This is a genomic window from Mesorhizobium sp. M0659 (assembly GCF_040320605.1).
Taxonomy (GTDB): domain Bacteria; phylum Pseudomonadota; class Alphaproteobacteria; order Rhizobiales; family Rhizobiaceae; genus Mesorhizobium.
The window spans coordinates 335,722-447,481 of the sequence record NZ_JAMYPY010000001.1 but is presented as its reverse complement, the minus strand read 5'-3'; the positions used below and the strand labels follow the sequence as shown (position 1 = coordinate 447,481).

Annotated in this window: 112 protein-coding genes, 1 tRNA gene and 1 pseudogene (2 of these 114 running past the window's edge); 65 read left to right on the top strand and 49 right to left on the bottom strand. The window is 63.0% G+C overall.

Annotation, left to right across the window (positions count from 1 at the left end):
• On the top strand, positions 1-96 hold the final stretch of the coding sequence (locus NKI31_RS02320) for an outer membrane protein (RefSeq protein ID WP_023706612.1). The gene continues 609 nt to the left of window position 1, outside the view; only the last 96 of its 705 coding nucleotides appear in the window; its start codon lies off the left edge, out of view; the stop codon is at positions 94-96.
• A 105-nt stretch (positions 97-201) separates the two neighbouring features.
• On the opposite strand, the gene NKI31_RS02315 is transcribed toward NKI31_RS02320, so the two are convergent.
• Positions 202-495 carry a DUF2218 domain-containing protein gene (locus NKI31_RS02315; protein ID WP_023681521.1) on the bottom strand — a complete coding sequence of 98 codons (294 nt, stop codon included), beginning with the start codon at positions 493-495 and terminating at the stop codon, positions 202-204.
• A gap of 133 nt (positions 496-628) precedes the next feature.
• Positions 629-1,069 (bottom strand): VOC family protein, encoded by a 441-nt coding sequence (locus tag NKI31_RS02310; protein WP_023667513.1) that lies wholly within the window; start codon positions 1,067-1,069, stop codon positions 629-631.
• Between the two features lie 358 nt (positions 1,070-1,427).
• Between NKI31_RS02310 and NKI31_RS02305 the strand changes: the two genes are divergently transcribed.
• The 6 genes from NKI31_RS02305 (at position 1,428) to NKI31_RS02280 (ending at position 4,830) form a co-directional block, all read left to right on the top strand.
• Complete coding sequence (locus tag NKI31_RS02305) at positions 1,428-2,024, top strand: cold-shock protein (RefSeq protein ID WP_352650237.1); 597 nt, start codon at positions 1,428-1,430, stop codon at positions 2,022-2,024.
• 113 nt (positions 2,025-2,137) lie between these two features.
• Positions 2,138-2,710: a DUF192 domain-containing protein gene (locus NKI31_RS02300; protein WP_023691205.1), complete on the top strand. Its 573-nt coding sequence runs from the start codon at positions 2,138-2,140 to the stop codon at positions 2,708-2,710.
• Positions 2,711-2,720: 10 nt separating this feature from the next.
• A complete protein-coding gene (locus tag NKI31_RS02295) occupies positions 2,721-3,488 on the top strand; it encodes an alpha/beta fold hydrolase (protein ID WP_023715801.1) in 768 nt (255 codons plus the stop codon).
• A gap of 57 nt (positions 3,489-3,545) precedes the next feature.
• Positions 3,546-3,917, top strand: coding sequence for a hypothetical protein (locus tag NKI31_RS02290; protein ID WP_023695388.1), 372 nt, complete (start codon positions 3,546-3,548; stop codon positions 3,915-3,917).
• A gap of 70 nt (positions 3,918-3,987) precedes the next feature.
• The gene (locus NKI31_RS02285) at positions 3,988-4,302 is read left to right on the top strand and encodes a hypothetical protein (protein WP_023710587.1); all 315 of its coding nucleotides are present in this window, start codon (positions 3,988-3,990) and stop codon (positions 4,300-4,302) included.
• A gap of 51 nt (positions 4,303-4,353) precedes the next feature.
• On the top strand, positions 4,354-4,830 hold the full coding sequence (locus tag NKI31_RS02280; protein WP_023710586.1) for a GNAT family N-acetyltransferase: 477 nt from the start codon (positions 4,354-4,356) through the stop codon (positions 4,828-4,830).
• On the opposite strand, the gene NKI31_RS02275 is transcribed toward NKI31_RS02280, so the two are convergent.
• On the bottom strand, positions 4,827-5,441 hold the full coding sequence (locus NKI31_RS02275) for an HD domain-containing protein (RefSeq protein WP_023695385.1): 615 nt from the start codon (positions 5,439-5,441) through the stop codon (positions 4,827-4,829). The genes NKI31_RS02280 and NKI31_RS02275 overlap by 4 nt on opposite strands.
• A 133-nt stretch (positions 5,442-5,574) precedes the next feature.
• On the opposite strand from NKI31_RS02275, the gene cysE reads away from it, so the two are divergent.
• Complete coding sequence (cysE, locus tag NKI31_RS02270) at positions 5,575-6,423, top strand: serine O-acetyltransferase (protein WP_023695384.1); 849 nt, start codon at positions 5,575-5,577, stop codon at positions 6,421-6,423.
• Positions 6,424-6,657: 234 nt separating this feature from the next.
• The gene (locus tag NKI31_RS02265) at positions 6,658-6,861 is read left to right on the top strand and encodes a DUF3126 family protein (RefSeq protein ID WP_006200852.1); all 204 of its coding nucleotides are present in this window, start codon (positions 6,658-6,660) and stop codon (positions 6,859-6,861) included.
• 255 nt (positions 6,862-7,116) lie between these two features.
• Here NKI31_RS02265 and NKI31_RS02260 read toward each other — a convergent pair whose 3' ends face one another.
• Positions 7,117-7,842: a hypothetical protein gene (locus tag NKI31_RS02260; RefSeq protein ID WP_023667505.1), complete on the bottom strand. Its 726-nt coding sequence runs from the start codon at positions 7,840-7,842 to the stop codon at positions 7,117-7,119.
• Between the two features lie 110 nt (positions 7,843-7,952).
• Between NKI31_RS02260 and NKI31_RS02255 the strand changes: the two genes are divergently transcribed.
• Both NKI31_RS02255 and NKI31_RS02250 read left to right on the top strand, forming a co-directional pair.
• Positions 7,953-8,321, top strand: a complete 369-nt coding sequence (locus tag NKI31_RS02255; RefSeq protein WP_023667504.1) for a DUF6949 family protein — start codon at positions 7,953-7,955, stop codon at positions 8,319-8,321.
• An 85-nt stretch (positions 8,322-8,406) separates the two neighbouring features.
• Positions 8,407-8,934, top strand: a complete 528-nt coding sequence (locus tag NKI31_RS02250; protein WP_023715799.1) for a gamma carbonic anhydrase family protein — start codon at positions 8,407-8,409, stop codon at positions 8,932-8,934.
• A 243-nt stretch (positions 8,935-9,177) separates the two neighbouring features.
• Here NKI31_RS02250 and NKI31_RS02245 read toward each other — a convergent pair whose 3' ends face one another.
• The 3 genes from NKI31_RS02245 to NKI31_RS02235 all read right to left on the bottom strand — a co-directional run bounded on the left by NKI31_RS02245 (position 9,178) and on the right by NKI31_RS02235 (position 11,453).
• Positions 9,178-9,786, bottom strand: coding sequence for a transglutaminase-like cysteine peptidase (locus tag NKI31_RS02245; RefSeq protein WP_023695381.1), 609 nt, complete (start codon positions 9,784-9,786; stop codon positions 9,178-9,180).
• Between the two features lie 289 nt (positions 9,787-10,075).
• Positions 10,076-10,693 (bottom strand): PilZ domain-containing protein, encoded by a 618-nt coding sequence (locus NKI31_RS02240; protein WP_023667501.1) that lies wholly within the window; start codon positions 10,691-10,693, stop codon positions 10,076-10,078.
• A gap of 124 nt (positions 10,694-10,817) precedes the next feature.
• Positions 10,818-11,453 carry a PAS domain-containing protein gene (locus tag NKI31_RS02235; protein WP_352650232.1) on the bottom strand — a complete coding sequence of 212 codons (636 nt, stop codon included), beginning with the start codon at positions 11,451-11,453 and terminating at the stop codon, positions 10,818-10,820.
• Positions 11,454-11,853: 400 nt separating this feature from the next.
• On the opposite strand from NKI31_RS02235, the gene NKI31_RS02230 reads away from it, so the two are divergent.
• The 4 genes from NKI31_RS02230 to NKI31_RS02215 all read left to right on the top strand — a co-directional run bounded on the left by NKI31_RS02230 (position 11,854) and on the right by NKI31_RS02215 (position 15,371).
• Positions 11,854-12,621 carry a rhomboid family intramembrane serine protease gene (locus tag NKI31_RS02230; RefSeq protein WP_023715797.1) on the top strand — a complete coding sequence of 256 codons (768 nt, stop codon included), beginning with the start codon at positions 11,854-11,856 and terminating at the stop codon, positions 12,619-12,621.
• Between the two features lie 124 nt (positions 12,622-12,745).
• Positions 12,746-13,177 carry a CBS domain-containing protein gene (locus NKI31_RS02225; protein WP_023667498.1) on the top strand — a complete coding sequence of 144 codons (432 nt, stop codon included), beginning with the start codon at positions 12,746-12,748 and terminating at the stop codon, positions 13,175-13,177.
• A gap of 201 nt (positions 13,178-13,378) precedes the next feature.
• On the top strand, positions 13,379-14,878 hold the full coding sequence (gene gatB, locus NKI31_RS02220) for an Asp-tRNA(Asn)/Glu-tRNA(Gln) amidotransferase subunit GatB (protein WP_352650230.1): 1,500 nt from the start codon (positions 13,379-13,381) through the stop codon (positions 14,876-14,878).
• A gap of 4 nt (positions 14,879-14,882) precedes the next feature.
• A complete protein-coding gene (locus NKI31_RS02215; RefSeq protein ID WP_023695377.1) occupies positions 14,883-15,371 on the top strand; it encodes a GNAT family N-acetyltransferase in 489 nt (162 codons plus the stop codon).
• A 16-nt stretch (positions 15,372-15,387) separates the two neighbouring features.
• Here the strand turns inward: NKI31_RS02215 and NKI31_RS02210 are convergent, their stop codons facing one another.
• The 4 genes from NKI31_RS02210 to panB all read right to left on the bottom strand — a co-directional run bounded on the left by NKI31_RS02210 (position 15,388) and on the right by panB (position 20,054).
• Positions 15,388-16,788 (bottom strand): ArnT family glycosyltransferase, encoded by a 1,401-nt coding sequence (locus tag NKI31_RS02210; RefSeq protein ID WP_352650228.1) that lies wholly within the window; start codon positions 16,786-16,788, stop codon positions 15,388-15,390.
• 181 nt (positions 16,789-16,969) lie between these two features.
• Complete coding sequence (locus NKI31_RS02205) at positions 16,970-18,130, bottom strand: helix-turn-helix transcriptional regulator (protein WP_352596625.1); 1,161 nt, start codon at positions 18,128-18,130, stop codon at positions 16,970-16,972.
• Positions 18,131-18,354: 224 nt separating this feature from the next.
• The gene (panC, locus tag NKI31_RS02200) at positions 18,355-19,212 is read right to left on the bottom strand and encodes a pantoate--beta-alanine ligase (RefSeq protein ID WP_352650368.1); all 858 of its coding nucleotides are present in this window, start codon (positions 19,210-19,212) and stop codon (positions 18,355-18,357) included.
• An 11-nt stretch (positions 19,213-19,223) separates the two neighbouring features.
• Positions 19,224-20,054, bottom strand: a complete 831-nt coding sequence (gene panB / locus NKI31_RS02195; protein ID WP_023667492.1) for a 3-methyl-2-oxobutanoate hydroxymethyltransferase — start codon at positions 20,052-20,054, stop codon at positions 19,224-19,226.
• Between the two features lie 324 nt (positions 20,055-20,378).
• On the opposite strand from panB, the gene NKI31_RS02190 reads away from it, so the two are divergent.
• The 3 genes from NKI31_RS02190 (at position 20,379) to NKI31_RS02180 (ending at position 21,903) form a co-directional block, all read left to right on the top strand.
• The gene (locus NKI31_RS02190) at positions 20,379-20,777 is read left to right on the top strand and encodes an NADH:ubiquinone oxidoreductase subunit NDUFA12 (protein WP_023667491.1); all 399 of its coding nucleotides are present in this window, start codon (positions 20,379-20,381) and stop codon (positions 20,775-20,777) included.
• Positions 20,778-20,892: 115 nt separating this feature from the next.
• Positions 20,893-21,444 (top strand): DUF2155 domain-containing protein, encoded by a 552-nt coding sequence (locus tag NKI31_RS02185; RefSeq protein WP_023667490.1) that lies wholly within the window; start codon positions 20,893-20,895, stop codon positions 21,442-21,444.
• A 75-nt stretch (positions 21,445-21,519) separates the two neighbouring features.
• Positions 21,520-21,903 carry a hypothetical protein gene (locus NKI31_RS02180; RefSeq protein WP_023691220.1) on the top strand — a complete coding sequence of 128 codons (384 nt, stop codon included), beginning with the start codon at positions 21,520-21,522 and terminating at the stop codon, positions 21,901-21,903.
• Positions 21,904-21,945: 42 nt separating this feature from the next.
• On the opposite strand, the gene aat is transcribed toward NKI31_RS02180, so the two are convergent.
• The 6 genes from aat to NKI31_RS02150 all read right to left on the bottom strand — a co-directional run bounded on the left by aat (position 21,946) and on the right by NKI31_RS02150 (position 27,294).
• Positions 21,946-22,563 (bottom strand): leucyl/phenylalanyl-tRNA--protein transferase, encoded by a 618-nt coding sequence (aat, locus tag NKI31_RS02175; RefSeq protein WP_023681498.1) that lies wholly within the window; start codon positions 22,561-22,563, stop codon positions 21,946-21,948.
• Between the two features lie 27 nt (positions 22,564-22,590).
• Positions 22,591-23,934: an acetyl-CoA carboxylase biotin carboxylase subunit gene (accC, locus tag NKI31_RS02170; RefSeq protein WP_023681497.1), complete on the bottom strand. Its 1,344-nt coding sequence runs from the start codon at positions 23,932-23,934 to the stop codon at positions 22,591-22,593.
• Positions 23,935-23,944: 10 nt separating this feature from the next.
• On the bottom strand, positions 23,945-24,409 hold the full coding sequence (accB, locus tag NKI31_RS02165; RefSeq protein ID WP_023695372.1) for an acetyl-CoA carboxylase biotin carboxyl carrier protein: 465 nt from the start codon (positions 24,407-24,409) through the stop codon (positions 23,945-23,947).
• 26 nt (positions 24,410-24,435) lie between these two features.
• Positions 24,436-24,870 (bottom strand): type II 3-dehydroquinate dehydratase, encoded by a 435-nt coding sequence (gene aroQ, locus NKI31_RS02160; RefSeq protein ID WP_023695371.1) that lies wholly within the window; start codon positions 24,868-24,870, stop codon positions 24,436-24,438.
• Positions 24,871-25,020: 150 nt separating this feature from the next.
• Positions 25,021-25,824 carry a DsbA family protein gene (locus NKI31_RS02155; RefSeq protein WP_023734406.1) on the bottom strand — a complete coding sequence of 268 codons (804 nt, stop codon included), beginning with the start codon at positions 25,822-25,824 and terminating at the stop codon, positions 25,021-25,023.
• Positions 25,825-25,881: 57 nt separating this feature from the next.
• Positions 25,882-27,294, bottom strand: a complete 1,413-nt coding sequence (locus tag NKI31_RS02150) for a M48 family metalloprotease (protein ID WP_023702473.1) — start codon at positions 27,292-27,294, stop codon at positions 25,882-25,884.
• A gap of 152 nt (positions 27,295-27,446) precedes the next feature.
• On the opposite strand from NKI31_RS02150, the gene NKI31_RS02145 reads away from it, so the two are divergent.
• Positions 27,447-28,595, top strand: coding sequence for a pyridoxal phosphate-dependent aminotransferase (locus NKI31_RS02145; RefSeq protein ID WP_352650224.1), 1,149 nt, complete (start codon positions 27,447-27,449; stop codon positions 28,593-28,595).
• An 11-nt stretch (positions 28,596-28,606) separates the two neighbouring features.
• Positions 28,607-29,536: a glutaminase gene (locus NKI31_RS02140; protein ID WP_352650223.1), complete on the top strand. Its 930-nt coding sequence runs from the start codon at positions 28,607-28,609 to the stop codon at positions 29,534-29,536.
• 93 nt (positions 29,537-29,629) lie between these two features.
• On the opposite strand, the gene NKI31_RS02135 is transcribed toward NKI31_RS02140, so the two are convergent.
• Positions 29,630-32,545, bottom strand: coding sequence for an Rne/Rng family ribonuclease (locus NKI31_RS02135; RefSeq protein ID WP_352650221.1), 2,916 nt, complete (start codon positions 32,543-32,545; stop codon positions 29,630-29,632).
• 647 nt (positions 32,546-33,192) lie between these two features.
• Here NKI31_RS02135 and NKI31_RS02130 point away from each other — a divergent pair.
• The 5 genes from NKI31_RS02130 to NKI31_RS02110 all read left to right on the top strand — a co-directional run bounded on the left by NKI31_RS02130 (position 33,193) and on the right by NKI31_RS02110 (position 39,604).
• Positions 33,193-34,452, top strand: coding sequence for an N-acetylmuramoyl-L-alanine amidase (locus tag NKI31_RS02130; RefSeq protein ID WP_023738932.1), 1,260 nt, complete (start codon positions 33,193-33,195; stop codon positions 34,450-34,452).
• Between the two features lie 213 nt (positions 34,453-34,665).
• Complete coding sequence (locus NKI31_RS02125; RefSeq protein ID WP_023738931.1) at positions 34,666-37,122, top strand: penicillin-binding protein 1A; 2,457 nt, start codon at positions 34,666-34,668, stop codon at positions 37,120-37,122.
• 130 nt (positions 37,123-37,252) lie between these two features.
• Positions 37,253-38,384, top strand: a protein-coding gene (gene prfB, locus NKI31_RS02120; protein WP_155922402.1) for a peptide chain release factor 2 whose coding sequence is annotated in 2 segments (ribosomal slippage) — positions 37,253-37,318 and positions 37,320-38,384 — 1,131 coding nt in all. Because the reading frame shifts where the segments join, the coding sequence is not laid out codon by codon here.
• A gap of 118 nt (positions 38,385-38,502) precedes the next feature.
• Positions 38,503-38,922, top strand: coding sequence for a GFA family protein (locus NKI31_RS02115; protein WP_023691227.1), 420 nt, complete (start codon positions 38,503-38,505; stop codon positions 38,920-38,922).
• A gap of 286 nt (positions 38,923-39,208) precedes the next feature.
• Positions 39,209-39,604, top strand: a complete 396-nt coding sequence (locus NKI31_RS02110) for a hypothetical protein (RefSeq protein ID WP_023667474.1) — start codon at positions 39,209-39,211, stop codon at positions 39,602-39,604.
• A 57-nt stretch (positions 39,605-39,661) separates the two neighbouring features.
• Here NKI31_RS02110 and NKI31_RS02105 read toward each other — a convergent pair whose 3' ends face one another.
• Positions 39,662-40,531, bottom strand: coding sequence for an NmrA/HSCARG family protein (locus NKI31_RS02105; protein WP_023818190.1), 870 nt, complete (start codon positions 40,529-40,531; stop codon positions 39,662-39,664).
• 103 nt (positions 40,532-40,634) lie between these two features.
• Here NKI31_RS02105 and NKI31_RS02100 point away from each other — a divergent pair, with 103 nt between their 5' ends.
• Positions 40,635-41,525, top strand: coding sequence for a LysR family transcriptional regulator (locus tag NKI31_RS02100; RefSeq protein WP_027050429.1), 891 nt, complete (start codon positions 40,635-40,637; stop codon positions 41,523-41,525).
• Here NKI31_RS02100 and NKI31_RS02095 read toward each other — a convergent pair.
• The 3 genes from NKI31_RS02095 to NKI31_RS02085 form a co-directional block, all read right to left on the bottom strand.
• Positions 41,434-42,006 carry an isochorismatase family protein gene (locus NKI31_RS02095; RefSeq protein ID WP_352650218.1) on the bottom strand — a complete coding sequence of 191 codons (573 nt, stop codon included), beginning with the start codon at positions 42,004-42,006 and terminating at the stop codon, positions 41,434-41,436. The two genes, NKI31_RS02100 and NKI31_RS02095, sit on opposite strands and share 92 nt — an antisense overlap.
• A gap of 382 nt (positions 42,007-42,388) precedes the next feature.
• Positions 42,389-43,693 carry a M24 family metallopeptidase gene (locus NKI31_RS02090; RefSeq protein ID WP_023705794.1) on the bottom strand — a complete coding sequence of 435 codons (1,305 nt, stop codon included), beginning with the start codon at positions 43,691-43,693 and terminating at the stop codon, positions 42,389-42,391.
• Between the two features lie 309 nt (positions 43,694-44,002).
• Positions 44,003-44,899, bottom strand: a complete 897-nt coding sequence (locus NKI31_RS02085; protein ID WP_286439855.1) for a GlxA family transcriptional regulator — start codon at positions 44,897-44,899, stop codon at positions 44,003-44,005.
• 183 nt (positions 44,900-45,082) lie between these two features.
• Between NKI31_RS02085 and msrC the strand changes: the two genes are divergently transcribed.
• Positions 45,083-45,580: a free L-methionine (R)-S-oxide reductase MsrC gene (gene msrC / locus NKI31_RS02080; RefSeq protein WP_023705795.1), complete on the top strand. Its 498-nt coding sequence runs from the start codon at positions 45,083-45,085 to the stop codon at positions 45,578-45,580.
• Here msrC and NKI31_RS02075 read toward each other — a convergent pair.
• On the bottom strand, positions 45,577-46,611 hold the full coding sequence (locus NKI31_RS02075) for a YeiH family protein (protein WP_352504547.1): 1,035 nt from the start codon (positions 46,609-46,611) through the stop codon (positions 45,577-45,579). The two genes, msrC and NKI31_RS02075, sit on opposite strands and share 4 nt — an antisense overlap.
• 394 nt (positions 46,612-47,005) lie before the next feature.
• On the opposite strand from NKI31_RS02075, the gene NKI31_RS02070 reads away from it, so the two are divergent.
• The 3 genes from NKI31_RS02070 (at position 47,006) to NKI31_RS02060 (ending at position 49,423) form a co-directional block, all read left to right on the top strand.
• Positions 47,006-47,476 carry a GNAT family N-acetyltransferase gene (locus NKI31_RS02070; RefSeq protein WP_023705797.1) on the top strand — a complete coding sequence of 157 codons (471 nt, stop codon included), beginning with the start codon at positions 47,006-47,008 and terminating at the stop codon, positions 47,474-47,476.
• Between the two features lie 13 nt (positions 47,477-47,489).
• On the top strand, positions 47,490-47,873 hold the full coding sequence (locus NKI31_RS02065) for an ACT domain-containing protein (protein WP_023705798.1): 384 nt from the start codon (positions 47,490-47,492) through the stop codon (positions 47,871-47,873).
• Between the two features lie 116 nt (positions 47,874-47,989).
• Complete coding sequence (locus NKI31_RS02060; protein ID WP_023705799.1) at positions 47,990-49,423, top strand: aldehyde dehydrogenase family protein; 1,434 nt, start codon at positions 47,990-47,992, stop codon at positions 49,421-49,423.
• Between the two features lie 63 nt (positions 49,424-49,486).
• On the opposite strand, the gene NKI31_RS02055 is transcribed toward NKI31_RS02060, so the two are convergent.
• From NKI31_RS02055 to NKI31_RS02020, 8 genes are all read right to left on the bottom strand, one after another.
• Positions 49,487-50,797, bottom strand: a complete 1,311-nt coding sequence (locus NKI31_RS02055) for an HlyD family type I secretion periplasmic adaptor subunit (protein ID WP_023705800.1) — start codon at positions 50,795-50,797, stop codon at positions 49,487-49,489.
• The gene (locus NKI31_RS02050; RefSeq protein WP_023705801.1) at positions 50,794-52,530 is read right to left on the bottom strand and encodes a type I secretion system permease/ATPase; all 1,737 of its coding nucleotides are present in this window, start codon (positions 52,528-52,530) and stop codon (positions 50,794-50,796) included. The genes NKI31_RS02055 and NKI31_RS02050 overlap by 4 nt, the downstream gene beginning before the upstream one ends.
• 34 nt (positions 52,531-52,564) lie before the next feature.
• Complete coding sequence (locus NKI31_RS02045) at positions 52,565-52,972, bottom strand: hypothetical protein (protein WP_023705802.1); 408 nt, start codon at positions 52,970-52,972, stop codon at positions 52,565-52,567.
• A gap of 72 nt (positions 52,973-53,044) precedes the next feature.
• Positions 53,045-56,386 (bottom strand): M10 family metallopeptidase C-terminal domain-containing protein, encoded by a 3,342-nt coding sequence (locus NKI31_RS02040; RefSeq protein ID WP_352650214.1) that lies wholly within the window; start codon positions 56,384-56,386, stop codon positions 53,045-53,047.
• A 291-nt stretch (positions 56,387-56,677) separates the two neighbouring features.
• Positions 56,678-57,181, bottom strand: coding sequence for a hypothetical protein (locus tag NKI31_RS02035; RefSeq protein ID WP_023682882.1), 504 nt, complete (start codon positions 57,179-57,181; stop codon positions 56,678-56,680).
• A gap of 399 nt (positions 57,182-57,580) precedes the next feature.
• Complete coding sequence (locus NKI31_RS02030) at positions 57,581-58,207, bottom strand: hypothetical protein (RefSeq protein ID WP_352650211.1); 627 nt, start codon at positions 58,205-58,207, stop codon at positions 57,581-57,583.
• A 9-nt stretch (positions 58,208-58,216) separates the two neighbouring features.
• Positions 58,217-58,290 (bottom strand) — tRNA-Gln (locus tag NKI31_RS02025).
• Positions 58,291-58,437: 147 nt separating this feature from the next.
• A complete protein-coding gene (locus tag NKI31_RS02020; protein WP_023705805.1) occupies positions 58,438-59,385 on the bottom strand; it encodes a lysylphosphatidylglycerol synthase domain-containing protein in 948 nt (315 codons plus the stop codon).
• Between the two features lie 349 nt (positions 59,386-59,734).
• Here NKI31_RS02020 and NKI31_RS02015 point away from each other — a divergent pair, with 349 nt between their 5' ends.
• The gene (locus tag NKI31_RS02015) at positions 59,735-61,078 is read left to right on the top strand and encodes a Ppx/GppA phosphatase family protein (protein ID WP_023819602.1); all 1,344 of its coding nucleotides are present in this window, start codon (positions 59,735-59,737) and stop codon (positions 61,076-61,078) included.
• Positions 61,075-61,797, top strand: a complete 723-nt coding sequence (locus NKI31_RS02010; protein ID WP_023711559.1) for an RlmE family RNA methyltransferase — start codon at positions 61,075-61,077, stop codon at positions 61,795-61,797. Before NKI31_RS02015 ends, NKI31_RS02010 begins: the two co-directional genes overlap by 4 nt.
• Before the next feature lie 181 nt (positions 61,798-61,978).
• On the opposite strand, the gene NKI31_RS02005 is transcribed toward NKI31_RS02010, so the two are convergent.
• Complete coding sequence (locus NKI31_RS02005; RefSeq protein WP_352537656.1) at positions 61,979-63,400, bottom strand: MFS transporter; 1,422 nt, start codon at positions 63,398-63,400, stop codon at positions 61,979-61,981.
• A 243-nt stretch (positions 63,401-63,643) separates the two neighbouring features.
• Here NKI31_RS02005 and NKI31_RS02000 point away from each other — a divergent pair, with 243 nt between their 5' ends.
• From NKI31_RS02000 to NKI31_RS01980, 5 genes are all read left to right on the top strand, one after another.
• Positions 63,644-63,889: a type II toxin-antitoxin system Phd/YefM family antitoxin gene (locus NKI31_RS02000; protein ID WP_023673036.1), complete on the top strand. Its 246-nt coding sequence runs from the start codon at positions 63,644-63,646 to the stop codon at positions 63,887-63,889.
• Positions 63,886-64,341: a PIN domain-containing protein gene (locus NKI31_RS01995; protein WP_023673035.1), complete on the top strand. Its 456-nt coding sequence runs from the start codon at positions 63,886-63,888 to the stop codon at positions 64,339-64,341. The genes NKI31_RS02000 and NKI31_RS01995 overlap by 4 nt, the downstream gene beginning before the upstream one ends.
• A 142-nt stretch (positions 64,342-64,483) precedes the next feature.
• On the top strand, positions 64,484-65,986 hold the full coding sequence (guaB, locus tag NKI31_RS01990) for an IMP dehydrogenase (protein ID WP_023734161.1): 1,503 nt from the start codon (positions 64,484-64,486) through the stop codon (positions 65,984-65,986).
• Between the two features lie 19 nt (positions 65,987-66,005).
• Entirely contained in the window at positions 66,006-66,575 is a 570-nt protein-coding gene (locus NKI31_RS01985; protein ID WP_023673033.1) for a hypothetical protein, read from the top strand.
• A gap of 22 nt (positions 66,576-66,597) precedes the next feature.
• Positions 66,598-67,017 carry an MAPEG family protein gene (locus tag NKI31_RS01980; RefSeq protein WP_023673032.1) on the top strand — a complete coding sequence of 140 codons (420 nt, stop codon included), beginning with the start codon at positions 66,598-66,600 and terminating at the stop codon, positions 67,015-67,017.
• A 63-nt stretch (positions 67,018-67,080) separates the two neighbouring features.
• Here NKI31_RS01980 and rnd read toward each other — a convergent pair whose 3' ends face one another.
• The 3 genes from rnd to NKI31_RS01965 form a co-directional block, all read right to left on the bottom strand.
• Positions 67,081-68,232: a ribonuclease D gene (gene rnd, locus NKI31_RS01975; RefSeq protein WP_352650208.1), complete on the bottom strand. Its 1,152-nt coding sequence runs from the start codon at positions 68,230-68,232 to the stop codon at positions 67,081-67,083.
• Positions 68,233-68,308: 76 nt separating this feature from the next.
• A complete protein-coding gene (locus tag NKI31_RS01970; RefSeq protein WP_352650206.1) occupies positions 68,309-69,553 on the bottom strand; it encodes an MFS transporter in 1,245 nt (414 codons plus the stop codon).
• A 105-nt stretch (positions 69,554-69,658) separates the two neighbouring features.
• The gene (locus NKI31_RS01965; RefSeq protein ID WP_352650204.1) at positions 69,659-70,861 is read right to left on the bottom strand and encodes an MFS transporter; all 1,203 of its coding nucleotides are present in this window, start codon (positions 70,859-70,861) and stop codon (positions 69,659-69,661) included.
• A gap of 90 nt (positions 70,862-70,951) precedes the next feature.
• Between NKI31_RS01965 and NKI31_RS01960 the strand changes: the two genes are divergently transcribed.
• The 4 genes from NKI31_RS01960 (at position 70,952) to aspS (ending at position 76,209) form a co-directional block, all read left to right on the top strand.
• On the top strand, positions 70,952-71,746 hold the full coding sequence (locus NKI31_RS01960; RefSeq protein WP_352650202.1) for a DeoR/GlpR family DNA-binding transcription regulator: 795 nt from the start codon (positions 70,952-70,954) through the stop codon (positions 71,744-71,746).
• A 251-nt stretch (positions 71,747-71,997) separates the two neighbouring features.
• Positions 71,998-73,095 (top strand): SEL1-like repeat protein, encoded by a 1,098-nt coding sequence (locus NKI31_RS01955; protein WP_352650200.1) that lies wholly within the window; start codon positions 71,998-72,000, stop codon positions 73,093-73,095.
• 23 nt (positions 73,096-73,118) lie between these two features.
• On the top strand, positions 73,119-74,207 hold the full coding sequence (locus NKI31_RS01950; protein WP_352650198.1) for a tetratricopeptide repeat protein: 1,089 nt from the start codon (positions 73,119-73,121) through the stop codon (positions 74,205-74,207).
• Between the two features lie 214 nt (positions 74,208-74,421).
• On the top strand, positions 74,422-76,209 hold the full coding sequence (gene aspS / locus NKI31_RS01945) for an aspartate--tRNA ligase (protein WP_352650366.1): 1,788 nt from the start codon (positions 74,422-74,424) through the stop codon (positions 76,207-76,209).
• A 230-nt stretch (positions 76,210-76,439) separates the two neighbouring features.
• Here aspS and NKI31_RS01940 read toward each other — a convergent pair whose 3' ends face one another.
• Positions 76,440-77,630: an aq_1923 C-terminal domain gene (locus NKI31_RS01940; RefSeq protein WP_352650196.1), complete on the bottom strand. Its 1,191-nt coding sequence runs from the start codon at positions 77,628-77,630 to the stop codon at positions 76,440-76,442.
• Between the two features lie 404 nt (positions 77,631-78,034).
• Between NKI31_RS01940 and parC the strand changes: the two genes are divergently transcribed.
• Both parC and NKI31_RS01930 read left to right on the top strand, forming a co-directional pair.
• Positions 78,035-80,287: a DNA topoisomerase IV subunit A gene (gene parC / locus NKI31_RS01935; RefSeq protein ID WP_023694915.1), complete on the top strand. Its 2,253-nt coding sequence runs from the start codon at positions 78,035-78,037 to the stop codon at positions 80,285-80,287.
• Positions 80,288-80,568: 281 nt separating this feature from the next.
• Complete coding sequence (locus tag NKI31_RS01930; protein ID WP_023682419.1) at positions 80,569-81,783, top strand: AI-2E family transporter; 1,215 nt, start codon at positions 80,569-80,571, stop codon at positions 81,781-81,783.
• Here NKI31_RS01930 and NKI31_RS01925 read toward each other — a convergent pair.
• The 3 genes from NKI31_RS01925 to NKI31_RS01915 form a co-directional block, all read right to left on the bottom strand.
• The gene (locus tag NKI31_RS01925; protein WP_352650193.1) at positions 81,771-82,667 is read right to left on the bottom strand and encodes a DMT family transporter; all 897 of its coding nucleotides are present in this window, start codon (positions 82,665-82,667) and stop codon (positions 81,771-81,773) included. The two genes, NKI31_RS01930 and NKI31_RS01925, sit on opposite strands and share 13 nt — an antisense overlap.
• 121 nt (positions 82,668-82,788) lie before the next feature.
• The gene (locus tag NKI31_RS01920) at positions 82,789-83,553 is read right to left on the bottom strand and encodes an arginyltransferase (RefSeq protein ID WP_023682417.1); all 765 of its coding nucleotides are present in this window, start codon (positions 83,551-83,553) and stop codon (positions 82,789-82,791) included.
• Between the two features lie 139 nt (positions 83,554-83,692).
• Positions 83,693-84,163 (bottom strand): RDD family protein, encoded by a 471-nt coding sequence (locus NKI31_RS01915; protein WP_023700564.1) that lies wholly within the window; start codon positions 84,161-84,163, stop codon positions 83,693-83,695.
• A gap of 190 nt (positions 84,164-84,353) precedes the next feature.
• On the opposite strand from NKI31_RS01915, the gene sthA reads away from it, so the two are divergent.
• Positions 84,354-85,742, top strand: a complete 1,389-nt coding sequence (gene sthA / locus NKI31_RS01910) for a Si-specific NAD(P)(+) transhydrogenase (protein ID WP_352650191.1) — start codon at positions 84,354-84,356, stop codon at positions 85,740-85,742.
• Positions 85,743-85,799: 57 nt separating this feature from the next.
• On the opposite strand, the gene NKI31_RS01905 is transcribed toward sthA, so the two are convergent.
• Positions 85,800-86,471 carry an alpha/beta hydrolase gene (locus NKI31_RS01905; protein WP_245265597.1) on the bottom strand — a complete coding sequence of 224 codons (672 nt, stop codon included), beginning with the start codon at positions 86,469-86,471 and terminating at the stop codon, positions 85,800-85,802.
• Between the two features lie 217 nt (positions 86,472-86,688).
• Between NKI31_RS01905 and NKI31_RS01900 the strand changes: the two genes are divergently transcribed.
• Entirely contained in the window at positions 86,689-87,873 is a 1,185-nt protein-coding gene (locus NKI31_RS01900) for an OpgC family protein (RefSeq protein ID WP_352650189.1), read from the top strand.
• A gap of 23 nt (positions 87,874-87,896) precedes the next feature.
• Here NKI31_RS01900 and NKI31_RS01895 read toward each other — a convergent pair whose 3' ends face one another.
• Complete coding sequence (locus tag NKI31_RS01895) at positions 87,897-88,979, bottom strand: LacI family DNA-binding transcriptional regulator (protein ID WP_352650187.1); 1,083 nt, start codon at positions 88,977-88,979, stop codon at positions 87,897-87,899.
• 146 nt (positions 88,980-89,125) lie between these two features.
• Between NKI31_RS01895 and NKI31_RS01890 the strand changes: the two genes are divergently transcribed.
• Positions 89,126-89,269 carry a hypothetical protein gene (locus NKI31_RS01890; protein ID WP_023705079.1) on the top strand — a complete coding sequence of 48 codons (144 nt, stop codon included), beginning with the start codon at positions 89,126-89,128 and terminating at the stop codon, positions 89,267-89,269.
• Between the two features lie 63 nt (positions 89,270-89,332).
• A complete protein-coding gene (locus NKI31_RS01885; protein WP_023673014.1) occupies positions 89,333-89,476 on the top strand; it encodes a hypothetical protein in 144 nt (47 codons plus the stop codon).
• 39 nt (positions 89,477-89,515) lie between these two features.
• Here the strand turns inward: NKI31_RS01885 and NKI31_RS01880 are convergent, their stop codons facing one another.
• On the bottom strand, positions 89,516-89,890 hold the full coding sequence (locus NKI31_RS01880; RefSeq protein WP_023673013.1) for a DUF423 domain-containing protein: 375 nt from the start codon (positions 89,888-89,890) through the stop codon (positions 89,516-89,518).
• 43 nt (positions 89,891-89,933) lie between these two features.
• Positions 89,934-91,199: a multidrug efflux MFS transporter gene (locus NKI31_RS01875; RefSeq protein WP_352650185.1), complete on the bottom strand. Its 1,266-nt coding sequence runs from the start codon at positions 91,197-91,199 to the stop codon at positions 89,934-89,936.
• 149 nt (positions 91,200-91,348) lie between these two features.
• On the opposite strand from NKI31_RS01875, the gene NKI31_RS01870 reads away from it, so the two are divergent.
• Together NKI31_RS01870 and NKI31_RS01865 are read left to right on the top strand one after the other, a co-directional pair.
• Positions 91,349-92,014, top strand: a complete 666-nt coding sequence (locus tag NKI31_RS01870; protein ID WP_023689520.1) for a GntR family transcriptional regulator — start codon at positions 91,349-91,351, stop codon at positions 92,012-92,014.
• A 109-nt stretch (positions 92,015-92,123) separates the two neighbouring features.
• Positions 92,124-92,357 carry a DUF982 domain-containing protein gene (locus tag NKI31_RS01865; protein ID WP_245259900.1) on the top strand — a complete coding sequence of 78 codons (234 nt, stop codon included), beginning with the start codon at positions 92,124-92,126 and terminating at the stop codon, positions 92,355-92,357.
• A 72-nt stretch (positions 92,358-92,429) separates the two neighbouring features.
• Here the strand turns inward: NKI31_RS01865 and NKI31_RS01860 are convergent, their stop codons facing one another.
• A complete protein-coding gene (locus NKI31_RS01860) occupies positions 92,430-92,588 on the bottom strand; it encodes a hypothetical protein (protein ID WP_023673009.1) in 159 nt (52 codons plus the stop codon).
• 178 nt (positions 92,589-92,766) lie between these two features.
• Here NKI31_RS01860 and NKI31_RS01855 point away from each other — a divergent pair, with 178 nt between their 5' ends.
• Positions 92,767-93,738 (top strand): glycosyl transferase family 90, encoded by a 972-nt coding sequence (locus NKI31_RS01855; protein WP_023682407.1) that lies wholly within the window; start codon positions 92,767-92,769, stop codon positions 93,736-93,738.
• A gap of 20 nt (positions 93,739-93,758) precedes the next feature.
• Here the strand turns inward: NKI31_RS01855 and NKI31_RS01850 are convergent, their stop codons facing one another.
• Entirely contained in the window at positions 93,759-94,802 is a 1,044-nt protein-coding gene (locus NKI31_RS01850; protein ID WP_352650181.1) for an aldo/keto reductase, read from the bottom strand.
• A gap of 244 nt (positions 94,803-95,046) precedes the next feature.
• Here NKI31_RS01850 and ppk2 point away from each other — a divergent pair, with 244 nt between their 5' ends.
• On the top strand, positions 95,047-95,967 hold the full coding sequence (gene ppk2, locus NKI31_RS01845) for a polyphosphate kinase 2 (protein WP_023689516.1): 921 nt from the start codon (positions 95,047-95,049) through the stop codon (positions 95,965-95,967).
• Positions 95,968-96,156: 189 nt separating this feature from the next.
• Here ppk2 and NKI31_RS01840 read toward each other — a convergent pair whose 3' ends face one another.
• Both NKI31_RS01840 and NKI31_RS01835 read right to left on the bottom strand, forming a co-directional pair.
• A complete protein-coding gene (locus NKI31_RS01840) occupies positions 96,157-96,801 on the bottom strand; it encodes a dihydrofolate reductase family protein (protein ID WP_023689515.1) in 645 nt (214 codons plus the stop codon).
• A gap of 110 nt (positions 96,802-96,911) precedes the next feature.
• Complete coding sequence (locus tag NKI31_RS01835; RefSeq protein WP_023682403.1) at positions 96,912-97,607, bottom strand: winged helix-turn-helix transcriptional regulator; 696 nt, start codon at positions 97,605-97,607, stop codon at positions 96,912-96,914.
• A gap of 175 nt (positions 97,608-97,782) precedes the next feature.
• Here NKI31_RS01835 and NKI31_RS01830 point away from each other — a divergent pair, with 175 nt between their 5' ends.
• Positions 97,783-98,109, top strand: a complete 327-nt coding sequence (locus NKI31_RS01830) for a DUF1330 domain-containing protein (protein WP_352650179.1) — start codon at positions 97,783-97,785, stop codon at positions 98,107-98,109.
• A gap of 34 nt (positions 98,110-98,143) precedes the next feature.
• On the opposite strand, the gene hemB is transcribed toward NKI31_RS01830, so the two are convergent.
• Both hemB and NKI31_RS01820 read right to left on the bottom strand, forming a co-directional pair.
• Positions 98,144-99,199 (bottom strand): porphobilinogen synthase, encoded by a 1,056-nt coding sequence (gene hemB, locus NKI31_RS01825; RefSeq protein ID WP_023743621.1) that lies wholly within the window; start codon positions 99,197-99,199, stop codon positions 98,144-98,146.
• An 88-nt stretch (positions 99,200-99,287) separates the two neighbouring features.
• Positions 99,288-99,791, bottom strand: coding sequence for a pyridoxamine 5'-phosphate oxidase family protein (locus NKI31_RS01820; RefSeq protein WP_352650177.1), 504 nt, complete (start codon positions 99,789-99,791; stop codon positions 99,288-99,290).
• A 180-nt stretch (positions 99,792-99,971) separates the two neighbouring features.
• Here NKI31_RS01820 and NKI31_RS01815 point away from each other — a divergent pair, with 180 nt between their 5' ends.
• From NKI31_RS01815 to NKI31_RS01755, 13 genes and pseudogenes are all read left to right on the top strand, one after another.
• Complete coding sequence (locus NKI31_RS01815) at positions 99,972-101,009, top strand: enoyl-CoA hydratase/isomerase family protein (protein ID WP_023823271.1); 1,038 nt, start codon at positions 99,972-99,974, stop codon at positions 101,007-101,009.
• Positions 101,006-101,428, top strand: a complete 423-nt coding sequence (locus NKI31_RS01810; protein ID WP_023672998.1) for a DUF6163 family protein — start codon at positions 101,006-101,008, stop codon at positions 101,426-101,428. Before NKI31_RS01815 ends, NKI31_RS01810 begins: the two co-directional genes overlap by 4 nt.
• A gap of 203 nt (positions 101,429-101,631) precedes the next feature.
• A complete protein-coding gene (gene ldtR, locus NKI31_RS01805) occupies positions 101,632-102,147 on the top strand; it encodes a transcriptional regulator LdtR (RefSeq protein WP_023672997.1) in 516 nt (171 codons plus the stop codon).
• 378 nt (positions 102,148-102,525) lie between these two features.
• Positions 102,526-103,779: a L,D-transpeptidase family protein gene (locus NKI31_RS01800; RefSeq protein ID WP_023682396.1), complete on the top strand. Its 1,254-nt coding sequence runs from the start codon at positions 102,526-102,528 to the stop codon at positions 103,777-103,779.
• A gap of 183 nt (positions 103,780-103,962) precedes the next feature.
• Positions 103,963-105,605 (top strand): annotated as a pseudogene (locus tag NKI31_RS01795) (Na+/H+ antiporter).
• Between the two features lie 171 nt (positions 105,606-105,776).
• The gene (gene glyA / locus NKI31_RS01790; RefSeq protein ID WP_023669349.1) at positions 105,777-107,090 is read left to right on the top strand and encodes a serine hydroxymethyltransferase; all 1,314 of its coding nucleotides are present in this window, start codon (positions 105,777-105,779) and stop codon (positions 107,088-107,090) included.
• Between the two features lie 80 nt (positions 107,091-107,170).
• The gene (locus NKI31_RS01785; protein WP_352650175.1) at positions 107,171-107,755 is read left to right on the top strand and encodes an invasion associated locus B family protein; all 585 of its coding nucleotides are present in this window, start codon (positions 107,171-107,173) and stop codon (positions 107,753-107,755) included.
• A 138-nt stretch (positions 107,756-107,893) separates the two neighbouring features.
• Complete coding sequence (gene nrdR, locus NKI31_RS01780; protein ID WP_023669351.1) at positions 107,894-108,388, top strand: transcriptional regulator NrdR; 495 nt, start codon at positions 107,894-107,896, stop codon at positions 108,386-108,388.
• Between the two features lie 2 nt (positions 108,389-108,390).
• Positions 108,391-109,521 carry a bifunctional diaminohydroxyphosphoribosylaminopyrimidine deaminase/5-amino-6-(5-phosphoribosylamino)uracil reductase RibD gene (ribD, locus tag NKI31_RS01775; protein ID WP_023819341.1) on the top strand — a complete coding sequence of 377 codons (1,131 nt, stop codon included), beginning with the start codon at positions 108,391-108,393 and terminating at the stop codon, positions 109,519-109,521.
• Between the two features lies 1 nt (position 109,522).
• Positions 109,523-110,140, top strand: coding sequence for a riboflavin synthase (locus tag NKI31_RS01770; protein WP_023727518.1), 618 nt, complete (start codon positions 109,523-109,525; stop codon positions 110,138-110,140).
• Positions 110,141-110,234: 94 nt separating this feature from the next.
• On the top strand, positions 110,235-110,729 hold the full coding sequence (gene ribH, locus NKI31_RS01765) for a 6,7-dimethyl-8-ribityllumazine synthase (RefSeq protein WP_023669354.1): 495 nt from the start codon (positions 110,235-110,237) through the stop codon (positions 110,727-110,729).
• Positions 110,726-111,226, top strand: a complete 501-nt coding sequence (nusB, locus tag NKI31_RS01760) for a transcription antitermination factor NusB (protein ID WP_023669355.1) — start codon at positions 110,726-110,728, stop codon at positions 111,224-111,226. The genes ribH and nusB overlap by 4 nt, the downstream gene beginning before the upstream one ends.
• Positions 111,223-111,760: the beginning of an MFS transporter gene (locus tag NKI31_RS01755; RefSeq protein WP_023669356.1), read on the top strand. The gene runs 680 nt beyond the window's last position; only the first 538 of its 1,218 coding nucleotides appear in the window; it begins with the start codon at positions 111,223-111,225; its stop codon lies off the right edge, out of view. The genes nusB and NKI31_RS01755 overlap by 4 nt, the downstream gene beginning before the upstream one ends.

Here is a 111,760-nt window from a genome sequence, read left to right as displayed (position 1 = left end):
TTCGGCAAGGTCCGTTTGACAGATATCGAGGGCAACGACGCAAGGGTGAAGATCGACGCCCATACGATCAAGATCGGCCTGAACTACAAGTTCTGATCGATCCGTCGTTCCGACAATTCAGATGGCGTCGCAACCAAGTGACGCCATAACGTTGTCCGGGGCTGGCAGCTTCCGGCGTTCGGCGTTGCGGCTGACAGCAGATCAGGTCGCCGGAGCCTGCTTCCACTCGAAAGTCAGCTCCTCGCGGAAGGCGAAGCGCTTGATGTGATCGGCAACGACGCTCTCCATGCGCTCCAGCGATCCACTTTCATCCGTCGACACCGTGATATGCAGCGCTGCCGCATCGGCATCGAGAACCGTGCGGCCGAGCGACAGATCGATGGTGCCGTGGTTTGGATCGAACTCGACGGGAAATTTGTGCGCCCAGTGCTTGCACAGCTGCTGCAAATAGCGGCTGGCATATGCGGTGGTGACATCGGCACGGCTGGTCGGCATAAATGAATTCTCCTGGATGAGGCACTGGCTTTGTTTGGCTGGCGCGACAGGCAGGTAAATAGGTGCCGTTGCTCGAAATGGCAAAGGCGGCCGGCTTGTCGGCGCGGCCGCCTCGCTCAAGATGGCGTGATCGCTACCAGGTGCCGGTGTTCGGCATCGATGCCCACGGCTCGGCCTTGGGCTTGGCCGGGCCCTTCTGCAGCAGTTCGAAGGAGATGCCGTCCGGCGACTTGACGAAGGCCATGTTGCCGTCGCGCGGCGGCCGGTTGATGATGACGCCATTGTCCATCAGATGCTGGCAGGTGGCGTAGATGTCGTCGACCTCATAGGCGAGATGGCCGAAATTGCGGCCGCCCTTGTACTCCTCCGGATCCCAATTGTAGGTCAGTTCGATCAGCGGCGCCTTCTCAGTGATGCCGCTTTCTACATCCTCGGAGGCGGCGAGGAAGATCAGCGTGAAGCGGCCCTGCTCGTTTTCGTAGCGGCGCACTTCCTTAAGGCCGAGCTTGTTGCAGTAGAAATCAAGCGAGACATCGACGTCGGCGACACGGACCATTGTGTGGAGGTAGCGCATGGGATTTCCTCGGGGATGTTTGGGTTGCGAGGCAACATAAGGTCCACCCCGCCGAAGGGCAACGAGCATCGGACTGGAAAAGTGGTCACCGGTTTTGGAAAAATCAGATTGCTCTGACAAAACCGTCGAACACAAGTGGTTGCCGATTTCGGCAAAATCCCTTGCAAATTGCCGACCGGTTGACCGCCTTGATGGATCGTCATTGCTGCCGGCAGCGACGCCGGCAAACAACAAGTCAGCTATTCCTGTATTCAACCGTGAAAAAAGGCACGGCAGGTCTTGCACACCCCGGAAGCGGCGGTGTTAATCTAATGTCAAGAATCACTTGCGGTTTTCTTGAAAAAAAGGGGGCGTTCTTATGGGGGATAAGGCCTCTTTCACGAGGCGGGATGAGAACCTTGACGGCGCCCTGAAGCGCGACAGTGGCGGCGATAGCGCCGACCTTGTCGAAATCGCCGGCGCCATCAAATGGTTCGACGTGGCCAAGGGCTACGGTTTCATACTACCCGATGACGGTTCTTCGGGCGACATCCTCCTCCATGTCACCTGCCTTCGAAAGGACGGTTTTCAGACGGCATTGGAGGGCGCGCGTGTCGTGTGCCTTGTCAAGCACGGCGACCGTGGTTTGCAGGCGTTCCGGGTGCTGTCCATGGACACCACTACGGCGATCCATCCGGCCGAGATGCAGGAACAGCGCACCCATGTGGCGGTGACGCCGGAAAGCGGGCTCGAGCGGGCGCTGGTCAAGTGGTTCAACCGCACCAAGGGCTTCGGCTTTCTGACGCGCGGCGAGGGCACCGAGGATATCTTCGTCCATATGGAGACGCTGCGCCGCTATGGCATCACCGAGCTCAGGCCCGGACAGGTCGTGCTGGTGCGATTCGGACGCGGTGACAAGGGCCTCATGGCTGCCGAGATTCACCCCGATATGGGCACCTTGCCGGTCGCGCATTAGGACGCGAGCCTTCCTGAGGAAGTCAGGACGGCGTTTTTCTTGGTTTCACCACGATCTTATCCGAATACCTGAGACCACTTTTAGGGATCATGGTCTTTGGTCGAGGATTTCCAATGGCGTACAGGAACTGGCTGACAGCGGGCGCGCTCTGCGTCATCGTTGCGGTAGCCGCAGGCGCTTACTTCTATTCCGGGCAGCCGACCGCATCCCAGCAGACGATCGCCGGCGGTCAGGCGATGATCCTTCCCGTCGATCCGACACCCTTGGTCGTGGCGACGAAAGGGGGCGATAAATCCTTTTCGATCGAAGTCGCCGACACCGACTCGGAACGCGAGGCCGGCCTGATGTATCGCCAGGATATGGCCGACAATCATGGCATGCTGTTCGTCTTCGAGATGCAGAAGCAGGTCGGCTTCTGGATGCACAACACGCCGATGCCGCTCGACCTGATCTTTGTTGGACAGGACGGCAAGGTGCGGGCCGTCAAGCACGGCACTCCATTGTCCGATGCAGTCATCTCGCCGGGTGTGCCAGTGCGCTTCGTGCTGGAGCTCAAGGCCGGCACCGCCGCCAAAAACGGCATCGACCATGGCGATCTGCTGCGCCATCCGGCCGTCGGCACGGTGTCCGGCCCCGGCATGCCGCCATCGGACAAGGGCAACGCGCCCACGCCCGGCGCCGGCTGAGCCGCTCCCGATGCAATTCTTCTCCCATGACGGGTTCGACTTCGCCTTCCTCGACCGCCGGCCGGCGTTGGGGGCGGGCGATCCGGTGCTGATGATCCACGGCTTTGCCTCCAGCCACTATGTCAACTGGGTATCGCCCGGCTGGTTCAAGACGCTGAACGATGCCGGCTATCGCGCCATCGCCTTCGACAATCGCGGCCACGGCTCGTCGTCGAAAAGCTATGACGAGGCCGACTACACCCCGGCCAAAATGGCTTCGGACGCGGCGGCCCTGCTCGACCATCTCGGCATCGGCCGCGCGCATGTCATGGGCTATTCGATGGGCGCGCGCATCGCGGCGTTCCTGGCGCTGTCCGATCCCGACAAGGTGGCGACGCTGGTCTTCGGCGGCCTCGGCATCGGCATGGTCGACGGCGTCGGCGACTGGGATCCGATCGCCGAGGCGCTGCTGGCCGACGATCCGGCCGCCACCAGCCATCCGCGCGGTCGCTCCTTTCGCGCCTTTGCCGATCAGACGCGCAGCGACCGCCGGGCATTGGCTGCCTGCATCGCCACGTCGCGCGAACTGCTCAGCGAACACGACATGACGCGCATCGCCCAACCGACGCTGATTGCGGTCGGGACGACAGACGATATCGGCGGCTCGCCCGACGAGCTCGCCGCGCTGATGCCGAACGCCAAGGTGTTTCACATAGACGGCCGCGACCATATGCTGGCTGTGGGCGACAAGACCTTCAAGCAGCGGGTTTTGGAGTTTTATGCCGAAAATCCGCTTTAACCGGTAAGCGATTTTTCGGGCGATATGGATTGGGCGGCCGGCGAGGAGTGGCAAACAATGGCTCAATGGGGAAGAAGCGCCGACGCTCTGCCGGGCGCCGTCGTGACAAGCATGTTCGGCAAGCGTTCCGTCATCCTGGCGCTGCTCGCCTTCGGTGCCGGTGTGATAGCGCTGACCACAATGGTGGCGCTGCCGGCCCACGCATCCGAGCGTGCCCAGAACATCGCCACGGCTTTCTTCATGGCGGTTTTCCTGCTGGCAGGGCCGTTGGCGCATATTGCCGGATTGATTTTCGGGCTGATGGCGCTGGTGCGTTCGAACGATAGCCGCGTGCTTGGGGTCGTCGGCATCCTGCTCAACGGCGGCTCCCTGGCGGTTGGCTTCCTGCTGCTTGTGGCAATGGCATCGACGATCGGCGCTTTCACCTGATCGGGGACGAGTAATGGCCGGATGGGGAAGAAGCACGATAGCAATGCCCGGCGTGGCGGGGCGGAGCAGCTTGGGCAAACGCTCGGTGATCCTGGCCCTGCTGGCGTTCGCAATGGATTTTGCGGCGGTGGTCACGCTGGCGTTGATGCCAGGCGAGGCGTCGCTGGCCGCTCAAAACGTCCTCGGCGGGGTTTTTCTGGTGGTGTTTCTCGTTGCGGCGCCGCTGGCGCACATCACCGGCGTGGTTTTTGGCTTGATGGCACTGGGACGTTCAAACGACAATCGTGTCCTCGGCATCGTTGGTATCATCCTCAACGGGCTGTCGTTGGTGATCGGCCTGTTCTTTGTTTGGGCGGCCACCAAGTCCGTTGGCGCCTTCAGGTGATCGATCTTCGTCTGGCTTGCAGCCGGAGGCGGTGCCGCTTTTGTCACCTATATGGACATGCGCGAACCGAATTCGGCGCCGGCTTTCGACTGCCCGCTATCGGGCGCCACGGTGGCGCGTGAAACACTTGATGTGGCCGACTACATCAGCCTCTACCACGCGGTCGGCGAGCCCGTGCAATGGGACCAGCGGCTGCGCATGCCGGCGGAAGACCTCGAGCGCCTGCTGGCGCTGCCCTCGACACATATCCACGTGCTGCGCGTCGAGGGCGTCGCCGCTGGCCTGTGCGAATTCAACGGCGTCGGCCAGCCTGAGGTCGAGCTGGTTCATTTCGGGCTGATCCCCGTCTTCCACCGCCGCAGGTTTGGGCCATTCCTGCTCGACCAGCCGCTTCGCGCCGTCTGGTTGCATGCGCCGCAAAGGGTCTGGCTTCACACCGACACCTTCGATCACCCTGGCGCGCAAGCGGTTTACCGGCGCGCCGGTTTCAAAGCCTATGCGCAGCGCATGGAGACCTTTCCGGATTAGGGTTTGAGCGTTTCGAGCGACCGCGCCATGTTTTGCCTGGCTTGGGGCTCGAACCTCTGGCGGAATTCCTGCGAGTGAAAAATATGCTGGCGCGCGAGGAAAGTCTTGAGAATCACGCCGCGGCCGGCGCGCCACATCGGCTCCTCGACCCAGCCATATTCGCGGCGGACCGCTTGTTCGTAGGCGTCGAAAGCGTCGGGTGACGCACCCAGGATCGCCAGGTCCATGTCGAGGAAAAGCGCTGCGTCGCGGAGGGCGTTCTCATCGGCAAGGCCCCGTGGTTGAAGGCTGGGCAGCTCATGCGTGGCGGTGGCGACGATCATCGCCGCTATGCGGCCGAGGCGCTCCGGATCGGTGCGGGCGCCAAGTTTGTCCTGAGCAAGTGCCGCACTCCTGGCCTCGTTGTCCTTGGCGCGGCTGTCATAGATGGCGTCATGGAACCAGATTGCGGCTTCGACGGCGCCGGAATCATGCAGCGATGCTCGATATTCGTCCGCCAGCGCCAGCAACGCCTCTATATGGGCGAGGTTGTGATAGTGGCGATCCGGAGCTTGATAGAGCCGGCAAAGCGCGCGTTTCAGCGGGGCGTCGATCAAGGGTTCGTTTTCCATGGCGGCTTGAATTTCCGTGAACCAAATCCATTTCACCGAGCACTAAGGAAAATTGAGTTCAATCGTGCTATGATCTGGCTTATATGTGCCGCCGGAGAATAGGCAAGCGGCCAGGACGCAGGACAAGACGTCGATGAACAGCATCAGCATTTCCCGCCCCACAAAGGTGCAGCCGGTCGATCCGATCTGGCGTTCGGTCCGCGACGAGGCGATGGAAGCGGTCAACCGCGACCCGCTTCTGGCGGCGTTCCTCTATTCGACCATCCTCAACCAGGAGAGCCTGGAGGAAGCTGTCATCCATCGGCTCGCCGAGCGGCTCGCGCATCAGGACATCGGCTCCGACCTCATCCGCCAGACGTTCAAGTCGATGCTGGCCGACGACAAGGAATGGTCGTCGATCGTTCGTGTCGACATCCAGGCCTATTACGACCGCGATCCGGCCTGCGACCGCTTCATCATGCCAGTGCTCTATTTCAAGGGTTTCCATGCCATCCAGACGCACAGGCTGGCACATTGGCTGTGGAATCAGGGCCGCAAGGATTTCGCGCTCTATCTGCAGAGCCGCTCGTCCTCGGTGTTCCAGACCGACATCAACCCGGCCGCCCGCATCGGCAAGGGCATCTTCATCGACCACGCCACCGGCCTCGTCGTGGGCGAGACGGCGGTGATCGAGGACGATGTGTCGATCCTGCACGGCGTGACGCTGGGCGGCACGGGCAAGGCCGGCGGCGACCGCCACCCCAAGATCCGTTACGGCGTACTGATCGGCGCCGGCGCCAAGATTCTCGGCAATATCGAGATCGGCCATTGCTCGAAGATCGCGGCAGGCTCGGTCGTGCTGTCGCCGGTGCCGCACAACAAGACGGTTGCCGGCGTACCGGCCCGCGTCGTCGGCGAGACCGGCTGCGACCAGCCTTCGCGGCAGATGGACCAGCTTTTGCCGTCGCAGTCGATGGACCAGGTCGTCAGCTTCGACATCTGATTTGCAACACCCGGCGCGCCGGACTGAAGTCCGGTTGCCGGCGCCGTTGCCTCTGAAGCATGATGCCGAAAAGTGTGAGGCGGTTTTCGGACGACATCATGCTCTACCTCCTTGATTTAGAGGCGGATTTGGATTCGACCTGAAATCATCCGGCCCCAGGGTGCCTTTACATCGCCATTGTCGACGTGCCAGAAGCGCGTTCCAACGAGCAAGCCCGACGATCGGAGAAGACTTTTGAAGCCGGACGAAATCAGAAAGCTGGACGCCTATTTCAAGCGCGTCTTCCAGAATCCCAAACTCGAGGTGAAGGCGCGGCCGCGCAAGGAAGATTCGGCCGAGGTCTATGTCGGCGACGAGTTCCTCGGCATCGTCTTCAAGGACGAGGACGACGGCGACTATAATTTCTCGATGGCGATCCTCGACATCGATCTGGCCTGAGCCCAGAGGGCTACGGACTTCGGCGATTGGCGGCAGCCACCTGCGCCATCGTCATCCCGGGGAGAAGCAGCCGCACAGCGGCGTCGCTGAGACCCTGGGATACATTCCGGGCCTCGGCTCAGGAATGTGGCGGTCCAGAACTGCCTCTGCTGCTTCCCAACAGTAATTCTGCACCGCTTCGCTGCCTTAAGGGCATGGAACGGATCCTCGGGTCCGCGCGGCTTCGCGCCCGTGTATGACAAAAGCAGAGGGCCGCTACCGTGCGGTCTTTAAGACGCGCGTGGCCTCGGCGACGATAGCGGCGTCAAGCGCCGGCCAGTTGCCCAGCAACTCCCGGGGAAAGCGGTAGGTCAGGCTGAGGCTGTCGCCGACCTGGATGTCGCGCTCGCAGGGCGCCAGCGATTCCTCAGCGCTCGGTCCGCTCAGGCAGCGGGCGACGAACGGGTCCTTGCCGGCCCGGCCGGCGACCGCGAGCACCTCGTTGAGATAGCCTGATTTTTCCGTAAAACCGTAAATCGTCGTGCCGCCGGGGCCGGGCGCGCCGGGCTGGCTGATGAGCGCGCTATAGATCGGCGCGAAACGGCCGCTCATGTCGCGCGACATCATCTGCGGTTCAAACGACAGGAAGATGATGTTTTTGGCGGCCCCCGTGTGGTTGAAATCGTCGCGGGCGGCTTCGCTGTAGCCGTCCATCTGGGGATAGCGCAGATAGAGGTCGAGGCGCGAAGCGATGCCGTCGCGCCGCGCCTGCAGGAAGCGGATGGCGTTGGCCGGCACGGCAATGACATTGTTGCCGATCACTACCCTGTGGACCGTGGTGTCGTCGGTGTAGCCGGCCATGGCGATCGAGCGGCCGAACCATTTTCCGCCAAGGCTGATCGCCAGCGACAGCAGCGCCAATGCGGCAAAAGCATAGAACACCCGCTTCATCAGCACGGAATCGACGACGTTGAACTCTTCTGCGGTCGCTGCCTGCTTCATCGCAATCCCCATAGTCGCCGCCCTCTGTCCCTGGGCGGCACACATGCCGCGGCATGGCTCTTGCTGCGCTGGACGCGACTGTGCGATTTCATGGTAAACGGAAGGTAAAGATGAGCCTGCTACTGCCCGTTCTCTTCGCTTTCGCCGTCGGCCTCACCGCCTGCGGGCTTACTGGGTCCGTGATGGAACTGGCGGCGGGCCGCCGGCTTGCCTTTGCCGAGCCTTATGTGTCGCCGGCGTACATCCTGCGCTCGCTGGCCGCGACCGCTTGCGCCGGGCCGTTCATGCTCGCCAACGATGCGCTCGATGCGCGGCGCGAGGGCCGCATTTCGACGCTGATGCTGATGTCCTGCGGCTGCACGGTGATCGCCTGGGCGCTGACGCTGGGCATCGTGCTGATCGCCATTGCCTCCTGGGGCATTGGCTCTCCTGGTGCGCTTCAGCTTTTGGTGGAATCGCTGGCGCGGTATTTGCCTTGAGGCAATTGCTGGGGGAAACCGCTACGCGGTTTTCCCAGGATTGTTCTAGGGTTTGTCCTGGCCTGCGACGAATCGGAGACTGCAAATGCCGACCTATGCAATCGACGGAAAAGCGCCCCGTTTCGAGGATCCCGACAGCAACTGGATCGCGCCGGACGCGACGTTGATCGGCGACATCAGCGTCGGTCGCAATGCCGGCTTCTGGTTTGGCGTGGTCATCCGCGGCGACAACGAGGCGATCGTCATCGGCGCCGACAGCAATGTCCAGGAACATACGGTGATGCACACCGATCCCGGTTTTCCCCTGACGATCGGGCCGGGCTGCACGATCGGCCACCGCGCCTTGCTGCATGGCTGCACGATCGGCGACAACAGCCTGATCGGCATGGGCGCCATAGTGCTCAACGGCGCCAGGATCGGCAAGAACTCGCTGGTCGGCGCCGGCGCACTGGTCACCGAGGGCAAGGAGTTCCCCAACAATTGCCTGATCGTCGGCTCGCCCGCGCGGGTGATCAGGACGCTGGACGATGCCGCGGTTGCCAGGCTGCGCGTCTCGGCCGCGCACTATGTCGCCAATGGCAAGCGCTTCAAGGCCGGGCTGAAGAAGGCCTGAACTCTATTAATGTTTGACGTTGATCTTTTCCGAACGGCAGGTCAGCGCAGCAAAAATCGTTTCTCGCTTTCGCTGACGCGGTCCTTCGGCTCGGGATCATGGTCTGAAATGGTGGAGCCGGCCCGGGGACGGGGCCGGCTCCTTAAAACCCGGTCGTTGGGGACGGGGAGGGTGGGGACTCGACCGGGCTTTCTCGTTAGGCACGTCGCATTATTCGATGTGCTTGACCTCTGTGATGGCGTCCTAGCGGACGCTGGCAACCGCGTCGGCGCGACCGTCGTTGATCGTCACCCACACGCCGGAATTCTGGTCGGACTGGCGCTTCAGGTAGGTATAGTCGGTGTCGGTCCAGGACAGCACCTTGGACTCCAGATTGTCGAGGATGAACTCGCCGAGGCTGGTGCGCACGGTCAGCACCGCGTGGCCGTCGCCATTTTGTTGGCGCGCCACGGTCATCAAGAGATTGCCGGCGGGAACGCCGAGCGCCATCAATTCGCGGCGCTTCTCCAGCGCATAGTCCTCGCAATCGCCGAAGCCGCTGTCGGGATAGGACCAGACCTCTTCCTTACCCCACATTTCCATATCGGTGCGCGGCACGATCCGGGTGTTGACCGAATTGTTGACGTCGACGATCGCCGCCCACAGCTTGCGGGTCAGTTCGACGGGCGCCTGCTTCGGCGTGCGCTGAGCGCACTCCTGCGGCAGCTTCTGGCAGAATTCGTAGTGACCGACCGGCTGTGTCGTGCGGCCGCCAGTGTGCATGTAGGCCGGTCCTGCTGCTTGCGCCGTTCCCCAAGCGGAAAGCTGCATCGCCATTGCCAAGAGCAACAGCTTGCCCCACGTCTTTGCCATTCGTCAGTCTCCCCGTTTGAGGAGACAATGACAGCGTTGGATTTATTTGACGCAAAAACCCGAAGTAGACATTGAGTAAAACCTCAATAGAATACGCGTAAAATTTGATCTATTTGAGTATAAAATCGTTCAGGGTCTCGGCGTAAAACCGCGGTGTCGGGGCGCGGATTTCCGGGTGGAGCCGTGGATTTGCTGCGTGCCGCTACAAGCTGGAGAGGCAGGCGGAACGCCGGCAACAAAAAACCGGCCGCGCAGGGCCGGTTCGTTTTTGCTGCCTGTTGCCGATCGTTCAGGCGCGCGGGGCGTTGAACTCGGAATCGAGCGTTTCCGGGCGTTGGATGACGGCGAATTCGATGGCAACGCCATCCTCGAAATGACGCACCACCTGGCCACGCATGGTGCCCAGCATGACCTGGATGCCGAGCGCCGGCTTGACGTCGATCTCGACCGCCGCGCCCGACAGCGACAGGTCGATGATGCGGCACTGATACTGGCGCCCGTCGGTGAGCTGCAGGACGCTTGTCGGGTTGCGCGGCGCCACGCGTTCGTGGCGACGGTCTTCCGGCAGGTCGAGTTCATGCTTGTTGGCGAGCCAGGTCAACTGCGCGGCCAGTTTGTCCTTCTTGCGATCCGAGGCAATGACGGTCATGGCAAAGCCGTCCTGCGAAGTGCGCGTCACCACGCCCTCGATGCGGCCGATATGATCGATATAGGCAATGATTTTTTCGCCCGGCATGCCGACGCGCTCGGTGCGCAACGCGACATTGCCCGGCGACATATCGACGACCTGGCAGGGGTGCTCGGTGCGGTCCTCCAGCATGAAGCGCCCGTAGATCTTGACCCGGACGCGCTGAAAATTACGCCTTTCGGCGCGGGACGGCGCGTATTCGACCGCCGCTGACCTCATGACTGCCTACACCCCGTTGGCATTCCCGCGTCGTGCGTGGAATCTCGGCCAAAACTACAGCCAAGCAGGTTAACAAAGGAGAAAAGCGGGTCGCCGATAGTTAAGATTAGCGCCGGCTTGGAGACTATTGCTCGCGCCCGCCGTCGAACACGACGAGGTGGCGGATACGGCGCGACCGACCGAGCGCCGAGATGGTCTCCGGCGCTTCGAGTTCGGGAGCCAACGACGGAACGGATATTTCCGGCCGGTTTTTCAGGAACATCGGTTCCTTGTCGGGATCGATGACCCGGATGGCGTCGATCAGCGCGTCGGTGATCGGGTCGGCGCCCAGCCAGAACGGCTTTTCTACGGCGCTGATGACGCCGAGGCAGCGCGGGTTCTCGACGCCGCCGTCGAGCGGCAGCGCAAGCAACTCGAAGTGGTTGGACCGGCCGCTGCGGCTGAACCCCTCATAAGTGATCAGCACCACGGATTTCTGCTCGAAAACGCCGTGAATGAGGCGCGACACCAGCCGCTGGTCCTTCTCGCGCCATAGCGAGGGGAACGAAAAACCCTTGAGCTCGCGGCCGTAGCCGGCGCAAAGCCTGGTGCCGGCAAGCCGGAACACCGCTTCGCCGCGCGTATCCCTTTCCAGGATGAAGGTGTCGGCCAAAAGCGCCTTGATATCGGCTGGTTCGACTTCCGAACGCTTTGGGGCAGGACGTCCATGACGCAGGCGATTCCAATAATGGAACAGCGCGATTGATCCGTTCTGGTTCATGCTATGAAACTCCGCGCATTCTGCCGTCTGATGGTTCCATCGGTGAACAGAAAGGGCGCCCTCCGATGACCTACATGCGTTCCGGAGCAGGATGCGTGCCAGCGTCGTTAAGACTTGTTCACGGGTCGGGGACGTTAAGGTTAACAAATGGTTTACGTTGCGCGCACAGGCTCGCCATGGCACACCAAAACCACTCCAGAAGCGGTCGTTTCGCGACGACCGACAGCACTTCGGTCAATAGTTTTAGGGGAGCAGGGGGCTCGACCAGCCGTTCAAGGGAAACCTTGGACGGCTTCTTTTTGATTCGCGGTTTGTGATTCGCGCTTTGTGATTCGTAGTTTGTGATTTGTCCGGGCATGGCCTAGATGCTCGCGACACGCAAATCCCTGGATCAGAGCATATGAGCGAACCGGCCGGCCCCCTGGAGACCGAACAGACCGCGGAGGCGCCGCCGCCGCGGCGCGAGCCGGTGTTCAACCTGCCACCGGCGGTGCTGGCGGTGATCGGCATCTGCGTTGCCGTCTTCCTGCTGCAGCAATATGTGCTGACCGAAGAGCAGCAGATAACATTGCTCACCGACGGCGCCTTCATTCCGGTCCTCTACACCGGCCAATACGGTTTCGACTGGTTCCTCTTCACCCGTCCTTTCACCTATGCCTTCATGCATGGTGGCGTTGCCCACATTGCCATCAACATGGTTGCGCTGGCCGCCTTCGGGTCGCCGCTGGCCAACCGTCTCGGCTGGTTCTGGTTCGCCTTGTTTTTCGCCGCCACCGGGCTGGCTGCGGTGGTGCTGTTCTGGGCGGTCCATCCATACGGCGAAGCACCGCTGGTCGGCGCTTCCGGGGCGATATCGGGCATGATGGGTGCGGCGGCTCGCTTCGGGTTCCGTACCGACCGCTCCTCCGGCAGGGCGGCATTTGCCGGTCCCGTGCTGCCGATCGCAATCGTTTTGCGCATGCGCGGCGTCGTCAATTTTCTCGGCGCCTGGATGGTCATCAATCTCGCCACCGGCCTTTACGGTCTCGGGCTCGGAGAACCCGGCCAGATCGCCTGGGAAGCGCACATTGGCGGCCTCGTCGCAGGCTTCTTCGGGTTGCGCTGGTTCGACCGGCGCTGGCGGGCGCCTGAATGGGAGATCCCCGACTACCAGCGCACCCCCGACTAGCGCACTCTATTGGCGCAACCCACTGCACACTTGAAAAGCAACCGATCACGGCGCACGATGTTCACTCTTATGTGAACCCGGTCAGGGCGGGAGCTGGCTAGCCAAGCAGGAGGAGGAGGACGCCATGACGGTTAAGGCAATTCTCGAGAGAAAAGGCCATGACGTGTTCACGCTCGGGCCGAATGTAAAGCTCAGCGAAGCCATTCGAATCCTGGCCGACCACAAGATCGGTGCACTGGTCATCACCAATGGCGATCGCAAGATCGTCGGCATCCTTTCCGAGCGTGACATCGTGCGGGTCGTTGCCAGGGAAGGCGCTGCCGCACTTGATATAACGGTACGCTCGGCGATGACGCCGAAAGTGAAGATCTGCAACGAGAACCACACGGTCAACGAGGTGATGGAGATCATGACCAAAGGCCGTTTCCGCCATCTGCCGGTGGAAAAGGACGGGCTGCTCGACGGTATCGTGTCGATCGGCGACGTGGTCAAGCGCCGCATCGAGGATGTCGAGCGCGAGGCCGACGAGATCAGGGCCTATATCGCAACGGCCTGACCTGACGAAGAGACCGCCGACCGAATACCGGCCGGCGGCGTTCATTCATCGGTTGCCGAGCGGCCGAAAAGGGCTGAAAAGGCCAGCCCGCTGCTCTGCGCTGCTTTGGGCGCTTGTCTCGCGAAGCGGTTTGCACTAGCGAAGACCGATACCCAAATTCGCGAAAATCGCAGTTTTCGCGAGCCAAAAGCGCAGGCCACCATGACCCTTATCGATACCCGCACGCCCGATGCCAAACGTTTTATTCCCGGCGCTACCGGCGATTGGGAGATCATCATCGGCCTCGAGGTTCATGCGCAGGTGACCTCGGAAGCAAAGCTGTTTTCCGGGGCGTCGACGACTTTCGGCGCGGCGTCCAACGCCAATGTCAGCCTCGTCGACGCGGCCATGCCCGGCATGCTGCCGGTCATCAATGAGGAATGCGTCAAGCAGGCGATCCGCACCGGCCTCGGATTGAAGGCGCAGATCAACCACAAGTCGGTGTTCGACCGGAAAAACTATTTCTATCCCGACCTGCCGCAGGGCTACCAGATATCGCAGTTCAAGCAGCCGATCGTTGGCGAAGGCACGATCGTCATTTCGGTCGGTCCCGACCGGCAGGGCGAGTTCGAGGACATCGAGATCGGCATCGAGCGCCTGCACCTGGAGCAGGACGCCGGCAAATCGATGCACGACCAGCATCCGACCATGTCCTATGTCGATCTCAACCGCTCCGGCGTGGCGCTGATGGAGATTGTCTCCAAGCCGGACATGCGCTCCGCCGACGAGGCCAAGGCGTATGTCACCAAGCTGCGCACCATCGTGCGCTATCTCGGCACTTGCGACGGCAACATGGACGAAGGCTCGATGCGCGCCGACGTCAACGTCTCCGTTCGCAAGCCCGGCGGCGAATTCGGTACGCGCTGTGAGATCAAGAACGTCAATTCGATCCGCTTCATCGGCCAGGCCATCGAGTTCGAGGCGCGCCGCCAGATCGCCATCCTCGAGGATGGCGGCAAGATCGATCAGGAAACCAGGCTGTTCGACGCCGTCAAAGGCGAGACGCGCTCGATGCGCAGCAAGGAAGAGGCGCATGACTACCGCTACTTCCCCGATCCCGACCTTTTGCCGCTGGAATTCGATCAGGCCTATGTCGACGCGCTGGCCAAGGAGTTGCCGGAACTGCCCGACGACAAGAAGGCGCGCCTGATCTCTTCACTTGGCCTGTCGACCTACGACGCCTCGATCCTGGTGTCGGAAAAGCCGATCGCCGACTATTTCGAGCAGGTGGCCTCGGGCCGCGACGGCAAGCTTGCCGCCAACTGGGTCATCAATGACCTGCTCGGCCAGCTTAACAAGGCCGGCAAGGACATTGAAAATGCTCCTGTAACACCGGAGCAGCTCGGTGCCGTGATCGACCTGATCAAGGAAGGCACCATCTCCGGCAAGATCGCCAAGGATCTGTTCGAGATCGTCTGGAACGAGGGCGGCGATCCGCGCCAGCTGGTCGAAAGCCGCGGCATGAAGCAGGTTACCGACACCGGCGCCATCGAGAAAGCGGTGGACGAGGTGATCGCCGCCAACCCCGACAAGGTCGAGCAGGCTCGCGCCAAGCCGACCATGGCCGGCTGGTTCGTCGGCCAGGTGATGAAAGCCACCGGCGGCAAGGCCAACCCGCAGGCGGTCAACGATCTGGTCAAGGCCAAGCTCGGTATCGAATAGAACAATGTTCGTCCGCACCGCCAGCGAACGTGACCTTGCCGCCGTCCGCGCGCTGCTGGTCGAAACCTGGCACGCAACCTACGACGCGATCTATGGCGCCCAGCGGGTGATCGAAATTACCGACGACTGGCATTCGATCGCCTCGCTCAAGGCGCGGCTGACAAGGCCGAACTCGGAATTCCTGGTCGCCGATGACGGCAAGCGTATCGGCGGCATGGCTTTTGCCGCCGCAACGGCGGATGCGAAGATCGTGCTGCTGAACCAGCTCTATGTACTGCCGGCCTGCCAGCGGCAAGGCATCGGCCAGGCCTTGCTGGACGAGGTCGAAGCCAGCTTTCCCGAGGCAAACACTTTGCGCGTCGAGGTGGAAGAGGCCAACGTGCCGGCCATCGCCTTCTACCGTTCGAAGGGATTTTTGCCGGCCGGCAGCACCGCCGATTGCGGCGGCGGTTCGGGGTTGCCGGCGCTGATCTTCGAGAAACCGCTGGGATAGGCGTCCGACGAAACGTTCAGTGCTGTCCTTTCAGGACGACCAGATAGCCGCGTTCCACCGGCTGCCGGAAGGCGATCTGTTCGGATGTGCCCGGATCTTTCGATTGCTTTTCGATGACGTAGCCGCCGGGATGAGACTTGAGCCATTCCTCAGGCTTGTCGGCGTTCTCGAATGGCTTCTCTATTCGCCCAAGGAAACCGACCTCGCCCTGATAGTCGTAAGCGACGGCCCAGTCCGCGTCCTTTCGTTCGTCGATGAAGCTCGCCAGCGGCGCGAGATCGTAGCGTTTGAACACGGTCGCCGAGGCGGCGGCGTGGCCGATGCCGAAAAGGGCAAGCATGACAAAGGCCGTCGCCCTCAGTCTGGCGACTGAAATCTCGGCCATGAAGTAGCCCAGCAGAATGGTCGCGAACGGTAGTGCCGGCACGACATAGTGCGGCTGCTTGCCGGATATGGCGCTGAAGACCAGCAGCACCGCAATGAACGAGAACGACAGCAGGCGCAGGGCACGCAGATCCGGGGATTTGGTATCGATCAGGCTGCGTATCCGGGCAACCGGCCTCAGCCGCCACACCGGGGGGATAAAGGCCCAGGGCACGAACATGAGCGGCAACAGCATCAGGTAAAAGTAAAACGGCCGGCCATGCGAATTGTGCAGGCTTCCGGTAACCCGACCTGCCGACTGGTTCCACACGAGATCGTAGACGAAACTGCCCTTGGTCAGGATGGTCGCGGGCGCCAGCCATATGGCGACCGGGACAAGGGCGGCGAGAATTGCCAGGCCGGCTCCGGCAAAGAACTGCAAAGGGGCAAGGCCGGCTCGCCGGTCACGCCAGAGGGGATAGAGCAGGACGGGCGCGCCGATGTGAATGAGCACCACCGGGCCTTTGGCCAGCACGCCGAGCCCGATGAAGAGACCCGCCAGCACCGCCTGCCAGCGGTTGCCGGTCCTGGCGAAGCCCAGCAGCGCCAGCAGTGCGGCGACCACACAGGCCGTCAAAAGCATGTCGAACAGGATCAGGGTCGAATAGATGACAAAGACGGTGCTGCCGGCCACCAGCCAGGGGATGCGACTGGCGATGTCCGGGCGCTCGGGAAACAGGGTTTTGGCCAGAAGCGTCGTCAGCCAGATGACCAGCGACGAGGCGGCGAAGATGACGAGCATCGCCGCCGCGCGGCTCACACCGAAGATGTTCCAAGAGAGATCGATGAGCCAGAACAACAGCGGCGGCTTCTGCAGATAGGGCGCAAAGTTCATCGTCGGTACGAAGACATGTCCACCGAGATACATCTCCCAGGCGACGCTGAGATAGCGCGTCTCATCGACCGGCAGTAGCGGACGGAAAGCGAGCGCGATCCAAAGCAGGGCCAGCAGGAAGAGGTAAGGCAGCAGCCGTTCAATTCGTGTCGGTATCAAGTTCGGGGACCGCCCAGGAAATGGTTTCCACGTCCGGTCATGCACGATGCACCGTCTCCGGACCGGAGCAGAACCGCACCATGATTTTGGCCGAATTGCAACGATGCCGGCTTGGTATTGTGGATTACGCCTGCGTACCGGCAAATAGTTGAAAAATTTGACGATTGGCTCCGATTATTGCTCAGGCCGAGCGCAGCGGCGGCGTCAATTCGCGCATCAGGAGTTCCAGCTCTCGCTGGTCGCCGGTGGCGGTCTTGTCGAAGATGGTTGCCAGCTGTGATTTGACGGTGCCGTCCGAGACGCCGCTGGCAGCCGCGATTTCACGCCGTGTCAGCCCGGCGGCGACATGGCCGGCGACACGCTTTTCCGCTGCGGTCAGTCCGAACAGCGCAGCGATCGCTTCCAGCGCCGGCACTGATGCGGCGCCGGCGGCGGCAATGAAAATGGCCGCGGCGGCGCGCGGCGATATGCGGGCCGAAATGTCGCGTCGCGCCAGAGGCATGACATGCGCCACCGCCGGAGACATGGCCTTCACCAGCGGAATGTTGATGCCGGACGGTCCGAGCGCGAATTCGTCGCGCGTGCCGAGCTGGACGGCGCGACCGATGGCGGTGTTGGCGTTGGCATAAGCGAAGGACAGCTGGCCGCGCACCGAGGACACTGAGGCGGTTTCGGTGAGCAGGGCTTCGGCTGCCGGATTGGCGAAAATGATCTGCATATCGTCGGCGACGATCAGCACTGGATGGTCGAGGCTCTCAAGGATCGAGCGAAAGATGTCGGCCTTGCGCCGCTCGGCCTCGAACAGGTCGCCGATGGTCACCGCACGCCGGACATGGGGGGCGAGCCTGGACATCAGGTCGATATCCCTGGCTGAAATCTGGGGCCTGTCCTTGTCGGTAACCACCATCAGCGTGCCGGTGCGCGCCGGCTGCTTCATCAGCGCTACCCAGAAGAAATCGTCGAGACGGTTGGGTTCCACCCACTCGCGCACGATGCGGCTTTCGAGCCAGTTCTGGCGGGCGTCGGGGCCTTGCAGGGCGTAGACGCTATCGACGGTGAACGGCATGTCGATTTCCATCTTCGGCACCGCCTTGAAGAAGGGCACCTCGCAGGCGTAGTCGCGCTGCAGCGGCTCAAGCAGGACCGGATCGCCGCAGGAAGTCGAAAACCGGGCCGAGTTTCTCGCCGTATCGACGACCGCCAGCATGGCAAGCCGGCCGAGCGCCAATTTGCAGATTGATTCGAGCGTCGATGGCCAACGGCCGACATCGGCAATCGAATCGTAAATCGCTTCGACGATCTGCGGCAGGGCGCGACCGAATACGTTGGCTTGGACAGACACGTAGAGCCTCGTAAGTATTGCAGCGTAGTGGCAGGTAACACACTGTCTCTGCGTGGGGTCGCACACAACATAGCCGGCTTGGTTAAGTCTGTGAAACGTCTCACAGCGGCGTTCGGTGTATTGTGAGCGCTTACGGGATGGCCAGAACGTGCCTGATGAGCCGTTGTCTAAGAGCGCTCGGGCCGGTCTGCGATACAAATCAAAGTGAACGGAATTGGAATTTTTCAGGGAATAAATGAGGAAACTTCCACATTGTCGATCAACCTGGTTCTGCCAAGCCACGCTGCGGCAAGCAGGCGGCCATCGCCGTCACGCCGCCACGAGGTGAGCGTCAGGCTCTCGCGTGCGGCGACGTAGTCGACGCTGTCGAAGCCTGCCTCGAGAAGCGCGGCAGTGGCTTTACCGGTAACGCCGTTTTCATCGGCACCGGCCGCGAGCGCTGCCGCCGTCTGGCGCAAGATGACATTGAGCTGTCGCGCGACGTCGAGCTCGGCGGCGTCGAGATAGGAGTTGCGCGACGACATTGCCAGGCCATGCGCATCGCGCACGGTTGGCGCGCCGACGATGTCCACCGGCAAGTCGAGATCGCGGCAGAGCTTTCGGACGACGCAAAGCTGCTGGTAGTCTTTTTCGCCGAAGATGGCGTAGTCGGGCAGGGCTTGCAGAAAGAGCTTGGCCACGACCGTGGCGACGCCCTCGAAGAAGGTCGGCCTGAAATCCGATTCCAGGCCAGAAGACGGGCCGCCGACCGAAATCTTCGTCGCAAAGCCTGCCGGATACATCTCGGAAACCGTAGGCGTGAAGGCAAGCTGTGCGCCGGCCTCGGTCAGCCGGTCGAGATCGCGGGCCAGCTGACGCGGATACTTGTCGAGATCTTCAGTGGGGGCGAACTGGGCCGGGTTGACGAAGATCGAGACGACGCAGCGATCGGCGGTTGCGAGCGCGGCCCCGACCAGCGAGATATGGCCGTCATGCAAAGCGCCCATGGTCGGCACCATGGCGACGCTCAGGCCTTCGCGCCGCCATTCGCGGATCTGCGCGCGAAGGCCGGGCACGGTGTCGACGACGAGCGGCTGGCTGATGGGGGGCCGGTTCATGCCTTGTCCTTGTCGCTCGCGGCTGAAAAGACGTGGCCCGGCCCGGGGAAGGTGCGGCTGCGCACCTCCGCTGCGTAGCGCGCCGCGGCATCGGCGACCGCGCTGCGCAAATCGGCGTATTCCTTGACGAATTTCGGCACCCGGTCGACCGTCAGGCCGACCATGTCGTCGATGACCAGGATCTGGCCGTCGCAATCGCGGCTGGCGCCGATGCCAATGGTGGGAATGGCAATGCGCCGGGTGAGGTCGGCGGCAACGGTCTCGACCGTGCCCTCGATGACCAGCGAAAACGTGCCGGCTTTCTCGACCGCGTCGGCGTCGCGCATGAGCGCGGCCACATTCTCCGGCGTGCGGCCCTTGATCTTGTAGCCACCGTCCTTTTCCACCGATTGCGGCTGCAAGCCGATATGGCCCATCACTGGAATGCCGGCCGCGACGATTGCCGCAATCTGGAGGGCGACTTCGACGCCGCCTTCCAGCTTCACCGCCTGGCAGCCGGTTTCCTCAGAGATGCGGCGCGCCGAGGCAAGGGCTTGCGCGGCCGAAGTCTCGTAGCTGCCGGCCGGCATATCGACCACCACGCAGGCCTTTGATGAACCGCGCATCACGGCCTGGCCATGGGCGATCATCATCTCCAGCGAGGCGCCGAGCGTGGTCTTGTGGCCATGCAGCACCATGGCAACGCTGTCGCCGACCAGGAGAAGGTCAACATGATCGTCGAGCAGGCGGGCGACGGGATAGGTGTAAGCGGTAAGGCATACGATCGGCACGCCGCCCTTGCGGGCGCGTATTGTCTCCGCACTGATCCTGGCGACAGCTAAGGCCATTCCTCACCTCCCGCAGCCGGCGTTGACTACAGCGCCGCGCGTCCCGTGGACGCGCAAAGGACGCTGTAGCACTTGGGTTTGCGCATGATCCTTTCCGAAAATCGATTTCGATTTTCGGGGTCATGCGGCAGCGCCGGGCGATGAGAGCTTTAGGAAGACGCAGCCGGCTTGGCAAGCGTCGGTTCGCAGGTGCGAAATGGATCGGCCAATGACCGAGCGTTTCGGCATGCCGTCAGTGCCGCAGGCGCCGCAAAACCCTTGCCTTCGCCAAGGCCTGACGCCATAAGCAGGGACAGCCACCGCCGCGCGCCCGCGAGGATCTGAATGAAAACTTTCCTTCTGCAGTTTTTCACCTGGTGGAACCGCCAGACGCTGGGAACCCGTTTTCACACCTGGCGCCACGGCAACAAGGTCGGCCAGGATGGGGCCGGCAACGTCTACTACGAAGGCGGCGTTGATTCGGAAGGCCGCACCCGCCGCTGGGTCATCTACGCCAATTATTCGGAGGCGTCGGCGATCCCCCCGGGCTGGCACGGCTGGATGCATCACCGCGTCGATGTGGCGCCGCCAAGCGACGACTATCGGCCGCGCGAATGGGAAAAGGCGCATGAGCCGAACCTCACGGGAACACCGGCGGCTTATCGCCCAAAGGGTTCCGTGCTCACCAATCAGCACCGTCCGCAGGTGACGGGCGACTACGATGCGTGGACGCCTGGTTCTTGACCGCCGGCCGGTCCTATGTCGCCACAATTGGCGTTTAGCTGCTTGCTGATATGACAACGGCGAATAGCCTTGGGCGTGACAGAATCACCCGGGCCCAAACCACCGGTATCTCCGCATGAACATTTTCAGCCTGACATCGATGGCCGGACTGGCGGCAATTGGCGCTATCGCCATGTTCCCGACAGCGTTTGCCGCGGCGCAGGCGCCTGCGGCAGCACCCGCAATCTCCGATCGCATCACCAATCCGGTCGCCGAATTTGCCGGCATCGACAAGATCACCGGCCGTATCATCACCTTCGATGTCTACATCGACGAAACCGTGCAGTTCGGCGCTTTGCAGGTGACGCCGCGCATCTGCTATTCGCGGCCGGAGAATGAAGAGCCGAAGACCGATTCCTTCGTCGAAGTCGACGAAATCACGCTCGACCGCAAGATCCGCCGCATCTTCACCGGCTGGATGTTCGCCGAGAGCCCCGGCCTAAACGCCGTCGAGCACGCCGTCTATGACGTCTGGCTAAAGGGATGCAAGCAGAAGTCGGATGTGCCGCCGCCCGACGCGGCCAATGCCGAGACGCCCAAGGTCGACACGTCCAAGCCAAAGCCCGCCGCTGCTCCGGCCGCCGAACAGCCGGACCCCACGGAGCCTGACGCGACCAACACCAACTGATCCTCCGGAACCGTCATGGCCACCATGCGTTGGGCCATGGACGACCGCGCATTTGCGCGCTTGGAGGATATTCTGATGTCGGACAGCAAACGGATCACGGCCAGCAAAGACGACCTGCTCGAACTCGAAAAGGGGTTCTGGACGGGCGACGAAGCTTACTACGCCGCCAATGTCGACACAGAATGCCTGGTGGCATTTCCTGAGATGGCACAGGCAATGAACAATGCCGATCTGGCCAAGACCGCGACCAAGCCCAACCGCTGGCGCGACCTTCAGATCGACCTCAAGGGTATCATCGAGCCCGGCAGCGACATTATCATGCTGACCTATGAGGCTCATGCGACACGGGAAAACGGCGAGCCCTACGCGGCGCTGGTCAGCACTGGCTATGTTCATCGTGTCAACGGCTGGAAGATGATGTTCCATTCGCAGACGCCGATGGAAACCGCGAAGGGCTGACCCCTTTCACCTGTCGAGCCGGCTCGGCCGCTCGGTCTCCGGTCAGGGATAAAAAACGGCTTCGCCCTTCAGCGCGTCGGCCAACATCTTCTCGTATTTGACGCGCGGCACGTCGACCGCGCCGAAGCGTTTGAGATGCTCGGTGGTGAATTGCGTGTCGAGCAGGGCAAAGCCGCGCGCCTTCAGCCGCTCGACCAGATGATACAGGCAGGTCTTGGACGCGTCGGTTTCCCGGGCGAACATGCTTTCGCCGAAGAACACGCGACCGAGCGAGACGCCATAGAGGCCGCCGACCAGCCGTTCCTCGCGCCATGCCTCGACCGAATGGCAGTGCCCAAGACGGTGCAGCTCGATATAGGCTTCGCGGATCGGCGCGTTGATCCAGGTCGAGCGGCGCTCCTCGCGCTTTTCGGCGCAGCCGTCGATCGTCGCCTCGAAATCGAAATCGAAGCGGATGTCGAACGGGTGCTTGCGGATCGTCTTCCGCAGGCTCTTCGGCGTGTGGAAGCCGTCGAGCGGGATGATGCCGCGCGTCTCCGGCCGCACCCAGAACACTTCCGGGTCGGAAGCGCTCTCCGCCATCGGGAAGACGCCCGAGGCATAGGCCTTGAGCAAGAGGTCGGTCGGAATGCGATAGCCGGGTGCGTAAGGGCGGGTCATCGCGGCATCATAGCGGCAATTCGGGCGCTATTCCTCTTTGGCCAGATACTTTTCCAGCCAGTGGATGTCGTAGTCGCCATTGGCGATATCGGCATTGCCGACCAGGTCGCGAAACAGCGGCAGCGTCGTTTTGATCCCGTCAACGACGAATTCGTCGAGCGCCCGGCGCAGCCGCATCATGCATTCGACGCGGTTGCGGCCGTGCACGATCAGCTTGCCGATCAGGCTGTCATAATAGGGCGGGATCTTGTAGCCGGAATAGACACCGGAATCGACGCGAATGCCGAGACCGCCAGGCGTGTGGAAATGCGTGATCGTGCCGGGCGAAGGCGTGAAGGTACGCGGATCCTCGGCATTGATGCGGCATTCGATGGCGTGGCCGTTGAACTTTATGTCCTCCTGGCGCACTGAAAGCCCGCCGCCGGAGGCGACGCGGATCTGTTCGTGCACGAGATCGATGCCGGTGATCGCCTCCGTCACCGGATGCTCGACCTGCAGCCGCGTGTTCATCTCGATGAAGTAGAACTCGCCATTCTCGTATAGGAATTCGATGGTGCCTGCGCCGGAGTAGCCGAGGTCGGCGATGGCTTTGGCACAGATATTGCCGATACGGGCGCGCTCCTCGGCGTTGAGCGCCGGCGAGGGCGCCTCTTCCCAGACTTTCTGGTGACGGCGTTGCAGCGAACAGTCGCGCTCGCCGAAATGCACGCCGCGGCCGGCGCCGTCGCCGAACACCTGGACCTCGATGTGGCGCGGCTTTTCCAGGTATTTCTCGATGTAGACGGCATCGTCGCCGAAGGCCGCGCCGGCCTCCGTGCTGGCTGTCTGCAAGGCGATCTCGAGATCGGCTTCGGTAAGGGCGACCTTCATACCGCGCCCGCCACCGCCCGCCGAAGCCTTGATGATCACGGGATAGCCGATCTCGGCGGCAATGCGCCTGGCTTCCTTCTGGTCGGTGACGGCGCCGTCGGAGCCCGGCACAACCGGAATGCCGAGCCGCTTTGCGGTGCGCTTGGCCTCGATCTTGTCGCCCATGATGCGGATGTGGTCGCCCGACGGGCCGATGAAGGTGATGTTGTGGGCGGCGAGAATGTCGGCGAACTTGGCGTTTTCCGACAGGAAGCCATAGCCCGGATGCACGGCATCGGCGCCTGTGATCTCGCAGGCTGCGACGATCTGGTGGATGTTGAGATAGCTGTCGCGCGACGGCGGCGGACCGATGCACACGCTTTCGTCGGCGAGCCTGACATGCATGGCGTCAGCGTCGGCGGTCGAATGCACGACCACGGTCTGGATGCCGAGTTCCTTGCAGGCGCGCAGCACCCGAAGCGCGATTTCGCCGCGGTTGGCGATGAGGATCTTCTGGAACATCCGGCCCGCTCTACTCGATCACGACGAGCGGCATGCCGTACTCGACCGGCTGGCCGTCCTCGAACAGGATCGCCGTCACCGTGCCGGCGCGCGGCGAAGGGATCTGGTTCATCGTCTTCATCGCTTCGATGATCAGCAGCGTCTGGCCTTCCTTGACCTTCTGGCCGACTTCGATGAAGGCCTTGGCGTCGGGCGAGGGCGCGAGATAGGCGGTGCCGACCATCGGCGAGGGGACCGCGTTCTTGGACGGGTCGGCCACTGCTGGTGCGGCAGCTGCGCCCGCCGCGGGCTGCTGCGCTGCCGGAGCATAACTGGCCTGCGGGGCGGCGATGGCGTGGACGGCCGGCGCTTGGCGCGACACGCGCACCTTCAGGTCGCCGAGCTCGACTTCGATCTCGGTGAGATTGGTGTCGTTCAGTATGCCCGCGAGATCGCGGATCAGTTGCTGGTCAACACCGGTCTTCTTTATCGACATTTTCGAGCCTTCTGTTTGTGGGCCGGTCATAGGCGTGCCGCCAGCGCCTGCAGCGCCAGCGAGTAGCCAAGCGGCCCGAACCCGCAGATCATGCCGACAGCGACCGGCGCGACCATGGAGACGTGGCGGAATGGTTCCCGCGCGTGGATGTTGGAGAGGTGAACTTCGGCGACGGGCAGCGGCGCGACAGCGCGGATGGCGTCGTGAATGGCAATCGAGGTGTGGCTGTAGGCACCCGGATTGATGACGATGCCGGCTGCCTTGTCGCCGGCTTCCTGGATCCAGTCGACGAGGTCGCCCTCATGGTTCGACTGGCGAAAATCAATCTCGAGGCCAAGCGCGGCGCCCGCCTGCTTGCAGTCGTCGGCGATCGCGGCAAGCGTCTGGCCGCCATAGATGCCCGGCTCGCGCTTGCCGAGCGCGTTCAGGTTGGGGCCGTTCAGGACGAAAATCGTTTTCAAAAATGCCGACCTTTTCCGACGCCGGCCTCAAGCCGGCGCGCAGGGCCTTCTATAATGGGCATAGCCGCCCGCGGAAAGAGCACAAGTGCGATCTTTCACTGTCCACAACAGGCGGAAATGTGCCCGTGAGAAATAGGCTCGCGTGCAAGATCAGAGCGCGGCTTTCGCCGCCTCGATCTTTTCAGCCAGCACTTCCTGGCCGAGCGCCCCGAACACCACCTCATTGCCGACCACGTAGGAAGGCGTTCCGGTGATGGCCAGCTTGTTGGCGAGGTCGAAGGTCTTGGAGAAAGCCTCGGTGATGGTCGGATCCTTCATCTTCTCGCGCAATTTCGCCTCATCGGCGCCTAGCGACAGCGCAACCTTGATGGCCGCCGCCTCGGTGGCGCGGCCCTGGCCGCCGAGCAGGGCGTTGTGGAACTCGCCGTATTTCTCCGGATGCATCAGGTGGAAAGCCATCGAGACGACGCTGGCCTTTTGCGAATCCGGCCCGAGGATCGGGAATTCCTTGAGCACGAAGCGCAGCTCCGGATCGGCCTTTGTCAGAGCCTGCATGTCCTCGATGGCGCGTTTGCAGAAGCCGCAATTGTAGTCGTAGAATTCGACGATGGTGACCTTGCCCTTCGGGTTGCCGACGACACCGTCGAAGGTCGAGTTGAAAATCTCGGACTTGGCCTTCTCGATGACGCCGAGGCTGGCGATGCGCTGCTCTTCCTTCTGCTTGGCCTCGAGCGCCTCCTGCACTTCGAGCAGCACTTCGGGGTTCTTCAGGAGATAGTCGCGGATAATGCCCTCGACCTCGGTGCGATCGATCTTGGTGTCGGCCGAGGCGGTCTGCACGGCCTGCGCCGTGCCGGCCTTGGCCACCTGCGGATTGCCGGCGACGAACCCGAACGCCAGCATGGCAAGAGCAGCCGCCACTCCCGTCGTGCCGAGCAATATTGCCTTGTTCATCGTCTGATCCTCTTGCCGGTTCCGGTCTATCCTAGTCGCCGCGGGCGACCGGAAGGTTCATTTCTTGAGTTTGCCTGAAGGGTTGTAGTTTATGATGTCCTGCGCCCGAATCCAGCCGGGCTCGCCGCGCTTCAAGTCTTTTTGCGCGCGCATGGCGAAAATTTTCGCATTCGTGTAATCGCCGGAATAAAAGTGGCCCTCGGCGGTGGCGAGTTCCGCCGCCGGAATGTTGCCAAGCTCGCCATAGGCCTGGGCGAGATAGCGGTATCCGACCGTGTTTTCCTTGTCGCGCCCGAGACCGTTGTTGATCTGCACCACCGCCTTCTTCAGCGAGTCGGGCGTGCCGATGGCCATCAGCGCCTGGCCGAGGGAAACGGGCAACAGGCCCGACCTCACCGGATCGAGGCTGACCGCCTTGGCATAGGCGTCCGCGGCGTCCTTGGGCTTGTTGGCCTTCATCAGTATGTCGCCGCGCATTTCCTGGAAGTAGGGGTTCTTCGGCTGTTCCTTGATCAATCCATTGGCCTTGGTCAGTGCTGCACCCAGATTGCCGTAGAGATAGGCCATCTGCGCTTCGCCATAGCGCGAGGCGAGGCTGCCCGGGGCCTTGCGGATCAGCCGCGTGGCGGCGGCCTGGCCGCCCATATAGGCGGCGATCTTGATGCGCATCATGTCGTGCCGCTGCTGCAGTGCCGGCGGATCGACCTTGTCGACGTTAGGGCTCTGCTTGACCAGCACTTCGAGATTGGCGATGCGCTCCTGCGGCATCGGGTGGCTGATGCGGTAGGGATCGACCTGCGTGCCGGAAAGCGACAGCGCGCTCTGGAAGCGGGCGAAGGTCTTCAGCATGCCCATGCCGGACTGGCCGGTGGCATTGAGATAGGTGATGGCAGAGCGGTCGGCGGTCGACTCTTCGGTGCGCTGGTAGGCAAGAATGCTGCGCTGCGCCATCTCGCCGCCGCCCGCAGCCACGCCCATGCCGGCGCCGGCAAGGCCGCGGCTGTTGGTGGTGGCGCCGGCAACGATGGCGCCGGCGCCAAGCAGCGTGGCGATGATGGCCATGGTCTTGGCGCGCTCGAGCTGGTCGCGCAATTTCTGCTGATGGCCGCCTGCGATGTGGCCGGCCTCATGGGCGATGACGCCGATGATCTCGTTGGGCGTTTCTGCCTGCATCAGCGCGCCGGTGTTGATGAACAGCCGGCGCCCGGTGACGAACGCGTTGAAGCTCTGATCGTTGACCAGAACGATATCGACACCGTCATTGGCAAGACCGGCCGCCTTGAAGATCGGCCGCGCATAGTCGCGCACCAGCGCCTCGATCTCGGCATCGCGCACGACCGGCACCGCCTGCGCGAAGGCCGTCACCGAGCCGGTGACAGCGACGGCGGCGGCAAGCAAAAGCGTCGCGAAGCCGCGCGCTGTCTTCCCGATGGAAGATTTGGACATCGTCGATTTGGGTCGGCTCAGCATGAGGTCCACTGGTAAACGAGCGGGCGAACGATGAAAAGTCACGGCACCGAAACTAGGCGAACTTGTGATCCTCACATCAATCGGGCATTTGTGCGGCGCTGCCGCCGGTTGATGGCTTTGAGCGGCGGGCCGGACGGAAAGATTTAGGTCAAATGGTAGTTTCGCTGTCGCGCCGCGGTGAAGTCGAGCCGTTTCACGCCATGGACATTCTGGCCGAAGCCAACCGGCTGAAGGCGACGGGCGTGCCTGTCGTCTCCATGGCCGTCGGCCAGCCATCCGATCCGGCGCCCGTGGGCGTGAGGGAAGCAGCCGCAAATGCGCTGAGGATCGGACGCATCGGCTATACCGACACGCTCGGTCTGGCGGATCTGCGCAAGGCGATCGCCACGCATTATGGCGACCATTACGGGATCGATGTCGCGCCGAACCGGATCGCCGTGACCACGGGATCTTCGGCCGCCTTCAATCTGGCATTCCTGGCGATGTTCGATCCCGGCGACCGCGTCGCCATCGCAGCACCCGGCTATCCCGCCTACCGCAACATCATGGCCGCGCTCGGCATCGAGATCGTCGAGATCGAGCTCGGCAGCGACGCCTATCTTCATGCCGAACATTTGACATCGGCGCACCGGGAAAAACCGCTGAAGGGCGTGTTGTTCGCCAGCCCGGCTAATCCGACAGGTGCGGTCATTCCCGTCGACCAGTTGTCGGGACTGGTGGGGACAGCCGAAGAACTCGGCATCGGGGTGATATCGGACGAAATCTATCACCGGCTGGCCTATGCCGCGCCCGACACCACGGCGCTGGCCTATGGCTCAGGCGTGACGGTGATCAATTCCTTCTCGAAATATTATTGCATGACCGGATGGCGCATCGGCTGGATGGTGCTGCCGGAAGCTCTGGTGAGGCCGATCGAGCGCATCGCCCAGAGCCTCTACATCTCGCCGCCGGAACTGTCGCAGATCGCGGCGATCGAAGCCTTCAAGGCGGCGGAAGAGCTGGAAGAGGTGAAGGCGCGCTATGCCTGGAACCGCGAGCTGTTGATGCGGCGCCTTCCGGAACTCGGATTTCCCTTGGCGGCGCCGATGGACGGTGCCTTCTACGCTTTCTGCGATGTCACCCGGCATACCAATGACAGCATGGCCTTTGCGCGCAAAATGCTGGCCGAAGCGCATGTGGCGGCGACGCCCGGTCGCGATTTCGATCCGCTGGCAGGACACCGCACGATGCGCTTTTCCTATGGCGGCAGCCATGACGACATGGTCGAGGCGATGGCGCGCATCGAGCGCTGGCTGAAATAGCGGGGACGGGCATGCCGGATCTTGAACAAGCGCTGGCCGATGTCGCCGCCGAGATGGCCGAGCGCACCGATCGGGGTGACGTCGCCACCTACATTCCGCAGCTCGGCAAGGTCGATCCGAAGAAATTCGGCATTGCCGCCGTGACCAATGACGGCCGCGTGCTGGTCGCCGGCGACGCCCATCAGGCGTTTTCGATCCAGAGCATCTCCAAGGTGTTTACGCTCACGCTGGCGCTTGGCAATGTCGGCGACGCGCTGTGGCAGCGTGTCGGACGCGAGCCGTCGGGCAATCCGTTCAACTCGATCGTGCAGCTCGAGCATGAGAACGGCATTCCGCGCAATCCGTTCATCAATGCCGGCGCCATCGTGATCTCCGACATACTGCTTGCCGGCCACCAGCCGCGCGAGGCGATCGGCGAAATCCTGCGCTTCATCCAGTTCCTTGCCGATGACGAAACCATCATCATCGACCGCGAGGTCGCGGCTTCCGAACGCGCCACCGGCTATCGCAACTTCGCGCTTGCCAACTACATGAAATCCTTCGGCAATCTCAACCATGCACCCGAGCTGGCGCTGGGCGTGTACTTCCACCATTGCGCGATCGCCATGAGCTGCCGGCAATTGGCGCTGGCCGGCCGCTTCCTCGCCAATGGCGGCAGAAACCCGGCAACCGGGCACTCCGTGGTGTCTGCCGAGCGGGCGCGGCGCATCGGCGCCATGATGCTGACCTGCGGCCACTATGACGGTTCCGGCGATTTCGCCTTCCGTGTCGGCATTCCCGGCAAAAGCGGCGTCGGCGGTGGCATATTGGGGATCGTGCCGGGTGTTGCTTCGCTCGCCGTATGGTCGCCGGGCTTGAACGCCAACGGCAATTCCAAGCTGGGGTCGATCGCCTTGGAAAAACTGGCCAGGATGATGAACTGGTCGATTTTCGCCCCCTGACGCCTTCCGTCATTCGCGCATGCAAAAATCCCGCGCCGTGGTTTGAACGGCGCGGGATTTTTGTCAGGAACCTATCTTAATCGGCTGAATAGCTTAGAAAAAGCCCTTCCGCTGCCACCAGCCGGCGCGCTTCGGCTTTTCCTCGGCCTTTGCCTCGTCGGCAACGCTGGAGGAAACCACCGGCACCGCGGAGGTATCCGCGGCCACGGCTTTGCGCCGTGACGGGCGAGCCTTGGCGGGCTCGTCGTCGACGGTCGTTTCCGTGGCGGCATCGGCCGCAGCGGGGGCGGCTGCTTCGACGGCAGCTTCCGGTGCAGCCTCGGCCGCCGTCTCATCGGCGACTTCCACCACAGCCTTCTTTGCCCTTGAAGCGCGCTTCTTCTTCGGCTTTTCGGCTGGAGCGTCGTCGTTCGCCGCGGCGGGAGCCGCTGCTTCTTCAACCGCTACGGCTGCTACGGGCTCGCTTGCGGCCGTTCCGAGTTCAGCGGCCTCGGCCACCGAGGCGGTTTCGCCGGCTTCGGTCTCCGTGCCGTCTTCGCGACGATTGCGCTTGCCGCCGCGCTTGCCGCGACGGCGCTTCTTGCCCTGGGCGTCATCTGATGCTTCCACCGTTTCGACGGCGCCAACCTGGGCTTCGTCTTGCTGTGTTGCATCGTCAGCGCCTGGTTCAGCGGCAAAGTCGTCGCTTGCCGCCGAAACCGAAGCACCTTCGGCGCCATGCTCGCGATCGCCATGTTCGCGTTCGCGATCCTTGCCGCCGCGCCGCCTGCGGCGCTTGCGACGCTTGCGGTCGCGGCCTTCGCCGTCCTCAGCCGATCTCGGCTGCTGCTGCGACTGCGGCTGCGCCTGGCGCGGCTGCTCGGCCTGTACCACAACCTCGTCGTCTTCCTCCTCGATGACGATCTCGTCCTCGGGCTCTTCCGGCTCGACATAGGCCGGGAAGGTTCGCGCTTCGACAAAGCCTTCCGGCTTTTCGGCAATGGCGCCGCGGAAAATCGCGTAGTGCTGGACACCGACCGTGTCATCGGCCTCGACGGTGATGGTCAGGCCAAAGCGGCTTTCGAGTTCCACCAGCGTGCCGCGCTTGTGATTGAGCACATAGAGAGCGGTCGCCGCCGGGGTGCGCACCGTGATGTGGCTGCGCGAATCCTTGAGCAGGAATTCCTCGATCGCCCGTACCACCATCAGCGCCACCGACGAATCGGAGCGCACATGGCCGGTGCCGCCGCAATGCGGGCACGGCTTCATGGTCGATTCCAGCACGCTGGCGCGGATGCGCTGGCGCGACATCTCCATCAGACCGAAATGTGAGATGCGGCCGACCTGGATGCGGGCTCGGTCGTTCTTGAGGTGATCCTTCAGCCGCTTCTCGACGGAGCGGTTGTTGCGGTTCTCCTCCATGTCGATGAAGTCGATGACGATCAGGCCGGCGAGATCGCGCAGCCTCAATTGCCTGGCGACCTCTTCCGCCGCTTCAAGGTTGGTGTGGAGAGCGGTGTCCTCGATCGAGTGCTCCTTGGTGGAGCGGCCCGAATTGACGTCGATGGCGACCAGCGCCTCGGTTTGGTTGATGATGATGTAGCCGCCGCTCTTCAGCGTCACCTGCGGCTGCAGCATGCGGTCGAGCTGCGCCTCGATCCCGTTGCGCACGAAGATCGGCGTCGTGTCGCGGAACGGCTGAACCACCTTGGCGTGGCTCGGCATCAGCATGCGCATGAAATCCTTGGCCTCGCGGTAGCCTTCCTCGCCGGAGACAAGAATCTCGTCAATATCCTTGTTGTAGAGGTCGCGCACCGAGCGCTTGATCAGGCTGCCTTCCTCATAGACGAGGGCAGGGGCGGTGGATTGCAGCGTCAGATTGCGGACGTTTTCCCAAAGCCGCATCAGATATTCGTAGTCGCGCTTGATTTCCGCCTTGGTGCGGCTTTCGCCGGCGGTGCGCAGGATGACGCCCATGCCCTGCGGCACTTCGAGATCGGCAACGACCTCCTTGAGGCGCTTGCGGTCGACCGCACTGGTGATCTTGCGCGAAATGCCGCCGCCGCGTGCGGTGTTGGGCATCAGCACGGAATAGCGGCCGGCAAGCGACAGATAGGTGGTGAGTGCAGCGCCCTTGTTGCCGCGCTCTTCCTTGACCACCTGCACCAGCAGGATCTGCCGGCGCTTGATGACTTCCTGAATCTTGTACTGGCGGCGCACCGGCTTGCGGCGGCTGCGCACCTCTTCCAGCGCATCCTCGGCGCCTACGGATTCGATCTCGTGGTCGTCCGGATGCGAGGACTGCACCTCTTCCAGCATGCCGCGATCATTGTCCTCGGAGGTGGCTTCGCCACTTGCCTCGCTGGACGACCTTTCGTCACCCGGCTCCGCCGCAGGGACAGCTTCGGAGATCACATCCGCTTCGACGCTTGCCGCGATCGATGTCGGGCCGCCTTCCGACGGTTCGGTCCCGGATGTCTCGGCGTCGGAGGCTTCGCTGTCGCCATGCCCGGCATGATCGTCATGCCCGGCGGTATTGGCCGCGGCATGCTCGGAAGCAGGCGCTTCGGAGACGGCATCGCTGCCGGCATCGCCATGTTCGCCGTTCTCATCATCGGCGCCGGCGTCGCGCTTGTGTTCGCCGCGCTCACGACCCTTGCCGCCGCGCCGGCGGCCGCGCCGCCCGCGATCGCGACTCTGGCGGTCGTCGCCGTCATTGTCCTCGTTCTCCTCTTCCTCCGCTTCCTGCGCTTCAGCGCGCAGCAAAGCCTGACGATCGGCGACCGGGATCTGGTAATAGTCGGGGTGAATTTCACTGAAGGCGAGGAAACCGTGACGGTTGCCGCCATATTCGACAAAGGCTGCCTGGAGGGAAGGTTCGACACGCGTTACGCGGGCGAGATAGATGTTTCCTTTGAGCTGCTTCTTGTCCTGAGATTCAAAGTCGAATTCTTCAATACGGTTACCGCGGATAACGACAACGCGTGTTTCCTCCGGGTGGGAGGCGTCTATCAGCATTTTGTTGGGCATTATTTCGTTTCCTCCCGGCAGCCGTCAGCCGCAGCTTGCGAGGCAAAGCCCGCTGCTGCGTGTCTGGGATGTGGGTGCCGGATGTCTGAATGTCCGCCGGACGCCGCTTGAGCGCCATGGCGGTGCCGCCCGCAGCCACAATGGCGCGGTTTGATGCGGACCTTTCCATGATTGCGCTTGAAGCCATCGTCACCAGCAGAACCTTTTGAACCAAAGCCCGGACGAACCGGACCAGCTTGTTTGCTCATACAGAGCCGGCACGGGAACAAACCCGGCCGTTTTCCTCACGCAGGCGATTCCCCCGCCACGGGCGCACACCTGCGAAATTCGTCGCGATCACCTGAAGCCTTTTCGCTGGAGCGAAAGGAGCCGCCTTTCATCTGACCTGTAGCAGGAAGCTGCGGGAGAAGCGGTTCCAGGATTGCAGTGATCCACCATCGCTTTTATGATTTGACGGGGTGGAAGGCAACCCCGATTTCGGATGCCGGCAAAAAGCAGTGCCGTAACGGAAGCACAGGCCTTAATCCTCAATGAAAAGGCTTGGTTAACCTTCTCTGGATACCAATCGTTAATCGAGTCTGCGGCCTGACCGGCATTTCGACCAACCACGCGGGCGCAAGCGCCAAATCGGGAGCGACTGCAAAGAAATGGGACTGGCGGGCATCACAGACAAGGGCCATGGCCGTGCAGGCCGTTTCCTGCGCGCTGCCGGTGTGCTGTTGCTGCTGGCGCTTTGCCTTGCTTTTGCGCCGGTTTCACGCGCCGCCGATGCGCCACTCGGCGCCACCGCCTACAAGATGGCCGGCGACGCAACCAAGATGCGCATCGTCATCGATTTCGACCGCGAGCCCGACATCAAATGGTTCCTGCTGCGCGGCCCCAACCGGCTGGTCGTGGACCTGCCGCGCACCCGATTCGCCATTGGCGCGAAGGACGCCAAGGCCCGCGGCCTGGTCAAAGCGGTGCGTTATGGCGATCAGGGCGAGGGATCGCGGCTGATCCTGACCGGCAAGGGGCCGTTCTCGGTCGACAAGCTCGAGGTGCTCAAGAACGAGGACGGCGCAGGCTATCGCATCGCCATCGACATGTCGGCAGCCTCCGACCGCGAGTTCGACGAAGCCCTTGCCAACCAGGCGCTGACCACTGGCTCGACCGTCTCCACCGACAAGGGCTCCAGGGTCGGCACAGGGCCGATCTCCAATCCCGGGCATCGCTTCACCATCGTCATCGATCCCGGCCATGGCGGCATCGACGGTGGCGCCGAAGGCCTCAACGGCACCATCGAGAAGAACGTGACGCTGGCCTTCGCCACCGAATTGCGCGACAAGCTCGCCGCCGTCGCCAACTACGACGTGTTCATGACGCGCGATACCGACGAGTTCCTGCGGCTCGATGACCGCGTGCGCATCGCCCGGCAGCACGAGGCCGACCTTTTGATCTCGATCCATGCCGACACGATCAGCGTCAAGGGTATCAGAGGCGCCACCGTCTATACCGTCTCCGACAAGGCGTCCGATCCGCAAGCGCAGGCGCTTGCCGACCGTGAAAACCTCTCCGACCAGTTCGCCGGCATGGTGATCAAGGACGACAACAAGGAAGTCACCGACATACTGATCGACCTGATCCGCCGCGAGACGCATAATTTCTCGATGAGCTTTGCCCACACTCTGGTCGGCCAGTTGTCCACCAGCGTCGGCCTGATCAATAATCCGCAGCGTTCGGCCGGCTTCAAAGTGCTGAAAGCGCCCGATGTGCCGTCGGTGCTGGTGGAACTTGGCTATCTCTCCAACGCCAAGGATGAAGCGCAACTGCTCGACGCCGACTGGCGCGGCAAGGCGGCGCAGAGCATCACCAACGCCGTCGCCCTGTTTGCCTCCGCCAAGATGGGAACGGGAACCGGAGGCTGAGATGGTCGCCGCCGCCCACGACCGGAGGCAGCGTTGCACGACGACAACACCAGGCGCTTTTATTTCAGGTGGGGGATGCCTAAACCGGGCACTGCCGTATTTTGCCCACATGGTGGCGACATGGGTTTTCCATCACGGATCGGGACAGTTGCGAAGGCTTGCGCGGAAGGCGGCTTCGTCTAGGAAATTCCCGGACCTCGGACTGGAGCGGGCATGATTCGTCTTATCGGCTATTTCTTTGGTATCGGCACGACGCTGGCGCTTATCGTCGCCGCGGGCGTGGCGATATACATCAGCCATCTATCGAAAGACCTGCCCGACTACGAGGTTCTGGCCAAGTACGAGCCGCCGGTGACGACCCGCATCCATGCTTCCGACGGCTCGCTGATGGCCGAATATGCGCGCGAACGGCGGCTCTATCTGCCGATCCAGGCGGTTCCGGACCGGGTCAAGGCGGCGTTCCTGTCGGCCGAGGACAAGAATTTCTACAACCATCCCGGCATCGACATCACCGGGCTTGGCCGCGCCATCTACGTCAACCTGCAGAATCTGGGTTCGGGCAGGCGCCAGGTCGGCGCCTCGACCATCACCCAGCAGGTGGCGAAGAACTTCCTCTTGTCCTCGGACCAGACCTACGAGCGCAAGATCAAGGAGATGATCCTGGCCTTCCGCATCGAGCAGGCTTATTCGAAGGACCGCATCCTTGAGCTCTATCTCAACGAAATCTTCTTCGGCTTCGGCGCCTATGGCGTTGCGGGCGCGGCACTGACCTATTTCGACAAGTCGGTCAACGAACTCACGGTCGCGGAAGCCGCCTATCTGGCGTCGCTGCCGAAGGGGCCCAACAACTACCATCCCTTCAAGCATGCCGACCGCGCCATCGAGCGCCGCAACTGGGTCATCGACCAGATGGTCGAGAACGGCTACGTGACGCGCGAGGAAGGCGACAAGGCCAAGGCCGAGCCGCTTGGCGTGACGCCGCGCCGCAATGGCTCCTATCTGTTTGCGGGTGAATATTTCACCGAGGAAGTGCGCCGCCAGATCATCTCGCGCTATGGCGAGAACGCGCTCTATGAGGGCGGCCTTTCGGTGCGCACGACGCTCGATCCGAAGATCCAGCTCATCGCCCGCAAGTCGATGCAGAACGGCTTGCTCAAATACGACACGCTGCGCGGCTATCGCGGACCGGTGACGCATATCGATGCCTCCGGCGACTGGGGCGTGGCGCTGGGCAACGTCAAGGGGCTGGAAGACGTGCCGGAATGGTCGCTTGCCGTCGTGCTCGACAGCTCGGCGACCGGCCTTTCCATCGGCCTGCAGCCGACGCGGCAGATTTCGGGCGATATCGTCAAGGAACGCATCGAAGGCGCCGTCAGCAAGGAAGACATGAGCTTTGCCATGCGCCATGTGGTCGATGGCAAGACGGTCAAGGCCAAGTCTCCGGCCGATGTACTGCAGCCCGGCGACGTCATCTTCGTGCAGAAGAACGAAGGGTCGGAAGGCGCCTACACGCTGCGCCAGGTGCCGGAAGTGGAGGGCGGCCTGATCGCCATGGATCCACATACCGGCCGCGTGCTGGCCATGGTCGGCGGCTTCTCCTATGCGCAGTCGGAGTTCAACCGTGCCACGCAGGCGATGCGCCAGCCGGGATCGTCCTTCAAGCCGATCGTCTATTCGGCCGCGCTCGACAATGGCTATACGCCGGCCTCGGTGATCATGGACGGACCGATCACCATCCAGAGCGGCACCACGACCTGGACGCCGAAGAACTATGACGGCACGGTGGCAGGCCCCGCGACCTTGCGCTCCGGCATCGAAAAGTCGCGCAATTTGATGACGGTGCGGCTGGCCAACGACATGGGAATGAAGCTGGTGGTGGAATATGCCGAGAGGTTCGGCGTCTACGACCATCTGGCGCCGTATCTGCCGATGGCGCTGGGCTCCGGCGAGACGACGGTGATGCGCATGGTGTCGGCCTATTCGATCATGGCCAATGGCGGCAAGTCGATCAAACCCTCGCTCATCGACCGCATCCAGGACCGCTACGGCAAGACCGTGTTCAAGCAGGACGAGCGCGGCTGCGAAGGCTGCAACGCGCCCGAATGGAACAACCAGCCCGAACCGGAACTGGTCGACAATTCCGAGCAGGTGCTCGATCCGATGACGGCCTACCAGATCACCTCGATGATGGAAGGCGTGGTCCAGCGCGGCACCGGCGCCACCATCGCCGAGCTTGGCCGCCACATCGCCGGCAAGACCGGAACGACCAATGACGAGAAGGACGCCTGGTTCATCGGCTATACGCCGAACCTCGTCGTCGGCCTCTACATGGGTTACGACACGCCGCGCGGTCTCGGCCATGGCGCCACCGGCGGTGGTCTGGCGGCGCCTATCTTCAAGGACTTCATGCGCGTTGCGCTGGACGGCACGCCCAATGTCGACTTCAAGGTGCCGGAAGGCATGAACCTGGTCGCGATCAACCGCAAGACCGGCATGCGTGCCGCGTCGGGCGATCCCGGCACCATCATCGAAGCCTTCAAGCCCGGCACCGGCCCGGCCGACAGCTATTGGGTGATCGGCATGGGCGCCGACGGGTCCAACGGCGCCGGCGGACCGCTATCGCCGCAGGCTACGGAAGCCATCCAGGCACCCGGCGGCGGGCTTTACTGACGACCTGATTTCTTAAGCTGAATGGGCTGGCTTGTTGAGCCGGCCCATTTCGCTTTACAGGCAGCAATGCCGTGCCTATGTATCGCGCCGACCCAAGCGCCACTTCAAAAACAGGACAGAACAACCAGCCATGCGCGCGGAAACGCAGAACATTGTCGACGAGATCAGGCAGGCGATCACCCTGCTGAGGAGGCATCTTTGACTGGGATCAGGCCATAAAACGGCTTGAATACCTGAACGTGCGCGCCGAGGATTCAAGCCTCTGGAATGATCCGCTGGAAGCGCAGAAGCTGATGCGCGAGCGCCAGGGCCTCGAAGACGGGATCGCCGGCGTCAAAAGCCTGACCCAGGCGCTGGAAGACAATATCGGCCTGATCGAACTGGGTGAGGAAGAGGGCGACCAGAGCGTGATCGCCGAGGCGGAAGCGGCCCTCCGCTCGATGCAGGGCGAGGCCAAGGCCCGCCAGGTCGAGACGCTGCTGTCGGGCGAGGCAGACGCCAACGACACCTATCTCGAAGTCCATGCCGGCGCCGGCGGCACCGAGAGCCAGGACTGGGCCTCGATGCTTCTGCGCATGTACACGCGCTGGGCCGAGCGTCGCCGTTTCAAGGTCGAGGTGCTGGAAGTCCATGATGGCGAAGAAGCCGGCATCAAGTCCGCCACGCTCCTGATCAAGGGCCACAATGCCTATGGCTGGCTGAAGACCGAGTCGGGCGTTCATCGCCTGGTCCGCATTTCACCCTATGACAGCAATGCGCGCCGCCACACGTCCTTCTCCAGCGTCTGGGTCTACCCGGTCGTCGATGACAGGATCGAGATCGACGTCTCGGAATCGGATGTACGCATCGACACCTACCGCTCATCCGGTTCGGGCGGCCAGCACGTCAACACCACGGACTCGGCGGTTCGCATCACCCATATCGCCACCGGCATCGCGGTTGCCTGCCAGGCCGAACGCTCGCAGCACAAGAACAAGGCGAAGGCCTGGGAAATGCTGCGCTCGCGCCTTTACGAGGAAGAGCTGAAGAAGCGCGAAGCGGTGGCCAATGCCACAGAAGCGTCGAAGAGCGACATCGGCTGGGGTCACCAGATCCGTTCCTATGTGCTGCAGCCCTACCAGTTGGTGAAGGACCTGCGCACCGGCGTCGAGAGCACCAGCCCGTCGAGCGTGCTCGACGGCGACCTCGACGACTTCATGGAAGCTTCGTTGTCGCAGCGCATCGAGGGCGGTGCCGGTGAAGCCGTGGCCGACCTCGACTAGGATATGTCCATATTCAGGTGAGGCCGGCCTGCGAATGGCTGATTCCTACGCTTCCGCCACTTTCGGCTCGGCTGACTTGAATAAGAACATCCCTGGGCGGGGGAGCGAAGGAGGAACAATGACTCGCAGGCTCACCGGCAAATGCTTTTGCGGCGCGGTCCAGTATGAAGTGGCGGACGAGTTCGTCTATGCCGCCAACTGCCATTGTTCGAACTGCCGGCGCACCACAGGTTCCGCCTTCAAGCCCTTCGCCGGCATCGAGCGCGAGAAACTTGCCCTTGCCGAAGGGCATCACGGGCTCATCCATTTCGGCGATGACAGCGGCCACGATGCGCATTGCAGCCGCTGCGGCTCGTTGCTGTATTCGCTGGTCCGCGACGGCGCCTATGTCCATGTCGCCATGGGCACGCTGGTCGACGATCCGACGATCCGGCCGACCGCGCACATCTTCGTCGGCTCCAAAGCGCCATGGTTCACCATCGCCGACGACTTGCCGCAATATGAAGGGCATGTGATCGCCGGTCCAGGCGACGTATAGGCTGGAACCACATACGGCCAATCCCGTTGTTTCGTTGCCCGTCTGCCGGGAGTTGAGCCTGGCTTGGATCTCGTCAGCGGTTGCAGATAGCGGCGTAGATGTGCGGCCTCGCGCAGCAACTTCTTGCGCCAGCCTAGGAATCAGCCCAGCATCCGAGGGCTGGAAGAGAAAAAGCATTTATGGCCGGACGCGGCATATCTGCGACCTGACGATCCGGCCACTGGGAAGACACGTTCCGGGAACGGGCAAGCGAAACGCTTGATGCTCGTTTGAAAGGAACGCTTCCATGTCTGCTGCCACTCTCCGATCGGCCAGAGCCGTTCAACCGGCTGGCCGACTCCTGTTTTCCTTGTTCGTGACCCCGATCTTTGCAATTGCGATGCTTGCGGCGGTGCTGACCGCACCCGCCTTCGCCCATGACGCCAAGCCTACGGCGGCGAAGCCGCAAGGCTGGAGTTATCCCTTCGCCTGCTGCGCAAACTACGACTGCCGCACCACCCATACCGGCGAGGTGCTGGAAAAGCCGGAGGGCTATGTCATCGCCGGAACGGGGGAGGTCGTTCCGATGAGCGACAAGCGGGTCAAGGACTCACCCGACGGCGATTTCCACTGGTGCGCGCATCAGGCCGGCCTCGACGCAGGCAAGACGATCTGCCTGTTCGTGCCACCGCGTTCCTACTGAGTTCTGTTGGCAGTTCTCATCGGAAGGCCGGCCTTGGTGGTGCTGAAGGCGCTTGCGTCAGACGGAAGCAGCGAGTGCCGAGGCGAAGTCGCGATACGGGCGCAGTGGGCGACCCAGAAGTGCCGTCAGGCGCTCGACGTCGCCGGCCTCGGGCAGCATCCCGTCGGTGAAGAAACGCTCGCCCATCAGGCGCATGTCGTAGGCCATCCAGGCGGGCAGGAACTGCTTGAGATTTTGCTCAAAACCCTCCGTATTGTCGCCGCTGTAGCTGATCGGGCGGGCGAGTACGTCTGACCAGATTGCGGCAATATCCGTCCCGGTCAGTGTCTGCGGACCGACGAGGTTGATCCGCTCGAACGCAAGCGGCTCCTTGGACTGTTCGCGACGCAGCAGCTCAAGGGCGGCGATCTCGGCGATATCGCGGGCGTCGATCATGGCGAGACCCTTGGGGCCGATCGGCATTGGGTAGGTGCCGTAGCCGGTGATGACGTCTTCGACCGTCAGATCGTTCTGGATGAAGTAGGCCGGGCGCAAGATCGTAGCTTTGAAGTCCATGTGTTCGATCATTCGCTCGACGCCGAACTTGCCCGCGAAATGCGGCACGTTCACATAGACGTCAGCGTGGATCACCGAGAGATAGACGATCCGCTCGATGCCGGCCGATCGGGCGACGTTCAAGGCGATCAAAGCCTGGGTGAATTCGTCCGGCACCACGGCGTTCAAGAGAAACAGCGTGGAAACGCCAGACATGGCTTTGCGCAGCGAATCGACATCGAGAAAGTCGCCTTGCACGACCGATACGCCTGCCGGAAAACTGGCTTTCGACGGATCGCGCACGAGAGCACGCACATCGGCGCCGCGCTTGGCGAGCTGTTCGACGACTTGGCGGCCGATATTGCCGGTGGCGCCGGTAACGAGAATGGTCATGGAATTTCTCCTGTTGGGTTGCTTGACAGTCCCAATATGTGTGGCTCACAAAGAGCCCAGTAGACGGCAATTTTAGACACGTCGTCTCACTGGTGGGACAGTCATGGACCTTTTAGCCCTTGCCGATTTTAACCTCGTGGCTCGCCATGGCGGCTTCGGCAAAGCGGCAAGGTCCACCGGCCGGCCCAAAGCAACATTGTCCCGGCGCGTTGGCGAATTGGAAAGCAGTCTCGATCTGCGTCTGTTCGAACGGGGTGCGCGTAACCTGAAGCTGACCGAAGAAGGACGGGCGCTCTTCGAGCGGACGGGGGCGTTGCTTGCCGAGCTGGACGAGACGGCATCGGCGATTGCCTCGGGCGGTCAGAGACCCAAGGGCAGATTGCGGATCAGCGCGCCTTTGCATTTTTCGCAGACTGCAATGGGGAGGATCGCTGCGGGATTTGCCCTGAGGTATCCTGAGGTGAGGCTTGAAGTGACCACCGAAGACCGGCATGTCGACATGATCGAGGAAGGCTACGATCTGGTAATCCGGGTCAATCCGGATCCCGATGAAAGCCTGGTCGGACGGGCGTTTCTCCGCGACCGCCTGGTCGTTGTGGCGAGCCCGGACCTTCCTCGCCCGACCGATGGGCTCGCCGCTCCTGGCGTTGCGCGCGGGACAGGCGAGCGGCAAACATGGCAGGTGAAGACACCAGGTGGCCGGGCAACACTTAGAATCGAGCCGGTCCTCGCCTTGTCGACGCTGATCATGGTCCGCGATGCGGTGCGAGCCGGCGTCGGCGCAGGACGGCTTCCCATTTCGTTGGTGGCCCACGACCTGGCTGACGGCACACTGGTGAATTGGGGGGATATTGACGGCCCCGAAATTTCTCTATGGACGCTCTACCCGTCGCGGCGGCTGCTCAGCGCGCGCGTGTCGGCGTTCCTGGATTTTCTGAAACAGGCTTTCCCAAACGGGACGCCGGACGAACTGGCCGCCTATATCGGCAGGTGACGACGATTGGGAGGTGACGACGGGTCCGCTTCGGCCAGAGCGCCGCTCGGCTCGATCGATCGGAGCCTGCTGACAGACAGTCGCCGGCGACGATCAGCCATTCGATGCCGCGCGCCTTGAGTTCGGTTGCGGCAGGCCCGCCGCCGAAGGCGCTGGCCTGCGTCTTGACCAGCATCGTCTCGCCGGCCGCGGGCGCCACTTCCGGGCAGATTTCCGTCAGAGGATCGCTCTTGTCGGAAAAGGCGGACTTGCCGTCGGCGTCGAGCGGATGGAAGGGATGCGCCTTGGCGGCATCGACGATATAGGCCCAGTGGTAGAGCGGCACGAAGTTGCGCCGCGCCGCCGCCTGCAGGCGTTGGACGTTGGCCAGCACCTCGCCATAACCTTCGACCAGATAGCGCTTGTCCTGCCGATGCTCTTCCTGGAGGTCGATGAACGCCGCGGCGACCGTGCCGCGTTTGATGGAGATGGGGCTTTTCATGCGGATAGGCCTTGGTTCGCGACCAACGCCGCCGCTCTTCTCGCAAGGGCAGCGCAAGCGGTGGAGATTGGTCGGCGTCCTCCGAACTTCGTCCTCCCAGGGCGAAGCAGCCGCGCAGCGGCGTCGCGGAGACCCTGGGATCCGTTCCGTGACGTCGACCGTGGAGTGCAACTGTGCAGGATCTGCACCGTTGCGGCGCTCTGGAGTCCATGCCGTGACATTGGCCAAGGAATGCGGCGGAGCAGAACTTGCACCGTTGCGGCGCGGATGAGTCCCGGCATGGATCCTAGGGTCTGCGCCGCGTCGCTGCGCTCCTTGCTTCGCCCTAGGATGACGACGGGATTGGCGTTCGCGCTGGTTGCCAAGGGATGCGAAACGACCATCAAACCTGCTTCTCCAGAAACTCATCCTCGTAGGGAAAGCGCGACAGAAGCTCGGTGCCGGTGTCGGTTATCAGGATTTCGTCCTCCAGCTTGACGCCCTCGCGGCCGCCTTTCTCGCCGATATAGCTTTCCACGCTCACCACCATGCCGGGCACGACAACACCGTCGCGGCCATAGGTCTCATAGTCCATGGCATGCGCGATGAACGGCGTCTCGCCATGCATGCCGACGCCATGCATCACCGAGGTATAGCGCTGGTCGACGAAACGGTCCGGGATTTTCCACGCTCTTTCGGCGATCTCGCGAAACGCCATGCCAGGTTTGACAATCGAAATGTTGTGCTGAACCTGGTCGTGCGCCATGCGGTAGAGCGATTTCTGATAGTCGGTCGGCTTGCCAGGCCCGCAGCGGAAGGTGCGCGAAAAATCGGAATAATAGCCATAGCAGCCGATCGTGTCGGTATCGAGCGCCAGAAGCTCGCCCGGCCGGATCTTGCGGCCGCTGGCCTCGTTGAACCACGGATTGGTGCGCTGTCCCGAGGTGAGCAACCGCGTCTCGATAAACTCGCCGCCCTGGCGGATCACCTCGCCATACATGATGGCGAACAGCTCGTTTTCGGAGACGCCGGGCTTGATCGCCTCGCGCACGGCATAAACAGCGGCTTCCGCGCCAGCCATCGATACCTGCAGGCATTTGACTTCCTCGGGTGTTTTCACCGCGCGCACGGCCAGGATCTCGCCCTGACAATCCCTGACGTCGCAGCCGCGCTTTTCCAGCGCCAGCGCCTGCAAATGGCTGCAGCGGTCGAGCCCGAGCTTCATCGAGCCGCCGCCATGTTTCTTCAAAAGCTCGGCGATCTCGTCGGCGAAGGGGCCGGCGGTTTCGTCGTCGCGGCCCGACACCGAAGACCATACCAGCTTGGACGGGCGCGCCTCGTCGATCGTGTCGAGCACCATCGAGACATGGTAGCTCTGCGGGTATTCGAACAGAACGATCGGCCCGTCGGTCGGGATGAAGAAATACCGCGTCGAGTTGCGCAGGAAATAGCCGAACATGTTGCGCGAGCCGGTGGCATAGCGCTGGTTGTAGGGGTCGAACAAAACGACGCCCCCATAGCCCGCCTCGCGCATCCAGCCGCGCAGTTTCGCCAGCCGCCCTTTGCGCAAGGCGTCGGCATCGATGAAGGACGGCTCGGTGTCCGACAGCCACATGCCGCCGGCGGAGTCAGCCGCGACCGGGTGGCGCATGCGGTCCTTGAAATCCACATCCTCGGTGCTGTCGGGGTCGAAAACGACGATGCTCATGGTGCGCCTCCTGAAGGCCTGAACATAGCTACGAACCGCAGTATGTCTGTGCGAGAATCCGCAGATGTCGTGCGAAATGCCGCAAGAAGGGCATGGATACAAAGGGCAATGTGGCGATCCTTCGCGCCCCCCTCTGTCCTGCCGGACATCTCCCCCACAAGGAGGGAGATTAGCAGCTTTCGCGTCCCGCTCGGTGATTGGCGAAAGCCGAGGCGACATCTGATCTCCCCCCGTGTGGGGGAGATGTCCGGCAGGACAGTGGGGGGCGCTGTCCCGCCAGCATCTCACCGCGTTAGCGCGCAGCGCCCTCTAATGCCGCCGCATCGCCTTCGGCGCGTGCCCATGCTCCTCGCGAAACGCTCGGGCAAAACTTGACATCGACGCGAAGCCGCAGGCCAGCGCCACGTCTCGCACCATCAGCGTCGAATGGGCCAACAGGTCGGCGGCGCGCCGCAGCCGGAGCCGCCGGTAATATGCATTGGGCGAAATGCTGAGCTGGGCGCGGAAATTGCGCTCCAACTTGTCGGAGGAGACACCGAGCCTTGCCGCCAGCTCCGTCATGCCGAGCCGCTCTTCCACCGCATCCTCCATGATGGCGATGGCCGACAGCACCAGTTCGTTCTGGACGCCGGTGCGCAGCCTGAGCGGCATCAGCTTGCGGTCGACGCTCGAACGCAAGGGGCTGTGCACGAACCATTCGGCAACGCCCGCCGCGAGCTCGCCGCCATAATCGTTGGTGATGATCTCCAGCATCATGTCGAGGCTGCCGACGCCACCGGCCGAGGTGAAGCGCTTGCGGTCGATGACATAGAGATCGCGCCGAAGCTCGATATCCGGGAAGGCCTCCGTGAAGGCCGCCTGGCTGGTCCAGTGCAAGGTGCAGGCATGGCCGTCGAGCAAGCCGGCCCTGGCGAGGAAGAAGGCGGCGTCGGCCACCGCGCCGATATGGGCGCCGGCGCGCAGGCTCCTGCGGATCCAGGCAACCGCATACTCCGCGACAAGCAAGTCCGCATTGCCGCCGGAGCAGACGACGATGCGGTCGACCTTCGGTGCGCTGGAGGCTGAGAATCCCGGTTGTATGACAACCCCGTTGGACGCCTCGACCGTTCCCTGGTCGGCGCCGACGATCACCCAGCGGTAACAATCGCGTTTGGCCAGCACATTGGCGGCGCGCAGCGGCTCGATCACCGAACTGAACGCCATCATCGGAAAGCCGGGAAAGACCAGCACGGCGAAGGTGAGGGGACCTTCGCTCGCTGCGGGTTGCGCCCGGTCGTGTGTTTGGCTGGCACGGTCGGTATTCACAATTGTGTATTTCCTGGGAGCGTCATTGGTGGCAGACAGGAAATGTAAGGGGCTTTTTGCCCCGCCGGCAATGGAGACGACGCCATGTTTGCGGCCCAGACCATCGACAGCACCGACAAGCCAGCCTTCTACCGCGAACTGGCCACCCAGTTGAAGGCGCTGCTGGAAGGCGAGAGCGACTCCGTCGCCAACGCCGCCAACACATCGGCGCTGATCTTCCAGATGGTGCCCGATCTCAACTGGGCCGGCTTCTATTTCCTGGCGTCGGACGAGGAGCTGGTGCTTGGACCGTTCCAGGGCAAGCCGGCCTGCGTGCGCATCGCCGTCGGCAAGGGCGTGTGCGGCACCGCCATCGATCTCGAAATGTCGATGCTGGTCAAGGATGTGCATGAATTTGCCGGCCACATCGCTTGCGACGCCGACTCGCGCTCGGAGCTCGTCGTGCTGCTGAGCGACAATGACGGCGTCTTCGGCCTGATCGACCTCGACAGCCCGACGCCCGGCCGCTTCGACAAGGACGACCAGGCCGGCATCGAAGCGCTGGCCGCGATCTATGTCGCGGCGAGTTCGTTCGAGGACTAGGCGAACTTCACCAGCATCAGGCTGAAGCCTCCGATGAACAGGAAGGCGCAGAAGGCGAGCGCCAGCGGGCGAAGGCCGCGCGAGCGCAGTTGCGAAATGTTGGCCTGCAGACCCATGGCGGCGAGCCCCATGGTCAGCATGATGGTGGTGGCGAACGCCATGGCCGACTTCACTTCGGCCGGCACGGCAACCAGGCTGTTCAGCGCCACGACGGCGACGAAAGCGGCGACGAACCACGGTATCGGCGGCCGCGCACCGGATTGGTCGCTTGGGCGATCGCCATTGCTCTTGCGGCGCGCCATCAGGCCGAGCGCGATCACCATCGGCGCCAGCATGGCGACGCGGGTAAGCTTGGCGACGGTGGCGATTTCGCCGGACTGGGCGCCGTTCTGGAAGCCGGCGCCGATGACCTGCGCCACCTCGTGGATCGAGGCGCCGGCCCACAGGCCGAATGCGTGCTGGTCGAGGCCGAGCACCGGCGCCAGCAGCGGAAAGCCGAGCATGGCGACGGTGCCGAACAGCGTGATCGAGGCGACGGCATAAGTGACGTCCTCGTCGCGCGCATCGGTGACGATGTTGGTGGCAACGATCGCCGAAGCGCCGCAGATCGAGGTGCCGGCGGCAATCAGCTGCGCCAGCTTGGCGTCGACGCCGATCAGCCGGCCAAGCGTGATGGTGAAGACGAAGGTGGCGCCAAGGGTGGCTGCCACGATGCCGACGCCGCCGGCGCCGATGGAGACGACCTGGCCAAGCGTCAGCTGGAAGCCGAGCAGCACGACGGCAAAGCGCAGCAGGCGCTTCTGCGAGAATGCAATGCCGGCCTTGGCATGGGCGGGCGTGCCGAGCACGTTGGAATAGATCATGCCGGCGACGACGGCGAGGATCATCGGGCTGAACAGCGCGAAGCCGGAGACATTATGGGCCGAGAAGGCCACAGCCGTGATCATCGCTACCAGCACGATCCCGGGGATGACGCCATTCCACACGGAATCGAGCCGCTTCCGGCCCACGGGCAGGTCGGCGGAAATCATGCTGATCGGAATATCGTTCGCTAGTTGGGCGGCGGCAGACAATGCAATTCTCCAGGCAAGTACCTCAGGAGAATGTCATTCCAGAATCGATCTTTCCAACGAATTGTTCTTATTGAAATGATCGATCTTTGCGAACGGTCGGCAATGCCTTCAATCTTGCCTGTGCCATGCAAACATGATGACTGGCTCGGTTATGCAGCTTGACGCTCTGCGTCTTGCACTCCAGCGTGGCGTCATGTCCATTTTCTCGCTCGCCATCGCCCAGCGACGTCGCCTCTGCACAGTGCGGAGCGGCAAGGCGCGACGACAAAGACCGGCACACTAAGTCGGTTCGTTCGTTCCAGCCCCGCCCGCGACGTCTGCCGGCGGGGTTTTCATGTCTGGAGCCTTTGCCATGTCCAATTCTTCCATCCTGTTTCGGCCGGCCCAACCGGCGGACGCTGCCGCCATCAGGGACATTGTGCGTGCCGCCTATGCCAAATGGGTGCCTCTGATCGGCCGCGAGCCGCTGCCGATGCGCGCCGACTATGACAAGGCGGTCGCCGAACATCCGTTCGATCTCGCCATCGAAAATGGCCGCATCGTCGGCATGATCGAGACCATCCTGGCCGACGATCATCTCTGGATCGAGAATGTCTGCGTCGCGCCACAGGCGCAGGGCAGGGGCATCGGCCGGCTGTTGCTGGAACGGGCGGAGCAGAAGGCGCTGGAGGCCAGCTGCTTCGAGCTGCGCCTGCTGACCAACGGCGCCTTCATGGCCAATGTGTTGTTGTACAAACGGCATGGCTATACGATCGACCGGGAGGAGCCGTTCATGAACGGCATGACGGTCTATATGAGCAAGAAACTGGGTGATGGCCGATAACAGGGAGGATCGGATGGCAGTCAGGGTCCGGTTGAAGCCGCTCACGGGGCGGTATGCGGTTTCGCGCCTCGAAGCAAAAGACAGCATTCCCGGCTGGGCGGACGGGCCGGGCTTCGTCAGCATCACCAGGACAGAGGACGAGCTTTCGGTCGTCTGCCTGCAGGATCGGGTGCCGGACGGGGTGAAGCATGACAGGGACTGGGTCGCCCTGAAACTCCAAGGTCCCTTTGCCTTCGACGAAACCGGCATCGTCCTGTCGGTGATAAAGCCATTGTCGGAAAGCGAACTCGGCATTTTTCTGGTATCCACCTTCGATGGTGACCATCTGCTCGTCAAAGCCAAGGATGAAGCCGCGGCAAGGGGGCTTCTGGTCGCGGCGGGGCACACGCTTCTGTAGCCGTAGGCTCAATCGCCCGCCCTTGCGTTTGACATCGCTCTTGCCCCATCGTTATCCCCGATACGACGATCTGGCGATCGCCCCCATCAATTCAGAAATCCCCCGAGGAGAAGCCCGTGTCACACAATCTGCAGTTCTATATCGACGGCGTGTGGGTCGATCCTGTCGTGCCCAGCACACTCGACGTCATCGACCCGTCAAACGAAGATGCTTTCGCGCAGATTTCGCTCGGCTCAAAGGCCGATGTCGACAAGGCGGTTGCGGCCGCCAAGCGCGCCTTCGAGACATTCGGCTTCACTTCGGTCGAGGAGCGCCTCGATATCCTCAACCGCATAATCGAGGTCTACAAGAAGCGCAGCGCCGATCTGGCGCTGGCCGTATCGCGCGAGATGGGCGCGCCGCGCCAGATGGCACTCGACAGCCAGGTCGGCATTGGCCTGGCACATCTGCGGAAGATGGCCGAGGTGCTGAAGTCGTTCGAATTCCGCCACGTCAAGGGCTCGTCGCTGATCGTCAAGGAGCCGATCGGGGTCGTCGGCCTGATCACGCCGTGGAACTGGCCGCTGAACCAGATCACCTGCAAGGTCGGCCCCGCCCTTGCCGCCGGCTGCACCATGGTTCTGAAGCCCTCGGAAATCGCCCCGCTCGACGCCATCATCTTTGCCGAAATCATCGACGAGGCAGGCGTTCCCAAGGGCGTCTTCAACCTCGTCAACGGCGACGGCCCGGGCGTCGGCCAGGCGCTGTCCAGCCATCCCGATGTCGACATGATGTCGTTCACCGGGTCGACCCGCGCCGGCATCCTGGTCGCCAAGGCGGCCGCCGACACGGTCAAGCGCGTGCATCAGGAACTCGGCGGCAAGTCGGCCAACATCCTGTTTCCCGATGTCGATCTCGAAAAGGCCGTCAGCAAGGGCGTCGCCGGCTGCTTCAGCAACTCGGGCCAGTCCTGCAACGCGCCGACCCGCATGTTCGTGCCGCGCGACCGCCATGACGAGGCGACCGGCTACGCCAAGACGGCGGCCGAAAAATTGACCGTCGGCCCGGCCGATGCGGCCGGCACCAAGCTCGGCCCGGTGGTCAGCCAGATCCAGTTCGACAAGATCCAGGACCTGATCCAGGCCGGCATAGATGAAGGCGCCACGCTGGTCGCGGGTGGACCGGGGCGTCCGGCCGAGCTCAACCGCGGCTACTATGTCCGCCCCACCGTGTTCGCCGACGTCACATCAGACATGCGCATCGCGCGCGAGGAAATCTTCGGGCCGGTGCTGGCGATCATGCCTTACGACACAGTGGAAGAGGCGATCGGCACCGCCAACGACACTGTCTATGGGCTGGCGTCCTACATCCAGGCCAAGGATATCGAGAAGGCCCGCGAAGTCGCCGCCCGCATGCGCACCGGCACTGTCTACATCAACTATCCGCAATGGGACGCCGGCCTGCCATTCGGCGGCTACAAGCAATCCGGCAACGGCCGCGAATACGCCGAATACGGGCTGGAGGATTTCCTCGAGATCAAGGGCATCGCGGGGTATAAGGCAGCGGAGTAGGGGCTACCCCTTGGGGACCGGCAACCAGCCGGTCCCGAGGCTTCAGCTCTCAAAGGTGCGGCTTCACTCTTCCCGGAAAGCTTTCTGGATCTGATCCGACAGCGGCTTCACCAGATAGGAAAGCATCGTCCGGTCGCCCGTCGGGAAGAACACTTCGGCCGGCATGCCTGGCGCCAGCGCCAGCCCGCGCAGCTTGGCGACCTCGGTTTTGGGCAGCGTCACCCGCGCCACATAGAAGGCTGCTCCGGTGCGCTCTTCGATGGTGAGATCCGCCGAGATCCGCGACAGCGTCCCGGTCAGCTCCGGCGTGGTTTGCCGATTGAAGGCCGACAGGCGCAAAATCGCATTCTGGCCCATCGTCACCTGGTCGATATCCTGCGGTGCGATATGCGCTTCAACGGTCAGGTCGTCCGTCACCGGTACGATCTGCATCACCTGTTCGCCGGGGGTGATCACCCCGCCGATCGTATGCACGGCCAACTGCAGCACCACGCCATCCTGCGGGCTGCGCAGATCGATGCGCTTCAACTGGTCCTCGGCCGCCACCTTGCGTTCGACGAACTCGGAGATCTTCCCTTGGGTTTCGCGTAAGTCGGTTGCGACCTCGCTGCGAAGGTCCTGGTCGATCTGGATAATCTGCAGTTCGATCTCGGACGCCTTGCCTTTCACCTGGGCAATTCCGGCGGTCAACTGGCCATGCTCGCCTTCGAGCCGCACCGCGTCCCGTTCCAGCGCCGTCATCCGCTCGATCCCTATCAGCTTGCGACGCCAGAGCGACCGCACCCCTTCCAGCTCGATCCCTATCAGCTCGATCTCGCGGCGTTTCGCCTGCCGCTGCTCGGTCAGGCCGGCGGTCTCCTGCGTCAACTGGGCGATCCGTTCGCGCAATTGAGATCGCTGGCCGGATCGCGCCTGGTGCCGGAAATCGAACAGCGATTGTTCTCCGGCCATCGATGCGGCGACACCGGCTTCGTCGCGCCGCGATGTTAAAACGTCCGGAAAGCTGATCGTGTCCTTGCCGTCACGCTCCGCCTCCAGGCGCGCCAACCGTGCATAAAACTCATCCAGACCTTTTGAGACGATCGCCAGATTGGCGCGCGTTGTCGTCTCGTCCAGCCGCACCAGAATATCGCCCGCCTTGACCCGGTCGCCTTCACGCACCCTGATCTCGCCGACCACGCCGCCCGTCGGATGCTGAACCTTCTTTACATTGGAATCGACCACCAGCCGGCCAGCTGCGATCACCGCACCCGACATCTTGGTCACTGCCGCCAGGCCGCCAACACCTCCGACAAGCAGCAGACAGGTAGCAACGCCAGCCACGAGATAGCGGCGGACCTGCCGGTGATGCAAAGCGCTTCTGTCCTCGCTCATGCCGGAACGCCTCGCTCCGTGGCGGCAACGACCTTGAGCGGCGCTGCCGATCGGAAGACCTTGTTCAGCACCTCGTCCTTCGGACCGAAGGCCTGCACATGGCCATTGGCCATCACCAGCACCGTATCGACATTGGCCAGCACACTGGACCGGTGCGCGACGACGATAACGATGCCGCCGCGGTCCCTGATGCCCTGGATCGCTGCGGACAAGGCCACTTCACCCTCCGAGTCGAGATTGGAATTCGGCTCGTCCAGGATGACCATGAACGGATCGCCATAGAGAGAGCGGGCAAGGGCGACACGCTGCCGTTGCCCCGCCGACAGCGAGGCGCCGGCTTCGCCAACCTTCGTGTCGTAACCGTCGGCCAGATGCACGACGAGATCATGCACGCCGGCGGCCTTGGCTGCCGCAAGCACCATGTCGGATGACGCATCCGGGTCGAAGCGGGCGATGTTCTGCGCAATCGTGCCGTCGAACAACTGCACATCCTGCGGCAGGTAGCCGATATGTTTGCCCAACTCGTCGGCCGGCCACTGGTCAAGCGTCGCTCCGTCCAGCCGCACGGCGCCGCGCGCCGGCAGCCAGACACCTGCAAGCGTACGCACCAGCGATGATTTGCCGGAAGCACTCGGGCCGATGACCCCCAGGCCTGCTCCCTTGGCCAGTGAAAAACTTGCATCCCACACCACCGGCGTGCGTTCGCCCGGCGGCGCGACACTGACATTCTCGACCGCCAGCGCGCTGACAGGCGCGGGCAGGGTCACGCCGGTTGCGCCTTCCGGCAGCGCGGACAGAAGCTGCTTCAGGCGTGCCCAGCTTTGCCGCGCCGAAATGAAACCCTTCCAATGCGCTATCGCCAGTTCGATCGGAGCCAGCGCCCTGCCCATCATGATCGAGCTTGCGATCATGATGCCGCCGGTCGCCTCTTGCTTGATGACCAGATAAGCGCCGATCGCCAGCATTGCCGATTGCAGCATCAACCGCAGGATCTTGGAAATCGTGCCAAGCGTTCCCGCGACATCGCTGGCCGCCGCATGGGCGTTCAGGTACTCGGCATTGACGGCAGACCACCGCTCGGCGATACGCCCGCCAAAACCCATGGCCTGCATGGCTTCGGCATTGCGCCTTGTCGCCTCGGCCAACGTGCTGCGAACGGCCGCGTGCTGTCCGGCGATCCTTGTCGGGCCGCGGGTCCGGAATTCGGCCAGAAGCGTCAGTGCAAACAGGACAACGGCGCCGGCAAGCGCGGTAACGCCGATCCAGAAATGAAAAATGAAACAGATGCCGATGTAGAGCGGCATCCATGGCAGGTCGAACAAAGCGGTCGGTCCGGCACTGCCGATAAAGGAGCGGACCTGATCGAGATCCCGTAGGGGTTGCAGCCCGTCGCCGGAAGGCTTGGCGCGCAGCGGCAGGCGCATCAGCGCCGAATAGACCGACGGGCTCAGCTTTGCGTCCAGCCCCTGTCCCAGCCGAACCATGAGGCGAGAGCGGATCAACTCCAGCACGCCCTGAAACACGAACAATGTTCCCGCAAGCACCGCCAGGCCGACCAGCGTCGGCACGCTGCGACCCGGAACGACGCGGTCATAGACTTGCAGCATGAAGAACGAGCCGGTCAGGGTCAGCACGTTGACGACCCCGCTCATCAGGACGATGCCCGAAAACGCACGTCGAAAGGACGCCAGGATTCCGACCAGCGTAAGCGGCGTCGATGGCGTCAGCTGCATGCAGGCTCGCAATCAGGATATGGCATCTCGCCCTTCAATAGATAACTGCCTTGAGTGTGACATGGACGGGCAGGCCGGCCTGGAACTGCGCGCTGCCCCGCGCCACCAGCCAGCCGTCCGCACGCTCCAGGCGCGCAATGACCTGCAGCGTTGGTGAAGCGGTCGAGCTTGCGGGCAGGGGCAAGGAAAATTCTATCGTCTTTGAGCCGCCCTCGCTCTTGAGGCTGGTTTTGGCGGCGCGGCGTCGCCCACTGTCGTGGATGGCGGGATCATCGAGATAGATCTCGAGATGACCTTCCGGGATAGACTTGCCGCCCACAAAGGTGACGGCGCCGCGAATATCGGTTGCGCGAATATCTGGCGATTGCGCTGCCGCCGCCCCGGTGGCCGCGGCGACTGCCGCAACTCCGGCGGCCATTAACACTGTGCGGCGGTCGGTCATCGCGTCCTCTCCCTTTTCACTGCGCTGGGGTATGCGGGAGGAGAGCCTGACGGCACCCCTCCCGGCAACGCGTTAGATGACAATGAAGTCTGCAGCCGAAAGATCCAGATTTGTGTTCAGGTGTGCAAACTGAACGGCCGCTCCCTGTCCGGAACCATCGGCGTCGTAAGACAATATTCCACTGTCGGTGTCGTAGATGATGCGGTCGTCGGCATCATGAGCAGCGCCGGCTGCGCTCTTGTAGAATGAGCCCAGGGCGAGGGCGCCGTCGCCGCCAACGCTGGCAAAGATGAGGTTGTCCAGCAGGATCGTATCGTCGGCGACCTTGAAGTCCTTGATCCAGTCGATATTGCCGTTCCCGAGTTCTGTCGAGAAGCGGAAATAGTCGTCGCCGGCGCCGCCGGTCAGCGTATCGGCAGCCAGCCCGCCATCCAAAAGGTCGCTGCCGCCGCCGCCGTTGAGCGTATCGGCGCCCGTAACGCCCGGCTGAGCTGGTGCCGGCGGGAATTCGACCGACACGTTCAGCTTGTAAGTCGAGCCCTCCGGCACGGATTCGACCCAGCCATCGCCAGGAGCCGAGTCCGACCATTCGCCCTCCACAATATAGTAGGTTCCGGTTTCCTGAACGATGAAGCTGGTGCTCGAATCGCGGCCGTTGTTGGAGCCGGGGTCGTTGCCGCCATCGTCGTTCTGGGCGACGATATTGCCATCGCTGTCCAGCACCCTGACGATGCTGTCATGGACATTGGGGTCGGCAATGCCATCGATGTCGATGGTGATGATCGTGCCGGCCGCCAGGTTGATGCTGTAATATCCGCCCAAGCCGTTTCCGGTGGCATTGACGGTGGTGTGAAGGGTGGTCGTCGAATCGAAGATGTCGGGGTCGGCGGTCAGCGAGAAGTTGTTCGAGATGTCGAAGGCGGTCGAGACCGAATTGTTGGTCGCGTCCGGTCCGAGCGTGGCGTAGCCGGTGCCCATGCCCGGGCGTGGCGGAGCATCGCCCTGATAGGCGAAATCGCCGAGCAGGGTGTCATCGCCGCCGCCGCCGTCGATCTTGTCGGCGCCGCCCTGGCCGGTCAGCACATTGGCCGCGCCATCGCCGGTCAGGTGATCGTTGAAGCCCGAGCCAGCCAGATTTTCGATCGAGATATAGGTGTCGCCGCCGGATTTGCCGCCACCCAGTTTGAGGTTTTGCCCGCTGGCCGCGTCGGCGTAGTCCGCCGTGTCGCTGCCGGCGCCGCCATTCAATATATCGGCGCCGCCACCGCCGGTCAGCGTGTCGTTGCCGGCGCCGCCGGAAAGTTTGTTGGCCTGGGCGTTGCCGATGAGATGGTCGTCGAAGAACGACCCGACGGCGTTTTCGAAGCCGACCAGGATGTCGTGCCGGATAACGGTGCCGCGCCCGACGATCTGCACCGGGCCATCGCCGTCGCCGCCATTGGCCGTGCCATTGGCGAGGTCGATCGTCACGCCGGCGGAACTGCCTTCGTAGACGACCGTATCAATGCCGGCGCCGCCATCCAGATAGTCCTGGCCGGCGCCGCCGATGATCGTGTCGTTGCCGGCTTCACCGTACAGGATGTCGCCGTCATTGCCGCCATCCAGTATGTCGTTGCCGCCGCCGCCGTTGAAATAGTCGCCGCCGCCCCGGCCCCAGAAATGATTTGCCGCCGACGTACCGATGAAACGGTCGATGCGGTCATCGGAGCCGATCAGGTTTTCGATGCTGTAGAAGGTGTCGCCGGTGGCGGTGCCGCCATTGGCAACGTTCGTCTCGAGGTTGACGAGCAGTTGGAAGGGGCTCTCCTTGCTGAAGTCTACCGTGTCGACGCCGGCGCCGCCCCTGAATATATCGACGCCATCTTGGCCGCTCAGCGTATCGTCGCCGTCGCCGCCGTCGAGGATGTCGTTGCCCTGGCCGCCGAGGATCGTATCGTTGCCGCGGCCGCCATAGAGCGTGTCATTGCCGTCGTCGCTCTCGGTCTGGTCTGGAAGGTCGGCGACATCGATGGTGTTGTTGATGTCGCGGCTGGCGAGCGAGTCGCGGCCGCCGATGATGAGATCATCGCCGCCCTGACCGAAGATCGTGTCGTCGCCGGCGCCGCCGTCGAGCGTATTGTTGCCATTGTCGCCGAAGATGACGCTGGTCATCGTGTTGTCGCCGATGGTCGGTGCGGTTTCGGTGCCGCCGTCTCCAGGCTGGAGTGTCGACTCGTCGGCGTAGATGATGTGTTCGACGTTGGCGATTTTCCGGATATTCAAGTTCCGGTTCAGCAGAACGACCGTGTCATTCCCGCCATTCGCTTCCTCGCGCACGATGTCGTCGAGAGAATCGACGAAGTAGGTGTCGTCGCCGCCATTGCCGGCCATGCGGTCGCCGCCGCCGCGGCCATCCAGCACGTTGGCTCCGTCATTGCCGATCAGGACGTCGTCATAGCTGCTGCCGATGCCGTTCTCGATGTAATAGTCCGTGCCGTCGGCGTTGTGCCCGGCAAAGATCGACACATTGTTGCTATGGCCGTTGACGCTGGAGAACTGCCCGGCGCGCAGATCGAGGATCGTGCCGGCCGTCGAGCCGGAGAAGTCGATCGTGTCGGTTCCTCCGGTGTCATGGATGACAAAACCGATATCGTGCTGCATGCCCGAGGAGGTCAGCCGGTAGCCGTCCACGGCACTGCCGAAGCCGTAGACGTTGTCGCCCGTGTTGAGATCGATATGCTGATAGGTGCGCACGCCGTTCTCGTCGACGGTGGAGAAAAAGCGGCGGATGACAGCCTCGATGTCGGCCATCATCGGCGTTGACGCCGACCAGCGGCTGGTTTCACCGACATCGATCCCGTCGAAATAGGACATGACGCTGTATTGCTGACGGTCGTAGGTCCAGGTCGCATTGTTCAGGTAATTGATCTGTACGCCGCCTGGGCCGCTGTAATTGTAGAGCCCGGGGTGGTTCAGCCCGAACTCATGACCGAATTCATGGATGAAGGAATCGAAGACATAGCCGCCAATATCCGTCTTGTTGACCTCGGTGTCGTGGAAACGCTGGCCGATGCTGACATAGCGGTCGTTGGAATAGGCGCTGCCGTCGTCCTCTTCGCCCAGTTCGGGGCTGACAACCTGCATCCAGTCCGTTGCGCTGTTGTATGGTGCATTGTCGACGATTTCGAACTTCAAAGGGGTGACACTGGCCCACATCTGCAAGGCGCCGATCGCGGCGGCCTTGTATTCGGGATGGTCATTGAGCTCGGAGACATTGATCCTCAGCGTTCCCGCCGCGATCGCCGGCGTTATCGACCGGTCCAGCGCTCCAAGGTAGGTGAGGAAGGCCCCGTAATCTTCGCTTTTGCCGTACGGGTTGTCCGGCGTCTGGTCGTTGACCCACCATTGATCGCTGGTTTGGCTTGAGTTCGGCATCCTTGGGACTCCTTGGTCTCGCAGCCGTGGCAATTACGGCTGTACGGTTTAGCAGTTGCCAACCACCGACAAGCATCGTTTGCGCTTGCCGGTCGAGCCCCGTCCCAGTGCCAACAATGCTATTGGAATCTTCACTTGTCTAGCCTCAGTTCGCGCTCGGTACATATGAAGGTTCTTGGGCGCGCTTGTACCGGCGGGTTTTGAGATACTGGTTTGGTGTTAATTGAGCTATCGCTAATCTATGGTCGTACCTCGCCCGTAGGTACGAGGGGCTGAATGCGCAAGCGTGCTTCAGGAACCCGTCCGGCGCGCGAAATGTTCATATGTCACGCGCCAGGGGTCGCTCTCCGCTCGTCTCTCCTCACCGATCCAGTGAAAGCTGGCGGCGGTGATCTCGGTGAACCGCCACCGCGCCTGCAGGCCGCGCGAGTCGGCGCCCATCTGGACGATGTCCTTGCCTTCGGCCCGCCCGATCTGGCGCGAGTAATCCTGGTTGAGCGGATCGCTCCAGATAATGTGCCAGCCACCGATCCCGGGATCGAAGACGCGCAAGGTCGTGCCATACATGGTGGACGGGGCAGGGCGCCTGGGCCTGATCCAGATGTCCTGAATGGCGCGGCCTTCGAGCACCCAGCCAAAGTGACACTCGCCATCCGATTTCTGGATTGTGCCGTCGTTGCGGTGGTGAACCGTCTCCATGTCCCAGCTGCCAATCAACCATCCATAGAGGTCCATGTCTTTCGCCCGGTCGGCTGGCGGACCTTCGGATGCGAGAGCGGTGAGAAACGTCGTCATGATTGTCTCCAGGGCAAGCCTCGCGGAAACGCTGGGCGCCACAACCCTTGCAGCGTTGCGGGCCCGGGTCTTGGGAAAAATTGCTGTAGTGCCGCGGCTGCCGACCTTCCGCGTTCGCGCCATATCGCATCTATGCACCAATGCTAATGTAGCGTCGGCGGGTACCCCAATGCCCGCCTGGCCGGCGCCTCCTCAGGCAATCTCTTGGATGAGCGGCGCCGGCCGCTGGCCTGGGCGGCGTCCAAGTTCCTGCCGGGGAAATATGAGGCTTGGCGGGAGGGTTATCGCTGGGCGGTTTTGGCCGGCATTTGGATATCGGTCTGTATTCCCAGAACGTCCGCTGCCCAATCGCGCAGTTCCGGAGAAGCATCGCCCGATTTCATGATCATTGGAACCCAATCAATTCTCGGGCGGCGCTTCATCTTCCCAGCCGGCCAGCTCCGGCAGGTCGTCAAGCCAACTCTTCTCCGTCGCCGGAGCTTCGCCGGCCTGCGGTACCGCCTCTGTGGCGTTTTGCATGAGCGAGTCCATCCACTTGCGATAGGCAGCCGGCGCCAATTCGGGCGGCAGCACCTTGGCCTTGGCCAGCATGCGTTTGCGGAAACTGAGTTGCCGGCGCAGTTTGGTCGTCGTGAACTTTATCGCCTTGCCCTGGTATTCCACCGTCCAGCGCCCATCCCCATGGCTGGTCAGCCGGTCGATGGCAAAACCCGCATCGACCGGCCTGTCGCGCCAGGGAAGCTCGATGGCATTTCGCCTCAGATCGAGTGCCCATCGCCGGTAGTCGGCACCGGTACGCTGCGGCGGCAGCACGCCAGCCTGTTCGAGGATTTTCCTGCGAAAGGTAGGCTGCTTCTTGATCTGGCCGGTTGTCAGCTCGATGCGATGCCCACGGAACTCGACATGCCAGCGGATTCTCCCGTTGCCGACATATTTTGCCAGCCTGTCGATGGCGAACTCGTCGTCGGACAACTCCACGCATCCCTGGCGGATGCGTTCGAGGATGTACTGGCTGTCAGTGGGCATGACGTGCCTTGGCTGGGGAACCTGGATTCGAACCAGGACTAACGGAGTCAGAGTCCGTGGGTCTACCGTTAACCTATTCCCCAGCAGGCGCTGTCGCGCTGGTGGGCCGCCGAAGCAGCCGCGCGTGCCTTGTAGCCGGCGCCGGAAAATAGTCAAGCCTAAGCTGCGTTTCAATCACAGCGTTTCATAGGGGCAATTACGCCCGGGTGGCGCGCCGCACCCAATGATCCTCAGCTCTCCGTCCGGCTGTATTGCGAATGTTCGAAGAACAGCACCACGCCGAGCGCGATCAGCAACGGGATGATCAGGTAGAACAGCCGGAACACCAGAAGTGCCGCCAGCACGCCGACCGGGTCCATATCAGACAGGCCGGCGAGGAACACGACCTCGAACACGCCGAGCCCGCCCGGCGCGTGCGAGATCTGCGCTACCGAGAACGACACCAGGAACACGCCGAGGATAGCGAAATAGCCGGGATTGCCGGCAACGGGCAGGGCAAAGAAGATGATCGCCGCTGCTGCCAGAAGCTCGATCGGGCCGATCAGCAATTGCCGCGCCACGATCGGCAGCGCCGGATAGTGCAGCTGGAAGCCGGCGATTTTCAGCGGCTTCAGATGCAGCCAACTGCCGAAGATGTAGGCGCCGACCAGGATCAGCAAAGCGATGCCGGCGGCGATCGCCAGGCCGTGGTGCGGGGCGCCGGAAAAGCGGTCGATGATTGCAGGCTCGAAAACCAGCACCAGGCCGCCGACCAGAATGCTGGAGAGCACGAAGGTGATCCAGCAGATCGCCACCAGAATGCCGACATCCTGGCCGGTCAGCCCCCTGGTGCCGTAGGCGCGGTAGCGGATCACGGCGCCCGAAAACACCGAGCCGCCGATATTGTGCGACAGCGCGTAGGTGGTGAAGGAGCAGAAGGTGACGAACAGCCACGACACTCGTCTGCCGATATGCAAGAGCGCGATGTGGTCATAGCCGGCGAGCGAGGCATAGGCGACCACCGAGCTCAGTGCCGCAAGCATCCAGCCGCGCGTCGGGATGGCGGATATGCCGTCCCAGACATCGTCGATCGAGATGCCGCGCAGTTCATGCCACAGCAACAACAGCGACCCGATGACCGCCGCGACACCGATGACCGGCCACAGATAGCGCTTCCAATTCGTGGCCCCCCAATTCATGGAGTTGTCGTCATGTGTTGCTGCCCATCGCCCAGGCGGGCGTTAAAACGTCCGCGATTCACCAATTCCCCCTCATTTCAGAAATGCCTCATTGAAGCCGGCTATTCAACCGGCAAGGGTGAGCAGCCGGTTCGCCAACGGCGAATTCGTCGTGCCAGTGGCAAGATGAAAGGCTAGCGAACGCCGGGACGCTGCAAAGCAGCGGGGATCTGGCAGGACGCAGCCGGCAAAATTTGAGTCCTTGCTCTTGGTGATCCGGTCCGGCGCTGCTACTCTGGCGGCAACTTAAAAGATTGAAGCGCCTGCTGCGTCCGGTTTTCCGGTTCGCGCGGCGCCGGAAGGAACTGAAGTGGAAGACCACGACACCGGCGCTGGCGCGCCGGAAGTGGGTGTGTCCAGGGCTTCGCCGCCATCAGGCGGGCCAAGCCCATCCGCCGGGCGGCCCCGCCAGGCGGGGCCCCAGTCCGGCAACGGACAGGCCGGCGACGCCCAGCATCAGCGCGGCAAGGCGAGAAAGCGGCGCAAGCGCCGGCGTGGGCGCAAGGTTTTTGCGCGCGACGACAGCCCTCTCGCAACGGCCGCGGCGGTCGGTGCGCCGGCCTCCGTCGGCCCGGCCGCTCCAGCGCCCGTGCCTTTGCCCTCGGCCCCACAACCCCGACCGGAACAGCCCATGCATCGGCCGCCGATGCAGGAATTGCCGGTGTTTGCCGCGCTCGATCTCGGCACCAACAATTGCCGGCTGCTGGTCGCGGTGCCGCAACGCCATGGCCAGTTCCGCGTCATCGACGCCTTCTCGCGCATCGTCAGGCTGGGCGAGGGGCTGACCGCCAATGGGCACCTTAGCCAGGCGGCGATGGACCGCGCCGTCGAGGCGCTGAAAATCTGCGGCGACAAATTGCGCAACCGCAAGATCAGGAAAGCCCGGCTGATCGCCACCGAGGCTTGCCGCACCGCCGATAATGGCGTCGAATTCCTGCAGCGCGTCGAACGAGAGGCGGGGTTGAAGTTGGAAATCATCGATCGCCAGACCGAGGCGCGGCTTGCTGTATCCGGCTGCGGCTCGCTGGTCGAGCGCGACACGCAAGGCGTGGTGCTGTTCGACATTGGCGGTGGCTCGTCCGAAATCGCGCTGATCGACCTCACCGGCCAGCGCTCGCCGCGGCTGGCCAACCATATCGTGTCGTGGACGTCGCTGCCGGTCGGCGTTGTCTCGCTGGCCGAGCGCTTTGGCGGCCGCACGGTGACGCGCGAGATCTTTGCCGCCATGGTCGATGATGTCGCGGTGCGGCTAAAGTCCTTCGATGGCCGCGACCGGCTGAGCCATGTGCTGGCCAGTCCGAAATTCCATCTGCTGGGCACATCCGGCACGGTGACGACGCTGGCCGGCGTCCATCTCGATCTCGAACGCTACGACCGCCGCCGCGTCGATGGGCTGTGGATGGACCGCGACAGCGTCGACCGCATGGTCGAAAAACTGGTCGGCTGGGATTTCCAGCAGCGCTGCGCCAACCCGTGCATCGGCGCCGACCGTGCCGACCTGGTGCTGGCCGGCTGTGCTATCCTGGAAGCCATCCGTGCGGTGTGGCCGTCGGAGCGGCTGCGCGTCGCCGACCGGGGCTTACGCGAAGGCATTTTGAGCGAGCTGATGGCCGATGACGGCGTCTGGCGCAACAGTGGGCGAGGCCGACAGTGACCAAGAAGCCGGAAAAGCCGGGCTCCGCCAGCATTCGTGTCCTCAAGACGCGGATCAAGAAGAAGAGCGGCCTGAAGGAATCGTCGCGCCGCTGGCTGCAGCGCCACATCAATGATCCCTATGTCCAGCGCTCCAAGGCCGACGGCTATCGCTCGCGCGCGGCCTACAAGCTGATCGAGATCGATGACAAGCATCATCTGCTGAAACCCGGCATGAAGGTCATCGATCTCGGTGCGGCCCCCGGCGGCTGGTGCCAGGTGGCGGCCGCGAGGACGAAATCGACGGCTGATAATCCACATGTCATCGGCATCGACTATCTCGAAATGGATGCGGTGCCGGGTGCGCCGGTGCTGCTGATGGATTTCCTCGACCCGGAAGCGCCGCAAAAGCTCGCCGAGGCGCTGGGCGGCGACCCCGATGTCGTGTTGTCGGACATGGCCGCGCCGACGACGGGTCATAAGCGAACCGACCACATCCGCACCATGCATTTGTGCGAGGTGGCCGCCGATTTCGCGCTGTCGGTGCTGAAGCCGGGCGGGCATTTCCTCGCCAAGACCTTCCAGGGTGGCGCCGAAAACGAGCTGCTGTCGATGCTCAAGAAGAACTTCCGCTCGGTGCACCACGTCAAGCCGCCGGCGTCGCGCGATGAGTCGGTGGAACTGTATTTGCTGGCGAAGGATTTTAAGGGCAGAGAGCCACCAGTGGCATCGTCATCCTAGGGCGAAGCAAGGAGCGAAGCGACGCAGCGCAGACCCTAGGATCCATGCCGTGACGTTAACGCGTTGAAAACGCTGCAGAATTCTGTGCCGCTGCATCCTTCGATCATGGATCCCAGGGTCTGCGCGACGCTTTGAGTCGCTTCGCCCTAGGATGAACGAAGCGATGAGGGGCGCTCGCCCCTTACTTCCCAGCCGTGCTCACCGGCTCCAGTGTCTTCGGCGTCGTCATCCGGCCATGACCCGACACGGCGTTGCCGGCATCCGGCGCCAGCCGCATGAACGATACCGACGCCGCTGCTGACACTGCCGCCACGATGAAGAAGGCGATGTGGAAATCGCCGAGCGCCAGCGGTCCGCCATGGATCGAGGTCGAGACTTCCAGGATGCCGCCGGCCAGCGCCACGCCGAGTGCGATCGACAGCTGCTGGAACACCGCCGTGATCGGCGTTGCCTTGCTGGTGTCCTCGGCCGACACCTCAGCATAGGAGAGCGCATTGACGCCGGTGAAGAACATCGAGCGGATAAACCCGCCGACCAGCAATATGGCCAGCATCAGCGCGTAAGGCGTCTCCGGCGTGAACAGGCCGTAGATGGCGATCGATGCGGCGGCGATCAGCGAGCCCCAGATCAGCACCCGGCGGAAGCCGGCGAGCCGGAAGATCAGCGCGGTGACGAACTTCATGCCAATGGCGCCGATGGCCGAGACGAAGGTGATCATGCCCGACTGGAACGGCGTCAGCCCGAAGCCGATCTGGAACATCAGGGGCAACAGGAACGGCACCGCGCCGATGCCGATGCGAAACAGCGAGCCGCCGAGCACCGAGGAGCGGAACACCTGGTTGCGGAACAGTTCCAGCGCCAGCAGGGGATTTTTGGCGCGCCGCGCATGCAGCAGATAGAGCACGCCGGAAATCAGCCCGACCGCCACGGTGATGAGGCCGGTCGCCGGCGGCAGATAGGGCAGGCTGACCACCGACAGGCCGAAGACGACGCCGGAGGCCGCCAGCCCGCTCAGCACGAAACCGACGAAATCGAGCGGCGGCGTCTCCATCGAGTCGGTTTGCGGCAGGAAGCGTGTCGCGAGCCAGATGCCGATCAGGCCGATCGGCACGTTGATCAGAAAAATCCAGTGCCAGGTGAAATAGGTGGTGATGAAACCGCCTATCGGTGGTCCCACCAGAGGCCCGGCCAGCGCCGGCACCGTCAGCCACGACATGGCGGCAACCAGCTCGCTCTTCGGCGTCGCGCGCACAAGCACCAGGCGGCCGACCGGCGTCATCATGGCGCCGCCTATGCCTTGCAGGAAGCGCGACACGACGAAGGCCGGCAGTGAATTGGAGACGGCGCAGCAGACCGAGCCGACGATGAACACGCCGATCGCGGCGCGAAAAATGGTCTTGGCGCCAAACCGGTCGGCCATCCAGCCGCTGATCGGAATGAAGATGGCCAGCGACACCAGATAGGCGGTCAGCGTCAGCTTGAGCGCGATCGGGCTGGTGTGGATGTCGACGGCGATCGCCGGCAGCGATGTCGCGATGACGGTCGAATCCATGTTTTCCATGAACAAGGCGACCGCCAGAATGAGCGGAATGATGCGGTTCAACGAACGCGTCCGAACTGGTCTAAATGTGCTTGCCGGCCAATCCAAACAATGAAAAGGCGGGCAAGCCGATACAAAACGGGCGGTTATCACGCCTCAGGCGCGATGTCGCATTAATTTGCTGTCACTTTGTGCGACCCCGCGCGGACAAGAGGCGTCGCTGCGTTTCGCCACATTGAATGAACTTGCGAAAATTGACCGGGTTCACTATGCTGTAGTGAATATAACTACTATATGGACAATGCCATGGAAGAAGCCGTTTCCGCAGCCGACGCCAACCGCAAATTCTCGCTCCTCCTGCGCGGTGTCCGCGAAGGACAGAGCTATGTCGTGACCAGCCATGGGCGTCCCGTGGCGCGGATCGTGCCTGCAGGGCAGCCCGACCCTGCGGCGTCTCGTTCGCGCACAGCGCTGCTGTCGCGCCTCGAACGCCAGCCTGTTGTAGAAGCCGGGCGCTGGAGCCGCGACGAGCTTTACGAGGACGAGCGGTGAAGGTCGCGCTCGATACCAACATCCTTGTTTATGCCGAGGGGATCAACGGAGCCGAGAAGCGCGACATCGTTTTCGGCCTGCTGCACGACATTGCGCAAGAGGCAGCCGTCATTCCAGTCCAAGTGCTCGGCGAATTGTTCACCGTTCTCACACGCAAGGCCGGACGATCACGTGCACAAGCGCGCGACGCCCTGTTGAGCTGGCGCGACGCGTTTCCGGTTGTCGGCACGACGCCGGAGGTGATGACGGTCGCGGCTGATCTTGCGACCGATCACCATTTCGGCATCTGGGATGCGACCATCCTGTCTGTTGCCTCGCAAACCGGTTGCCGGCTGCTGCTGTCGGAAGATCTGCAGGACGGCTTCACCTGGGGCGGCGTAACGGTCGTCAATCCTTTCGCGTCACCGCGCCATGTCTTGCTCGATGCCCTGTTGGGCAAGTCCGCCGAATAGGCCACGACCGGCTTTTCAACCACGCCGCGACGTGTTACCAGCCAGCGCCAATCCTGAAAGGGAAGAAACGAGTCGGCGCTGTCCATTTCGGTCCAGCGCTTTTTTGTATTCTCCCAGCGCTTTTCGTATCCGAGGACTGGCCATGGCAAAAATCATCGAAACGTCCACCGGCGCGCTGGCGCTGACCTTTGACGACGTGCTGTTGCAGCCCGGTCATTCCGAGGTCATGCCCGGTGAGACCGACATCCGCACCCGCATCGCCACCGACATCGACCTCAACGTGCCGATCCTGTCGGCCGCCATGGACACCGTCACCGAGGCGCGGCTCGCCATCGCCATGGCGCAGGCCGGCGGCATCGGCGTCATCCACCGCAATTTCTCGCCGGCCGAACAGGCCGAGCAGGTTCGCCAGGTCAAGAAGTTCGAATCGGGCATGGTCATCAATCCGGTCACCATCGGCCCCGACGCCACGCTCGCCGACGCGCTGGCGCTGATGCGCACCTATTCCATCTCGGGCATTCCGGTTGTCGAGAATGGCGGCACCGGCGGCCAGAAGATCGGCCGCCTGGTTGGTATCCTGACCAACCGCGACGTGCGCTTCGCCTCCGATCCGGGGCAGAAAGTTTACGAATTGATGACCCGTGAGAACCTGATCACGGTCAAGGAGAATGTCGACCAGGACGAGGCCAAGCGGCTGCTGCACCAGCACCGCATCGAAAAGCTCGTCGTCGTGGACAAGTCCGGCAATTGCGTCGGCCTGATCACCGTCAAGGACATCGAGAAGTCGCAGCTCAACCCGCACGCCACCAAGGATGCCCAGGGGCGCCTGCGGGCGGCGGCCGCCACCAGCGTCGGCGATGACGGCTTCGAGCGCGCCGAGCGGTTGATCGATGCCGGTGTCGACCTCCTGGTCATCGACACCGCGCATGGCCATTCGCAGCGCGTGCTCGATGCGGTGACGCGGGCCAAGAAGCTTTCCAATTCCGTCCGCATCCTGGCCGGCAACGTCGCCACCGCCGAAGGCACGCAGGCGCTGATCGACGCCGGCGCCGATGCCGTCAAGGTCGGCATCGGCCCGGGCTCGATCTGCACCACGCGCATCGTCGCCGGCGTCGGCGTGCCGCAGCTTTCGGCGATCATGTCGGCGGTCGAGACGGCGCATAGATCCGGCGTGTCGGTCATCGCCGACGGCGGCATCAAATATTCGGGCGATCTGGCCAAGGCGCTTGCCGCCGGCGCCAGTGCGGCCATGATCGGCTCGCTGCTCGCCGGGACCGATGAAAGCCCGGGCGAGGTCTATCTGCACCAGGGCCGCTCCTTCAAGGCCTATCGCGGCATGGGCTCTGTCGGCGCAATGGCGCGCGGCTCGGCCGATCGCTACTTCCAGGCCGAGGTTCGCGACACGCTGAAACTGGTCCCGGAAGGCATTGAAGGGCAGGTGCCCTACAAGGGACCTGTGTCTGGCGTGCTGCACCAGCTTGCGGGCGGGCTAAAAGCCGCTATGGGTTATGTCGGTGGCCGCGACCTTGCCGATTTTCGCGAACGCGCCACCTTTGTGCGCATATCCAACGCCGGACTTCGTGAAAGCCACGCCCATGACGTCACGATTACCCGCGAAAGCCCGAACTATCCTGGCGGAGCCTGACCGGCAGCCAGAGCGGTACATGCTCTGGCGCCACCAGGCGACGATCGTGCTGCGGCTGGCGCGCCATGCCGGCGCGCTGTGCTTTGCCGCCGCGGCGGTTTTCATCATCATGACGCTGCTGGAATTCTTCTATTTCCGCCGGCTGAGCGGTGGCCTGCCGTCGCTCGACGTGCGCCTTGGCGGGTTCACGCCCGACGAGGGCATGGCCTGGCTGACGGCACTCGGCCGGCGCGGCAGCGAGATCATACTGGTCTGGCACTATTTGACTTTCGACCTTCTCTTCCCGGCGCTGCTGTCGCTGACCATGGTCAGCCTGATCCTGGCAACCGGACGGCGGCTGAAGAGTTTTCGTGCCATGCCGGTGCAGCTTCAGGCACTGTTCGCGCTGGTCATCGTGCTGCCCTACACGTGCGCCGACTACGCCCAGAACATTGCGGTGGCGCGGCTTCTGTCCGATGCGCTGTCGGCCAACCCGGATTCTCTGTCTTTCGCCTCGTCGCTGATCGTCACCAAATTCGCGCTGCTGGCGATCCCCGTCATCGTCATCGCGTTTTTGATCCTTGCCGCCCAGCGGCGTCCACAGGCATGAACGACAGAGCAGGGGCAACGCCATGAGCCAGACCGCGATTTTCTGGCCGATGCTGGCGCAGGTGTTGCTCGTCTATATCGTCTATGTCGTGATGGGCCGGCGCCGCTACGGCGCGGTCAAATCGGGCGAGGCCAAGGTCGGTCAATACAAGGTGCGCACGACCGAGCCCGGGTCGAGCGTCACGGTTGCCAACAATCTCATCAACCAGTTCGAACTGCCGGTGCTGTTCTATGTGCTTTGCCTGGCGCTGCACGCGACCAATGGCGTCAATTATCTGACCCTGGCGTTGATGTGGATTTTCGTGATTTCCCGCTATGGCCACGCCTGGGTCCACCTCACCAGCAACAATCTGCGGTTTCGCAGCCGCGCCTTCTACGTCGGCGCGATCATTCTCTTGTTGGCATGGATCTGGTTCGCGCTACACCTGCTCGGAGCGGTGTAGGGCAGTCGTTTACCCTCCCCCTCGTGGGGAGGGTCGCTCCGCGCAGCGGAGCGGGGTGGGGGTCTACAAATCGAACACCGCGATCTTGCGCTTGTCGAACTTGATGCCGATTTCGCCGCGCACCAGCTTCAGTGCGGCTTCGCCGAACACGGCGCGTCGCCAGCCCTGCAGGGCCGGCACGTCGGCATCCTCGCCCTCGGCGGCGATGCGGTCGATGTCGTCGCTGGACGCCAGCACTTTCGAGGCGACGCCTTCCTTCTCGGCGACGATCCGCAACAGCACTTTCAACAGCTCGGAGGCGGCATTGGAGCCCTCGGGCGGCTGAAAGCTCTTGGGCAGCTTCGGCATCTCTTCGCGGGGCAAAGCGAGCGCCGTGTTGACCGCGCCGAGCAATGCGGTAGCCGTCGACGAACGCTCCCAGCCTTTCGGCGTCGTGCGCAGCTTGCCAAGGGCTGCCGCATCGCGCGGCGCCTGCTGGGCGACCTCGTATATGGCGTCGTCCTTGAGCACCCGGCCGCGCGGCACGTCACGCTCGCGCGCCTCGCGTTCGCGCCATGCCGCCACCGCCTGCACGATCGCCAGCTCCTGGGGCTTGCGCAGCCGCATCTTCAGCCGCTTCCAGGCGTCTTCGGGGTGCGGATCGTAGGTTTCGCGCGAAGTCAGCACCTCCATTTCCTCGTTCAGCCAATGGGCGCGGTTTTCCCGCTCCAGTTCGGCGCTGAGATGCTTGTAGACGTCGATCAGATGGGTGACGTCGGCCAGCGCATAGTCGAGCTGCTTGTCCGACAGCGGCCGGTGGCGCCAGTCGGTGAAACGCGAGGATTTGTCGAGCCGTGCGCCGGTGATGCGCTGCACCAGCTGATCGTAGGAGACGCTGTCGCCGAAGCCGCAGACCATGGCCGCGACCTGGGTGTCGAACACCGGATGCGGCACCAGATCGCCGAGATGGACGATGATTTCAATGTCCTGGCGCGCGGCATGGAAAACCTTGACCACCGCTTCATTGGCCATCAGCCGGAACAATGGGGCGAGGTTGATGTCGGGCGCCAGCGGGTCGATCAGCGCGGTGACGCCTGGCGCCGCCATCTGGATCAGGCACAGAATCGGCCAGAATGTCGTTTCGCGGATGAATTCGGTGTCGACGGTGACGAAATCCGACTTTTCAAAAGCGGCGAGAACGGACTCGAGCTCATTTTGGGTGGTGATGACGTGCATCAAATCGCTTTTTTAGTAACGGGTAAGGTTCTCTTTCAATTTCAGCCATGGGCGCTTTCGTCAAGCCGCCCTTCGGTCAAGTATCCGCCGATCCGTCGGAATCGCCATTTCTGCGCGCCAGCCGCGCGAAGACGGTTGACGTGCGCAGCAGCGCCGTGAAACGGCTGCGCTTGCCCGCCGGCACGCTGCCGCGCACCTGCATGCGGTAGAGAATGACGGCGATGAGGGTGGCGTAGACGACTGCGCTGAAGACAAACAGGGCGCCCGGTCCGAAATATGGCATAGCCGTCGAGGCCGCGAAGGGGCCACCGATGGCGCCGAAGGAATAGAACAGCATCAAGGCGGCATTGATCAGCACGAACTCGCCCTTGTCGGCGCGGTCGTTGGAATGCGCCGCCGACAGCGAATAGAGCGGCATGGCGAAGCTGCCGAAGATGAAGACGATGATCAAATTGAGGGTCGGATCGGCGCCGGCGACGAAGGCCAGCGCCAGCGCCGCGAACATGGCGCCGCATGTCGTGGCCAAAAGCACCGCGCGCCGGTCCCAGCGGTCGGAGAGGTAGCCCAGCGGATACTGGATGAGGGCGCCGCCGAAGATGCCGACGCTGACGAAGGTGACGACATCGGCGACCGACATGCCGATCTGTTCGGCATAGACCGGCGACAGCGTGCGGAAGGCGCTGTTGGTGACGCCGACGCAGATGCAGCCGAAGCAGCCGAGCGGCGAAATCCGCCAGACGCGGGCGAGATCGAGCTTGACGTCTTCCGGCGGCGTCGGGTTGGAGCGGTCGCCGAGCGACACCGGAACCAGCGACAGCGTGATCATCATCGACATGATGGCGAAGATGGCAAAGCCGCCGGGGCCGAAGATCGGGATCAGGAACTGTGCGCCGGTCACCGAGCCGATATCGACCATGCGGTAGACGGCGAGCACCCGCGCACGATCCTTGTTTTCGACGCCGGAGTTCAGCCAGGCTTCCATGACGGTGAACAGGCCGGCAAAGCAGAAACCGCCGGCAAAGCGCACCGCGCACCACATCACCGGATCGATCACCAGCACCAGGAGCAGCGTACTGGCAGCGGCGATGGCGGCGAGCGCTGAAAACGTCCGGACATGGCCGACTGCCTTGAGGATACGGGTGACGGCCAAGCACCCCAACAGGAAGCCGGCGAAATAGAACGTACCCATCAGGCCGATGTCGGAGGCCGAAAATCCTTCCTGCGCGCCGCGCAGCGCGATCAGCGTGCCCTGCAGCCCGTTGCCGCCAAGCAGGATGCCGGCGGCGATGAGGAGCGGGATCAGCGGGCGGATGGAGGACATACGAAACCGTTGCTTAGGTGGCTCCACAGTTCTGAACCATCGATGTGGCCAATGCCAGTGGCTTATCCCGCCGCTAACAGGTGTGTGGCTTTCAGGTAGGGCCGTTCAGGCTTCGTGAGCCCTCGTCAAAGCTTCATCCGCTTGTGCGGCCGGGCGGGACGCCCTTCGGCCAAGCGAGCCGGCGGTCAGCAGGCTGAGCATGATGAACGGAATGCCGATACCGAAGGCCGAGCGGATGCCCCAATGGTCGGAGACGAAGCCGAGCAACGGCGGGCCGAGCAGGAAGGCGACGAAGGAGATCTGCGACAGCGCCGCGACATTGATTGCCGCGGAGCGGTCCGTGCGTTGGGCCGCCGCCGAGATCGCCAGCGGAAAGATCGCGCTGCTGCCAATGCCAAGTAGCGCAAAGCCCAGCATCGATACGAGCGGGGCAGGCGAGAAGAAGACGAGCAGCACGCCGACCGCCATCGTCGCCAGCAGCACCCGCGCCACGCCGCTAGGCGAGTGGCGGTCGACAAAGGAGTCGGCAAAGAAGCGCGTGGCCGCTTGCGAGAATGCAAACAGCGCCACCGTGAAACCGGCGACGAAAGGGCCCGCATCGAACACGGTGCGCATGTAGATTGCCGACCAGTCGATGCTGGCGCCTTCCATCAGCATCGCCGACAGCGTCACCGCGACGAGGACGAGGATAGGCAGCGTCGGCCGCGCCAGCCTTGGCGCCGTCTCGTCATTGCCGGCGAAGCGGCTCGGCGCCGGTTCGTAACCGCCGAGAAACAGCGCGATTCCTGTCGCAACCATCGGTACGACAATCGCCAGGTGCAGTTGCGGCGATATGCCGAGATGCGCAAGCGCGGCGCCGAACAGGCCAGCGCCGAAAAAGCCAATGCTCCAGAACGAATGCGCCCGGTTCATGATCCGGCGCTTGAGCAGGAATTCGGTTCTGTCGGCCTCGACGTTGAGAATGATCTCGACGCTGCCGATCATCAGGCCGACCGGAAACAGCATCAGGAACAGCGCAAGCGGCCCAGGCGCATGCACGGCAATGGCAAAGACAACCGACAAAAGCGGCACCAGCCCGAGCAGCGCGCGGCGGAAGCCGATGCGCTCCAGGATCGGCGCCGCCAGCGTCAGCGCGGTCAAGGTGCCGATTGGCGTCCCGATCAGGCTTAGCCCGAGCGTGCCGTCCCCGATGCCCATGGCGTGCTTGATGTCGGGCAGCCGCGGGAAGATTTGACCCATGGCGAACGAATAGATCGCAAAACCGGCGTAGACCCGGTGTTGCGGAGCGAGGCGGAGGCCAAAGGTCATGAAGATGCTTTCAAGGCAAGAGAGTCGACGGTTGTCACTGTTTGACATGCCGACATCTTGCACAAACATGCAAATCGTGCAAGAACGTGCATGAAAAAACAGGATCATGCAATGCTGACCGATGAGCGGCATCAAATTATTCGCGATCGCCTGGCCGTCGAGGGAAGGGTGCTGGCCGGCGAGCTGGCAGGCCGCTTCGGCGTTTCGGAAGACACGGTTCGCCGCGACCTCAGGGAGTTGGCCAAGGCCGGGCAGTGCCGCCGCGTCTATGGCGGCGCGGTCGCGGCCGCACCCTTCGCGGCCGCACCCTTCGCGGCCACGCCGGTCGGCCTGCGCGCCGGCCATGCGGTCGAAGAAAAGACGCGGCTGGCCCGCGCGACCGTGGCACTGCTTTCGCGCGGACAGACCCTGTTCATCGACAGCGGCTCGACCAATGGCGCGATCGCCAGGGCCATCCCGCGCGACATCGATCTGACCGTCGCCACCAATTCGCTCGAAATTGCCTCCGTCCTGTCAGACCACGCTTTGGTCGAACTGATTGTGCTGGGCGGGCGGTTCGACCGCCATCTCGGCGCCTGCGTTGGCGCCGACACGCTTGCCGCTGTCGCGCAACTTGGCGCGGACCTGTTTGTTCTCGGATCCTGCGGTCTCGATGCGTCGCGCGGCGTCACGGCCTTCGATTCGGCTGAGGCCGAGGTAAAGCGGGCGATGGCCAAGAACAGCGCAGGCATCGTCATCGCTGTAACCAACGACAAGCTAGCCACAGCCGCACCCTACCGGGTCGCCAGGCCAGAGGCGATCCGCCATCTCGTGGTCGAAAAGACCGCGCCGGCCGCAATCCTCGCCGACTTCGAACGCCAGGGCGCTGAAATCCACTTTGCTTGAACGAAGGGTGCGTCCGGGATAGCCTCCTGGCTTTGCCAGAAAAGTCGAGTACTTGGAGGCGGCTTATCCATATATGGCTTGATTGATGGCCGTTTCCTGGATGAAGTATTCTTATCAAACCGAACAATATATCACCGAAATAGCGGCAAACAATTGTACCCGTTGGAGACTACCTGTTAACCGCACATCTGTTTTTCGCTGGCCTCGGCCCATAGGATCGCGTAACTGCACTTGCGGCTGAGGGCTGCGTCGTGAGGCATTTAATTATCTGGGTTGTTGCGCTGGTCTTCGCGGCCTTCGCCCTGATCGCATCACCGCTCCCCATTTTGCAGAAGCAACGCAACGCCTTGGCGCACTGGTTGGTCGCCGAGGGTTTCACTGCCGCCGGAGCCAAGGTTTATCTGGCTGTCGCATCATCCGGCGACGCAACAGCCAAGAACAATCTCGGCGTGTTGCACTATCGAGGCGTCGGCGTCTCGACCGACCTCGAGGCGGCGCGGGGGCTGTTCACGCAAGCCGCAGCGCTCGGCTCGTCGCAAGCAGTTGCCAACCTCGCTCTTATACGAGGTGGCGGCTGCGGTCTCGACAGCGCCCGCAGCGCCCAAACGGTGGGACAACTGGAGACCGCCGCCGCTGACGGAAATGCGGCAGCCGCAAAGCAGACGATAGACTGCCTCTATTTCAATGCTGCCAAGAACCGCCTGGAGGATCCTGACGGTGCGATGATCGCGGCATCGCTTGCGATCGCTTCCGGCGATGGACCGGGCCGCTTCAAATCGGGCAGGGCGCTGGTCAACGCAGCCCGTTCGATCCAGCTTCCAGGCTATCGGGGCAGCCCGACACAGCAGGAGTATGACAACCGTGTGGTTCGGCTCATCGACCGCGCCAGCCTGGATCTTTTCGCCGCGACGGAACTCGGTCAGCCGCAGGCCTACGAATGGCTGGGCGTGGCACGCCACCAGTTCAACAGGCTGTTGCCGCGCCTCCAATTGGGTGACCGGCTTGGCAAGAAGACATTTGAAGAGTGGATGCAAGCCGGCGCTGTCAACGGTGACTGGGCGATGATCTGCCGCACCGCCTCATTTGCCATGGAAGACCTGCTGCATCGTGTTGGCCGCTACAGCCGTTCTGAATTCAACGCGGTGGTTGCGCGGGCGCATGCATGCATCGACCGGCAGGAAGACAGCGCCGCATCGTTGGAATGGTACGACGCGGTGGAATACCCTGCCGTGAAACCGCATCCGGTTGCTTCGAGTTATCCCACCTTTGACATCGGTCGGGCGGCGGATGCGCTGCGGCGTCTTTTGTTCCAGGACGCGGCGGCACGGCTCAAGGAACCGACATCTTAAAGGCAACAATGCGCAAACTTCTCATGATCCTCGGTTCGGTTGCCGTTCTATCGTTGGTGGCCATTGGGGTTTTCGCCAATACCACGCTCACCCGTAGCGCCCTTAACGCCGGCATGCCGTCGCTCGCGGTCGCCGTCCTGAAGCCGGCCGCTGGCTTCGGCGATCCGAAAGCGATGAACGATCTCGGCGTTCTGCTCTATCGCGGTACGGGAACCGAAGAAGACCCTGCCGAGGCCGCGCGTCTTCTGTCTGCTGCTGCCGAATCCGGTCTGCCGCGCGCACAACTCAATCTCGCTCTGGTACAAAAATCGCGCTGCCGTATCGACGGGGCAGACACCGCTGTTTTCGCAATGCTGGAAAAGATGGCGCTGACGGGCGATGTCACCGCGGCGTCTTTTGCGGCGGAATGTTTCGGCCGCAGCAGCGCCGCACAGCGCGACTTCGCGCCTTGGGGCGAACGTTTCCTGAAGTTGGCCGAGGTCGGCGCGACCGGAGACGGCAAGGAAAAGATCAAGTTCGCATGGACGCTCATAGAAGCCTCCGATGACTCGATCCTTGGAACACTGGAATCCATAGCCGCCGACCACGCCGTGAAGAACCGTCTGCTCAATATGGCAGCGAAGATACTGCTCGCCGCACGCGATGAAGATGCGGCTGCATTCTATGGTCTTGCAACCATGCGTGACAAATATGCCGACCGCCTGGAGAAAGGACCGGTGGCTGACGAGGTGATGCGGCGGACGTCGGATCAGTGGCTTCTCGAAGGCGCTACAGCCGGCCATCAGGTCAGTGGCTGCAACGTCGCCCGGAACTACATGCGTGATTTCATGGAAAAGCCGGGCGAGGATACGCGCGCGCGGCTGGTGGCTATCGACAAGATCATCTACGCCTGCCTTACCAACCGTACCAGCGCGCGCGAAACGATCGTCATCGAACAGGGCGGCCGCAAGGTGGCAAGGTCGTTTGGCGAGGATTTCGCACAGGATCGCTGGCGCGGCGACGGGCCACTGCTCGTGGCCGGCCCGAAATACGACGACCGCGACTTCGACACGGCGGCGCATGATGATGTCGTCCAGATCTTCAACAGGATGCAGGCCAGGTTCGGCAGCTAGCCTCTTTCTTGCCGCAAGGCGGTCCCTTCTGAGGCGCCGTGACTGAGGCGACCATATCGGCACAGGGCCCTGCAAACGAGCGAAGTCAGAAAGGGCGCTTGCCAAACCCGGCTTGCCTTGACAAATCGGGCCTCCCATGCGCTTTTCGCGCAAATTTTGGACCGGGCTTTGACGCTCGGCCCACAACCCAGCACCCCGGACTTTTGACATGACAATGCATCGGTACCGCAGCCACACCTGTGCCCAGTTGAGAAAGAGCGATGTCGGCTCTTCGGTTCGCCTGTCGGGCTGGGTGCATCGCGTGCGCGATCATGGCGGCCTGCTGTTCATCGATCTGCGCGACCATTACGGCCTGACCCAGATCGTCGCCGATCCGGATTCGCCCGCCTTCAAGGTGGCCGAGACGCTGCGTGGCGAATGGGTGATCCGCGTCGACGGCGAGGTCAAGGCGCGCCTGCCGGACACCACCAACGCCAACCTGCCGACCGGCGAGATCGAGATTTTTGCGCGCGAGATCGAGGTGCTGTCGGCAGCCAAGGAATTGCCGCTGCCGGTGTTCGGCGAGCCCGACTATCCCGAAGACATCCGCCTGAAGTACCGTTTCCTCGACCTGCGCCGCGAGACGCTGCACAGGAACATCGTGGCGCGCACGAAAATCATCGCCGAGATGCGCAAGCGTATGACCGACGTCGGCTTCACCGAATTCTCGACGCCGATCCTGACGGCCTCGTCGCCGGAAGGTGCGCGCGACTTCCTGGTGCCGTCGCGGATCCATCCCGGCACCTTTTACGCGCTGCCGCAGGCGCCGCAACAGTACAAGCAGCTGATCATGGTCTCCGGCTTCGACCGCTATTTCCAGATCGCGCCCTGCTTCCGCGACGAGGACCCGCGCGCCGACCGTCTGCCCGGCGAATTCTACCAGCTCGACCTCGAAATGAGCTTCGTCGAGCAGGACGACGTGCTGTCGACCATGGAACCGGTGATGCGCGGCGTCTTCGAGACCTTCGCCAACGGCAAGCCGGTGACGCAGACATTCCAGCGCATCCCGTACGATGTCGCGATGCGCAAATATGGCTCCGACAAGCCGGACCTGCGCAACCCGATCGAGATGCAGGCCGTCTCCGACCATTTTCGCGATTCCGGCTTCAAGGTCTTCGCCAACATCCTGGCCAACGATCCGAAGGCCGAAGTGTGGGGCATTCCGGCCAAGACCGGCGGCAGCCGCGCCTTCTGCGACCGCATGAACTCGTGGGCGCAGGGCGAGGGCCAGCCGGGACTGGGTTACATCTTCTGGCGCAAGGAAGGCGACAAGCTTGAAGGCGCCGGTCCATTGGCCAAGAACATCGGCGAGGAGCGCACCGAGGCGATCCGTCAGCAGCTCGGCCTTGCCGATGGCGACGCCGCCTTCTTCGTCGCCGGCGATCCGAAGAAGTTCGTTACCTTCGCCGGTGCCGCGCGTACGCGTGCCGGCGAAGAACTGAACCTTGTCGACCGCGAGCGCTTCGAATTGTGCTGGATCGTCGACTTCCCGTTCTTCGAATGGAGCGAGGAGGAGAAGAAGATCGACTTCGCCCACAACCCGTTCTCGATGCCGCAAGGCGGTATCGACGCGCTCAACGGCGACGACCTGCTCGGCATCAAGGCCTTCCAGTACGACATGGTCTGCAACGGCTTCGAGATCGCCTCTGGCGGTATCCGCAACCATTTGCCGGAAACCATGGTCAAGGCGTTCGAGACGGTTGGCCTCGACCGCGCCACGGTGGAAGAACGCTTTGGTGGCCTCTACCGCGCCTTCCAGTATGGCGCCCCGCCGCATGGCGGCATGGCGGCCGGCGTCGACCGCGTGGTCATGCTGCTGGTCGGCGCCAAGAACCTGCGCGAGATCACCATGTTCCCGATGAACCAGCAGGCCTACGATTTGTTGATGAACGCGCCTTCGGAAGCCTCGCCGCAGCAGTTGCGTGATCTGTCGCTGCGTGTCGCGGCAGTGAAGAGGGACTGACGGCAGCGTTGCAACTGCCCTTTCTCCCCGTCTCTATACGGGGAGAAATGTCCGGCAGGACAATGAGGGGCAGCACGCATGCAGGCGATTGGCGAACGGCCTTAGCAGTTGGCGCCTTCTGACAATCGGTTCAGCATCGAACTACAATTTGCAGGCGTTGGCGCCGCCCCTCATCTGCCTGCCGGCACCTTCTCCCCGTATAGTGACGGGGAGAAGGGAGCGAACTTCGATCAGTCTTCGTTGGCCTTGACATGGACGCCGAGCGTCTTGGTCAGGTCGGCCGGGTTGGACATGGCACCGGCCATGATCAGCGCGAACGGCACCGCTGCCGGCGGCTCGGCCGAAATCTCGAGGCTCTTCGGATCGTCGAGGTACTTGCTCACCGCCGCCGTCACTTCGGCGGTCAGTTCGGGATTGTTGAGCTGTGCCATGCCGAACGGCACGATCGCCTTGGCCTGGTTGGCGATGTCCTTGCCCGACATGCCCTGCTGCTTGCCGACATATTCAAGCACCTTGCCGGTCAGCGAATCGTCGTCGAAGCGGATCGAGGCGCTGTTGAAGGAAAGCTGCTGCAAAAGGCCGAGCAGGGCCATGCCTTGCGCCGAATTGTCGGCGCCTTCGGGCTGCGCCGCCATCTTCTTCTGCATCTCCTGCAGCGACTTGACGAAGTCGACCGTGTAGCCGCCGAGGCCGAAGGTCATGCCGAGCGTGCCGGCATTCTCGACCGAGATATCGTATTTCGACAGGTCCATCTTGCCGTCGCTCGGCTGCCAGGTGCCGCCGATCTCGATATTGCCCGTTATGTTCTGGTAGCCGAGGGCCTCGATGGCTTCCTTGGATTTCGCATCGTCGACCAGGGTCAGGTCGGCGTTGAACTTTTCCGTCGTGGCGGAAAACTCCATCGCCTTGCCGTCGGCCGGCGGCGTGATCTGGACAGCAAGCCCATCCACCGAGAAGGCGGTCTTGTCGGCAACCTTGACCGTCAGGTTTTCGAGTTCGGCTGACTTGTAGATCATCATCGAGCCGAGCGGGCCTGTAGCGCCCTCAGCCGGGATGTTGGCGTCGTGGATGACGAAGGGGGTGAGGTTGAGCGTGACGCCGTCCTTGCTGTGCTCGAAGGCCGAAGTCGTGATGGTCTCGACATCGAAGCCGCCATTGGCTTCGGTCACTCCTTCGAGCTTGACGTCGCCGATCGGCAGCGCCTCCTTTTCGGCCGCCGGTTTGACCGACACGCCCTGCAGCACCATGCTGGAATTGTCGCCGGTAACGCCGGTCCAGGTGATATCGACGCCCTGGACGGCAAGTGCGGCCTTCAGTCGGTCGGCAACCGCCGTGTCTTGCGCAAAGGCGGCATTCAGCGGCAGCGTCAGCAAAAAGGTCGAAAAAGCAAGTTTCTTGAGTGTCGAACGTTGGATTGTCATCGCGAGTTCCCTGAGAGAGTCCTGAAAAAGTGTTTTCTCAATTCTACGCCATCACCATTCCGTGACGAACTGGACGGGAAAAAGGCGCTTTCCCGCAGAGTTGTCGAAAATCACGGCGAAAGGCAAATCGGAGCGGGAGCCTTCGCCCGACGCGGTGAATATGTCATGAAGGTCGGGCTCCCCTGCGTACCGTCTCCTGCCTTAGAGAGGGCGTGTAACAGATTGATGTTGGTTGGCAACAGCACTGCTACCGTTGCTGTTGCACAGGGACGGCAAGGGGGAACATGAAGTCCGTCACATCCATTGTCGGACCTCGAGCCGCCCTCGTAAGCCCAAAGGCTGCAAAGTGCGGATTTCCGCAGCCCCGCCTTGCCGCGAATCACCCGCTCGGCTAGTCCAGCCGCATGGGAAAAAGGATTTTGCCGCCTGAAAATGGCGGCGGTGACCACATCGAACCGGTCGATCTGAAGAAGGCGCTGGAAGAGCGCTATCTTGCCTATGCGCTCTCGACCATCATGCACCGGGCGCTGCCTGACGTGCGCGACGGGCTGAAGCCTGTGCATCGCCGCATCATGCATGCGATGCGGCTGCTCAGGCTCAACCCCGACCAGGGCTTTGCCAAATGCGCCCGCATCGTCGGCGACGTGATGGGCAAGTTCCATCCGCATGGCGACCAGTCGATCTACGACGCGCTGGTGCGCCTGGCGCAGGATTTCTCCATGCGCTATCCCCTCGTCGACGGGCAGGGCAATTTCGGCAATATCGACGGCGATAACGCCGCCGCCATGCGCTATACCGAGGCGCGCATGACCGAGGTGGCGAGCGATTTGCTTGCCGGCATCACCGAGGACGCCGTCGATTTCCGGCCAACCTACAATGAGGAGGACGAGGAGCCCGTAGTGCTTCCCGGCGCCTTCCCGAATCTGCTCGCCAACGGTTCCTCCGGCATTGCGGTCGGCATGGCCACGTCCATCCCGCCGCACAATGCCGCCGAGCTTTGCAACGCAGCGCTGCAGTTGATCGAGCAGCCGGACGCGCCGGTGACAAAGCTGATGGAGTTCGTCCAGGGGCCGGATTTTCCGACCGGCGGCATCATCGTCGACAGCCGCGCTTCCATCCTGGAGGCCTATGAGACCGGCCGCGGCGGTTTTCGCGTGCGCGCCAAATGGGGCCAGGAGGATCAGGGCAGGGGCACCTGGAGCATCGTCGTCACCGAAATCCCCTACGGCATCCAGAAGGCCAGGCTGATCGAAAAGATCGCCGAGCTTTTGATCGCGCGCAAATTACCGCTGCTCGAGGATGTCAGAGATGAAAGCGCCGAGGACGTCCGCATCGTGCTCGTACCGAAGAGCCGTTCGGTTGATCCCGGCATTCTGATGGAATCGCTGTTCAAGCTGACCGAGCTCGAAAGCCGATTTCCCCTCAACATGAACGTTTTGTCGCGGGGCAAGGTGCCTAACGTCCTGTCGCTGAAGGGAGTGCTGAAGGAGTGGCTCGACCATCGGCGCGATGTGCTGATCCGCCGCTCGAAGCATCGGCTTGGCGAGATCGAGAAGCGGCTGGAAATCCTTGCCGGCTACCTGATCGCCTATCTCAACATCGACGAGGTCATCAGGATCATCCGCGAGGAGGATGAGCCCAAGCAGGTAATGATGGCCCGTTGGTCGCTCACCGACACCCAGGCCGAAGCCATCCTCAACATGCGGCTGCGGGCCTTGCGCAAGCTGGAAGAGTTCGAGATCCGCAAGGAGTTCGACGGTCTCACCACCGAGAAGAAGCAGATCGAGGCATTGCTCGCATCCGACGCCAAGCAATGGTCGACGATCAAATGGGAAGTCACGCAGGTTCGCGACAAGTTCGGCCCCGAGACCGAACTCGGCAAGCGCCGCACCCAGTTCGCCGACGCGCCGGAGCATGATCTGACCGACATTGCGCACGCCATGATCGAGCGCGAGCCGGTCACCGTGGTGGTCTCGGAAAAGGGCTGGCTGCGGGCGATGAAAGGCCATCTGGCCGACCATTCCACGCTCACCTTCAAGGAAGGCGACAGCCTCAAGCTCGCCTTCCATGCCCAGACCACCGACAAGATCCTGGTCTTCACCACCGGCGGAAAATTCTACACCATCGGCGCCGACCGGCTGCCGGGCGGCCGCGGCCATGGCGAACCGATCCGCATCATCGTCGACATGGACAACGACCAGGACATCGTCACCGCCTTCGTCCACGACCCGAAGCGCAAGCTGCTGCTCGTCTCCTACGATGCCAATGGTTTCGTCGTGCCGGAGGAGGAGGTCGTCGCCAACACCCGAAAGGGCAAGCAGGTGATGAACGTCAAGGCGCCCGACGAGGCCAAGGCCTGCGTCCCCGTGTCAGGCGATCATCTCGCCATTGTCGGCGAGAACCGCAAGATGCTGGTGTTTGCGCTCTCCGAAATTCCGGAGATGGGCCGCGGCAAGGGCGTTCGCCTGCAGAAATACAAGGATGGCGGTCTGCTCGACCTGAAACCCTTCACGCTGGCGAGCGGCCTGTCGTGGCAGGATTCCGCAGACCGCACCTTCGTCAGGTCGCGCGAGGAGCTGGCGGAATGGATCGGCGCGAGAGCGTCGGCCGGTCGCATGGTGCCGAAGGGATTCCCGCGGACCGGGAAATTTGGTTGAAGCTGCTGATCTCCCCCCAAGTGGGGGAGATGGCCGGCAGGCCAGAGGGGGGCGCTGTCCCGCCAGCGCATCAAATGGTCATGGCTCGCCACTCGGTCGCAACTCTTGGGTCTTCAATGTCGGGTGCCAGGCTGGCGATCCTTCGCGCCCCCCTCTGTCCTGCCGGACATCTCCCCCACAAGGGGGGAGATTGGCAGCTTCACCAACCATTTGGACTATCGTCACGATTGCGGCACTATAACAGTGCATAAACGCTGTGTAGGCTGGGGAGAATTGACCGTTTGAAGGAAGCGAAGATCCAGAAGCCGGAACGTCAGCAGCGCCTGTTCGGCCTGTCGACACCGTTGCGATCCGCCGTCATTCCGCCGCTGTCGGCTGCGCGCTGGCTGTTGGTGCTGATCGTCGCCGCCGGCGTCTATTTCTTCCACGGGTTCCTGTTTCCCGTGCTGGCAGCCCTCGTCATTGCTTTTGCCAGCTGGCCGCTCTACCGCCGGCTGCTTGCCGGTGTCGGCGGTAACCGCACCGTCGCCGCGACGCTCGCCATCCTGTTCATCCTCGCCTTCCTGGTGGTGCCGATAGCGCTCGCCGGCACCTACGCCATCAACGAGGTCCGCGAATGGGTGGGCTGGGCGATCGAGACCAACAGGCACGGCGCGGTCACACCGCACTGGATCACCTCGCTGCCTGTCGTCGGCGAGTGGCTGAACGAACAGTGGATCGACAATTTCGGCCATCCCGGCGGCATCGGCGAGCTGATCCAGCTGGTCAGCGGCGCCAATATCGGCAGCATCTATCGCGGCGTGCTGGCTGCCGGCGGCAGCGCCTTCGGCCTGTTGCTGACGCTGCTGTTCATGATGATCGCGCTGTTCTTCGCCTACCGCGACGGCGAACACTTTGCCAGCCAGATCGACCGGCTCGGCGAACGCATCCTGCCGACGCGCTGGGAGCGGATTTCGCGCGTCGTGCCGGCGACCATTTCCTCGACCGTTACCGGAATGACCGTGATCGCCATCGGCGAGGGGCTGGTGCTGGGCATCGCCTACTGGCTGGCCGGGGTGCCCTCGCCGGTGACGCTCGGCGCGCTCACCGGCGTCATGGCGCTGATCCCCGGCGGCGCGCCGCTGTCGTTTACGCTTGTGTCGATCTACCTCGCCGCCAGCGGCTCGCCGATGGCGGGTCTGGCGCTGTTCATCTGGGGCGCGGTGGAGCTGTTCATCGTCGACAAGACCTTGCGCCCGAAGCTGGTCGGCGGACCGATCAAATTGCCCTTCCTGCCCACCTTTTTCGGCCTGATCGGCGGCGTCAAGACGATGGGCTTTCTCGGCCTGTTCATCGGCCCCGTGCTGATGGCGCTGCTGGTGGCGATATGGCGCGAATGGCTGCGCGAGGTGGAACTGGCCGAAGACACCGTTCCCGACGCGGCGGCCGAGCTCGAAGGCGGGCCGCCGCAGATCGAGATTGTCGCCGGCCCGGCGAAGAAAAGTCAGGCTGGGTAAGCGACGGCGAGCGCTGCCCGGCGCTTGCGCCCTTCATGCAACTGCCACAGGGAATGGGCAACCAGCGTGACGATCAGGATCACGCCGCCGATCAAGCTGTTGCGCGACGGCGTCTCGGCAAAGATCATCCATATCCAGACCGGCGCCAGAACCGTTTCCAGGAGATAGAACATCGCCACTTCCGGGCCTGAAATGTATTTCGGCCCGTTGGCTAGGCAGAAGAAGGCGAACGGCATGATGACGGCGCCGTTGAAAACGATCCACCATGGCGCCTCCACCTGAAAACCGGTCTTGGAGACCATGAGCGCCGCCAGCCCGAACGGCAGCAGGACGCCGGTCAGCGCGGTGAATCCCATATCCCTGCCGCTGGCGCGTGAAACGGTGATGGCGCAGGCAATCGCCAAGGCCGAACACAGCGCCATCACATCGCCGAACAGATTTCCCGTGCCGACGGAATCGCCGACGATGATCGCGATGCCGACGATCATCAGCGCCATTGCCGCAAGCGTCAGCGGCTTTGGTCGCTCCTTCAGGAACAGCCACGACAGCAGCGCCGAGAACATGGTGGAGAAGGCCAGGATGAAAACCAGATTGGCGGTCGAGGTGTTGTAGACGGCAGTGATGAAGGCGATTGCGCCGAGCCCGTAGAGGGTGGCGACGACGAGCCCCGACCAGCCGGGTATCAGCTGCGGAGCATTCTTGCTGAACGAGCGCCAGATGGCCCATACGATCAGCCCTGCCACGAAGGTGCAGCCGGTGCGCAGCAAAAGGATCGTCCAGGCTTCGCCATGGGCGAGCCGGATCAGGGGAATGTCGATGGTCAGCGCCAGCCCGCCAAGCGCGGTGAGCAGAAGTCCTTTGGTGTGGGCATTGTGAGAGGACATGCAACGGCTTTCGCAATGATTTGAGCAGATGCCGGTCGGCGCAATCGCCCCGCCAACGGGCGGAAAGACCAGCATCGTCTCGGCTGAAAATGTTTAGATCAGGATTTGGTAAGAAGAAAAATCAGCGCGTGACCGCTTCGTGGTCGTAGCGTTCCCAGCCCTTCGGGCCGAGATGCTCCTGCGGCATGAAGCGCATTTTATAGTTCATCTTGCGCGAGCCGTTGACCCAGTAGCCGAGATAGACATGGGGCAAGCCCATGGCCCGGGCGCGGGCGATATGGTCGAGGATCATGAAGGTGCCGAGCGAACGGTCCTCGAACTCGGGATTGAAGTAGGAATAGACCATCGACAGGCCATCGGCCATCTTGTCGGTCAGCGCCACGGCGATCAGCTCGCCCTGGCCCTTGCCGGTGATGAATGTGTCGGGGCCGCGGCGCCGGTATTCGATCACCTTGGTGTCGACATGGGTATCCTCGACCATCATGGCGTAGTCGAGCACCGTCATGTCGGACATGCCGCCGCGGCGATGGCGAGCGTCGAGATAGCCGCGAAACAGCGAATACTGCTCCGTCGACGGCTGCGCGTCGTGCATGGCGCCGATCAGATCGGAATTGCGCTGGATCACCCGCTTCATGTTGCGGCTGGCGGTGAACTCCTGCGCCAGGATGCGCACCGAGACGCAGGCGCGGCAGGTCTCGCAGGCGGGACGGTAAGCGATGTTCTGCGAGCGCCGGAAACCGCCTTGCGTCAACAGGTCGTTCATCTCCGGCGCCTTGTCGCCGACCAGATGCGTGAACACCTTGCGTTCGAACTGGCCCTCGAGATACGGGCACGGCGATGGCGCGGTCAGGAAGAACTGCGGCGACTGGGTCGGATGGTGCGTCATCGAACCTTGGGAACACTCCTGCGAATCGCTCTACCTTTGGCTTGGCTGGCGAAAAATTCAACAGGATTGTGAAGGCGGGGTTGAACGGACCCCTTCACATTTGCGCACAAATGCCTGTTGGCGTCGGTTGAACGCCGGTTCAACGGTCGCTGCGGCTGACGCACGTGCCAAGCAGCAGGTCGTGCAGTGTGCGCTTGCGATCGGAAAACAGCGTCACCAGGAGGACGAGCGGCGTCAGGATGACCGTGCTCGCCCAGAACAGCACCGAATGGACAACGGCGGTGAGGCCGTCGATACGGCTGCCGTCGAGACGATCGAGTCGAATGCCCATCATCTTCATGCCTGATGTGGCCTGGTTGCGACCGCCCAGCGTGTTCCAGATGTAGAGAATGGCGACCGCCGGCACGAGGATGGAATACAGCGCCCAGCCAAGACCGAATGTCAAAAGGCCAAGCACGGCCACCAGGATCGCGAACGGAATGGTGAGCAGCGCCACGATGCAATAGTCGATGATGAAGGCCAGGATGCGCCGCGTGCGCACACCGTCATAGGCCCTGACGTCGTCGAGCCTGCTGGTGATGATTTCGCCGTCAACTACGCGCGCGTTCATGTCATGTCCTCGTAACAGGCGCCACGCTAGGGTGCGCCGCCACTGAAATGGTGAAGACCGCGGGCGGAATCAAGATCGGTTGGTCCATCGGTCCGGCTCGGCGGTGTGACGAGGTTGAGCCGATTGAATTTGGTGGACGGATGGCGTTAGCTTGCTGCGGCGCAACAAGACGCCGAGGGGACGGGGTTACATGGATTACGACATGCTGGTCATCGGCAGCGGCCCTTCCGGGCGCCGCGCCGCGGTGCAATCGGCCAAGCTCGGCAAATCGGTGCTGGTGGTCGACAGGGGCCGGCGCCTCGGCGGCGTCTCGGTGCACACCGGAACCATCCCGTCGAAGACGCTGCGCGAGACGGTGCTGAACCTGTCCGGCTGGCGCGAGCGGGGCTTTTACGGCCGCGGCTACCGGGTCAAGCAGGACATCTCCATCGCCGACCTGGTCGAGCGGCTGCACAAGACGCTCGACCACGAGGTCGAGGTGCTGCAGCACCAGTTTATGCGCAACGCCGTCAAAAGCGTGCGCGCCATGGCGAAATTCGTCGGCCCAAACAAGGTCAGCCTGACGGCAGACAATGGCGACTACTCGGAGGTTGGTTTCACCAATGCGCTGATCGCGGTCGGCACCAGGCCGCACCGGCCGCGCGACGTGCCTTTCGACAAGCTCCGCGTCTTCGACAGCGATGAGATGCTGGAACTCGACCATCTGCCGCGCACGCTGACGGTGATCGGCGCCGGCGTCATCGGCGTTGAATATGCGACGATCTTTTCGGCGCTCGACGTGCCGGTGACGCTGGTGGAGCCGCGCAACACCATCCTCGATTTCGTCGACCGCGAGATCGTCGACGACTTCATCCACCAGATGCGCGACCGCGGCATGACCATTCGCCTCGGCAGTACGGTCAAGGAAATCGTCTCAAAACCCGACTATGCCGAAGTGACGCTCGCCGATGGCCGCACCATCCGCTCCGAGATCGTGCTTTACGCCGCCGGCCGCAGCGGCAATCTCGGCAGCCTCGGCCTCGACGTGGTCGGCATCGAGGCCGATTCCCGGGGCCGCATCAAGGTCGATCCGCAGACCTTCCAGACCAGTGCGCCCAACATCTATGCAACCGGCGACGTCATCGGTTTCCCCAGCCTTGCCTCGACATCGATGGAGCAAGGCAGGGTGGCCGCCTGCCACGCCTTCGGCGTGCAACTGCCACCGCCGCCGGAAACCTTCCCCTATGGCATCTACGCCGTGCCGGAAATCTCCACCGTTGGTCAGTCGGAGGAGCAGGTGCGCGAGAGCGGCGCTGCTTATGAAGTCGGTCTGGCGCGGTTCCGCGAAACCTCGCGCGGCCACATCATGGGCGTCAACTCCGGCTTTCTGAAGCTGCTGTTCTCGGTCGAAACGCGCCGCCTGCTCGGCGCCCACATCGTCGGCGAAGGCGCCACCGAACTGATCCATATCGGCCAGGCGGTGATCAACCTCGGCGGCACGGTTGATTTCTTCGTCAACAACACCTTCAACTATCCGACGCTGGCCGAAGCCTACAAGATCGCCGGGCTCGATGCCTGGAACCGGATGGGACAGGGCTAGGCGATGAGCATCTGCTCAGCCGTTCCGCCGGGCGCCGATGCGGTCTACCAAGGTCTCCTAGCCTGCCTGGCGTGCGACCAATGCTGGTCCCGCCAGCCATTGCCGGACGATGGCGGCATCCGGGTCGCCGATTTCGTGACCTGAAGGCACGATGCGCGCATCGACCTCGGCGCCATGTTTGTTGAGCAGCCTCACCAGTGGCGGCGCAAACGGCCCGTAGGTCTCGTCCGCGGCACCAGCGACAATCAGGACGCGCCTTCCGGTCAGATCGGTTGCCGGCGCATCGTCAAGCACGGGCATTGCTCTCAGCAACGCCGCTTTTCGGACGAGGCCGGAGTTGAGCAGCATCAGGGTGGAAACCAGATTGGCGCCGTTGGAATAGCCGAGGAAAGTCGCCCGGGCGAGGTCGAGCCCGTGGCGCTTTGCGGCCTCGCTTGCGAAGGCGGCAAAGTACGATGTTTCGGCACGGATGCTCGCCTGTTCAAAACTGGTCGGCGTGATCCGCTCGAACCAGCGGAAGCCGTCTTCTTGGCGGATGCGGCCACGCACCGCGACCAGCGTGGCGTTGGGGGCGATCTGCCTCGCAATCGGCACCATCGTCGTTTCGTCGACACCCGATCCGTGCAGTAAAAACAGGCTCTCGCCGCCGGCATTCTCCGGCTTGAGGAGGCGGTAGGGAAACGCCAGATCCTGATGCAGAAAGGCGTTCTCGTCGCTATATCGATGCACGCTCATATCTCGTTGTTTTCACGGAGACATTGGTCCTTTGCCAGCTTCAAAACGGAATATTTTCACGCTCCGCCAAATGTGATTGCAACAGGCTCATTTCAGACCGTTTCTGCGCCGATATGCTCCCTGCGGGAGGAATCGAAGCGGTGTGCGCCGATGGTCGCATCCCGGCATGAACAACGCGAGCACCCTTGCTCTCCTTTGAGGCCTTTTGTCGATGACCCTGCCAGTTCCGCCCGATCGCGCCCCGCGTATCGCCGATCGCGACACGCGCATTGACGTGTTCCGTGCGCTCGCACTCCTGACCATCTATATCGACCACGTGCCGGGCACCGTCTTCGAAACGCTGACCTACAAGAATTTCGGATTCTCGGACGCGGCGGAAGCCTTCGTGCTGATTTCCGGCATGTCGGTCGCACTCGCCTATGGCAACAAGTTCCAGCCGGGCGGCCGGCTGCTGGCGATGTTGAAGATGTGGCGCCGGGCCGGCGTGCTTTACAGTGCCCACATCGTCACCACCATGGTTGTGATGGCGTTGTTCTGCGCCGCGGCGGTGTACGGCCGGCGGCCGGAACTGCTCAAGCTGATCAACATCGAGCCGCTGATGAAGAACACGCCGGAGGTCATGATCGGCATTGTCACGCTCGGCCACCAGCTTGGCTACAACAACATTTTGCCGGTCTATGCGGCGCTGCTGTTGATGGCGCCGCTTTTCCTGCTCTTCGTCAGCTACCGGCCGCTCCCGGCGCTGGTCTTTTCCGGCGCGCTGTGGCTTGCCGCCGGCCTCTGGCAGATCGCGCCGCCGAACTATCCCGAGCCCGGCTTCTGGTTCCTCAACCCGCTGTCCTGGCAATTCCTGTTCAACATCGGCCTTGCCGGCATGCTGCATGCCAGGCGCGGCGGCACAATTCCCGTCAATCGTTGGCTGGTGGGCGCCGCGGCGACCTATGTCGCGGCAGCGGCGGTCTGGGTGCACAGCCCGCTCTGGGGCGAGATAACGTGGTTTAACCTGCCCGTGGTGATCGGCGGCTTCGACAAGACGTTCCTGTCGCTGCCGCGGCTCCTGCACATATTGGCGGTGAGCTATCTGATCGTCGCCCTGCCGGCTTTCTCGAACCTGTACCGTCTCAGCCCGGACCATCCGCTTGCCCTGCTCGGCAAGCGCTCCTTGCCGGTGTTCCTCGCCGGCACGCTGATCGCCATGGCGGCGCAGGTGATGAAGCTGATCAATCCGGGCGGCTTTCCCTATGACGTCTTGCTGATTTCGGCCGGCATCGCCATGCAATTCGCGCTCGCCTTCTATCTTGAGTGGCTGTCCGGCATCGGCTTGGGCAAAAAGCCGGTTCGCAAAGAAGCGCCAGCCGTTCACCAGACCTTCGGCATGCCCGCGATGCCAAGCTAAGCCGATGATCCCACATCAGCCGCCTAGCTAACAGGCGAGGGGCCGGACGACCCCCGCACCACAAGATCGACCGGCAGCAATTGCCGGTGCTGCGAGCCGTCATTTTCGAGGATCGCCTTGACGGCCAGCCGGCCCATCTCGGCGATCGGCTGGGCGACAGTGGTTAGTGGCGGCTCGGAGTCGGCGCCTTCCGGCACGCCGTCGAAGCCGACGATTGACACATCGCCCGGCACGGCAATGTTACGCTCGCGCAGCCAGTCGAGCGCATGCAGCGCGATCTTGTCCGACATGGCCAGGATTGCCGTCGGCGTCTGCGGCAGCGCGAAAATATGATCGAGGCCGGCCCGCACGCTCGCCTCGTCATTGAGGGTTTCGTAGATTGGCACTTGCGAGACGTCGATGCCGAAGCGGGAGAGCTCGCCGAAATAGCCACGCAGACGGTCGCGTGTGCCCGAGTAGAGGGATGTCGTCTCGACTTGCTCTTGCGTGACGGGACCAAAGCCAGCGTCGGCAGATTCCAGGGCGAGGACGGCAAAGCTGCGATGGCCGAACTCGGCCAGATGGCGCGCCGCCAGACCCGCGCCGGCGACGTTGTCGACGCCGATCGCAGCGACCGCCTCATTTTCCGAATCGAGATCAAGCGCCACGAAAGGCAGTTTGCGTTCGCGCGCCAGTTCGACCAGCCGCGACCCACCCTCGATGCAGAACACGATGAAGCCGTCGACCAGGGCGCTCTGGATGTTCCAGGCGAGCTGCTCGCTGTTGGCGGCCGAGACCAGCGAAATTCCGGCGCCGGTGGCGTCGCAGGCCTGCGAAATGCTGGCCATCATGACGCGGGCAAAGGGATCGTCGAAGAAATAGGACAATGGTTCTGCCGTTGCCACGCCGATGGCGTTGACCTTGCCGGCGCGCAGCAGCCGGCCCTTGGGATCCGGGCCGGCATAGCCCATCGCTTCCGCCGCCGCCTTGACCCGCTCGCGGACCTCTTCGCGCACGATTTCCGGGCGAGCGAACACGTTGGACGCGGTACCGTGCGAGACCCCGGCCGCCTTGGCGATGTCGGCAAGCCGCACTGGTCTCGTCTTGCCGGAGGTCAATGCCGTCATTTTCGTCTCCTGAACCGGAGCCTGTTTAGCACTTTCGTTGGATCGGTTCAAATTTTCCCTTGATAGGACGGCGGAGAGGGTCTATATTTGAATCGATCCAAGGGATTTACCAAGTACAACTTGGATCGATTCAAGAGGAGGGTGCCATGCATCCCGTGAATTATCTGTTCGAAGACATCTACGGCAATGATTGGGGCATAGTCTCCGACGCCGCCACACGCAAGCGCCGCGACAAGGTCGGGCCGTGGAGGCGTGACCTGCAATACCTTGTGAAACGCAAGCGCAGCTGATCGGCCCCGGCATTTTCGTGCCAGCTGATTGGATCGAGTCAAGTTCTTAAAGAGGAGACGAACATGCATCCCGTGAAGCATCTGTTCGAAGACATTTATCGCAACTACTGGGGTATCTCGCCTGCCACGGAGCAGCCGGAAAGGCGGCGGCCGACCAAGTCTGCCAAGCGCAACCGCGACCTGCTGCCGCAAAACCGGCAGGATTAAGCCTCGTGTGATATCTGATGGGGCAGGGTTCTTGGCTCGTCAGGACCGTTGCCGCACGAGCGCCGAGGCCGCGATCACCAGCCAGCCCGCGATGAGCAAGGTGCCGCCGATCGGCGCCGACATCGGGAACAGCCGCGATCCCACGAAATCCCGTGCCAGCAGATCGCCGCAGAACAGAACAAGCCCGACGAGCAGCACCAGGCTGCCGATCCGCAAGATCCGGTTTGCGCCGGCGAGGCCGACGGCCAAAAACACCGGCGCATGCATGAGCAGGAAGGATGCGGCCGTGCCGACGAACGCGCCGCCGAGATGCGCTGAAGCCGCCGACAGCGCCACGCCCGCCGCGCCGGCAATGCCGCCGGCGAAAACGAGGATGCGCGCGCTGTTTGCTGGTGCTGACTCGGCGATGCTCATTTCTCGGGCTCCGTGATTGACGATAGGCGGCGCGACCTGTCTGTCAGGATTTTTCCGATATCGCCAGCATGTCGCGCGTGCGGCGCGCCTGGGCCAGCCAATTATACGCGGCACCGCCCGCCATCAGCACCGACGTGCCGAGAAACGCCGCGCGCATGCCGAAATGGCCGCCGACGAAGCCGCCCAGCAGCGGCCCCGCAACCTGGCCGACATATTGCGCCGAGATTGCCAGGCCCAGCACATTGCCGCCGACCCCATCGGGAACATTGTGGCGGATGACGCTGGTGATGCAGGGCAACAGCCCGCCCAGCACCAGACCCATAAGGAACCGCAGCCCGACCAACTGCCAGCTCTCGGTGACGAAGGCCTGCGGTATCAACAGCAGCGCCGAGACGGCCAGCGATGCGACGATGACGTTCCAGTGGCCGATGCGGTCGGCGAGTTTGCCCAGCCGTGACGCCGACAGGATGGCGCCTAGCGCCGCCGACGACATGACGACACCGGAGACCAGCGTCACCCGGCTTGCGTCCGCGACCAGTTGCTGGACGTAGACGGTGATGATCGGCTCGATCGACATGTTGGCGAAGGTGAACAGCATGCCGGTTGCCAGCATCGCCACGACAGGGCGTTTGTCGGGGATCTGCGCCCAACCGCCCTTTGGTTTCTCCTTGGGTTGTGCCTGCATTGGCGGGCGAGGCATCTCCTTGATCAGGAACGTCGTCGCCAGCGCCGCCAGGAAAATGACGCCGCCCGCGATGAGGAAGGTGGCGCGAATACCGATCAATGGCGGCAGCGCGCCGCCAAGCAACGGGCCGACCAGGGAGCCTGCGGTGATGCCGGCCGACAGCACGCCAAGCGCCCAGCCGGAGCGCTCCTTCGGCGTCTGCATGGCGACAAGTATCGTCGAGCCTGAGGAATAACCGCCGGCAAAGCCGATCAGCAGGCGCAAAAGCACCAATTGCCAGACGGTCTGAACCATGCCGGTCAGCGACATGCAGATCGCCATGCCGAAACTGGCGCGCACCAGCATCACCTTGCGGCCGTAGCGGTCGCCGAGCCGCCCCCACAGCGGTGCGACAAGGGCCGCGGCAAGGAAGGTGGCGCCGAAGGCGATGCCGGACCATTGCACGATCGCCGCGTGGCCCACGGCGCCCAGCTGTTCGACATAGAGCGGCAGGAACGGCAGCAACAGCGTCATCGCCACAAGCGTGCTGAACGATCCGGCAAAGCACACGAGCAGGTTGCGCCGCCAATGAATGTTGTAGGTGGAAGGCGCTTCGGCGGCCTGCGCTGCACTGTCCTGCGGCATGTCCTGTCCTGTCCGCTTGCTGCGGATACCATTTTGGGATACCAACTTGGTACCTCATGGACGCAAAGCCCGGCTGCTGTCAATCAGGCGCTCTCAATGTGATCGGCAAGACCAACGGGCAAGGCCGATCGCCAGCAATGGAAGCAAATATGTCGCAGATGCAGATCGTCGAAAAAGCGCTTCGCGAGATGATCCTTGGCCTTGAGGTCGGTCCTGGCGAGCGGCTGACGGAGCGCTGGATCGAGAGCCGCTTCGGCGCCTCGCGCACGCCGGTCAGGGCAGCCCTGCTGCGGCTGGAGACGGAAGGGCTGATCTGCCGCGACGGGCGCGGCTGGACCGTGTCGCCGATCAACCTTGCCGAACTGGAACAGATCGCGGTGTACCGCGAAGCGGTCGAGGTCGCGGCGGTCAGGCTGACTTCGGCGCTGGCCGACAGGAGCGCAGCCGATGTCATCGAGGCGATGCTGGACTCCTGCGACACTGCCACGCCGCGCGAGGAATGGCACCGCGTCGGCATGGATTTCCATATCGAACTGGCGCGGCTCTCCGGCAACGAGTTCCTGTTTCGGGCCGTGCGCGATGCCATGACGCGGCTGTCGCGGGCGCGCTGGCTGGAGGTGCGCGACGAGGCGGCCCTTGGCCGCGCCTGGAGCGAGCATCACGCCATTCTGGCGGCGGTGCGGGCCGGCGATGCCGATGCGGCGGCGGCGCGACTTTCCGCCCATATCGCCGGCAGCCGCGCCCGCCTGGTGACGTCGTTGCACAATGACCGGCGCGGCCTGCGCGCCAGGGGTTTTGCCGTCGTCGCCGCTTGATACTGGTCACGAAAACGAAAGAACGCCGTCGCGATCCGCTTTCGGCCTCGCTTCGCGGACGCCGATGGCGTAAGAGGCGGCCATGGAAAACAACCGATTTGAAACACCCGTGACCGTTAAGTCGGGCACGGAGGGAAGCACTCAGCTCTTGCGTACGGTGCGCGAGGCTTCCGATTACCTGCTCAACAGCTGGCCCGGCAAGCGCAGCCCCAAGCACCGCGAAGCGCTGCAGGCCTGCCATGACGCGCTGGCCGGCGACAAGCCGGCGATGATCGCAAGACGCGCCTTCATCGCCGCCGCGCGCGAGGTCAACGTCTTCGTCAGCGACAAGGCCCCGGCCTGATCACATCGGCCTGATCAGACCGGCATTTTGCCAGGATCCGGCCCGTTTCGTGGGCCGGTGATCCTGTCTTGCCTATTTTTCTGTTTCGGTGTCGGTTTTCGAACTTGCCTCGTTCTCAGGCTCGGCGCGCTCCTTGGCCGCGACCTTGGCGGCGAGCTTCTCCGCCTTCTTGGCGGCCTTCTGCCGGTCGCGCTCTTTGCGTTCCTGACCGTAATTCGGTGGTCGAGCCATATCGTTTCCTTTCGCTGTGCCTGATCCTGCCTAGAAGCATTGGCCGGCAAACACAACAGCGCCGCGAGGGCAGATGCCAGCGGTTCTGGACTTGCGTGATGGCGAACACAATGGTTTAGAAAAGGCTGCGGGACAGTTGCTGGAGCCGCCGCCGACCGATTTCGAATCAAAACGACCGATGGCCACGCTTCAAAGAAACGCACAGAAGCTGATCTACTATGCGCGCAACGCCATGCGCGACATCGCGCCGCCGGTTCTTTTCCGGCGCCGGCTCGGCCGGCTGCTCGATCAGGCCAGGCTTTCCGACGCATCGGTCCGCCAGCGGCTCAATTACTACAACACGCTGCGGGAGCCTTTTAGCCCCAGCCCCGAGGCCGTGCCGGTCAGCCGGCTGCCGTCGGACCGCAGCATGTACTATTACGATCTGAAGGAGTTCACCCGTTATTTCGACCCAGATCTGCGCATCGACCTGGAATTCGGCGACGTCATCGAAGTGCCGAAGATGCCGTCGATCGTCAAGGACCGGCCGATAGCGGGCGACAACGGCAACGGCGTCCTGTTCAAGCTGAACAAGTTCCGTCATTTCTACATGCCGGCCGACGATGTCGCCTTCGCCGACAAGCATCCGCTCGTCGTTTGGCGCGGCGAACTCAACAATCCGATCCGCACCTTGTTGCTGGATGCAGCCCGCAATCTGCCGTTCTGCGATGTCGGCACGCCGAGGGCGACAGCACTTGCGGAATACCGCAAGCCCTATCTCAGCATCGATCAGCAGCGCCGCTACCGCTACATCATCTCGCTCGAAGGCAATGATGTCGCGACCAATCTGAAATGGATCATGAGCTCGAACTCGCTCTGCCTGATGCCGCCGCCGACTTACGAGACCTGGTTCGCCGAGGGGCAACTCGAGCCCGATGTCCATTATGTGCCGCTGGCGCCCGACTTCAGCGATCTGGCCGAGCGGGTGCATCATCTCGAGCAGCATCCGGCCGAGGCCCAGCGCATCGTTGCGGCGGCCAACGCCTATTGCCGCAAATTCGCCGACGAGCGGGCCGAGCAGGCGATCTGCCTGCTCGTGCTCTACAAATATTTCGTGCTCAGCGGCCAGATCGAGCCCGATCCGCAGGTCTGGCGGTTTATCGCGGGCTAGCCGCTTCCGGCGCCCTTAAGTCAGATAACGCTGCGGTCCATAACCAGATCGGCCGGGCCGAAGCGGTCCTTCGCCGTAAACTGCTGGTGCCAGTAGGGATAGAGCACCGGCGGCCGGCTGACGGCATCGAGGCGCTGGCGTTCATCAAAGGACAGCGTCAGGCTTGCCGCGGCGAGATTGTCTTTCAACTGGGCCTCGTTGCGTGCGCCAATCACCAGCGAACTGACGGCTGGTCGGCCGAGCAGCCAGGCCAGCGCCACCTGCGCCGCCGAGACGCCGCGAGTGGCGCCGATGTCGACCAGCACGTCGACGATCCGCCACAGCCGGCCCTCGTCGCGGATCGGTGGTTCCGACCAGCCGCCGATCTGGCGCGCCGTCGGACTGTCGCGGCGGTATTTTCCCGACAGCAGGCCGCCGGCGAGCGGGCTCCACACCAAAACGCCAAGGCCCTGGTCGACCGAGATCGGCAAGAGCTCATACTCGGCCTCGCGTGCTTCCAGCGTGTAGTGGATCTGCTGGGTGACGAAGCGCGGCTGGTGCTGGCTGTCGCAGATGCCGAGCGCCTTCATGACCTGCCAGCCGGAATAGTTGGAGCAGCCGACATAGCGGATCTTGCCCTGGGCAACCAGCGTGTCGAGCGCGGCGATGGTTTCCTCGAGCGGCGTCGCGCCGTCCCATTCGTGCAGGAAATAGATGTCGATGACATCGGTCCTGAGGCGCTTCAGGCTCTTCTCGCATTCGCGGATCAGATGATGGCGCGACAGGCCTTCGTCATTGGGGCCCTTGCCGATCCGCATGCGCGCTTTGGAGGCGATCAGCACGTCGTTCTTGCGCTTGCCGCCGAGCGCCTCGCCGATGATCTCTTCCGACAGACCGTTGGAATAGACATTGGCGGTGTCGATGAGATTGATGCCGGCATCGATGCAAGTGTCGATGATGCGCGAGGCCTCCGCGAGATCGGAATTGCCGACGGCAGCGAACGGCCCGCTGCCGCCGAAGGTCATGGTTCCCAAGGTCAGCGCCGAAACTTTCAAGCCGGAACGGCCAAGCGTGCGGTATTCCATGTCTGATCCTCGTAGTTTTGGTGGGGAGGCGGTTTTAGCAGGAAAGGGCGGGGAAGCCCGAACGGGTCCGCTATTTGTAGGACAATTTGAGCGGCTTGTCGCCATGCCAGGGCGCTGGATCGGCAATGCCTCGCTGCTTTGCAGTGAAGACCGGCTGGCCGGCGGCTTGCAATAAAACCGTCATTGCCGGCCTATATCAAGTCGGCTCAGGGTTTCATGTCAGCCGGCAAGCGGAGCAGTGGAAATGAATGAGCTAAAGCAGAATTCTGCGGCCAGGGATTGGCTGGAAGCCGAACTCGCCGACACGCTCGACGAGGACTATGAGCTGGAAATCTCGGAGCCGGCGCTGTCGTTGGAGATCGCCAAGATCTACAAGAACGCGCATCCGCCGTCGATCGATCGCATGCAGTATTTCCGCGACCTGATCGGCTTGCAGTCGGAACTGATCAAGCTGCAGTCCTGGGTTGCCTACCACAAGAAGAAGCTGGTGGTGGTTTTCGAGGGCCGTGATTCCGCCGGCAAGGGCGGCGTCATCAAGCGCATCACCCAGCGCCTCAACCCGCGCATCTGCCGCGTCGTGGCGCTGCCGGCGCCGACCGAGCGCGAAAAGTCACAATGGTATTTCCAGCGCTACGTGCCGCATCTGCCGGCCGGCGGCGAGATCGTGCTGTTCGACCGCTCCTGGTACAACCGCTCCGGCGTCGAGCGGGTGATGGGCTTTGCCGAACCCGATCAGGTCGAAGAGTTCTTCCGCGACGTGCCGGAGTTCGAGCGCATGCTGGTCCGCTCCGGCGTCACGCTGGTCAAATACTGGTTCTCGATCACCGACGAGGAACAGCAGATGCGCTTCATGATGCGCATCCACGATCCGATGAAGCAGTGGAAGCTGTCGCCGATGGACCTGCAGTCGCGCGTGCGCTGGGAGCAATACACCAAGGCCAAGGAAGAGACGTTTGCCCGCACCAACATCCCAGAGGCACCGTGGTACATCGTCGAAGGCAACGACAAGAAGCGGGCGCGGCTGAACTGCATCGACCATCTCCTCAAACAACTGCCCTATGAGGACGTGCCGCACGAAGAAATCACGCTGCCCGAGCGGGTGTTCAACCCGGAGTACGAGCGCCAGGTCCTGCCGCGCGAGCTTTACGTGCCGGAGAAGTATTGAGCACTTTTCCTTCTCCCCGTTTCACGGGGAGAAGGTGCCCGAAGGGCGGATGAGGGGCAGCGCCGGCATCGGCGAATTCACAGTCGTCGGACGCTGCTAACCTCCAAAAGCAGCGCTGCCCCTCATTGCCTGCCGGGCATTTCTCCCCGTAGAACGGGGAGAAAGAAGCCTGCGCCTATCACTTCGCCACTACACCCGCTTGATCGTCACATGCGTGGCGAGCGCTGTCGCCACCTGCTCGGTGCACTGGTAACCCAGCTTCAGCATATCCAGCCCGGCAAACAGGCTCTCGCCCCTCCCGAGCAACACTGGCGACACAGCCAGATGCAACTCGTCGATGAGCTTCTCCTTGAGATATTGCCGGATAGTGGAAACGCCGCCGCCGACGCGGACATCCTTGCCGCCGGCCGCAGCCTTTGCTTGTTCGAGCGCGGCGTGGATGCCGCCGGTAACGAAGCGGAAAATGGTGCCGCCTTCCATCACAATGGGGTCGCGCTTGTGATGGGTCAGCACGAAGGTCGGCACGTGATAGGGCGGGTTGTTGCCCCACCAGCCCTTCCAGTTCTCATCCGGCCATTCGCCGCGGATCGGGCCGAACATGTTGCGGCCGAGGATCCAGGCGCCGACATTGTCGAAGCTGCGGACGGTGAACCGGTCGTCGACGTCGGTGCTGCCGCCATCCTTGCCGACCATCTCGTGGAAGGTGCGGGTGCCGGTCATCCATTTGTGCAGATCTTCGCCACCAACGCCGAGCGGATTTTGCAGGTCCTGGTCAGGACCGGCGCCGAAACCGTCGAGCGACAAGGTGAAGGCATTGACGCGCAGTTTGGACATGGAAGACTCCCTTTGGTGACCAGTTGTGATTTGCAATCAGTATTCAAACTGATTGCATTTTGCAACTAGTATTTTTAGAGGCAAGCCGATCTGTGGAATGCGCAGGGACCTCAAGCCGCCACGCGCTTCGGCATCACCGCAAACGGGCTGAGCCCAAGCCAGATCTGCATCTTGCCGGCGACGTCGAGATCGCCGGTCAGGCTGATCTTGTCGCGTTCCTTGTGAACTGTCGTCAGCCCCATCCAGATCGAGGTCATGGTGCACAGATCGGTCGAGACGTAGAGATCGACGTCGAAGCCCGGATCGTACCAGCAAAGATCGACCTCGCCCTGCTTTTCGACGATCAGCCACCACGATCGTTTTGACGCCGGCAGGTCATGGTACAGGAATTGTATCACGGTGCGCCCGTCCGGCAGCGGACTGGGGTTCAGATTGCGCCGCATGTCCCACATCAGCAGCGACGGATCGAGGTTTTTGAGCGACAGCCTGGCCTCGACCCATTTCTGGCCCCAAAACCCCATCGCCTCGACAACCGGGCGCAAATCCCGGCCCGCCTCGGTCAGCCGGTATTCGAACACGCCCTTCTCGGTCGCGATCTCGGTCCGCTCGACGATGCCGCCGGCCTCGAGGTCCTTGAGCCGTTGCGACAGAAGGGTTGGCGACATTTTCGGCACGCCGCGGCGCAAATCGTTGAAGCGGGTCGATCCCGCCACCAGTTCGCGCAGCAGCACCATGGTCCAGCGTGTGCAGAGCAGCTCGGCGGCCATGGAGAGCGGGCAGAATTGCTTGTAACCGGCTTGTGTCATGTGGTGAGCTCCAAAAGATGTTGCCGGACCTTATTCAGAAAACCTGAGTTCAGCCAGTACAGAAGCTGTACTGGCACCCCCGGTACAGTTCTGTGACTGGAGCGGTCCGGCGCTGCCATGCGAGGCAGCGGTACGTCGCCGGGCAGTCCGGTGCCGATCCATGAGGAGTTTTGAAATGACCGCCTACGTGATCGCAGACATCAAGGTGAAGGACGACAAATGGGTGCCGGCCTATGCCGCTTCGGTGCACGACCTCGTGCACAGGCATGGCGGCAAATACCTCGCCCGCAGCGGCAACGTGAAGACGCTCGAGGGCAAGCCGCTCGACACCAGCCTGATCGCCATCATGGCGTTTCCGTCGGCAAAGGCAGCCGAGGCCTTCACCAACGATCCGCAATACGCCCCGTTTGTGGCGGAGCGCCGGAAGGGCAGCGACAGCCGCTTCCAGCTGATCGACGATACCGATCTCGCCGGAACGATTCCTTATTTGCCAAAGGCGTGAGGAAAAGCCGGAACCCGGAGCATCCAGGTTCCGGCTAACCCTTCAGCATCTGCGCCACTTCCGGCGCGAAGTAAGTCAGGATGCCGTCGCAGCCGGCGCGCTTGAAGGCGAGCAGCGATTCCAGCATCGCTTTCTCGCCGTCGATCCAGCCATTGGCGGCCGCCGCCTTGATCATCGAATATTCGCCCGAAACCTGGTAGGCGAAGGTCGGCATCTGGAACTCGTCCTTCAGCCGGCGGATGATGTCGAGATAGGGCATGCCGGGCTTGACCATCAGCATGTCGGCGCCCTCGGCGATATCCTGCTCGGCCTCGCGCACCGCTTCGTCGGAATTGGCGTGGTCGAGATAGTAGGTCTTCTTGTCGCCCTTGAGCAGGCCGGCGGTGCCGACCGCCTCGCGGTAGGGGCCGTAGAAGGCGGAGGCGAATTTCGTCGCATAGGACATGATCGCCACATCCGAAAAACCGTTGGCGTCGAGTGCGTCGCGGATGGCGCCGATGCGGCCGTCCATCATGTCGGACGGCGCGATGATGTCGGCGCCGGCCGCTGCCTGGATGACGGCCGCGGCGGTCACCTGTTCCACTGTCTCGTCATTGACGATGATGCCGTCGCGCAAGATGCCGTCATGGCCGTGCGAGGTGAACGGATCGAGCGCGGCATCGGTGATGATGCCGATCTCGGGCACCGCGTCCTTGATGGCGCGGGTGGCGCGGTTGATTATGTTTTCCGGGTCGAGGATGTGCGATCCCGTCTGGTCGCGCAGGCTGAGTTCAACATTGGGGAAGGTGGCGATCGCCGGAATGCCGAGCTTAGCGGCCCGCTCGGCCTCCTTGACGGCGAGGTCCAGCGACAGGCGGAAGACGCCGGGCATGGCGGCGATCGGCTCGCGCGTGTTCTTGCCGTCGATCACGAAGATCGGCCAGATCAGATCGTTCACCGTAAGCCGGTTTTCCTGCACCAGGCGGCGCGACCAGTCGGCCTTGCGCATGCGCCGCAAGCGGCGGCTGCCGGTGATCTCGTCGACGCTGCGCGCACCGGCGGGCTTTGCCGGTGCGAATTTGTTGCTCGTCGCGGGGGTGAATTTGTTCATCGCAAAAACTCCGGGTCGGGGCGGCTTTTACCACGAGGCCTTGCCGCTGACCAATGCGACACGATTGTGCCAGTCGATAACGCGCTGCTTACGGCTTCGGCGGCCACGCCAGCTCGGGGCCGGTTTTGAAGAACGACACATTGTTGGTGAAGATGCTCTTCGGGGCAAGCCGGATCAGGCGCCCGTCCGGATGGCCGATGTCGGCGACATTGTCGATGAACCAGCGGTTCCAGGTCGCCTCCGGGCCGAGATATTTGTGCAGCAGCCGTTCGAAGCGGTTCGGCGCCATCGGCTCGATGGTGGCGGAGCCGCGCAGGCCGAGATGCAGCAGGATGCCGGCCTCATTGTCGAAATGGACGATCTCCACGGCGCAGCGCGGGTCACGTTCGAGGTGTTTGACAGCACTTGCGCCGGTCGCGAGCAGCCAGATCGCAGCGTCCTCCCAGATGAACCACATCGGCGCGTTGCGCGGCGCGCCGTCAGCGGTCACGGTCGCCAGATTGGCCATCAGCGGGCGGCTGAGAACATCATCCGGGTCGAACTTTTTCGGCATCCCCCAGCCACGGCTCGGCGCTGCGGTTTCAAGCGTCATGCGTTTGTCCCTGCATCAGAAGAAAGGCTGTTTTGCCCGGCAATTTTGCGCGCATTTCTGCCGGGGGCAAAGCACGGTCGCGTTCCCTTGCGAACATCCAAACCGCGCCCGCCGGTTGACGCACCCATGCGCCACCTTTAGCACTTCAGTCCCGCAGGCGCGGGGAGGGATTCTCTGACGATGGATTTTGGCGGCGGCGACGAGATCCGCTTCGAACGGTTGGGCAAGGCGGGCGTCGTCACGCTGACGCGGCCGCAGGCGCTCAATGCGCTGACACATCGCATGATCAAGGCGCTGGACAAGGCGCTCGACGCTTTTGAGCGCGACGCCGGCATCGATGTCGTCGTCGTCAAGGCCGAGGGCAGGGCGTTTTGCGCCGGCGGCGACATCATGCACGTCTACGAGGCCCGCGCCGGAAAGCCGCCGGTCGAGTTCTTCGCCGACGAATACCGGCTTAACGCCCGCATTAACAGTTACAAAAAGCCGTACGTCGCGCTGATCGACGGGATCGTGATGGGCGGCGGCGTCGGCATCTCGTTCCACGGCTCGCAGCGCGTGCTGACCGAGAACGCCCAGTTCGCCATGCCCGAAGTCGGCATCGGTTTCTTCCCCGATGTCGGCGGCAGCCATCTTCTGCCCGACCTTGGCGGCAGTTTCGGCATGTATCTGGCGCTGACCGGCAACCGCATCCGCTATGGCGATGCGCTGTGGTCTGGCCTGGCCACCCACACCATAAAGGCCGCCGACCAATCCGCCTTTCTCGATCGGCTCTGCGCCAATGGCGATCCGGAATCGGTGCTGCGCGGCTTCTTCGTGCCGGCCCGGCGCGAAACCGCCCAGCCGGTGCTGGAAGCCATCGCCCGGCATTTTTCCCAACCCTCGCTCGCCGAAATCCTCGATAGCCTGGAGCGGGCGGCCGGCGCCGACGAGTTTGCCGCCAAGACGCTGGCCACCATCCGCACCCGCTCGCCCACCAGCCTCAATGTCGCCTGGCGCCAGATCAGCGCCGGGCTGACGCTGTCGATGGAAGCCTGCATGAAGATGGAGTTCCGCATCCTCAACCGCATGCTGGCCGGGCACGACTTCTATGAAGGCATCCGCGCCGTCCTCGTCGACAAGGGTTCGACGCCGCAGTGGCGGCCGGCAAGCCTGGCCGAGGTCGACGCTGCTTCGGTGGACGCCTATTTCGCGCCGCTCGAACGGGAGCTCGAACTGTGAGCGAGGTCACGTCGCGGCGCATCGTGCTGCAGCCCTCGGGTGTCGAGATCATCTTCGCCTGGTTCCAGCGCGTCATAGCGGGCTATTGCCTGCTGTTCGGCATCCTGTACTGGATCCGGCTGATCGGCTTTTATCCCGGCCCGCTGTGGCGCTTCGACCTGATGCCGGTGCACTGGCAGGTCGTGGCGGTGATGCTGGCCGTGTTCTTCCCCTTCGCCGCCGCCGGCCTCTGGATGCTGGCGTCGTGGGGCCCGGTGATCTGGTTCATCTGCGCGGTGACCGAGACCATCATGTATGCCGGCTTCCCCGATCTGTACGGCCACCGGCCGCTGATCGTCTTCTCGCATGCCGCGGTCGCGCTGCTCTACATCGCCTTCCGCATCGTCATCTGGATGCGCAAGCGCCCCGCGCGCGCCTGAAACGCCGCCCCGCAGCCATTGGCTAAATCTTTAGGTTAATTATCCTTGCTCGGGTGACCGTTCGTTAAGCGTCTTGCGAAACCTATTACCGGTAAGCTCTTGTTAGCCCTAGCGTTTAAGTCGAATTTTATGAGTATTCGATAGTGTCGCAATCAAGGTGAAAAACAAAAAATCACCAGGGCGACAAACGAGAGGCAAAGACAATGATCAATTCGCGTCCGGCGGCGAAGACCGCCAACGTATCCGACGATCGCCGCGAGGCTATCCGTTCGCTTTACATGGAATCGCTTCAGCTGGTGGAGCGTTTGCATCGCCGTCTGCTTGACGTGATCAAGGACGAGTTCGACCGCAACGGCCGTTCCGACATCAATGCCATCCAGGCGCTGCTTCTGTTCAATATCGGCAATTCCGAATTGACCGCCGGCGAGCTGCGCTCGCGTGGCTACTATCTCGGCTCGAACGTCTCCTACAATCTGAAGAAGCTGGTCGATCTCGGCTTCATCAACCACCAGCGCTCGCGCATCGACCGCCGTTCGGTCCGCGTTTCGCTGACGCCGAAGGGCAATGAAGTGGCGGAAGTCGTCGCCGGTCTCTATGAGCGCCATGTCGGCTCGATCGAACAGGTCGGCGGCATCAACAGCGAAGAGTTCAAGCAGATGAACCGCGCGCTGCAGCGCCTCGACCGCTTCTGGAACGACACCATCGCTTATCGGATGTAAGACGCGGCACTGAATAGCAGCTGCGCCGGAAGAAGCGCGGCCGGAGGAAAGTCTCAGTCAACAGGCCGGTGCCGAAAAGCACCGGCCTTTTCTTTTTCGAGCCGCCTGCGCGTCCAAATTCGGCGCAAAGCCACGTTGCCGCCATATTCGCGGTGGAAGCGAGGGTGCGGGTGATGCGGCGGCGAAAGCCATAGGCGCGCCTGTAATGTCGCATTGCGGTCCGCTTTTCACGGCTAAGTGATGCAGGTCATGGTTGGCTAATTGTTAACAGTGCCAACTTTAGAGTGCGGGCGATATCGCCCAAGATCGAGCACGTAGCCGAACGCTGCAACAGCCAAACGCTACAAGCCAAACACGACAGGAATGTCTGGAACGTCCATGAGAACCAGCCGCCGCTTTTTCCTTTCCGGAGCTTCCGCGCTCGCCGTTGCCATGGTTGCCAATGCCGCCAGCGCGCAGGATGTGATCGACGACATCCTGAAGTCTTCGAACCGTGGCAATTGGGACGACCAGTTCGACGCCCGCGCCTCCGAAGGCGGCAAGGTCGCCTCGACGCTGCCGATCTTCAGCCTACAGACGGTCGCCTTCACCGAACAGGCTGTGGCGCAGTATCAGAACATCGTCGCCCAGGGCGGCTGGGGCGAGGTGCCGGCGACAAAGAAGCTGCAGCTTGGCGTCGACGATCCGGACGTGGTGCCGCTGCGCAAGCGGCTGATGGTTTCGGGCGACCTGGCGCAGAGCGCCGGCATTTCGACGTCGTTCGATTCCTATGTCGACGCCGCGGTCAAGCGCTTCCAGGCGCGCCATGGCCTGCCGGCCGACGGCGCCATGGGCAAATACACCTATGCGGCGATGAACGTTTCGGCGCAGATCCGCCTCGGTCAGCTGCAGACCAATCTGGAGCGCCTGCGCGAAAAGGCCGGCACGCTGGGCAGCCGTTATGTGCTGGTCGATATCCCGGCGGCACAGATCGAGGCGGTCGAGAACGATCGCGTCGTGCTGCGCCACACCGCAATCGTCGGCAAGATCGACCGCCAGACCCCGGTGGTCAATTCCAAGATCAACGAGATCATCGTCAATCCTTACTGGAACGCGCCGGTCTCGATCGTGCGCAAGGACATCATTCCGCTGATGCGGAAGAACCCCGACTATCTCAAGGACAGCCACATCCGGCTGTTTGCGCCTGATGGCAGCGAAGTCGATCCGATGACTGTCGACTGGTCGACGGATGATGCCGCGAAATACCGCTTCCGCCAGGATCCGGGTTCCGGCAACGCCATGGCCTCGGTGAAGATCAACTTCCCCAGCCCCGACGGCGTCTACATGCACGATACGCCGCAGCAAAGCCTGTTTGGCAAGATGATGCGCTTCGATTCCTCGGGCTGCGTGCGTGTCCAGAACGTGCGCGACCTCGTCACATGGATCCTGCGCGACACACCCGGCTGGGACCGCCAGCATTTCGAGGCTACCATCAAGACCGGCGAGAACACGCCGGTGCAGGTCGTCAACCCGGTTCCGGTCCACTTCCTCTATGTGTCGGCCTGGTCGACGGGTCCGGGCGTCGTGCAGTTCCGCGACGACGTCTACGCGCTCGATGGCGCCAGCGAACTGCAGATCACCTCTTCGCTCTAAGCGGCTGATCTCATTTAGGAAAGGCCACCGCAAGGTGGCCTTTTCCGTTCGACATCCCAACAGAAGAAGACTGGTGGCCGCCAGCCATGCAGGCCATGAACACTGCCGGACGTTGCGCCGCAGGCCCATCTGGACGGACTAACGGCAATTGCGCATGGTCCTCAAAACAGCCGGAATCGCGCCATGCAGGTCGCAATCTTCATCCTCGCCGTGCTGGTCTTCGTCGCTCTTTCCGGCGCACTGGTGCGGTTGGTTCGGGTGCCGCTGCCGGTGCTGCAGATTGCCATCGGCGCCGCGCTCGCCTGGCCGGTGAAAGGCATCCATGTCGAGATCGACCCCGAACTCTTCCTGCTGGTGTTCATTCCGCCGCTTTTGTTCGGCGATGCCTATGGAGCGCCCAAACGCGAGCTGATCGCGCTGCGCGGACCGATCCTCGATCTGGCCATCGGGCTGGTCTTCTTTACCATTGTCGGCTTCGGTTATGCCTTGCACTGGTTGGTGCCGAGCATCCCGCTGGTCGTCGCCTTCGCGCTCGCCGCCGTGCTGTCCCCGACCGACGCCGTGGCGGTGTCCTCGATCGTCGACAGAAGCCTGGTGCCGGCGCGGCTGATGCATATTCTGGAAGGCGAGGCGCTGCTCAACGACGCCTCGGGCCTGGTCATGTTCCGCTTCGCCGTCGCCGCCGCCGTGACCGGCAGCTTTTCCTTCGCCGATGCATCGCTGTCCTTCGTCTATGCCGTCGCCATCGGCATCCTGGCCGGCATCGCCGCGTTGTTCATCGCCGCCAGGCTGCTGCAGCTTCTGAATCGCATCGGCGGCGTTCCGGCCGAGGCGCAGGTTCTGGTCATGGTCCTGCTGCCCTTCATTGCCTATCTCGTCGCCGAACATCTGCATGCCTCAGGCATTCTGGCGGCGGTCACCGCCGGGCTTTTGACCGGCGGCTCCGGCGTCTTCCGCTTCCTCGGCGTCTCGGCGCGCATGCAGACGATCTCGCTGTGGACGACCTTGTCCTTCGTCTACAATGGCGCGCTGTTCATCGTGCTCGGCATGCAGCTTCCCGAAATCATTCGCCGCGTGCCGCCCGAACTGACCGGCCATTACCCGATCATCCAGCCGGTCGCGACGGTGATAGCGCTGACGCTGTGCCTGATCGCGCTGCGCTTCCTCTGGATCTGGGTCGGCGATATCGCGGCAGGCCTCAAGGCAAAATGGGGAAAGCGCAAGGCCGAGCCGTTTGGCATGCGTGTGCGGCTTGCCGGCTCGGTGGCGGGCGTGCGCGGCGCGATCACGCTGGCCGGCATCCTGTCGCTCCCGCTCGCCATGCCGGACGGCTCGCCTTTTCCCGCGCGCGACCTGGTGATCTTCCTCGCCGCCGGCGTCATCATCTGTTCGCTCGCCATCGCCAGCGTGGCGCTGCCGAAGATAGCGCGCGGGCTGGTCGAGCCGGGCGAGGATGGCAGCGCCATCGAGGAGCGTCTCGCCCGCATCGGCGCCGCCAAGGCGGCCATCGCCCGCGTCGAAAGCATGGCGGGCGCCAGCGACGACGACCACGGCGAGGTGCCCGGCGCCAGGCTTGCCGCCGCCGAAAACATCGTCGCCGGCTACCGGCGCCGGATCGCCAGTTCGGACGAGGCCGACGACGCCCGGGCAGAGGCCCGCGAGGCCGGGCGGCTGAAGCTCGAAATGCGGCCGGCATCGACCCCGAGCGCACCGCCGTGCGCGACATGTTAAGCAGCGGTGCGATCAACGACCACACGGCGAGGGCGTTGTTTACCGAGATCACGCTCACCGAAGCCTTGCTGCAGGGGCGGCAGGAGCGAAAATAGCGGTTCAGGGCCGCTCTGGCGCAATCCGGCCAGCAAATTTCGCGCTGCAAACGTGGCGAGGCGAAAACAACTGTGTTAATGGCGCGGCAATGCATGTCGCCCGGAACCGTGCAGCGGTTTCGGGGCAAGGATATGCATAGATAATTGCCCCGAACCGAAGGATTTCAGGCCATGGCAACTGCAGCGGCAGCGTCGAACAAATTCGAATCCTTCTTCGAAACCACGCTGGAAGATGCCGATCCGGAGATCTTCGGCTCGATCCGCAACGAGCTTGGCCGCCAGCGCCATGAGATCGAGCTGATCGCCTCGGAAAACATCGTTTCGCGCGCCGTGCTCGAAGCGCAGGGCTCGATCATGACCAACAAATACGCCGAGGGTTATCCGGGCAAGCGCTATTATGGCGGCTGCCAGTTCGTCGACGTCGCCGAAGAACTCGCCATCGAGCGCGCCAAAAAGCTGTTCGGCTGCAACTTCGCCAATGTCCAGCCGAATTCCGGCAGCCAGATGAACCAGGCGGTCTTCCTGGCGCTGCTGCAGCCGGGCGATACCTTCATGGGCCTCGACCTGAACTCGGGCGGCCACCTCACGCACGGCTCGCCCGTCAATATGAGCGGCAAATGGTTCAAGGTCGTTTCCTATGGCGTGCGCAAGGACGACCATCTGCTCGACATGGACGCGATCGAAAAGACCGCGCATGAGACCAAGCCGAAGCTGATCCTGGCCGGCGGCACCGCCTATTCGCGCATCTGGGACTGGAAGCGCTTTCGCGAGATCGCCGATGCGGTCGGCGCCTATCTGATGGTCGACATGGCCCATATCGCCGGCCTGGTTGCCGGCGGCGTGCATCCGTCACCGCTGCCGCACGCCCATGTGGTCACCACAACCACGCACAAGTCGCTGCGCGGCCCGCGCGGCGGCATGATCCTGTGCAATGACGAGGACATCGCCAAGAAGATGAACTCGGCGGTTTTCCCCGGCCTGCAGGGCGGGCCGCTGATGCATGTCATCGCCGCCAAGGCGGTCGCCTTTGGCGAGGCGCTGAAGCCGAGTTTCAAACTCTATGCCGAGAGCGTCGCCGCCAACGCCAAGGCGCTGGCGTCGAGCCTCAAGGAAACCGGCCTCGACATCGTCTCCGGCGGCACCGACAATCATCTGATGCTGGTCGATCTCAGGCCCAAGAACGCCACCGGCAAGCGCGCCGAGGCAGCGCTCGGCCGCGCCAACATCACCTGCAACAAGAACGGCATCCCGTTCGATCCGGAAAAGCCTTTCGTCACCTCTGGCGTGCGTCTGGGCACGCCGGCCGGCACCACGCGCGGCTTCGGCCAGGCCGAGTTCCGCGAGATCGGCAAGCTGATCGCCGAAGTGCTGGACGGGCTGAAGGTCGCCAATTCCGACGAAGGCAATGCGGCGGTCGAGGCGGCGGTGAAGGCCAAGGTCGTGGCGCTGACCGATCGTTTCCCGCTCTATCCCTATCTCGGTTGACCGCCAGCGGCGCTTCGTCTTTTATCCCGCGCTCTGCGCCGGTTGCTGTTCGGGCGGCGCGGCCTGTTGGAGATCTGACGATGCGCATGTTCCATCCTGCCGTTCTGGCCTTTCTCGGCTCGCTTGCCGCTGTCGCCGTGTCGGGCGCGATCGCCCAGGAGCAGACGCAGCCGGGCACGGATATCCCGGGCACCAACACCTTTGGCAGGTGGACCACCATCATTGATGCGCTCGACACCGGCCAGGATTCGCACAAGACCTGTGCGGCCTCCACGGCCTTTCTCGACGGCAACGGCAATGCCGGCACGCTGACGCTTTCGATCTCGACTGGCGACGCCCTGCCGCCCGATGCCTATCCGGCGATCATGTTCACGATCGCCAACAAGGACCTGCCGACCGGCAAGAAGATCGCCGCGACCTTTGGCGACCCCGGCGTCAAGGTTTCCGCGACCGTCTATTCCAATGATGCCGGCCGCCCGAGCTGGACCGTCGACAACCAGGTCAAGACCAGTCTCGCTTTGTTGCGGGCCATGCGCCAGGTCATCTCGCTCGATGTGACGTTCGGCAAGCAGGCTGTCGCCAGCATCCCGATGGATGGCTTCACCAAGGCCTACCGCAACCTCGGAACGTCCTGCGGCTTCCCGACCAAGGACGTCGCCCCCTGACATATCTGGCGCGGCTGGCAATTTTCCTCCCGCCTCGCTATCTCTGAGGGCGCGAGCGGCCGTTGCCGAACCTTTGCCGTCCCGGCAAAAACCTCTAAGCCTATCGTTCCGCCAGAATCGCCAACCTGAAGGCTCTCCATGCGCTGTCCCTATTGCCAGTCCGAAGATACGCAGGTGAAGGATTCGCGCCCCGCCGAGGATGGCGCGGCGATCCGCCGGCGGCGCGTCTGTCCCGATTGCGGTGGCCGTTTCACCACCTTCGAGCGCGTCCAGTTGCGCGACCTCGTGGTGGTGAAGAAGTCCGGCAGAAAGGTGCCGTTCGACCGCGACAAGCTCTTGCGTTCGGTGGAGATCGCGGTGCGCAAGCGCAATGTCGATCCCGAGCGCATCGACCGCGCCGTCACCGGCATCGTGCGCCAGCTCGAAAGCTCCGGCGAGACGGAAATCGCCTCGGGCGAGGTCGGCCGGCTCGTCATGGAAGCGCTGAAGTCGCTCGACGACGTCGCCTATGTCCGCTTCGCCTCTGTCTATCGCAATTTCCGCGAGGCCAAGGATTTCCACGATGTGCTGGGTGAGCTCAAAGGTGACGAACTCAAAGGCGACGAGCTGAAGAGCGAAGAGGACGCCGGCTGAGCATGGCAAGCCAAACGTCAGGGAAGGCCGATCAGCAGGCCCTCGATCGCCGCTTCATGGCCGCAGCGCTGAGGCTCTCGCGCAGAAATGCCGGCCGCACGTCGACCAACCCTTCCGTCGGCACCATCATCGTTCGCGACGATGGCGCCGGGCCGACGATCGTCGGCACCGGCGTCACCGCTGTTGGCGGCCGGCCGCATGCCGAGACCGAGGCGCTGGCTGAAGCCGGCGAGTTGGCGCGCGGCGCCACGGCCTATGTCACGCTGGAGCCCTGCGCCCACCATGGCCGCACCCCGCCTTGCGCCAACGCGCTGGTCAATGCCGGAGTGGCGCGGGTCGTCGGCGCCGCCAGCGATCCCGATCCGCGCGTCTCCGGCAAAGGCTATGCCATCCTGCGCGCCGCCGGCATCGAAGTGGTCGAAAAGGTGCTGGTCGAGGAAGCCGCCGAGCAGATGGCCGGCTATTTGATTCGATCCCTGAAAAAGCGCCCGGAAGTGACTCTGAAGCTTGCGCTTTCCAGCGACGGCAAGATCGGCAGGCATGGCGCCGGCCAGGTTGCGATCACCGGCGATGTCGCCCGCCGCGAAGTCTATCTGATGCGCGCCGAAGCCGATGGCATACTGGTCGGCATCGGCACGGCGCTGGAGGATGATCCCGCGCTCACCGTGCGGCTGCCGGGGCTGGAGAACCGCTCGCCGGCGCGCATCGTGCTCGACCGCCAGATCAGGCTGCCCGAAGCCTCGAAGCTGGTCTCCGGCATCGACCGGGTGCCGCTCTATATCGCCGCGAGCCTGGAGGCCGACCCGCTGCGGCGGTCGGTGCTGGAGCGTGCCGGTGTGCGCTTCATCGGCACCGAAACCCATGAAGGCGGCATTGCCTTGCCGGAGCTGCTCGAGGATCTCGGCGCGCTCGGCATGGCCAGCGTTCTGGTCGAAGGCGGCGCCAAGGTGGCCAGCGCCTTCCTCGCCGAAGGACTGGTCGACCGCATCGTGCTGTTCCAGGGACCGGAAGCGATCGGCGAGGGCGGCATTGCATCGCCCATCGACGCCAACCATATCCCGGCAGGCTTCCGCAAATTGCGCGAGATGCGCTTCGGGGAAGACAGCTATGCCGAATGGGTGAGAGATATCTGAAATGTTCACTGGAATTGTCACCGATATCGGCACCGTCGCGGCCGTCAAGCCGCTGAGCGAAGGCGTCGGCCTGCGCATCGACACCGCCTATGACCCCGCGACGATCGCCATCGGTGCCTCGATCTCCTGCGGCGGCGTCTGCCTGACGGTGACGGCGCTGCCAGATGGCGGCTCGAACGCCCGCTGGTTCGAGGTCGAAGCCTGGGAAGAGGCACTGAGGCTGACCACGGCGTCGGGCTGGAAATCAGGCACCAAGGTCAATCTCGAGCGGGCACTGAAGATCGGCGACGAACTCGGCGGCCACATCGTGTCGGGTCATGTCGACGGCATGGCCGAAATCGCCGAGCGGAAGGATGAAGGCGATGCCGTTCGCTTCACGCTGGAGGCGCCGCGCGAACTGGCAAAATTCATTGCCCCAAAAGGCTCCGTCGCACTCGACGGCACCTCGCTTACCGTCAACAAGGTCGAAGGCGCCCGTTTCGATGTGCTGTTGATCCACCATTCGCTGACCGTGACGACTTGGGGCGAGCGCAAGGTGGGCGACAAGGTCAACCTCGAGATCGACACCATGGCCCGCTACGCCGCGCGACTGGTCGAGGCAGTGAAAGAGGGGCTTTGAGCCCCCCTGGGAAATTAGACCGGGCCTGAGCGTCGGACAAAGCTTGCGAATGTGACCGCTTCAGCCTAAGTCACCGGTACCCCCGGAGACATTCATGGCAGGCACATCCCAACACGGCAAAGCGTTCATTCGCCCGAAGAAGAAGGCCCACCTTCTGATTATCGAGGCGCGCTTTCATGACGATCTTGCCGACGCGCTGCTCGACGGCGCGACGAGCGCGCTCGACGAAGCCGGCGCGACCTATGACGTCATCACCGTTCCCGGTTCGCTGGAAATTCCAGCAGTGATCACTTTTGCGCTCGACGGCATGGGCGAGGGCGGCAAGGACTATGATGGTTTTGTCGCGCTCGGCACCATCATTCGTGGCGACACTTATCATTTCGACATCGTCGCCAATGAATCGAGCCGCGCGCTGATGGATCTCTCGGTGCAGGAAGCGATTGCGATCGGCAACGGCATCCTGACCACCGAGAACGACGCGCAGGCCTGGACGCGCGCCAAGCGCTCGGAGGGCGACAAGGGCGGCTTTGCCGCGCGCGCGGCGCTGACCATGATCGCGCTCAAGGAGAAGCTGGGAGCGCAATCGTGAGCGAACCCGCTTCGCCCGGCCAGCCCGCGACACGCCATGCCAATAAGCGTGGCGCCGCCCGTCTGGCCGCCGTGCAGGCGCTTTACCAGATGGACGTGGCCGGCAGCGGCGTCTTCGAGATCACCGCCGAATACGAGGCGTTCCGGCTCGGCAAGGAAGTCGACGGCGCGCTTTATCGGGAGGCCGACGCGCAGTGGTTCCGCGCCATCCTGGCCGGCGTCGTCGAGAACCAGACGACCATCGATCCGATCATACGCCAGGCGCTGACGGAAGACTGGCCGCTGTCCAGACTCGATTCGACGTTGCGCGCCATCCTGCGCGCTGGCGTCTACGAACTGATGAAGCGCGACGACGTGCCGGTGGCCGTCATCGTTTCGGAATATGTCGACATCGCCAAGGCCTTCTACGAGGAAGACGAGCCGAAGCTGACCAACGCCGTGCTCGACCGTGTGTCGCGCCGGGTGCGGGGCGAGGGGCGCGGCAAGGACGCATTGTGACCGGCACCGTCGCCGGCGCAGCAAGGGAAGCGCGCCGCACGGCGATCATCCTGGCGACGTCGCAGGCGATTATCGGTTCGGCCGCGCCGATTGCCATTTCCATGGGCGGGCTGGCCGGGCAATATCTGCTTGGCCCCGATAAGTCGCTGGCAACGGCGCCAATCACCGGCTTCAACATCGGCGTGGCGCTCGGCGCGTTGCCGGCCGCGGCCATCATCCGTTGGCTCGGCCAGCGCGGCGGCTTCATGACCGGCACCATCGTCACCGCGCTTGGCGGCGTCATCTCCACGTTGGCTCTGTTCCACGCCAGCTTCTGGCTGTTCGCTTTCGCGCTGCTGGTGATCGGCGTCGGCGGCGCCTTCGTCCAGCAGTTCCGCTTCGCCGCCGCCGATAATGCTCCGCCCGAATTCAAGGCGCGCGCCATTTCCTTCGTGCTGGCCGGCGGCGTCATCACCGCGATTCTCGGGCCGCAGATCGTCATCTTCACCCGCGAATTGCTGGCGCCGGTGATGTTTGCCGGCTCGTTCGTGGCCA

Bases quoted from the DNA above. Each gene is read 5' to 3' on its own strand.
- NKI31_RS02315 (WP_023681521.1), bottom strand. From the start codon at position 495: ATGCCGACCAGCCGTGCCGATGTCACCACCGCATATGCCAGCCGCTAT.
- NKI31_RS02310 (WP_023667513.1), bottom strand. From the start codon at position 1,069: ATGCGCTACCTCCACACAATGGTCCGTGTCGCCGACGTCGATGTCTCG.
- NKI31_RS02305 (WP_352650237.1), top strand. From the start codon at position 1,428: ATGGGGGATAAGGCCTCTTTCACGAGGCGGGATGAGAACCTTGACGGC.
- NKI31_RS02300 (WP_023691205.1), top strand. From the start codon at position 2,138: ATGGCGTACAGGAACTGGCTGACAGCGGGCGCGCTCTGCGTCATCGTT.
- NKI31_RS02295 (WP_023715801.1), top strand. From the start codon at position 2,721: ATGCAATTCTTCTCCCATGACGGGTTCGACTTCGCCTTCCTCGACCGC.
- NKI31_RS02290 (WP_023695388.1), top strand. From the start codon at position 3,546: ATGGCTCAATGGGGAAGAAGCGCCGACGCTCTGCCGGGCGCCGTCGTG.
- NKI31_RS02280 (WP_023710586.1), top strand. From the start codon at position 4,354: ATGGACATGCGCGAACCGAATTCGGCGCCGGCTTTCGACTGCCCGCTA.
- NKI31_RS02275 (WP_023695385.1), bottom strand. From the start codon at position 5,441: ATGGAAAACGAACCCTTGATCGACGCCCCGCTGAAACGCGCGCTTTGC.
- cysE (WP_023695384.1), top strand. From the start codon at position 5,575: ATGAACAGCATCAGCATTTCCCGCCCCACAAAGGTGCAGCCGGTCGAT.
- NKI31_RS02260 (WP_023667505.1), bottom strand. From the start codon at position 7,842: ATGAAGCAGGCAGCGACCGCAGAAGAGTTCAACGTCGTCGATTCCGTG.
- NKI31_RS02255 (WP_023667504.1), top strand. From the start codon at position 7,953: ATGAGCCTGCTACTGCCCGTTCTCTTCGCTTTCGCCGTCGGCCTCACC.
- NKI31_RS02250 (WP_023715799.1), top strand. From the start codon at position 8,407: ATGCCGACCTATGCAATCGACGGAAAAGCGCCCCGTTTCGAGGATCCC.
- NKI31_RS02245 (WP_023695381.1), bottom strand. From the start codon at position 9,786: ATGGCAAAGACGTGGGGCAAGCTGTTGCTCTTGGCAATGGCGATGCAG.
- NKI31_RS02240 (WP_023667501.1), bottom strand. From the start codon at position 10,693: ATGAGGTCAGCGGCGGTCGAATACGCGCCGTCCCGCGCCGAAAGGCGT.
- NKI31_RS02235 (WP_352650232.1), bottom strand. From the start codon at position 11,453: ATGAACCAGAACGGATCAATCGCGCTGTTCCATTATTGGAATCGCCTG.
- NKI31_RS02230 (WP_023715797.1), top strand. From the start codon at position 11,854: ATGAGCGAACCGGCCGGCCCCCTGGAGACCGAACAGACCGCGGAGGCG.
- NKI31_RS02225 (WP_023667498.1), top strand. From the start codon at position 12,746: ATGACGGTTAAGGCAATTCTCGAGAGAAAAGGCCATGACGTGTTCACG.
- gatB (WP_352650230.1), top strand. From the start codon at position 13,379: ATGACCCTTATCGATACCCGCACGCCCGATGCCAAACGTTTTATTCCC.
- NKI31_RS02215 (WP_023695377.1), top strand. From the start codon at position 14,883: ATGTTCGTCCGCACCGCCAGCGAACGTGACCTTGCCGCCGTCCGCGCG.
- panB (WP_023667492.1), bottom strand. From the start codon at position 20,054: ATGGCCTTAGCTGTCGCCAGGATCAGTGCGGAGACAATACGCGCCCGC.
- NKI31_RS02190 (WP_023667491.1), top strand. From the start codon at position 20,379: ATGAAAACTTTCCTTCTGCAGTTTTTCACCTGGTGGAACCGCCAGACG.
- NKI31_RS02185 (WP_023667490.1), top strand. From the start codon at position 20,893: ATGAACATTTTCAGCCTGACATCGATGGCCGGACTGGCGGCAATTGGC.
- NKI31_RS02180 (WP_023691220.1), top strand. From the start codon at position 21,520: ATGTCGGACAGCAAACGGATCACGGCCAGCAAAGACGACCTGCTCGAA.
- aat (WP_023681498.1), bottom strand. From the start codon at position 22,563: ATGACCCGCCCTTACGCACCCGGCTATCGCATTCCGACCGACCTCTTG.
- accC (WP_023681497.1), bottom strand. From the start codon at position 23,934: ATGTTCCAGAAGATCCTCATCGCCAACCGCGGCGAAATCGCGCTTCGG.
- accB (WP_023695372.1), bottom strand. From the start codon at position 24,409: ATGTCGATAAAGAAGACCGGTGTTGACCAGCAACTGATCCGCGATCTC.
- NKI31_RS02155 (WP_023734406.1), bottom strand. From the start codon at position 25,824: ATGAACAAGGCAATATTGCTCGGCACGACGGGAGTGGCGGCTGCTCTT.
- NKI31_RS02150 (WP_023702473.1), bottom strand. From the start codon at position 27,294: ATGCTGAGCCGACCCAAATCGACGATGTCCAAATCTTCCATCGGGAAG.
- NKI31_RS02145 (WP_352650224.1), top strand. From the start codon at position 27,447: ATGGTAGTTTCGCTGTCGCGCCGCGGTGAAGTCGAGCCGTTTCACGCC.
- NKI31_RS02140 (WP_352650223.1), top strand. From the start codon at position 28,607: ATGCCGGATCTTGAACAAGCGCTGGCCGATGTCGCCGCCGAGATGGCC.
- NKI31_RS02135 (WP_352650221.1), bottom strand. From the start codon at position 32,545: ATGCCCAACAAAATGCTGATAGACGCCTCCCACCCGGAGGAAACACGC.
- NKI31_RS02130 (WP_023738932.1), top strand. From the start codon at position 33,193: ATGGGACTGGCGGGCATCACAGACAAGGGCCATGGCCGTGCAGGCCGT.
- NKI31_RS02125 (WP_023738931.1), top strand. From the start codon at position 34,666: ATGATTCGTCTTATCGGCTATTTCTTTGGTATCGGCACGACGCTGGCG.
- NKI31_RS02115 (WP_023691227.1), top strand. From the start codon at position 38,503: ATGACTCGCAGGCTCACCGGCAAATGCTTTTGCGGCGCGGTCCAGTAT.
- NKI31_RS02110 (WP_023667474.1), top strand. From the start codon at position 39,209: ATGTCTGCTGCCACTCTCCGATCGGCCAGAGCCGTTCAACCGGCTGGC.
- NKI31_RS02105 (WP_023818190.1), bottom strand. From the start codon at position 40,531: ATGACCATTCTCGTTACCGGCGCCACCGGCAATATCGGCCGCCAAGTC.
- NKI31_RS02100 (WP_027050429.1), top strand. From the start codon at position 40,635: ATGGACCTTTTAGCCCTTGCCGATTTTAACCTCGTGGCTCGCCATGGC.
- NKI31_RS02095 (WP_352650218.1), bottom strand. From the start codon at position 42,006: ATGAAAAGCCCCATCTCCATCAAACGCGGCACGGTCGCCGCGGCGTTC.
- NKI31_RS02090 (WP_023705794.1), bottom strand. From the start codon at position 43,693: ATGAGCATCGTCGTTTTCGACCCCGACAGCACCGAGGATGTGGATTTC.
- NKI31_RS02085 (WP_286439855.1), bottom strand. From the start codon at position 44,899: ATGATGGCGTTCAGTTCGGTGATCGAGCCGCTGCGCGCCGCCAATGTG.
- msrC (WP_023705795.1), top strand. From the start codon at position 45,083: ATGTTTGCGGCCCAGACCATCGACAGCACCGACAAGCCAGCCTTCTAC.
- NKI31_RS02075 (WP_352504547.1), bottom strand. From the start codon at position 46,611: ATGATTTCCGCCGACCTGCCCGTGGGCCGGAAGCGGCTCGATTCCGTG.
- NKI31_RS02070 (WP_023705797.1), top strand. From the start codon at position 47,006: ATGTCCAATTCTTCCATCCTGTTTCGGCCGGCCCAACCGGCGGACGCT.
- NKI31_RS02065 (WP_023705798.1), top strand. From the start codon at position 47,490: ATGGCAGTCAGGGTCCGGTTGAAGCCGCTCACGGGGCGGTATGCGGTT.
- NKI31_RS02055 (WP_023705800.1), bottom strand. From the start codon at position 50,797: ATGAGCGAGGACAGAAGCGCTTTGCATCACCGGCAGGTCCGCCGCTAT.
- NKI31_RS02050 (WP_023705801.1), bottom strand. From the start codon at position 52,530: ATGCAGCTGACGCCATCGACGCCGCTTACGCTGGTCGGAATCCTGGCG.
- NKI31_RS02045 (WP_023705802.1), bottom strand. From the start codon at position 52,972: ATGACCGACCGCCGCACAGTGTTAATGGCCGCCGGAGTTGCGGCAGTC.
- NKI31_RS02040 (WP_352650214.1), bottom strand. From the start codon at position 56,386: ATGCCGAACTCAAGCCAAACCAGCGATCAATGGTGGGTCAACGACCAG.
- NKI31_RS02035 (WP_023682882.1), bottom strand. From the start codon at position 57,181: ATGACGACGTTTCTCACCGCTCTCGCATCCGAAGGTCCGCCAGCCGAC.
- NKI31_RS02030 (WP_352650211.1), bottom strand. From the start codon at position 58,207: ATGCCCACTGACAGCCAGTACATCCTCGAACGCATCCGCCAGGGATGC.
- NKI31_RS02020 (WP_023705805.1), bottom strand. From the start codon at position 59,385: ATGAATTGGGGGGCCACGAATTGGAAGCGCTATCTGTGGCCGGTCATC.
- NKI31_RS02000 (WP_023673036.1), top strand. From the start codon at position 63,644: ATGGAAGAAGCCGTTTCCGCAGCCGACGCCAACCGCAAATTCTCGCTC.
- guaB (WP_023734161.1), top strand. From the start codon at position 64,484: ATGGCAAAAATCATCGAAACGTCCACCGGCGCGCTGGCGCTGACCTTT.
- NKI31_RS01985 (WP_023673033.1), top strand. From the start codon at position 66,006: ATGCTCTGGCGCCACCAGGCGACGATCGTGCTGCGGCTGGCGCGCCAT.
- NKI31_RS01980 (WP_023673032.1), top strand. From the start codon at position 66,598: ATGAGCCAGACCGCGATTTTCTGGCCGATGCTGGCGCAGGTGTTGCTC.
- rnd (WP_352650208.1), bottom strand. From the start codon at position 68,232: ATGCACGTCATCACCACCCAAAATGAGCTCGAGTCCGTTCTCGCCGCT.
- NKI31_RS01970 (WP_352650206.1), bottom strand. From the start codon at position 69,553: ATGTCCTCCATCCGCCCGCTGATCCCGCTCCTCATCGCCGCCGGCATC.
- NKI31_RS01965 (WP_352650204.1), bottom strand. From the start codon at position 70,861: ATGACCTTTGGCCTCCGCCTCGCTCCGCAACACCGGGTCTACGCCGGT.
- NKI31_RS01960 (WP_352650202.1), top strand. From the start codon at position 70,952: ATGAAAAAACAGGATCATGCAATGCTGACCGATGAGCGGCATCAAATT.
- NKI31_RS01950 (WP_352650198.1), top strand. From the start codon at position 73,119: ATGATCCTCGGTTCGGTTGCCGTTCTATCGTTGGTGGCCATTGGGGTT.
- aspS (WP_352650366.1), top strand. From the start codon at position 74,422: ATGCATCGGTACCGCAGCCACACCTGTGCCCAGTTGAGAAAGAGCGAT.
- NKI31_RS01940 (WP_352650196.1), bottom strand. From the start codon at position 77,630: ATGACAATCCAACGTTCGACACTCAAGAAACTTGCTTTTTCGACCTTT.
- parC (WP_023694915.1), top strand. From the start codon at position 78,035: ATGGGAAAAAGGATTTTGCCGCCTGAAAATGGCGGCGGTGACCACATC.
- NKI31_RS01925 (WP_352650193.1), bottom strand. From the start codon at position 82,667: ATGTCCTCTCACAATGCCCACACCAAAGGACTTCTGCTCACCGCGCTT.
- NKI31_RS01920 (WP_023682417.1), bottom strand. From the start codon at position 83,553: ATGACGCACCATCCGACCCAGTCGCCGCAGTTCTTCCTGACCGCGCCA.
- NKI31_RS01915 (WP_023700564.1), bottom strand. From the start codon at position 84,163: ATGAACGCGCGCGTAGTTGACGGCGAAATCATCACCAGCAGGCTCGAC.
- sthA (WP_352650191.1), top strand. From the start codon at position 84,354: ATGGATTACGACATGCTGGTCATCGGCAGCGGCCCTTCCGGGCGCCGC.
- NKI31_RS01900 (WP_352650189.1), top strand. From the start codon at position 86,689: ATGACCCTGCCAGTTCCGCCCGATCGCGCCCCGCGTATCGCCGATCGC.
- NKI31_RS01895 (WP_352650187.1), bottom strand. From the start codon at position 88,979: ATGACGGCATTGACCTCCGGCAAGACGAGACCAGTGCGGCTTGCCGAC.
- NKI31_RS01890 (WP_023705079.1), top strand. From the start codon at position 89,126: ATGCATCCCGTGAATTATCTGTTCGAAGACATCTACGGCAATGATTGG.
- NKI31_RS01885 (WP_023673014.1), top strand. From the start codon at position 89,333: ATGCATCCCGTGAAGCATCTGTTCGAAGACATTTATCGCAACTACTGG.
- NKI31_RS01880 (WP_023673013.1), bottom strand. From the start codon at position 89,890: ATGAGCATCGCCGAGTCAGCACCAGCAAACAGCGCGCGCATCCTCGTT.
- NKI31_RS01875 (WP_352650185.1), bottom strand. From the start codon at position 91,199: ATGCCGCAGGACAGTGCAGCGCAGGCCGCCGAAGCGCCTTCCACCTAC.
- NKI31_RS01870 (WP_023689520.1), top strand. From the start codon at position 91,349: ATGTCGCAGATGCAGATCGTCGAAAAAGCGCTTCGCGAGATGATCCTT.
- NKI31_RS01860 (WP_023673009.1), bottom strand. From the start codon at position 92,588: ATGGCTCGACCACCGAATTACGGTCAGGAACGCAAAGAGCGCGACCGG.
- NKI31_RS01855 (WP_023682407.1), top strand. From the start codon at position 92,767: ATGGCCACGCTTCAAAGAAACGCACAGAAGCTGATCTACTATGCGCGC.
- NKI31_RS01850 (WP_352650181.1), bottom strand. From the start codon at position 94,802: ATGGAATACCGCACGCTTGGCCGTTCCGGCTTGAAAGTTTCGGCGCTG.
- ppk2 (WP_023689516.1), top strand. From the start codon at position 95,047: ATGAATGAGCTAAAGCAGAATTCTGCGGCCAGGGATTGGCTGGAAGCC.
- NKI31_RS01840 (WP_023689515.1), bottom strand. From the start codon at position 96,801: ATGTCCAAACTGCGCGTCAATGCCTTCACCTTGTCGCTCGACGGTTTC.
- NKI31_RS01835 (WP_023682403.1), bottom strand. From the start codon at position 97,607: ATGACACAAGCCGGTTACAAGCAATTCTGCCCGCTCTCCATGGCCGCC.
- NKI31_RS01830 (WP_352650179.1), top strand. From the start codon at position 97,783: ATGACCGCCTACGTGATCGCAGACATCAAGGTGAAGGACGACAAATGG.
- hemB (WP_023743621.1), bottom strand. From the start codon at position 99,199: ATGAACAAATTCACCCCCGCGACGAGCAACAAATTCGCACCGGCAAAG.
- NKI31_RS01820 (WP_352650177.1), bottom strand. From the start codon at position 99,791: ATGACGCTTGAAACCGCAGCGCCGAGCCGTGGCTGGGGGATGCCGAAA.
- NKI31_RS01815 (WP_023823271.1), top strand. From the start codon at position 99,972: ATGGATTTTGGCGGCGGCGACGAGATCCGCTTCGAACGGTTGGGCAAG.
- ldtR (WP_023672997.1), top strand. From the start codon at position 101,632: ATGATCAATTCGCGTCCGGCGGCGAAGACCGCCAACGTATCCGACGAT.
- NKI31_RS01800 (WP_023682396.1), top strand. From the start codon at position 102,526: ATGAGAACCAGCCGCCGCTTTTTCCTTTCCGGAGCTTCCGCGCTCGCC.
- glyA (WP_023669349.1), top strand. From the start codon at position 105,777: ATGGCAACTGCAGCGGCAGCGTCGAACAAATTCGAATCCTTCTTCGAA.
- NKI31_RS01785 (WP_352650175.1), top strand. From the start codon at position 107,171: ATGCGCATGTTCCATCCTGCCGTTCTGGCCTTTCTCGGCTCGCTTGCC.
- nrdR (WP_023669351.1), top strand. From the start codon at position 107,894: ATGCGCTGTCCCTATTGCCAGTCCGAAGATACGCAGGTGAAGGATTCG.
- ribD (WP_023819341.1), top strand. From the start codon at position 108,391: ATGGCAAGCCAAACGTCAGGGAAGGCCGATCAGCAGGCCCTCGATCGC.
- NKI31_RS01770 (WP_023727518.1), top strand. From the start codon at position 109,523: ATGTTCACTGGAATTGTCACCGATATCGGCACCGTCGCGGCCGTCAAG.
- ribH (WP_023669354.1), top strand. From the start codon at position 110,235: ATGGCAGGCACATCCCAACACGGCAAAGCGTTCATTCGCCCGAAGAAG.